Genomic DNA, 114,585 nt, shown 5'->3' with positions numbered 1-114,585 from the left:
GGTGAAAGACCCCTGGGGCAACATTATCGGGTTGATCTATAATCCTCATTTCAACCTTACATCCTGACAGGTATGAAGCCGGGTACTTTTTTAAAAAGCACCGCGCTGCTGGACGGCACTTTCTTTGAGCGGTCCGTAATATTCATCGTGGAATATAATGATAAGGGGGCGATGGGATTCGTGATCAACAACCCCTTTCCCCGCAAGCTGAATGAGCTGGAAGAATTCAAGCACATCATTCCATTTCCCCTGTACCTCGGCGGGCCCGTAGACCAGGAGCATCTGTACTTTGTGCACCGGCGGCCTGATCTGATTGAAGGGGGAACGCCGGTAGATGCCGGAATTTTATTGGGCGGGGATTTTAAAGCGGCGGTGAAGCATATTGATGAGCATACGCTTACCGGGAATGATATCAGGATATTTATTGGTTATTGCGGATGGGATGATGGGGAGCTGGATGCGGAGATAGCGGAGGGGAGCTGGGAGGTGTTGGAAGGGGGGATGTTGCTTTGAATGCACGGTGCCGATCATATAATTTTCTTTGGGGGAGCTGTTTGTTGTAATAATCAAACTGGCATTCAAATTGCCCGCCATACCCTAAACCCAGCAAACATCCTTTGAAACCGGAACTGAACAGCACAGCGGCGGAACATTTGATAAAGCGCATCATCCCCGCACATGCAGACCAATTCGTTGTGGAACCGCCAGGGAGCAATGACCATCGCGATGCTTTTGAGATTGAAAGCAGGCAAGGGAAGATCATCCTGCGGGGAAACAATGGCGTGTCCGTCGCCAGCGCGCTCCATCATTATCTCAGGCATTATGCGCATTGCGATATAAGCTGGAACGGCGTCAACCTCCATCTGCCGGATATGCTGCCGCAGGTTCCTCAAAAAGTCCATGCCACATCCCCCTACAAAAAGCGAAGCTATCTGAACAACGTCACCTTCAACTATTCCATGAGCTGGTGGGACTGGGAACGCTGGGAGCGGGAGATCGACTGGATGGCGCTGCATGGCATCAACATGCCGCTGGCGCTGGCGGGACAAAGCATCATCTGGAAAAGGGTGTACAACAGGCTTGGATTTACAGACGCGGAACTGGAAGATTTCTTCAGCGGGCCAGGCTACACCAGCTGGTCGTGGATGGGAAACCTGGATGGATGGAATGGACCTTTACCGGCATCCTGGATGGCTGCCCAGGAAACCCTGCAGCAAAAGATCCTCCAACGGCAACGAGAACTCGGCATGACGCCGGTGCTCTCCGCATTCACGGGCCATGTTCCGCCTTCCTTTAAAACAAAATATCCTCACACAAAGCTGAGGACCACAAAGTGGGTAAATTTTCCGCCGGTGCATGTGCTCGATCCCGCTGAACCGATGTTCACAGAAATCGGCCGGATGTTCATAGAAGAACAAACCAAAGCTTATGGCACCGACCACCTGTATTCCGCCGATACCTTCAATGAAAATATTCCCCAAGGCATTGAACCGGCTTTCCTTCGCGACATCAGCATGCGGATATACGAATCCATGTCCGCCGCAGACCCGGAAGCGGTATGGGTCATGCAGGCATGGATGTTCGTGGAAGATTACCTGTACTGGCAGGCGGATGAAATAAAAGCGGTGCTCACCGCCGTGCCGGACGACAGGATGATCATTCTCGACACGTTCAGTGAAACATTTCCGGCATGGAACAAATCGAAAGCCTTTTACGGCAAGCCCTGGATCTGGAACATGCTGCACAACTTCGGCGGCGCCACCGGGATGTTCGGGCGAATGGACGAGGTGGCCAATACGCCCGCGCGGCTCCTGGAAGATCCGGAAGCCGGTAACCTGGCCGGCATCGGCATAATGCCCGAAGGGATTGAGCAAAACCCGGTCATCTACCAGCTGATGCTGGACAACGTCTGGAAAAACCAGCCGATCGTACCGGAACAATGGCTGGCGGATTACGCGAGACGCCGGTACGGAAAAGAAAACGAAAATGCCCGCATCGCCTGGATGATCCTCTGGAAAACCGCTTACGGCGGGGGGCTTACCTATGGCACACCGAAGTCCATCATCTGCGCCCGGCCCACTTTCAAGGCGAGCGCCCGCGTAGTGGACCCGCATAAGGTGTATGACGATGCGGATTTCTTTCCTGCCTGGGAAAGGCTCCTGATGGCTTCGGAAGAGCTTTGCACGGAGGGTTTTCAATATGACCTTATAGACGTGACCCGGCAGGCGCTTGCAAATTATGCGGATGCGCTGCAAAGGCAATTCACGGCTGATTTTGAGAAAAAAGACCTGCCGGCTTTCAAAACCCATAGCCACCGTTTCCTGGAGATCATCGAGGATCTTGACCGGCTATTGGCCACCAATAAGCACTTCCTGCTGGGCGCGTGGCTGACCGCCGCCAAAAAGCGGGCGGCAAACGCCGCGGAAGCAGTGCTCTATGAAAGGAACGCGCGCAATCTCATCACGTTGTGGGGAAACAAGGAATGCTGGCTCAATGATTATACTGCCCGGCAATGGAACGGCATGATGAAAGGCTTTTACCTGCCGCGGTGGCAGCGGTTCGTTCAAAAAGCCATCGAAGCCCTGGAAACGGGTCTGCGTTTCGATAGCGTGGCGTTCGAAAACGACATACGGGAATGGGAATGGAACTGGGTGCACGGCCGTGAAACGTATATTGACCAGCCGGAAGGAAATCCCATTGATGCCGCGCATGCGCTCTACCGGAAGTACAATAGCTTCATTAGAGCATCATTCCGTAACTTTCAAACATGATCTCACCGGACATCATACTACTGGCATCAGGTGCATTGATGTGGCTGGTAGCGAGGCTTTTGCCGCAATGCAGCTTCACGCTTCCTTACGGTATGCTTTTGTGCTGGATCATCCTGCTTGCGGGATTATGTATCGCATGGGCGGGCATGCGTACTTTACTGAAACACCGTACAACGGTACGGCCGGATAAAGATTCCTTGCGAAAGTCAACCGCGCTGGTAACGGCAGGTATCTATCAATTCACCAGAAACCCTGTCTACTTGGGAATGGTGATAATGCTTTTCGCGTGGATGATATTCCTCGGGAACTGGGCATCCGCTTCGGGGATCATTATTTTTATAGTATTCATCACAAGGTTCCAGATCAGGCCGGAAGAAAAGGCGCTGGAAGCCATTTTTGGAAATGAATATGCACAATATAAAAAGCGGGTGCGGCGATGGCTGTGAATCATTTTTTCACTATCTTCTGCCCGAAAATCAACCATCATGAAACAAATAACGCTCCTGCTCTGCGGCCTCCTCTTATGGAGCGCTGCCAGCTTTGCCCAAACAGCGGCCAAACCTACCCTTTACAATCCACAGGCAGACGCCCGGGCAGATATCGACGCCGCAGTAAAGAAAGCCGCCGCTTCCGGCAAGCACGTTTTCCTGCAAATGGGCGGTAACTGGTGCGGCTGGTGCATTGCATTCGACAAGCTCGTTAAATCCAACGACACTTTACAAAACTACCTGGAACAGAATTATGAAGTAGTGCATGTGAACTACAGCCAGGAAAACAAGAACGAAGCGGTCTTTGCATCGCTCGGGCATCCGGAGCGTTTCGGCTTTCCGGTTTTTGTGATCCTGAACGGAAAAGGTGAACGGATCCATACGCAGAACTCGGAGTACCTGGAAGAAGGGAAAGGGCATAGCAGCAGGAAAGTTTTGCAGTTTTTCAAGCATTGGGCACCGGCTGCATTGAAACCGGCAGCATCTAATTGAAAATATTCGGGGATCTTTTCATATCTGCCAATCGAATAAAAAAGCGATGTAGAAACCCTTATGGTCTTCTGAAGAAACTATGGTTTGCGCATATAGTGATAAGTCTGATACGTCCGATCGAATACGTTGTCATCCCCATCTTTTGTCCTGGTAAGCGGAAAATTTGAAAATTCATCTTTTGTGTAGGTATAGTTATATATCACGATCTTACCGTTACTGATATAAACGGTTTGTTTAGCCACACAATTCTTGCTCCGGATATATGGGGAAGCTGAATTTATAGTACTGACTCCTCCCCGAATGAGCAACCTGTAAAAAGGGAGAGAACAAAGTATGGATCCATAGGGGTTACTTAATGTATTGTATTCATATTCACTGTTAACTATATTACCTGTAAGACCATCATAATACCGGATACGAAATAGCGTAAGGTTCCCGTCTTCATAGCTGATCGTTGACTTGGGAAAATTCGGATCAGCATGTTTGTTCCATTTCAGCCATGTTATTTGCTTATTATCATTATACGCGAACTTAAATATCTGGTCTACAATGGTTGGAATATTGGTACCTGTAGAAACGGTAAGAGTGTCATCTCCAATATATCTGTAAGTCAATGCCGCATTGTAGTTATGATTGACCCCAGATATACTGCGTTTCAAACGACCACTTTCGTCATATTCATACAGCTCCATGAAATAGTATTTAAATAACGTATCATAAGTGTAATAGGCCTTTACATGCCCGGATGGATAGTAGGTAAAACTATCAAGTATATATCCATCTTTGTCCCTAATACTTGTCAGCCAATAGTCCGGCATATTTTGAATAGCAGGTAGCATGTACTGGCCGGTGTCCGGCCTGAAGACTCCTTCTTCGGGTATTGCAGGAGCGTCATCAAGCGCTGAATTCTCGCAGGCAGTTCCCACGATGCCAGCCATAAGAAACAGACAAGCCATCAATTTAATAACACGCACTTTCATAGATACTATTTTATCGGATAAATAGATTGACGATGCGCTAAGTTACCAAAATACGTTGGAAGCCATTTGGACATGATGCAAACTATTTAAATGTGGCGTTTTCAAGAATAATTTTGAAGAATGTAAAGCATACGTTACATTTGGTAACGTAAAAATTACATTATGAAGCAAAATCCCTTCCCCTATTCCTGGTGGACTAAAATATTGGGGCTGCTGATCATCACTGGCGGGATCATCAGCTTTTTCCTTCAGCACCAAAAGAAAGGCATTTTTGATTTCAATGAACTGGCCGCAGGATTAAGCTGGGGGCTCGTTTTCATTTTCTTTTCCAGGGAAAGGACGGATGATGAAATGATCCGAAGCCTGAAATTCAAAGCGTTGGCGAGAGCGTTGATCGTCGCGTTTTCCATTACCCATCTGTACAATTATCTTTTTTTGAACTGGCGCCTGAAACGTGAGCACGATATCCTCCTGTCCATTTCCGCTTATCAGTTCCTGGCATTGACATTACTGATCGCCACTGGCTACTTTTATTACCTGAAGCACCAGACGGCTTTAAATGCAGGAGAATGAAGAATCTGATAAAGGTTGAACGGGCAAGGCTGAATCTGACGCAGGCGGAACTGGCGGAAAAAGTAAAAGTAGCCCGGCAAACGATCATTGCCATTGAAGCCGGACGCTTTGTTCCTTCTACTGTATTGGCTTTCAAAATCGCGAAAGTGCTCAAATGCAAAACTGACGAGCTCTTTGAGCTGGAAGATGAGGATTGGCTGTAGTAAAAAGAGGATGCACCGGCTGGCGACATCTACTTGCACAGTTTTTGTGTTCTATGCTGATCAAAGATCAGCAGCATGCAGCTTTCCGAAATCATAAAAGAAAAGATCAGCAGGAACGGGCCTATTGCCTTCCGGGATTTTATGGAAATGGCATTGTATTATCCGCAACTGGGATATTACACCTCTGAACGCAATAAAATCGGCGCAAAAGGAGATTATTACACCAGTACGAATCTGACTGCTGTTTTTGGCGCCATGATCGGGCGGCAGCTGGAAGAAATGTGGGACCTTACGGGACGGGAAGCATTTACCATTGTTGAATATGGGGCAGGAACAGGTGCGCTTTGCCATGATCTGCTCAATTATCTGAAAAACAACCCGCCATTTTACGACCGCCTGCAATATTGCATAATTGAGAAAAGCTCATCCATGCGGAAGAGGGAAAGGGCCCATCTATCGGGAAAGGTAGACTGGTATGATTCCATCGCTGATATTGGTAAATTCACGGGCTGCGTTTTATCTAATGAATTGCTGGATAATTTTTCGGTTCACGAGGTTGTTATGGACGATGAACTTATGGAAGTGTTTGTAGGCTATCAGGACGGCTTTTTTGAATTGCTGCGGCCGGCATCGGAAGCGCTTAAAGATTATTTGAAGCAGTTACAGATAATTTTACCCAAAGGTTTCCGCACAGAGATCAATCTGCAGGCAATAGACTGGATCAGGGAAATTGCCCAATCGCTGGAGAAAGGATTTGTATTGACTATTGATTACGGCTATCCCTCTGCTGAGCTATACCGTGAATACAGGTGTAGGGGTACGTTGATGTGTTATCATGGACACCAGGTAAATGATGACCCATATCATCATATAGGAGAGCAGGATATTACAGCACATGTGAACTTCTCCGCATTGAATCACTGGGGTTTAAAAAACGGACTGGAATGCTGTGGATTCACGGAACAGGGTTACTTTCTGCGCTCCCTTGGACTAATGGACTATTTAAGAATGCTTGAACAAAATGCTGTAAACAATTCCTTTGCCAGTCCGGAAAAAGCGATCGCCATCCATAGTCTTCTCAATGACATCGGCGCAAAATTGAAAATTTTCGTCCAACGAAAAGGAGATATACAAAAGGAGCTGGCAGGTTTCACGCTTGCCAGGGGAATGATTTGCTAATTTTTAACGATCTGACAATTGCTGATACGTTAACTTTATAATGATAAGAAAAACGATATGGAAAATAGTCAGATTATTATTTATCAGACAGAAGATGGCCAAGCTATTATTGATGTAAAACTTGAACAAGGCACCATTTGGCTTACTCAAAAGCAAATTGCCGAACTATTTGGCACTCAACGTCCGGCAATCACCAAACACCTATCAAACATATTCAAAACCAATGAATTAGAAGAGATTTCAGTATGTTCCATTTTGGAACATACTGCTTCTGACGGTAAGACCTATAAAGCGAAGTACTATAATTTGGATATCATTCTATCTGTGGGATATCGGGTAAACTCAAAAAATGCAACCCAATTCCGCATTTGGGCAAACAAAATTCTGAAAGAATACCTGACCCAAGGCTATTCCCTGAACGAAAAACACCTGCAGGAAAAAAGCCAGCAATTCGAAGCGCTCAAACAAACGGTTCGTATAATGAGCAATGTATTGAGCGCCCAGGAGCTATCGTCAGACGAAGCCAATGGACTGTTAAAAATAATCACCGACTATACCTATGCGCTGGATGTTCTGGACAAATATGATCATCGGAATCTGACAATAGAAGCTACCCATAAACAACAAGCATTTATCGCCACATATGCAGAAGCGATGAAAGCTATCCAGGGCCTCAAAGACAAATTTGGCGGCAGTAGCCTGTTCGGCAATGAAAAAGATGAATCGTTCCAGAGTTCCATCGCAACGATCTATCAATCTTTTGATGGACAAGAACTCTATCCTAGTGTAGAGGAAAAAGCGGCGAATTTCCTGTACTTCGTTGTCAAGAATCATTCATTCTCGGATGGGAATAAGCGGATTGCCGCTTTCCTGTTTGTGTGGTTCCTTGAAAAGAACCATATTCTCTATCGGGAAGATGGCTCCAAACGGATTGCGGACAATGCGTTGGTAGCACTTACATTGATGATCGCAGAAAGCAAACCGGAGGAAAAGGATATTATCGCGCAGGTAGTGGTCAACCTGATCAATGGGTATAACTAGCCTTTTATTTCCAGGCTCCCATCAATCTTCGCAGCACAATGATCTCTCCGGTATGATAGCTGGTATGGTCCGCTATCAGCATAGCTTCCCGCAGGAGATTCTGCCCGCTGCCATGCGGGAAAAGCGTGAAAAGATCGGCGCGGGGCGCTTCCAGCAATTCGATGAATGCTTTGCGATCATTGGCGATCTGCCTTATACTTTCTTCCCAGGCAGCCGCATTTTTAGGAGCGCGCTCGTCCGGCCAGTAGCCCTCCGGCCATTTCGGGGATTCGTAGTCAGGATCGCGAGAAAATTCCAAAATATCAAATTGCGTAATGCGGATATGCTCTACCAGCTGCCATATACTGTAAGGCATGCCTTCGGGTACCTGGCTCTGTAGCTTAGCAGGTAATTTCTCTACGGCCTGTTCAAAGGTAGCATGGGCATGGCCGCCGTTCAGGAGTTCTTTCAGGTTCTTGATAATGATGGACACTTCTTTCATAATGCATGTTTTATGTTAAATTCCAGGCCCTCTAATACTTCGCGTTTGGCTTCTCCGCCATGGAGCAGATTTTTCTGTAAATTTAATACGTAATATAACACCTCAAACTAGCCATAGTATATAATATAATATGCAGGTTTCCAAGGAAGTATTCCGTACCCGACTACGAAAGTTATACAAAAGAATTTAATAATAAGATCGAGAGAGATATCTAACCATATTATGCGCGATTTTAGAGCGCTAATAGAGTATTGGCATGATAACAAACTACGAATACAATACAGAAAACACTGTTCCCGGCCTGAATTTACTACGATGCGAAAAATCACCAATATCTAACCACGAAAATAAATGAGTTCGTCCGTGTAGCTTCGCTCCTGTCGCGGGATTGCGGGGAAAAAGAAAACGGGAACTTTCAAGATCTTCTTCAAAATTCCCGTTCTGTAGCGAGAAGGAGCGATTATTTGAACACTTTTTTGATTTGGCGGAAATAATTTTCCCTATGACTACATTTATTTAAATTTAATACAATAATCTTCCGGGGGAGGCTTTTTAAAACAACCGAAACAATTTACTGATAATTAAATAAATAAAAATTCATCATTCTACTTAAAAACCGAACTAACATGATCTCACATGATACTATAGAATATTGGAAATCTCAAAATATTCGTCTTGGGCAAATTAACGGCGACGATCTACATCACATATTTGACAGATTTACCACAACATTTCTCCTTTACAATAGACTTTATAATGAGGTGCCTGCCATCTTAATAGCGCAAGGAAAAAATATTGAAAGTAAAGACCTTAATAACGACAGTAAAAAGGCAATTGACTTCCCCCTTCAATTTCTTACAGGGGATTTAATTATGAACAATTTGACTGATAGAAAACTTGATGGTGCATTTGACGTTTTAGCCTTTTTCATTGACAGCCGAATATATAATATTTGCTTTAATAGAACTGGCATACACGATCCAGCGGCTGACATTAATTTATCCGGAAAACTTCATTCGCAAAACGTAGAAGAAAAAATAAAAGGCCTTCTTACATACATTTATAAAGTCAGAAATAATGTTGTACACGCAAAAAAGCATTTTAATGAAGATCAACGGCTTTTGCTCGAAACACTCACTAATATTCTCAATATTATAAATCAATTACTGTTTGACAAAATGATTAGTCTTCTCGCTAAGCCTAAATAACGTTTTAGCGATATGTGTTATTCTAAAATTAAAATAACTAATGCCTTGCAAAGACATGGTATATAAACAATAAATAATGAAAGCATTACAATTTTTAATTTTTATTATTTGTACCTACACAAACATAAACGCCAAAGCGCAAGGGAAACCATATGTTTTGAAATACAATAGGATAGATTATTATGCCCCAGCTAGTCCTAACCTACCAGCAGAGAATAAAACAATGAATCTTGATTCCAAGTTTATCATTGATATAGAAAAAAATTTTGTCGAGATATTAGTATTCTATTCAGATGGCCCTGTGAAATCCAAGTATGAGATTAAAGAGTTCAGTGATATAAAAGAAAGTAAGGAAGGTGGTAAATATTTTACATTAAAATGCCAAGGAAATAACTTAGCTACTGTTGTAATTGACGTAAACAAGCAGGTTCGTTGGATCAAAAGAACCATACCACATAATGGCATTGTTCATAAATTTTACAACAATGATGAATGATCCCAAGGCATAACTCCAAAAACATTTTCTTTCTTGCAATTAGCACACAAATCACATTAAAAAATGCAAATAATGGATAATGAAAAATTGAAAGAAGGAGTATACTCAATTACTAAAGGAGCGATAGGATCAATTCCAGTTGCGGGCTCACAGCACGAAAGATCAGTCCAAATACTCGCTGGACTACCAGAAAAACAGCATCCGGGATTATTGCAAGCGGAACAAACTGGAACTCATCAACCTCTTCGAAGACGACGGCGAAAGCAGCTATACGTTTGACCGCCCCGACTGGATCGCCCTGGAAGACTTTATCAAGAAGCACAAAGGCAAAGTCCAGTACCTCATCGTCATGGATCACGACCGCTTTAGCCGGAACCTCCCGGAAGCCCTGAACAAAATATCCCATCTGGAAATGAAATTCGGCATCAAGGTACTGGCGACCAACGAACCCATCGACCTCGATCCCTCCGACCCCAACGTCTTCATGACCCGGGCGTTCAAATACATGATGGCGAACAACGAGCTTTTCAACATCCGCCGCCGCACATCCGCCGGGATTCGGCAAGCATTGGAAAGCGGCCGTTTCGTGAACCGCGCCCCCTTCGGATATAAAAACGTCAAAGCAGAAGGCGGGAAAGGTTTCATCGTAATCGACGAGGAACGCTCGTTCATCGTGAAAAAGACCTTCCGGGATTTCCTGATGGGCCACCCGTTCGGGCAAATCTGCAAGGAAGCCCGCGCCCTCGGGTTCACTTATTCCGGCAACTCCGCCATCCCGTGCATCCTGAATAATCACCTGTATGCCGGACTAATAAAAGTTCTCGCCAGAAAACAAACCCCGGAGAAAATAATCCCCGGCATACATCAACCGATTATCTCCGAAACGGAATTTTGGCGGGCGCAGGAATCGTTGGGCAACATTAAACCCATCAAATGCATGCCAGTAGATGAGGTGCCATTACGCGGCATTCTCACCTGCACCTGCGGCCTGAACATGACCGCGGGCAAAAGCAAAGGCAAGCGGAAATACTACAATTACTACCGCTGCCGCGTCCATAACAACCTGAACTTCTCCGCGATCAAAGTCCACAATCAATTGGATAAAATCCTCGACTTATGCAACTTCAAGCCGGAGCAAACCACCTATATCGCGGAGAAAGCCAAGGAAAGAATGAACGAAGCCCTCGCCGAAAGAACCCAGCGAGTAGCGATAAAAATTAAGGAACTGGAAGAAATAAACCGTAAGATCGAGAAGAACGAAGAGCGGTTTATGGAAGACATGATCGAACCGGAAACGTACCGGAAGTGGCACAAGAAATTCCAGATTCAGAAAGCATTATTGACGGAAGAAATCAATTCCCTCACGCGCAACCGCCACGAAAAACTGGAAAAACTTTTTCAAGTTCACCCCTATTTAACTTCCCTCAAAAGTATTTTCCAGAAAGCAACCGTGCGGCAGAAACATCACTATTACGCAGGGTGTTCAAACGTGGGCTCACATATCGCGTAGGGGCATTTAGAACACCCTTCCGGATCAAGTTGAAAAGTTGGGGGAATGAAAAAAAGATGTTGCTTTGCAGTTGAATAAGAATCAATGGCATTGGAACAGCACTACAGACAACTTATAGAACTTTTACTGCCGGCAGGGATACTGGATTATTTCGATCTGATTAAAACGACTCAATCGCCCAATGGGCTTCATATTTACCTGGAGGAGCGCAACGAGGCGCCAGCCGGGTATAAAGATATGAAACTTCATTCCAAGGGATTCCTCGATGAGATCCGGGTACAGGACTTCCCCATCAGGGGACAAAAAGTTACGCTGGTCATAAAGCGCCGCCGCTGGGAGGTTGTAGATACCGGACAAACTGTAAAAAGAGACTGGAAACTCGTAGCAGATGGAACTCGCATCACCAGGGAGTTCGGTCTTTTTTTAAAAGAAACATTTGGACGATAACCCCATCAGCCCCGCACAGCTTGGCTGTTTCTTTCAAATCGACGGAAAGCAATTACAGCAACAATATAAGCACCATCTCAGCGACTTCCCTGACTGGAAACAAAAGGACCATGCTGAACACTGGATGCTTTTCGAGCAAAACATCAGCCCATATTTAAGCATTGATGAAACGGCATTCTCCAGCGGAGAACTGTACACGATCGTGACCAATAAGCTGGCCAAAGGCCGTAAAGGCTCCATTGTAGCCATGATTAAGGGAACGCAGGCTGATTACCTGGTAGATATCCTCAAGAAGATACCCAAGCGCTTGCGCAGAATGGTAGAGGAAGTCACCATAGATATGTCCGGCAGCCTCAACCTTGCGGTTAAAAGATGTTTCCCCAATGCTCACAGAGTTACCGACCGCTTCCATGTGCAACAACTAGCCTTTGATGCCGTACAGGAGACCCGGATAAAGTATCGTTGGGAGGCGCTCGAACAGGAGAATATGGCTTATAATGAGGCTCGCAAACAACAACAGGCCTATCATCCCGAAATCTTACCCAATGGAGATACGGTCAAACAATTGCTGGCCCGCAGCCGGTATTTACTGTTCAAGCATCCGCGCCTCTGGACAAGAGAGCAGCAACAAAGAGGGGAGCTGCTGTTTAACCGCTATCCTGTGATACAAAAGGCATATCAGTTATCACTCAGGTTAGGTGAGGTTTACCGGGTATGCACCAGCAAGGAGCAGGCATTCAAGAAGCTGGCCTTGTGGTACAATGATGTGGAAGAAGCGGGACTGGCATCCTTCAGGACCCTTGCAAGAACTATCCAGGCGCACTATCTCGGCATCCTGAACTTCTTTAACAACAGGGCTACAAATGCTGCTGCAGAATCATTCAACTCAAAGATCAAAGCCTTCAGGAATACGATGAGAGGAGTGAGAGATATTCAGTTCTTTCTTTTCAGACTTGCTAAATTGTATGCATAATTGTAAAATCCCCCAGAAATTTGACTTGATCCACCCTTCCTCCATCCTGCCTTAATACATAACGAAGACGCTCAAAGAAAAAGGGCTGCTCTTTGTAGAACAGCCCTCAAGTGACTTAGGAGATTCTCCCATTCGTAGCGAGATCGGGAGTTGAACCCGAGACCTTTGGGTTATGAATCCAACGCTCTAACCACCTGAGCTACCTCGCCATTATTTTCAAATTGGGAGTGCAAAGATACAGGCTAAAACAATAAAAGTCAAACCTTACAGCGAAAAAAGTTTTAAACCGGCGCCTATGGCTGATAAGGGCCGCCAGGCTCGCCCCAGCCCCACTTCGGCATCGGCTCCTCGGGATTCACAGGGTTCTCCGCCACATTAGAGTTGATCACCGCAATCCGGCTCCCCCACTCCAGGTACCCCACCAGGGCGGAACGGAATTCCGGATCATCGGCCAGTCCCACTTCATCAGCGCTGTCCAGCAAAAGGGCGATCCACCGGCGGCGCTGCGCCTCGGTCAGGCTTTTGCCGACGTGATGCCGGACCATCGAGGCATGACTCCCCTGATCCTCCGCTGTATACAGCGGCGGGCCGCCGAAGACCTGGGCGATGAAATGGGCGACATGACGGCTGTGGTCGGGGGACATATGGCGGAATACCGGCTCCAGCAGATCGTCCTGCAGCACTTTCGCGTAAAAGACTTCCGTGAGCTTTTCCAGCGCTTCCTTCCCGCCCGCCCATTCATAAAGAGAGGGTATAGCTTTCATACAGATGAGATTTCCAAAGCAATGTTAGGCAATTATGCCTGCACCCACTTAAAATGATAGTTTTTTGCCTTTGATAAAAAAGAACACCGTGGTATTGCCGGGAAACGGCCAGGAGAGCTAAAGGAGAACACATGGCAAGGTGGACGTGAGGTGGACTTAATGTGGACTTGATCTGCCGTTGTTTCAGCGAATATCCTATCAGAAGCACAAAAAACAAAAGGTCATACTTGTTTCGTACGAAATATTTCCTACCTTTATCATCATGAAGAAGATCAGCAAAGAAAACAACCCGGAACCCACCCGGTCTGAACTGGAAATATTGCAGGTGCTGTGGCAGCACGGCCCCTCCACCGTACGCACGGTCAATGATATACTGAACGAACAGAAACGCGAGGTGCAATACACCTCCACCCTCAAGCTCATGCAGATCATGGTGGAAAAGGGATTGCTCGATCGTGACGACAGCCAGATGAAACATGTTTACAGCGCCGCGGCGGAAGAGCAGGCTACCAAAGGCCGTCTGCTGGACCGGTTTGTGGACACCATGTATAACGGCTCGGCTTCCAGCCTCATGATGCAGCTGCTCGGTAACAAGAAAACTTCCAAAAAAGAACTGGACGCTATCCGGGAGCTGCTGAAAAAAATGGATAAATAAACCTTCAAATCCGCATTATGCAATGGATGAACAACGAGATACTGCAGGCCATCTGCAGAACTTTCCTGCACTCCCTTTGGCAGGGAATGATCGCCGCTATCCTGGCGGGGCTTGTGCTGGCATTTACCCGCCGCACGGCCGCACGTACCCGTTACAATCTCCTTGGCTCCATCCTGCTGCTGTCTTTGCTGGCCGCCGGTTTTACCTTTTATCTTGAATCGAACACCGCTGCGGGTACCGCATCAGGCGGTCCGTATATCATCGTTGCCGCTCCTTCCGCCACTTCATCCATTGCGCATCCCGGTGATATCCTCCTCCAATACATGAATGCCCATGCAGGGCTTATTATGCTGGTGTGGCTGATCGTTTTTATGTTCAGATGCTGCAGGTTGATGAGCGGATTTTATCATATCCGCCGTATCCGCCAGGAAGCTTCGCCTGCAACGGCGGAATGGAGTGAACGGATGCGTGATCTCGCGGAACAGCTGGGCATTTCGCAAACGGTGCGGTTGCTCGAAACCGCCAGGGCACAGGTTCCCTTTACACTCGGTGTCCTGAAACCCTGCATCTACGTTCCCCTCGGACTGCTGGCCCAATTGCCGGCGGACCAGGTGGAAACCATCCTTCTGCATGAGCTGGCGCACATCCGCCGGAAAGATTACCTCGTCAACATTCTGCAAAACTTTTCTGATACGATCTTCTTCTTCAATCCCGCCATGCTCTGGATATCCGCACTCCTGCGTGAAGAAAGGGAAGCCTGTTGCGATGACATCGTGGTGGCGCACACACCGCATCAAAGCAGCTACCTCCACGCACTGGTGGCCTTCGAGGAAAGAGCGGCGGGCATCCATCCGGGCATCGCGCTGATGGAAAAACAACATCATCTCCTCAACCGGGTAAAGCGGCTGCTCACCCGCGAGAACAAAAAACTAAGCATCATGGAAAAATCAATATTAATGCTCGGCATACTGGCCGTTACCGCCTTCAGCTTTATACCGGCATCAAAGGATTCCGTCAATCCCGTATGGCGGTCCGAAAAACTTACACAAACAGCTGACAAGCTCATAGACACCGTTCCGGCCAGAAAATCGAAAGAAATCCGCATTGACACGGTGTACACCCGTAATCACCATAAAAAAGACAAATCTCCGAAGCAGGTTGTCTTTCATGCGGATTCAGCAAAGGACCAGGTTGTGGTTTTCCATGCCGACACCGTTCACCTCAAACACCAGGTATACCATGTTGACACCGCGCACGTGAAGTATAAGGTACATTATACTACCGATACGGTAAGCCACACATATAGGACTACTTATTCGAATGAATACACCGTGCTGTCCATAGATTCAACACGGCCGAAAATCACTATATATGCCGAAAAGCCCATCAAGCTGGATACCGCTCCCGTATACAAGGTTGTCACCATGTCCGCACCAAAAATCACCCTGTATAGTCCTCAAAAAACAATCGTCCTTCAGGCGAATCCGGCCCCGGCGCCGAAACTGAAACTAAAGCCCAAACCAGCTGCCGCACCCAAACAAATCAAAAAACCGGAACCGGCCGCTACACCCAAACCTCAACCGGCGAAGGAGCCTAAGGCGAAGAAGCCTTCAAAATACGAACCCGTACTGCCGGCAGCCCTGCTGAAAACAATGAACATCGGCAAACCACAGGAGGAATGTTAATTGCCGCCGCGGGAATTCTGCCTGGGCTGATAGCCGTTCTCTACACCCCTGCGATCCGCTCCTTATAAGCAGCCAATGCATCTTCAAGACGCTGACGGGCGGTCGTATCGCCGGGAACGTTATGGGAAGGATGGATATGCAGCTGCACACCTCTGTCCGCCAGGATCTCCGCTACAGTGGTAACGGTCATCCATACACAGGAGATGAAAGCCATCGTGGAAACGGGGCCGATCTTGTCGGCGTGGTTCTTCAGCGGCACCGTGGCATCTTCAATGGGCGCGCAGGAATCCACCACGATGTCCGCCACATCGAAGATCGTTTTACCGCTGGAATGCCTTGTCTGCTTGCCTTTTGCAGCGGCGGCGGAGCCGTAGGCGATCACTTTCATCCCGCGCTTCTTCGCTTCTATCGCCACGTCGATATTCACGTTGTTGATGCCGGAGTGGGAAAAGAGCCACATGGTATCGCGGGCATCGAAATTATATCCTTTCATGATCTCCACGCCATAACCTTCCACCCTTTCCAGGAACACGAACTGATGCACGCCCATTTCACCGGTGATGCGGGTAAAAAAAGTAAGCGGCAATTCCACCATCGGGTGAAAACCCACGAAGCCGCCGATGCGCGGGTACATCTCTTCAATGGGAATGGTAGCGTGACCGCAGCCGAAGGTATGCACCCAGCGGCCGCAAGCAATGCTGTCCGCCATTGTTTCCGCGGCTTTCCGGATATTGTCCATCTGTGTTTCCTCGATCTGCGCCATCACGCTCCGGGCATGGCCCAGCCATTGTTTTGCAAGCATATGTTGATGATTTGATTATTTCAGTCTTCTGACGATGGTGCTGCACAGCAAGAGCATCACCATCCACTCCGCGAATGCCACGGTGGTGAGATGCCGCACGCCGTAATGCTGCACCACCAGTCCCATCATATAGTTCACCAGCATGTTCCCGGTAAGCGCGATCACCAGCACAAAGCTGAATGCCGTACCGGATTGCGCGGCATACCGCTCTCCCACGAAGCCGAGCATGATGGGGAAACCGCCCGCCAGTCCCGCTCCCAACAGGATCAGCCCGATGGCCGATACAATGAACATGGCGCCCGTCTGCAGCAGTAAAATACCCGCGGGCATCAGCAGCAGGGAAATGGTAAGCATATGCTGAGGAGAAACGGTGCGGAAGATGCTGCCGGTGAGCAGGCGCATCACGGTGAGGCCGGCCACGTAGAGGGACAACGCATAGAGGGCGTTATGTTCCTCCATATGATCTCCCGCGGTGAGATAGGTGGTAGTCCAGTTATTGATAATAGCCTCGAAGCTGCTCTGGCAGAAAAGGAAAAAGCCGATGAGCAGCAAGGTCATGTCTTCAAACATTTTACCGCTTCGCGCAAACAGCCGGCTGCCTTGTTGCTTGGCGGGCGGGAAGCGGATCACGGCGTACAGCAGGCCAACAGCGAAAGCCGCCCAGCCGATCGCCGCCACGATGGTATGCCACTGAAAATGATCGCGCAAAGCGCCCAGCACCTGGGGCATGCCCAGCGCGCCGATGCCGAAGGAAACGCCCAGCAGGCTCAGCGACGCGCCCTTGCCGCGGGTGCTGATATCCGCCACCACCGCATTTGTGGTGCCGTTGATGATGCCGCCGGAGAGGCCGAATATAAAAATGCATGCTTTCAGCAGGCCGATGGAAGCGGCATGCGCGATGCCCTGGAAACCGGCGCAAAGCCCGAACGAAGCCAGTACCAGCAACAGCTTGTAGCCATAGCGGTCACAAACGGGACCGAACAGCAAAGAACCCGCCAGGATGCCGATGGGCATAATGGAAAACAAAGTACCCGCGGCCACGCCGTTCAACCCGAACTTCGCGCGGAGGTCCAGCACCACGGCGCCGAGCGTGATCAACGTTACGCCGAAAAGCAGAAGACCTATGCAGGCTGCCCAGAATACCACGTTTTTATTGTACATAGTGACTGCTTTTCATGGCCAGGCAGGCGGCGCCGTACAACCCGGCGCTGTTGCCCAATGCGGAAGCTTCCAGCTTCACGAGCCCCATGCTCACGGGTTGCGCCCAGCGGGCCGCTTCCTTCGCGATCAGGGGGATCAGCGCCACGGCCGGTCCGAACACACCACCGCCAAAAATGATCCTGACGGGATTAAAAAGACTGATGAGGTTAGCCGCAGCCATCCCCCACAGCGATATGCATTGCGTGATAACGTCTATGGCTATACGGTCGTTATGTCCGTAAGCGGAAAACACATCCTGCGCCCGCAGGCCCTCTTTTTTCAACACCCCGCTGTAATGCTCATCTTCCGCTACAGCGGCCGCGGCCACTTTGGCGATGCCCTCGCCGGAAGCCATGCTTTCAAAGCAGCCGCAGTCGGTATACGACGCCTGAAAGGGCCGGTCCAGCGCCATCCATCCGATGGCCCCGCCAATGTCCGCCGCGCCATGCAGCAGCCTCCCGCCGGTGAGAATGCCGGCGCCGATGCCGGTGCCTACGGCCAGGTAGATGGCATCGTTACAACCCTGCGCATTACCCTGCCAGGCTTCGCCGAGGATGTAACAGGAACGGTCGCTTTCGATATACACCGGGATGTCCTGAGCAACAGCCCGCACTTCTTCCAGCAGGGGATAATCATCCCAACCCGCAATGTTCGGCGCCCATATAGTGCCGGTTTGATGGCGGCTGATGCCGGGCACCGCTATGCCGATGGCGGTAATGCCGCCGGATGCCAGCGCTTCCGCAACGGCTTCCGTTACCAGCCGGCCCACAGCTTTCCCGCCGCGCCCGTCAAGGGAGCGGTTTTGCTGCTGTAACACCTTTCCATCCCGCGAAAAAACAGCCGACGCTATTTTGGTACCGCCCAGATCAATTGCCAATATCATGCGTGTGTTTTCATAACGTGTTCATTATGTAGACAAACAACTGATTCCGCTCCGTTACCGGGCGGCGGATTTTGTGCAAAACAGGGCTGCACAACGCTGCCCGTATAAAGTAAAAGGGTGTATCGAACATTCGATACACCCTTCATGCCTGTACAAGCAATAAAACAGATCAATAGCCCGGGAACTGCACCAGTTGCTTGTTCCGGTCGATCTCGCTTTGCGGTACGGGGTAGAAGTAATATTTCGGTTGCCACTGTGCGCGGGTGAACACTACGGTACGCTGATGGAACTCGGGGTCTGACAGGAAAGTGCCTTTCTCGATGTTCATGCCGTGGAACTGACCGCCCTGGTGGGATTCCGGTTTATCGGCGATCTTCCAGCGGCGCACATCCCAGTAGCGGTGCCCTTCAAACATAAGCTCCAGCTGCCTTTCCACGCGAATCTCTTTCCGCAGCTCGTCCTGGCTGCCGCCGGTGAGCGAGGGCAGGCCGGCGCGGTTCCTCACGGCATTCAGGTAAAACAGCACATCGGCGTGGCCGGGACTGTATTCATTCAGCGCTTCCGCATAATTGAGGTATATCTCCGCGAGGCGGATCATCATCGCCGGGCGGGCAACGGATTTGCCGTTCCTGAAATCGGTGGTCGGGTGGAGGTTCTTGCGGGCGGTGTAGCCGGTGCTCGGCCAGTCCCTCGGCGCGCCGTTTTTGCCGCTGTTGCCGGTGAAGAAAAATTCAACACGGGAGTAAGCGGCATCCGGCACTACCGGGATCGTGGAGCCGTTAAAGGTGACATTCACGTAAAACCGCGGCTCACGGCCTACATACATATTGTAGGTGCCTTCCACATAAAAGCTGGTGGCGGTGGTAGTAAACCCTGTTTCCGAATAGCTGCCGGTGGGGTCGGTGATCGCTTTGCCGTCCGCCATGCGGAACGCATCCACCATTTCCTGTGTGATGGCAATACCGTTCCAGGCATTACCGTTCGAGCAGCGTGGCGCTATGTGTCTTTCCCACTGGCCGTTCGCGCTGGACGAACGGATCCAGATGCCTTCTTTCATATAACCGTCAAAGAAAAGATTGCGGTATGAAAGGAAGGCGGCCTGGAAAGGATCGTCGTTCGCCACTTTAAAAAGCTCGTAGCGGTTGGTGTTGATCACCTCCAGGGCAGCGTCCGCCGCGCGTTTCCAGCGTTCCTTGTCGTACGTCTGGTTGAACAGCTGCTTGCCGTCGAAGTTCTTGAAATTAGCGAGGTCTGTATTGCCGTTGAACAGCGGGCTCGCATGGAATAATAATACCTGTGACTTTACCGCGGCGATCACCGGCTTGGTGATCCTGCCTACCTGCGTATTGTCCACTTCATTGCCGCCGGCGTTGAGATGCACCACGGGCACGTCCGCATACGCGGCATCCATTTCAGCGAGCACGTATTCCACACATTCGTCCCAGGAGCTGCGCGGTATTTGGAAGTTTTCTTCCGGCGCCTTGGGCTCCTCTCCCATCAGCACAACAGGACCATACTGTTTCATCATCAACCAGTAATAATACGCCCGGAGAAAGCGCGCTTCCGCCTTGTACTGCCGGAGCAGCTGCTCTCCGTTCGGCTGTTCCTTGATCTCGTTATTCTGATCTGCGTTCTGTATGAAGACCGCGCACAGGCGGATGGTCTGGTAGTAAGGGTTCCAGGTATTCGGACTGGCATTGTCCGGCGTGATGGCGCCGGAGTTGATACCGGGTTGCACCCAGGCGTAGTCCAGCTCATCGCATTGACCGCTCCATACATTGTTATACGGCTGGTCCCACATGTTGGGCATGATGGAATAACAGCGGGCCAGCCATTGTTCCGTCATCGACTTGTTGGTGAAAACATCTTTCAGGGTGGTGATGTTGTCCGGTACGGTGTCCAGGAAGCCTTTCCGGCAGGAAGGCGCCAGCAGCACACACAGGAGCATCAGCGGAATGATTTTTCTATATATAGCATTGATCATGATCGTACTGTTTTATTGGAAGTTTACACGGAGGCCGATATTGATAACAGATAACTGTGGGTAACGCACGCCCCGCGGATCATCCAGTTCCGGGTCCCATATTTTCCAGGGCGAGAAAGTGAGCAAGTTGGTCGCCTGCAAATACAAACGCATGTTCTTTACACTGAACCTTCTCAGGCTTTTCAATCCGAAATTGTAACCGACCTGTACCTCTTTCAGGCGGATGTAATCAGCGCGTTTCATCCACCACGTGCTTTCATAATAGTTGGTGGTCACGTCAGAGCGGGTAGACAGGCGTGGATAAAAAGGCCGCGGGTTGGGATTATCCGGTGTCCAGCGGTCGGTAGCGTTCGTATAGAGGTTACCGATAGTAGGCCCTTCAAAGAAAGGTTGGGTGCTATGTCCGCCGGTATACATGAAATCTACCTGCGCCGCACCCTGCCAGAACATGAACAGATCGAACCGGCCAATACCGGCGCTCAGGTTAAGCCCATACAAAATGCGCGGCACGGAACCGTAGCCGATCGCTTTCTGGTCGAAACTATTGATGATGCCGTCACCGTTCAGATCTTCATATTTGATGTCACCGGGACGAACATCACCTGCCTGCACCGGGGAGCGGGTGATCTCCGCGGAGTCCTGGAACAGGCCGGTGGCGATATAGCCGAAACGCTGGCTGATAGGATGACCGGTGCGGTTCAGCCAGGGATACTGCCATGGCGGCAAACCGTCCGCCACATTCTCGTTCTTGTTGTAAGTGAAGTTGCCGCGGAAGCCGATGTAGTAGTCTTCATTGAACGAGTGATTGTATTCCAGCGTCAGGTCGACGCCTTTGTTGCGGGTGATGCCCACGTTGCCGTAGGGAATGTTGCCGGAGGTGAAACCGGAAGAATAAGGCATGTCCATCTGCCGGAGCAGGATGCCGGTGCGGTATTCTTTAAAGAGGTCGGCGATCAGGGAGAGCCTGCTGCGGAACAGCTTGATCTCGAACCCGAGGTTCTGGCGCTCCGCTGTTTCCCAGCTTACATCCGATCCTACCTGTCCTTCTTCATAACCGCCATAACCCACAGTGCTGCCGGGGATACCGAACTGGTAGCCGCCAACGCCGTCATTATTGATCCGGGTCATGAACAGGAAACGGGAATTGGTGTTGCTGTTACCGGAAATGCCCCAGGTGTAGCGGAATTTCAGGTGGGGGACCGCATCCTTCAGCGTTTCAAAGAATTTCTCGTTCGATACCACCCATCCCGCACCGAAGGAGGGGAAGAAGCCGTAACGCCGCTTTGGCGTAAAGTTCTCCGATCCGTTGTAGCCGAAGTTCACTTCGGTGAAATACCGGTTGTCAAAACCGTAGGTGACCCTGCCGCTCAGGCCGCGGATACGGAAAGGAATGGAAGACACAAGGTCGTTCGCATCGCCGTTGATGTAATCGGACTGGTTGAACAGCAGCAGGCCGGACACGTCGTGCCTGCCGAAACCATTGGCATAGTTCAGCGCCGTTTCTGTATAAAAGCGGCGGTTACCGCCCCTGGAACCTTCATACCCGAGCACATCGGAGCCAGCCTCCACCAGCCGGGTCTTCAGCGAGCCGTCGGGGTTACGGCCCTCGGCGATGTAAGTCTGCACGTCGCGCTTGCGGTTGAGGTTATTCCAGGCGTAGGAGTCAAAGGCAAACATGGAAGTCAGCGATAATCCTTTTACAATAAAATCGAGGTTCTGCCGGGCGCGTAGGTTGGTGCGGATGTTGTTCCTGTATTCCGTAGCGTAGCCGCTTTGCGTCAGGTCGCGGTACGGGCTGTCGAAACCGCCGCTGGGAATCTTGGGCCACTGGCCATTGGAGTATTGCGGCGGAATGATGTGCGGCGGTACCCGTGAAGCAAGTGCAAACAGATCGCCGGTGCCAATGCCGGGGTAATTACTGTTGATGATATACCCGTTCACACCCAGTTCCAGCTTGGTGGTTTTGGTGATGTTCGCATCTACGTTCGTGGAAAAGGTAAAGCGGTCCAGCTTGATGTTGGAGTTGTAGGACTGCTGTTCATCCCGTTTCATCATACCTGTTTCGGAATAATAGTTGGCGCTGATGTAATAGGTCGCGAACTCGGAGCCGCCGCGCACGTTCAGGCCGGCTTTCCGGTTGAGGCCCCATTCATTGAAGATCTCCTTGAACCAGTCCACATTCGGGTAGAGGTCCGGATCTTCGCCGGTGATATGTTTCTGTATCTGTTCTTCCGTGTAGGTGGCCGTTCTGCCGCGGGTTTGCAGCCCTTCGTTGTACAGGCGCATGAAAGTGGGTGCATCCACATAATCCGGCAGCTGTGTGAAGCGCGTCATGGCCTGTGTCAGCTCCGCGTTGATCTGGGGTTTGCCGGCGCGGCCGGTCTTGGTATTGACGATTATAACGCCGTTGGCGCCGCGGGTGCCGTATACGGCGGTGGCGGAGGCGTCTTTGAGGATAGTAAAGGTTTCAATGTCTTCGGGGTCGATGTCGGTGATGGAGCGGTCCGGCACGCCATCCACGATGATCAGGGGGCCTTGCGGGCTGGAGCTGAAAGTAGAGATACCGCGGATGTAGATGTCCGCGCCATCATAGCCCGGTTCCCCGCTGCGCTGGACGGACACAATGCCCGCCAGCCTGCCGCCGAGCGCATTCATCAGACTGCGGGCGGGCAACTTCAGTTCCTGCGGACGTACGGTGGACTGCGCCCCTACGAGGCTGACTTTCTTCTGGGCGCCAAAGCCTACTACCACTACTTCATTCAGTCCGCCTTCCTTTGCTTCCAGCACCACATTCAGGTCCATGCGGTTGCGCACGGCGTACTTCTGCGTTTCATATCCCACAAAAGAAAATTCCAGCGTATCCGTCGGTTCCACTTCGATGCTGTAAAACCCCTCGGCATTGGTAACGGTGCCCACGGTGGTACCCGGCACCCGGATGGTCACGCCGATGATAATGGCGCCCAGCCGGTCTTTCACCGTGCCGGATACCCGGATCTTGGCCAGCGGCGTGCCTGTAGCTTTGGGTGGCGGTAATGTTTCCGTGGGCGCGATGATGAACTGGAGATCGGTGATCCTGCTCACCGTCAGGTGGTAGGGCTGCAGGGCTTCCCGCATGGAGGGGATGATGCGGTTGCCCGGTTCCTTCGTCAGCTGTTCGGACACCATTACATCCTTCGTATACTTTTCATTGTGCGCGATCCGCAGCTTGTGTTTCTGATAAATTGCTTCAAGGGCTTCTTTCAACGGGATCATTTTCCCCGATTTTTTCTCCTTCCCATTTTGCTGGCGGACAAGGGAGCCGGCGCTTGCAAAGGACCCCTGGGCCTGTATCTCCGGGGCGATCACCTGCAGACATAGCAATACACTGACTACTCTAAGGCATAGCCGTAGACATCCAAATTTCATAACGTAAATTTTGGTTAGGTTAGATGAAACTGTAAAAAGGAACTATTTCGATTTTGGTCTATCTGGTTGTTCTATTTTGGTTGAATACTCAATTTATTTCCGGTTTTTTCAATACTTGCGTTCAACATGGCCGATAGCACATCCATCAGCGCCTTTTCATTTTCCATGATCACCCTTCCGCTGATAGCGGCGCCTGCAAAAGCGCCGGGATTCACGATCTCCACGTCATATCCATAATTGCTGACCAGCACTTCTTTTATTTCCGCCAGCGACGTATTCTCAAAATTGTAATCCCCATCTCTCCACGCCCCGAACAGCTGCGCGTTCACCTTCTCTTTTTTCAATCCACCGGCCGCCACCAGCACCCGTTCTCCGGGCTGAACGGTCATCTCCTCCTGCCCCGCCAGCGCTTTTACCTTACCCTGCTGCAAAATAACGGCGTTCTCGTGCATCGTAAAGGCGGTGCCCAGCACGGTAACGTCCAGCTGTTTGGTATGCACCACAAACGGCAGCGTGGCCTTTTGTACATCGAAATATGCGGTGCCGGTGATCCATATCTCGCGGTCTTTTTCTCCGAAGGTGGGGCGGTACGACAGCGTGCTGCCGCCTTTCAGCCAAACGCGGGTGCTGTCCGGCAATACACTGATCTGCACCGGGGCATCGTGCTGCACCGTCATCCGCACTTCCGGCGCGGCTTGGCGCAGGCCGAAATAAAGCGCTGTTCCTCCCGCCAGCATCAGCACGGCGATCATGGCGGCATATTTCCACCACTGCACGCGGCGCCTGCCGGGCAGCTGCGCGGACACTTCCTGCCAGCGGGCTTCCACATCCAGCTGCCGGTCACCGGCCTTTTCCAGGTCCAGGATGTCCTTTACCCTGAAATACAGCTCCCGGTTCGCGTCTGAGCGCTGCACCCATTCCTCCACGAATGCCGACTCTTCAGGCGTTGCCTGTCCGTTCAGAACATTCATCAGTACGTTATAATCCATTTCGCTGTTTTCGGGTAAAAGTGCCATTTCAATGATATAGACGATGAGGGAATAAAAACTACGTATGCGGGATCAAAAAAAAATCCAGGAAAATATGCTGAACTTCCGGATCATGGTCCGGAGCTGCTTCACCGCTTTATATAACTGGGTTTCCACGGTCCGGGAAGAGATGCCCATGGCATCGGAGATCTCGGCGGTCTTCATGCCCTGCATATAACGCAGCTTCACCACCTCCCGGCATTTGGGCGGCAGCTGCTCGATGGCCTCCCAGACGCTGCGCTCGTCGGAGGCTTCCAGGAGGCTTTTATGGCCGGCGTCCGGATGGAAAAATTCCAGTTCCTGCTGCGTCAGCAGGCTGTCCTGCACAAAACGCCGGTGCACGGCCTGGTGCTTGAAGTGGTCCACACACTTGTTATGAATGCTGCGGAAGAGGTAACTGCGGGGGTTGCGGGGAAGCTTTCCATGTGCCTGGATGAACACGTCCTGTACCAGGTCTTCGGCGGTGTGGAGGTCTACAAACTTGCAGGCATAGCCCACCAGCGCAGCATAATATTCATGGAATACCTGCGCGGTAGACATCAGCATGCCTTCATCATCACGCTCCTGCATAAAGTGAATTCAGGTTTCAGCAGAAAACTTCTGCCGGAGGGTAAAACTATCTATTTGCCGCAATAAGTGTATACAAATTTTATCACAAATTCATCAAATCTTCACACGGTCAGATATCGGAATATTCCGCCGGTCTTAAAAAGAACTGCTCGTTCTTCGATACATTATTTTTATACTCTTCCAGGGCGGACAGCTTCTTCCAGTCCGGGTCCGCGGAGAACGCCTTCCAGTGCGCGTCCCTGTCTGCCTGGTTATTGAAGGTAGTGAGGTACATGAGGTTGGGCATCCTGCTGCCGGACATCACCTCGCCGTAGAACACGGCATTAAAACCGAGCCTGTTAAAGATCGCGATCTCGTTGCCGGCATTGAACATCTTCACTTTGTTCTCATAATATTTTTCGGTGGGGCCTTCGTAGCTGCGCAGTTCGTACACTCTTTCGCTTTTGGGGCCTGTGAGCTTCGGCAGCGTGAGCTCGGGGCTGCCGGAAAAGGCTTTGAGGAGGATGGATTCCATGCGGGCGTAGGGAGCGTTGTTGTAGGGGGCGTTGATGTAGTCGCTGCCGCTTTGCTGGTAGCGGCTGTCCTTTGCCAGCTGGTCACCCAGGTCGTCAAATTCGGAAAGAGAGCGGAAGGGGATCAGGACGTACACCCGGATGTCCGCCGTATCCTGCTGGATGGGTTTAAAAACCCCTACCTTGCGGATGTTCGCGCGGTGTAACGCGGGCAGGTAGGCCTGGCGGAGAAAATTGTCGAGGCGCTGCTCCTGTGCCGGGGACTTCAAGTGGTAGATTTTGATCTGGTAGAAGTTCCTTCCCTTTTTTGCCCTTGTGCCTCCTGCGGTGTTTTCCTCCGCTACACGGATTTTCTGCACCGTTTGAGTAAGGACACTTCCATTGGTTCCTCCCGGAACTTTACCGGTGGCGTGGCTGGCAGAAGCGCCTAATAGCAGATAAGTCAGAATAAGTAAAGTGGTATTTTTCATGTTGATCACGGTTAAATCGATCTGTAAAATACTATCTGCGGGGGAGAGTTCCTACGGCTCACGAATGAATAAGTTTTTTGCGGGAGGTCTTGACCCTTACGTAACGTGATACCCTACCTTTGTCTGATGGAAAGCACTTATACTGTTCAACAACTGGCGAAGCTGGCGGGGGTGAGTGTGCGCACACTGCATCATTACGACCAGCTGGGTTTGCTGAAGCCGTCCGAACGTACCACGGCCGGGTACCGCTTGTATGGCGAAAGCGAGCTGCTCCGGTTGCAGCAGATCATGTTCTACAAGGAGCTGGACCTTTCGCTGGAAAGGATCGGCGACATCCTGGACGATCCTGGCTTTGAGGTACTGCAGGCCCTTGAAAGCCATAAACAGGCGCTGGAAGAACGGCGCGAGCGGCTTTCCATTTTGCTGGAAACAATTAACAAAACCATTTTAAAATTAAAAGGAGGACCTGTCATGTTAACAAATGAAGAATTATATGAAGGATTCCCGAAAGGCCAGACCTACCGCGAAGAAGCCATTGCCAAATGGGGCAGGGAAACGGTGGAAGGCGGCGAGAACAAGCTCCGCAAGCTGAGCAAAGCGGAACTGAACAGACTGAAAGGAGAATTCGACAATATCAGAACAGAGCTGGGCGCGCTGATGCACCTGGACGTGGCGGACCGCAGGGTGCAGAAGGTGATCCACCGGCACTTTGAGCTGATCATGCAATTCTGGGGGAAGGACGGATGCGATCCCAGCATGCTGGAAGCGTATAAGGGACTGGCGAAGCTGTATGTAGATGATGAACGGTATACGCAGACCGCGGACGGGAAGAATGATCCGGCTTACGCGGCGTTCATCAGCAAGGCAATGGTCTGGTATGCGGACCATGTGGGGAAATAGAGGATATACTTCAACACCGGGAGCGCCTTTTTGAGTGCTTCCGGTTCTCCTGACAATTCGAAGAATGGGTGAAGCCGGAATATAAGGCTGAAAGCCGCGTTCTGTCACAATTCACCCCATCTTTGTCTCCATAACCCCTGCACCGCTAAATGTGTATGGCATATTTTTGGAGAACAGATTCCATCAGCATCTAAATGAAGAACTATGCAAAAGATAATTCCGCATTTATGGTTTGACAAAGAAGCGAAGGAAGCGGCTGCGTTTTATGCTTCCGTTTTCCCGGATTCAGCGGTCACCCATGTTACAACACTCCGGGATACACCATCCGGTGACGCGGATGTGGTGACTTTCAATATCTGGAACCAGGAATTTATGGCCATCAGCGCAGGCCCTCTCTTCAAGTTCAATCCTTCCATATCATTCATGGTGAACTTTGATCCGCTGCTGTTCGGTGCTGCCGCCACAAGGGAAAAGGACGCAAGGGAGAAAATAGATGAGGTCTGGAACAAACTGGCGGATGGCGGCACGGTGCTCATGCCGATCGATAAATATCCTTTCAGTGAGCGCTACGGCTGGATACAGGATAAATATGGCCTATCCTGGCAGCTGATCCTTACCGATCCTGGAGGCGAGCCGAGACCGGCGATCATACCTTCGCTGATGTTTGTGGGCGATAAATGCGGTAAAGCGGAGGAAGCGATCAACTTTTACCTCTCGGTTTTCAGGAACCAGAAAATGGGCGGAGTGTTCCGGTATGGCAAAGACCAGGCGCCGGACAGGGAAGGCACGATCATGTTTGCCGACTTTATGTTGGAGGATATGTGGTTTGCGGCGATGGACAGCGCGCATGATCACAAGTTCAATTTTAATGAGGCAGTTTCCCTGATGGTCAACTGCGCCGACCAGGCCGGGATAGACTACTACTGGCAAAAACTGTCCGCTGTTCCGGAGTCCGAGCAATGCGGATGGGTGAAGGATAAATATGGCGTATCCTGGCAAATCTCACCCGCTGTTATGGAAGAAATGTTCCGCAATGGCACCCGCGAGCAGATCGACCGGCTTACGGAAGCTTTTATGCCGATGAAGAAGCTGGATATTGCGAAATTGATCGAAGCGTATAGAGAAAAGTAAACACAAGCCTGTTTCTTTCAGATCAGCCTTTCACAGGCAACTTGCCGTGATACCCGATCACCTTGTACTCTCCCTGCACCCTTCCGAACACAAAGGTGAAATAGCTTTCGGCAGCACTGTTCTTCTCCGGGTATTGCATTGATACTTCAAAAAGTTCGGAATCCGGATCCGTTCCCTGCTGCAATGTTTTGTAATAATCCTCTTCTATTTTCTTACCGCCGATCAGGGAAAAATTCTCTTCGTCCGCTTCTGGCAGCAAACGTTTTACGTCCGCGTGAAAGATCTTTGGATAATACTTTGCGAATTCATTGGCGTCTATGTTTCCCGCCGTCTTGTTGATGTTCCCGTTCTTCAGGTCTTCATTCGTCCATTGCCTGGAAGTTTGCAGGGGAAAACGGATAAAAGACTTCGCCAGCTCCTGGTTATCACCCTCCACGGCCTGCAGAAACCCCGAGAAAGCGGTGCGGAACTTCTGTTCGTCGGTGCTGATGGAAGGAGGAGTACCCCCGGTGGTCTGTGCCACAGAGTCCGGCTGCACCGGTAAGGCGGTACTTGACAACTGCTTTTCCTTTTCCCTCCTGTTGCCGCAGGAAGCCAGCGATAAGGCCGCCAGCAGGCAGCAAAACCACAACGGGGTCAGATACATTGTTCTCATAATTCAAAATGTTAGTATATAGAGCCATCAAATATTATTCCACCATACACCCTTCCACTAAAATGCATAGTTGTAATTAACGGCTGATACCAATAAAAAGGGGCGTATCAGAACCTGATACACCCCGCACAATAAAGAGTAACCACAAAGTCATTGACTGGCCCCGATGCTGATCTTGTTGCCCACTATCCTCGGATTTCCATTCACATCCAGCGTTCCCTGTATTTCCGCTCCGATCACTTTTCCCGCATCCTTCGCCGGGGAGCCTGACTGCAAACTCATATCCGCCGCCAGCTTTGGATCAAGCCCGAAAACAGAAGCCGCATCCACGCCGGAAGCCGTTTTCCATGCGTTAAAATCCGTATACGGTGTACCGTTGGTCGTGTTCCATATCCATCCCGGCGTACCGGTCGTGAAATAAAGATTGTAATCTATTTCATTGCCGCTGCCGGTGCTGGTGTACTTGTGGAACATCAGGTCTACCGGTCTTGCATATACGAGGTTGTTAACGATCACATTATCGATACAATGTTCCGTCATGCGCAGCTCTCCTTCTATTTCTCCGTAAGCGCCGTTCTCGCGGTTGTTCTGGTACAACGTGTTGTTCACCACATAAGAGTTGCGCGTGCCGCCGCCGGTATACCCCAGGTATCCGCCGAGGTAAATGCCCGTGCGGTAGCAGTTCGCCACCACGTTGTTCCGTACAATGCAATCGCTGGTGGGAAACGCATCCGTTTCGCTCACGATACCGATGCCTCTGTCGCAATCCCGCACCCTGTTGCGTTCCACGATGATATTGCGCGCACCGTCCACATAAATGGCGATGGCGCCGTGGCCGTGAATGCCACCGATCGGACCCGTAGTCATATTGATATCATACAGTTCATTTTCCGTGATGAGGCCATTGCGGGCGTAGTTGAACGCAGGATTGGGATTGGCCGCATAGCCGCCCGCCGCGTCGATGCCGATGTTTTCAGCGTTGTAGATCTTGTTGCGGCGGATGATGAAGCCGTCCACATACCCGTTGATCGTCAGGTTTTCGCTGTAGCCGGTGTTGCAGTCGTGTATCTCGTTCTCTTCCACCAGCACGTCCGTCATAGGCGTTCCGGTGTTGCCGATGATCTCGATGCCGTGCCCGCTGCGGCCGTCCGCCGGCGCCACGTTGTGCTCGATGTTATATACTTTGTTCTTCCGGATGATGATATGGCTGGAACCTTCATCCGCCACAATGCCGTTGATGTTCACCCAGGGCGTGCTGCTGATGTAGTTGCACACATCGAAGCCTTCAAACACAACATAGCTGGCATTGCGGATGGTCACCAGCGCTTCTTTTCCGGTGATGGAAAGACCGGTGCCGTCGATGACCGGTTTTTCACCGGGGTATGCTTTGAGGGTGATGTATTTATCCTGCCTGCCGGAGCGCGGGAACACCACCTTTTCATAATACTTGCCCGTTCTTACGATCACCGTATCACCGGGCGATGCTTTCGCCAGCGCGGTATTGATCCCGCGCAGCGGCGCCGCCAGCGTACCGGCCGCGGCATCATTGCCGGAAGGCGATACGTAAAAAGTGTTCTGCCTTACATCGGGTTTGTTGTCGCCCTGCGGGCTGTTCTTTTTGCTGCATGCCGTGGAAGCGATGCCCGCCAGTATAAATATTAAAAAGCTGCTCCTCATCATTCCGAAATTATTCTTCTAACGCGATTATTGTTTTTATCCAGCACGTACACAATGCCGTTCCTGTCCACCGCCACGCCGCCCGGCGCGCTGAACGCCGCGGCTTCACCGATGGCATTGGCATATCCCGCCGTGCCGCTGCCGGCGTAGGTGCTGACTTCCCCGTTCTTTGCATCAATGAAACGGATGCTCTGATCGGGATTGTAAGTACCGCCATCCCAGGTACCATTGCCGGCCACGTAAATATTGCCCGCCGCATCGATGCACAAGCCCCAGGGGAATGCAAACCTTGCATCCGCGCCGGTTCCGTTCACATAACCGCTGGCGCCCGCCGCTCCTGCAATGGCGATGCCGGTAGAAGAACCTTTTTCGAATTTCAGGATCGTATGATCTCCGTTGCTGGCAACATACAGGTTACCCTGGGCATCGAACCCCATGCCGGCGGGACTGTTGATCCCCGTGATCACCGCCTCGCTGCTGCCGTCCGGCGCTACTTTGTACACGTTGCCGTTGGCGGCAGAGAGGTAGTAAAGGGTATTCGAGGATTTGTCGTATGCCACGCTCCAAGGCTCACCCGTGGCCCAGCCGATGGTAAGGGCGGTACCGTCCGGGGAGATCTTGCGGATGTCCCAGTTGCCGGGGTCCACGCAATATAAATTCTGATCGTTGTCGATCGTGAGATCGTAGGGAAGACTGAACTGCGCAGTGAGCCCCTGCCCGTCCGCATGCCCCGCGGCATTGGGATTGCCGGAGAACACCGTTACATCTCCTTCGGGGGTGATCTTGCGGATGCAGTGATTACCGGGGTCCGCCACAAACACATTTCCTTCATCGTCCGTTACAATTCCCTTGCTCCGGTACCAGGCCTCTTTATTGAAATTAAACTGCGCTTCCTCCCCTTTCCCGTTTGCAAACCCTGCCGTGCCGTTGCCCGCGAAGGTGGTCACATTGCGCGTGAACATATAATTGAACACCGCGGTGCTGGCGATCTCGTCCCCACCCACTTTCACCACGATGTTGCCCGTACCGCATTTCTTCGGCACTACGGCCATGATCTGGTTGGTGTTGGCGCCGATGATCGCCAATTTGTTGCCGTTGATGGTAACTTCCAGCTCGGAGGTGTCGCTGGTGAAGTTGCTGCCGTTGATGAGCACGGACGTACCGCCGCCGCCCTGCGCCGGCATGAATTCGCTGATGGTCATCGGCGCGCCGGGGGCATGGGAAGGTACATCGTCCTTTTTGCATCCCGCCAGGAACAAGCCTGCCAGCATAAAATATTTGCCAAAAGATCGGATCATATCCATGAATTGAAATTGTAATGAAATGAATTACCAGCCCGGGTTCTGCACCAATGCCCTGTTCTTTTCGATATCGCCCTGCAGGATGGGAAAGAGATACATCTTGTTATCCCAATACCTTTGCTGGTACAGCTTGCGCGTGTAGAAGCCGGTGAAGGAAAAACCAAGTCCGTTGTCGTTCGCGTTCACATCCATACCGTAAATCGCCGTGTACTTCGGCTTACCGAGCAGCAGGCGGCGCGTGAGCGTGTAATAGCGGTCGCCTTCAAAGCAAAGCTCCACCTGCCTTTCCCGGAGGATGTGTTCGCGCATCTTTTCCTTATTGCCTACCGCGTCCGGGTATACGGTTTCTATACCGGGGATGCCCGCTCTTGTGCGCACGAGATTGAGATAAGTGATGATATCCGTGTTGCCGGGATCGTATTCATTGAGCGCCTCCGCATAGTCCAGCAGAATTTCCGCGTAGCGGATCAGTATCCAGGGGCCGTGGAAAGACACCGCATCCAGGCGGATGTTGCTGCTCGGGCTGATGCGCTTCAGCGGCAGGTAGCCGGTGAGGTTGTTGCTGCCCTGGGATTTCTGGCCGGCCTTTCCGTTGTAGTAGAACTCCGCGCGGCCCTGTCCGTTCACGTTCTGGTCGGAGGAGTAATAGTTTTTATCATCCGCCGTCTGCGCCGGCACTACCGGTCTTGCGTTGTACATCACGTTGGCGTAGAAGCGCGGCTCGCGGTTGGCGTACATGTTCCATTCGCTTTGTTTATGCCCCCAGCTTTCCGGCGCGGAGCCGGGCGCAAAGCCGGTTTCCACGTATTCAGACAACGGATCGTCTATCGTGCGGCCGTTCTTCATGACGAACGCATCCACCAGGTTTTGCGTTACGCAATACATGTTGTAGCCACCGGGACCGGGAGAAGCGCATTTGGTCCAGCCCCAGCGGTTCCAGCCCACATTCGCGAAGATGATCTCATCGTTCCAGTTGGTAAGATGAATATCACGCACGGAAAGGTAGGGATCGAAAGCAGTGCCGCCGTTATCGAGATTGGTGAACAGCTTGTAATAGTTTGAGTCGATGAGCGCTTTGGCGGCATCGGCGGCTGTTTTCCATCTTTCATTGGAAGCCGTTGCGGGCGCCAGCGCCAGTCCGTCCTTATTTTTGAAGTCGGCGAATGCGGGATTGCCGTTCCAGAGCGGGCTGGCCGCCAGCATCGTTGTCTTTACCCGGATAGCCATGCAGGAGCCTTTGGTAGGGCGGCCCAGGTTGCTGGACGCTTCCCACCTTGCGGGCAGCCCGGCCTGCGCACGGTCCATCAGCTCATTGATGTACGCCACGCAGGTATCGAAAGGCGCGCGGGGATATTCCGCAAAGTCCGCATCCTGCGCAATGAGGCCGGTTACTTTTACAAAGGGACCGTATTGTTTGAGTATCTCCCAGTAATAATATCCACGGAGGAAAAGATTCTCCGCCTTGTATTGTGATTTCAGTTCGTCGCTCAGCTGATTGGAAGGCACTTTGTCGATATTCTGCTCGAAGACGAAGGACTTGCGGATGGCCGCGTAGTACTTGCCCCAGTTGTAAAAGTACTGGCTGGAAGCGCTCCAGTTGCCGCTGACCATCTGGCGTACGTTCACCGTGGTGATGGAAACGGAAGATTCATCGGAAGCGCCGACGGTGGTAAAATCATCCCCATCGTGATTATGCACATAGCTGTAGATGTTGTTGAGATAGGATTCCGCATTGGCCCTCGTCATCCATAGCTGGTCTTCCGTCAGCAGGTTATCCGGCTTTTTATCCAGGTAATGGCAGGAGCATAAAGCCATGACACCAGCCAGTAAGCAATACTTGAATATATTCATACGATGCGCTTTAACTTGATTAGAAATTAGCCCTCAACCCGGCGGTGATGGTCCTGGCAAACGGGTACTTCGCGGCGTTGGAGCCGAGTTCCGGGTCCCAGAGTTTGAACTTCGAGAACGTGAGCAGGTTGGTGCCGGCGGCATAGACCTGCAGGCTGCTGAGCCCTCTGCGTTTCATTTCCGGCGTGATGATGTTGTACCCGACGGAAGCCTGCTTGAGGCGCATGAAGCTGCCGTCTTTCAGCCACCAGTCGCTGTCCTGGTAATTATTATCGCTCGCGTTGGTGATGGTCAGGCGGGGATAGTAGGCATCCTGCCGGGGATTGTCTTTCGTCCAGCGGTCGGTGACGTTGCTGATAATGTTGGCGGGATATTGGCCGATGCCCGTGAAGGGAACGATGCCCACACCGGGAGCAGTACCGTCGAACCGGTTGATGGCGGAGCCGTTTGCCATAATGCCTACGTCAGCTACGCCTGCAAAGAGCGCGGATATTTCAAAGCGTTTGATGCCTACATTGAATCCGTATCCGTAAGACCATACCGGGAAAGGAGATTTACCGAGATAGGAGCGGTCGTTCGCGTCTATTACGCCATCGCCGTTCAGGTCTTCGTATTTGATATCGCCGGGGAACAGCCCTCTCAGCTGCTCGGGGCTTTTGTTCACATCGTCCTCATCCACAAACAGGCCGGCGTGTTTATAGCCCATGAACTCCATATGGGAAGTACCTTCATATTGCTGATAAGCAAACAGCATTTGCGGCTTATCCGCGAACAGTATTTTGTTCTTTGCATAGGTGATGTTGCCGAACACGCGGATGCTCACGTCCCTGCCGATCTTGGTGAGAAATTCCACGCTCGCGTCCACGCCTTTATTTTCCAGCTCGCCCATGTTGGCGAAAATCGGCAGGCCTTCAAAGCCCGCTATAGAAGAGATGGATGCACGCTGGATCAGGATGTCCTTACGTTTATCTTTAAATACATCGACAGTGATGTTCAGCTTATTCCATAACCCGATATCGAGACCAACGTTTGTCTTGGTGGAAGTTTCCCAGGTAAGATTCTCGGTACCAATCACATTCGCGGCAATGCCGTTATACCCGGCCGGAGAAGAACCAAAGTACACACCGGTTGCATCAGTGATGTAGGTTAGATATCCGAACCGGTCACCGTAGCCAATGATATCATTACCTGTTGTACCAACGGAACCACGCAACTTCAACAGGCTGAAAGTAGCCGCAAGCGGTTCAAAGAAACGCTCTTTCGATATTACCCATCCGGCAGCAACGGCGGGGAAAATACCCCAGCGGTTGCCCTTCTCGAAGTTTTCAGATCCTGTAGCGCCTACATTTCCTTCGAGTAAATATTTATCGCGGAAAGAATAGGTCACCCTGCCCGCAACGCTCTGGTTGCGGTACGGGATCGCGGCCTTCACGTCGCCGGCGCTGCCCAGTACGCGGTTCCTCATCGTCCCCACTATCAATCCACCAAAATGATGATCGCCAAAAGAACGGTCATAGTTAAGGTTTCCTTCGAGATACATGATCCTTTCACCAACAGAATAGGAAGAGTAGCCCAGGAAGCTGCTGCCGGTGCGTACCTGCTCGAATACGAGATCGCCTTCCGCATCGCGCGAGCCTGCGTACCAGAGATCGTTATCGCCCGTGCGGGAATTATTGAAAGTGCCGTAAGTATCAAAAGAAAAACGCCCCGTAGCGGTCAGCCCTTTGGTGACAACGCCCAGGTCCTGCGTGAGCGTAAGCACGGACTGCACAGAAGGTCTGAACTCCGTGGAATAACCGGCATTCTGCACCAGGTTGAATGGATTGCGGCCGCCGTTGTTACGCGGACCGGCCCACATATTGTCCGGGTATTGCACCGGAAATGCGATCGGGTTGGTGGAATAGGTATTATACCATATATCGGGCGCGGGCGAACCCGGATAGCGGCTGTTCACAAGCATGGCCGCGATGTTGAGCGCGAGGGTGGTTGTTTTGGTCACATTCAGGTCTACGTTGCTCCTGAAATCATACCGTTTGAAATTCAGATTGGGATTGTATCCGTTCACTTTAGACACGTTGTACTGGCCGTCCTGGTTGTAAAAGCTCATGGACACATAATAGCGCATGGACTCGCCGCCGCCGCTGATGTTCACGTTGGCATTGGTGAGGGAGGCCCAGTCCTTATAAATGCGGTCTATCCAGTTCACATTCGGATAGAGGTAAGGATCAAGGCCGCTGGCGGTTTTGGCGATCACTTCATCGGAATACGCCGGTGCGTTGTTATCGTTTTCGCGGGCTTCGTTGTAGAGCTTCATGAACGTTACGCCGTCCAGCATTTCGGGCATGCGCGTCATGCCGTTGAAGCCGCTTTCCACTTTGGCGGAGATCTTCGGTTTGCCCGCCACACCGCGTTTGGTGGTGATGATGAGCACACCGTTCGCGCCCCGCGCGCCATAGACGGCCGTAGCGGAGGCATCTTTCAGCAGGGAGATGCTGGAAATGTCTTCCGGATCTATGTTGTTGAAAGCGCCGCCGAAGGTGCTGTTCACATCATCGCGCTGCACACCGTCTACAATAATGAGCGGCGTGGTGCTGCCGGTGAAAGTGCCGATGCCGCGGATGGTGAAAGTGGGATTGTCGTACCCCGGTTCACCGCCCCCGCTCTGCATGGAAATGACGCCCGCCACTTTACCGGCGAGCGCGTTGGTGAGGGAGCGCACCGGCGTCTGCATGTCCTGCATGTTCACGGTAGACACGGCGCCGGTCACCGTTACTTTCTTTTGCTTGCCGAAACCTACGATCACCACTTCATCCAGCTCATCCACTTTAGCGGTGAGCGTGACCTTGATGGTCCTTTGTCCGGCCACCCTGACCTCCTCCGGCTTCATGCCCACCATAGCGACTTTCAGCACTTCGCCGGGTGCGGCGTTGATGGTAAAAATGCCCAGCTCGTCCGTCACCACCCCGCGGGCAGTGCCGTTCACGGCCACTGTGGCGCCGGGAACGGGCGTACCGTCCGGCGTCATCACCTGCCCTTTTACTGCGCTGGTCTGCGGTTTGGCCTGCTCCGGCGTTGCCGGTGCAGGTGCGGGAGCGGCGGCTTTGCGGTCCAGCACAATGCGGTTACTGCGTACTTCGTAGCCGATGTTCTTGCCCTTCAGCACAAAGTCCAGCACCTCCTGCACTTTGGTATTGCGGAAGCTCACGCTCATCCGTTCGCTGTCGTTCAGCAAGAGGTTGCTGTACACCAGCGTGAAGCCTGTTTGCTTTTTGATAGCGCGGAAAACCTGCACGAGGGACACATTATCGCCCGACAAAGTGACGGGGGACTGCAGCGAGGGCGTTTTGTCCTGCGCCGCGGCGGTAAGAAAGAAAATGAGCAGGAATACAAAAGAACATGCCAGGCCGCGAATGGCCGGCAGACGATCGCGCATACATTCTCTCATGCGGAAACTGATTTTAGTTGATTATGCAAATGCGTTTCAGCCTAACTACAAGCAGTGGGGGAAAATGGGTGACAGGGGGATGAAAATATTTTTTTTATTTCAGGTAGATGGCCTTGTCCCCGAAGCGGAACTCCGCGCCGGCAGTGACTTGCAGGTCCGTCAGGAATTCGGATAATTTAGCCCTGTCCATCAGGCCGGTGGTGGAAATATCCGCGAACTTGGCGGATTCGAGCACGAAGTTGACGCCATAAAAGCGGGATGCCACTTCCGCCAGCTCGGTGACCGGCATTTTGTGGAAATAGTAGACACCGTTCATCCAGGAGAGCACTTCTTCCCCGTCGAAAGGCTGTGTTTCAAAAGTGCCGGCGTTGTAAGCAGCCTGCTGGCCCGGTTTCAGCTCTGTGCGCTGACCGCTGGCCGCCTGCATCCATACGCTGCCTTCCACGAGGGAGGTTTTTTCCTGTGTTTGGTAGGTGTTGACGTTGAAAGCCGTGCCGTAGACCTGCACCTGTGTATGCGGCGTGTGTACAATGAAGCGGCGGGCGGGATCTTTCGTCACTTTAAAGAAAGCCTCCCCTTCCACCATTACTTCGCGGTCGCCCTGCCCGAAATGGAAAGGGAAACGCAGGCGGGTGGAGGCGTTGAGGTGCACTTCGGTGCCGTCTGACAGTGTAAGGCGGTATTGTTCTCCCGCCGGAACGGTGAGCACGTTCATGGCGGTGTCGGTAGACGTGTAGTGGAGAGAGCCGTTGCCGGCGTTCAGCGTGGCGTTGGGCAGGGTGATGCGCTGGCTGCTGTCTTTATCCAGCGCAACGGCCTGGCCGTCTGCCGTGGTCAGCTGCACGGATGGATGCTGCCGCTCCGTCTGCGCCACAAACTCCTGCAGGGACAAGGGCTGGCGCTGCGTGAGCCAGAATGCACCGGCTACCACCAGCAACAACAGGGAGGCCGCAATAGCGAGGTTGGTACGGATATTTTTGCGGCGGAGGTGTTTGCGTTTGTTGAGATGTTCCAGTGCTTCTTCCGGATCGAGGGAGTTGACGTATTGCCCGGCGCCAATGGAGCGGCCACGGGATTCCAGCGCATCCCAGGTTTCCCTGAAAGCGGCGTCCTGCGTGAGCATGCGCTGCACGTAGGACTCCTCTTCCGGCGTCAGGTCGCCCGACAGCCGCTGAATGTATAACTGGAATATTTTTTCCTGTTGCTCCATTTACTCTTTTATTTTATGCACCGCAGTTCTTAAAAACTGTAAGCCTCTTTTGAGATGCGTTTTCAGCGAATTGATGCTGATGCCCATTTCATCGGCCGCCTCCTGGTATCTTTTTCCCTGGATGTACACCATCTGCACGGCCATCCGCTTGTGCCCCGACATATCTTTCATGGACGCCTGCAGGCAGTTGTAGTAGTCCGGCGCCTCGGTATCTTCCTGCTGCAGGTGCGTGAATACCTCGTGGTGCACGTCCTGTTTCTTCCGCTGTTTCAGGAGGTTAAGGCAGCGGTTCTTCACGGCCATGTGAAGGTATCCTTTGATATCATCGTCATTGAACCGGAGGTAGAGTTTTCTGTCCCAGATATCCATGAAGAAGGTCTGCACGAGGTCTTTCGCCTCCTGGTCGTTCTGAAGGAACCAATACGCATTTACGCAAAGCATTTTATAATACTTTACGAAGAGCGCATCGAAAGCGGTCAAATCACCATCCTTTAAGCGCTGCACCAGCTGTGCATCGGGAGAATGACTCATTCACAATTCCTTTTTGGTTGAGACTAGTTGGCTGATCTGAAGATTCTGTGATGGAAAGATAGAGAAATTTTTTTTGGGATTTGCAGTATATTCCGTTCTTATGAGAAAGATAGCACCGGACAAGTGGAAGCATTTTTGGGTGGGGATTCCGATGGGCGCGGTTTTACAGGCGGCGATGATGTTTTTGTTTCCCGGTCAGCAGATGCTGGCGGGATTGCTGGCGATGGCGGCGGTGGTGGCCATCAGTTATGGATTCGAGCTTTTTTCGCTGATCACGGGATGGGGGCATTACGATTTCTGGGATGCCGTGGCGAGCATTCTCGGCGGAACGATCGGGGTTGCGGTGATTGTGGGGATTTTTTAAAAACTGATTTATGGGAATATTCAACTTCCGCAATAAACCGGAGGAGCGGTACCTCCGGCATCTGAAGCGCATCTTCCGCCGCGAACCGCGCTATTACCTGGAAGAGAGTTTAATACCCGGCCTGCCGGGCGTAACCACGTTCGTATATAAAGACGTTCCCGAAAAAGGATACATCACCGGGATCACCTACGGCCTTTCCCTGGCTAATCACCCCGACTGGCAATACGGCCGCCCGGAGCTGTGCATCTCCGTGAAGTCCACCGCGCTGGAATGGGCGCGGGTGGCGGGGTACATCGCCAATAACCTCCGCGGCAACTGCCCCTTCAGCTACGGGCAGACGATCAATTTCAAACAAAAGGTAAGCAGTGACTCCGATATGGATGCGTTCTTTATTTTTGCACCGAGTACCCTCGACCGCGCCGATCATGCGGATATTGACATTGGCTTGGATTACAAGATCAACATTGTGGGGCTGTACCCGATGTACTCGGAGGAGCTGAAGGTGTATGAGGAAATGGGGCTGAAGGATTTTTGGCATCATGAGGGGTTTGATAATTATAGTGTGACGCGGGAGCGGATTGTTGGCAGATAAATTTTTGAAACTATGCATGGCAGATACAGAAAAGACATATACCCCGGGCTGGAAGTGGGGATCATTTTGAAGAAGGACCAGCGGACGGGGAAGATCACTTATGGGGTGGTGCAGGATATACTGACTTCGGCGCCTTATCATTCGCGGGGGATCAAGGTGCGGTTGGAGGATGGGCAGGTGGGGAGGGTTGCGGTGATTGAGGGATGATTACCTTTATTATTTGTAATGAGGACGATTATTATAGATGGGAACAGGTTCTCTGACCTGGAGGGGTTTTACTCGGAAATTGACCGGGTATTAACAAAGGGGCTTGATTGGAGGACCGGGCATAACCTGGATGCGTTTAATGACCTTTTGCGTGGAGGGTTTGGTGTGCATGAGTATGAGGAGCCGATCAGGCTGGTTTGGGAAAATAGTGAGAAGAGCAGGGAGGAGTTGGGGGAGGTTTATGGGGTTTTGGTGGGGATTATTGCGGATCATGAGCATATATCATTTGAGGGAAGCGGGTTCGAGTAATATTATCATAGACAGTAACAACATCAAAAAATACTGTAATTCAGATATACCGTACTGTAAAATGCATAAAAAGCGGAGTTCTTACTGTAAAATGTATTTTTAAAGGTTAACGAAGCTCGATTATTGTTGTAGACTACGTGTACCTATATACCGGAATACTTGAAATAACAAACGATTCAGGCTATATAAAGATTCAGGTGCATGGTGAATGTGGTTGTTAGGCATCTATTTTGAAAAAATGTGAATCGATTTTTGTACTATCATATCATATAAACTATGAAAAGTATAACATTTCTGCTTGCATGTGCTACACTCTTTGTTATCTTTTTTCTCTACATATTCCTCGCTAAGCCCTCCCGTAAACAGGCATTTGCCGCATTACGAAATCCGGATACTGTCTGGCAAAGTATACGTACGGCTGACAGTCTTTTTGTAACCAACGTATATCTACCCGATTTAGTCAATAATGGTATGGTGCAGTTAAACGGGGACGCGGCCGATTCTACTGGAAGCCTTATCTCTTTTACTCCGCAGGCTTTTCCATTTTTCTTACCTACTTCTGAACAGGAAAAGGCTGATGGAATTCAACACATCTTTATAGCCGAAGCAGTACTGGTTTCTGTCATAAAGGTTCAAAGACAATTTGGTTCGGATGAGGTTTCTGTTGAATGTGTTGTGGAATACAGGAATCTCAGTCCATTTGCGGACTTGTCAAAAATGAGGGATGGCGAAAGGGATACGGTTTGGCAGTGGTTATACAAATCTGACGGTGTTTGGAAGGCTAATCAAAACAGATTTCATTAAGGGTTAGCTATCAGTAACCGGAAATGCTTTGATACCCATACTATGTTTTATCACGCCGGAACTAAAAAAACCGCCGCATTCATTTCTCATTGAGCATTTATCACATTCATTCAAATAAACATTCTTCCAATCGGAAATTGACTTCCTGGAAAACTGCCATATTGAATTTGGAGTTACACATAATTGAGAATTGTACAACGAAACGTTCATCCCATGATCCGAGAGATAAGTCATTGCTTCAGCAAGATCTTCTCCATATTCTATTGGATCAATCCAAAGCTTATCCATATTGTGGGGGGTATATCCTTGGTTCTCCAATGCCATAAAAGCAATATGTTCAACAAAAGGCAAATTTTTGTAAATAAACTTTGAAAGCTTGCCTAATCTGGAAATCGATGGTTTATGCAGAACGATCCGCAATTCAATACGCACGTTCTGCTTCGCAAGGTTATATAATCCTTGAATGGTTTGCTCAAAGGCATTCTCTGCCTGCACAATATAATTGTGGAGAGAATTAAAGTCAGAATAAATTGGTATCCCCAGCATTAATCGGTCAAAAGATAACGCACCCAATCTTTCAGCAATATTCTGTCGGGAAAAAGACCTCCCATTTGTAAGGCAATGCACTTCAGTGTCCGGCAAATGATACTGAAGTAATTCCAATAATTTAAAAAACCTCTCTCCTAATAATGTCGGCTCCCCGCCAGTAATACCAATCTCCTGACAGCCTTTTGGTATGAGCGGAATCATTTGTGAATATATATCAAAGAAATAGGAAGTATCATCCTTATCCCGGGGAGGTTGGGAGCACATGAGGCAATTACTATTACATCTTTCTGTAAATAGCAAAAAATTGTGAGAAGAATCAACTCTATACTGAGTATTAACAACACCATCCGTATTGATCACGACTATATCGCCACTTTTCAAGTGCAGGAAATTGGGAACACCATAGACTATTGGCATGTCGATTGACTTGATAACGTCCAGGTTTGTCAAGACAGCTTTAAATTGCCCCATCTCAACTGGGAGTTCCCCTTCTACAATCAGTATCTCTGCATCATCAGCCGCATCAAAAGTAACTCTGCCGACAATGGGAGTGTGAATACCGAACGCTACGCCTTTAGTTTTAAGTAACATCAGCTTTTACCAGTTATCCAGTTTCTGAATATTCGTTCGATTCTTTTATCGCTATCCATCAATTCTATTATATATCTGATAATCTCCATATTACGTTGACAGAAGGTACTAGACGGACGGTAACCATATAGATCATGCTGTGTTGTATAGTTGTGTACAGGGTCCGCACCACAATAGCTCTGAAAAGCGCAATCAGAACAACCGGCAAGCGCCTCATTTGCAAATACTTCCGCTAATACGTCAGACTTACTTCCATAGAACACTTCGTTATATGAGTTAATGTCCAACGATCCAAGATGAAAAGTAAAATCATTCATCTCCGCTAACATTCTGGCTTCATCGGAAGCATAAATGCTACCATCATAGTTGAAAACTATCACATTGTTTATAAGACCTGCCGGAGATTGCAAATCCACATACCCAACCGGAAACGGGGTTAACATCTTCTTGAGTATAATAGTAGTATAATCTTCACGAATAAAGTATCCGGCTATATTGTATTCTATTATTCTATGCAGTGCCTTCTTATAAAAATCCAAAAATACCAAAGTATCATACTTGTTCTTGCTTTCACCTCTGGTAGCAAACCCATAGGGGCTTATCGGACGCAAAAAAATATTTCTAAATCCAAGCTTTACATACTCCTCAACGATCTCACAAGGATATTGCAATGACAATTTTGTAGTTGTTAACAATGCGGATACATTCTCCTCGCCTAATATAGACCGACACTTACTTATGCCATCTACGGCCAGCCGATAACTGTTAGCGCCTGGTTTATGTCGGTTTTGATTGTGAATAAATTCGGGACCGTCCAACGATGTGGATATAAAAACCTTGTTCTCTTTACAATATTCGAGAATTTCATCAGTCAACGGGGCCAGATTTGTGCATATTACGTATGTTACGGTCTTTCCATAGATCAGCGCCTCTTTCTTCGTCCGTTCGATGGCGTATTTAATATTTTCAAAGGCAAGCAAAGCCTCTCCTCCCTGAAACTCCATCGTCACAAAAGGGCTGGGAGATTGCATCATCAGGTTAATGCCTATATCAATATGAGATTCACTCATATCGTATTTATGCTTTTCCGCGGTTACTCTCGAAACCTGACAATAGTGGCAGGTATGCTCACACCGAAGGCTTATTACAAAAATATGAAGCGACGTAAAACTATCTAAAAACGATTTTTTTGTTCTGTATCTTGTAGAAATAACATCTAGCAATCCCGGAACAGGAGTAGGGCTAATAAAAAAATTAGCAATTAGATCTCCATATAATTCGGGATCATTATCTAAACTAATCTCCCTTTTAACTATCCGTTCGGCTGTCCCTTTTTGCACAACCAGGAAATCACCTATTTCGTTGACAAGAACTTCTCTTTCACTGGTAATCTCATGGAATCTGAAAGGCAAAAGAAAATAACCAGAAGTATGTTCAGATGCGTAGCAGTCAAACGCATTAAATTTTCTGGTTTTTCTTTCTTGAAGCGGGATAGGAATCTTGTCCATCTTTAAATGCTTTCGGGATCAAATCCAACAGGATCAGAAATACCGGTTTTAGGGAGCTCTTCGATTTCATAATGAGCAAACGCTTTTGCAACTATGAGTTCGCGTATGGTCTTCGTTTCAGTTGCCACAATATCCCTTAGTTTGAAATCAATAAGATTCCGCCTTATCCGATCAATCAATTCCTTCCAATCAACCTCAATATTCCCGTCAAGCGGCCGAAGCGTCACCTTGTAATCCAAGTTATCTTTCAATTCGATTTCCGTATCGAAATCCTTGCCATACCAATAAAAGCACTTATAAATTACAGCTTCATTATAAAGCCGCGCATCAATGCATAGCGTTAGTCCGTTATTAGTTACCTGATAATCCATATGCTTTTCTTTTGATTGCATCAAGAGTCTTCTTATCTACGACTCCATTAGGCCTTAACTCATTCAATTCCTGAAATTTAATCACGATGCCTTCAGTCTGATTACCAAAATATCCTGTTATTATTATATCCTTTTTTACCACGATAAGCAATTTCTGAAGTTGCTCTACATCCTTTCCCTCACAACCCTTCAAGAGGTCTCTATCACCAAGTTCAAAACTGGTTGAATCCGTTGCCTTTGTTAGCTTTTGGGAAGACAAACCCTTTGATGTATTAGTTGAGCTAGACTTCGGTGCTGAATATAATGGTTGAACTGTCGATTTAGATCCGGAAGAGCTACTCTTTGCAGCACCATTATTCGACGAGTTTGATGAAGATGGTGTATAGTTAACCGATGGTGCAGGAGCAGGGGTTCTTTTTGAACTGTACGACGAGGAATAATGCGAACTATGGGACCGGTGTGAACTGTGGGACCTATGCGAGCTATGAGATCTATGCATAAGTACCAGGCTATTTTCCGGGTTCGCCATGTTTAGTTTCAATACCAGTTGCGGTTTTAGCACATTCTTGTGTGCCTCCCAAAGGCTTAGGCTTTCGTTATCATCAAGTTGATAGTTTCGGGGAACAGCAGTTGCCTTAAGCTGAGAAAATGTACTCAGAGCCGCTGAAATTACGGCAAAGCTTTTTTGAGCCAAGCGTAGAAAGCCTGATTTTTCTTTACTCATCGACAAGAATTTAAATTTAGTTGACAATAAAATACTTGCTATACAGGTTATTCGATATCGATTGGCTAAAATGGGGACTCCGAATATCTAAATTGGATCGTCAGTTGCTTAAACAGAGGTTCGGATACTAAGATAATATACTTTTTTAGACAAGCTATAACATATTAGTATCAAATTTCAGATGACGCAAGGGGCGGTTCTTGAGTATACCTGACATCATAAACCTGCGTTATATTTTCGTTAGCTACAGCAGGAGCTCAGCCATTGCGGCAGAATGACATTTTACTTATCTTGGTACTTTATCCCATTGCCCATGCAAACATATCAACACGAGCCGGAGGATCTGCTGGAACATGCGCTACCTCCCAAAGAAGAAGAGGAAATGCCTCAGACCATGTATGTCTACCTGACGCTGGTAATGATGCGCTACCTGTTGCAAGCCTTCTATATCGTTAGCGATCTCTATGCCGCGGTTACATGCGTTGATTGCCACTTGCAGGTTACCCGCAACCTGTTTTCGCTGCTTACGCTGGTATGGGCTCCGCTGGCGTGCTACAAGACATTCAGGAAGCAAACCTGGGGCTGGATACTTCTCTTCTGGATGTCCGCATACAATGTGATCTCTGCCGTTGTCTCTCTATTACCTCTCTGGATGTACGGTTTCGCTACGACGCAATCAGGCGTCTTTTTCGTGCTCAATGGCATATTGGATACGGCGCTCGTTATTTACCTGTGGCGCAGCCATGTGGCAGAGGTTTTCAATGTAGGTTCCAAGATTAAATACATGACAGTACTAGCCGCCATAGGAGGCAGCATATTGCTTTCCGTGCTCATCACGTTAAGTTCATATTGGGAGTATTCACCGGGCCTGTAAATTCATTTTAATAAACCGGGCCCAATTTGCGTAAGAAAAATCAACTCACAGCCCACTAATATCGTTATATTTTCTCCTCTTAATCATTCAAGAAATGTCCTTCTAAAACACGTTTCACGGAAAAAAAACCATAATCATCAGCGCTTCTTTCCCCGAACGCATAATACACCTTTAATCCATTTTTCAGGGAAATGCAAATCGTTTGCAAATAAGATCGTCTTTTGTCAAACTCCCATTCAATTTTCATTTGACGTATAATATCAATTAAGGACTCAAAGCTGATATTGCTATCAAAGCGTTGAATATGGTCATTGCACTTAATCATAAAATCAATGTGCTTGTTTTTATCCAGATCCAATCTAATCTCAAAACAAATTTTTTCTTTATCAAAGAGAACTACAAGGCATACGCCGGTTATCATTTTCAATAAATAATAATCAACATCTTCTGTTTCAATATCTGGCTCTCCAAGTTCAAAGCCCAATATATTTTCCATTTCGCCTTTTGTCTGTCCGACTTTCAGGCGTGGATAAAAATCTCCTGTAGTGAATAAATTAATCAATTCCATATCTGTTTCAACTGATACCCGACTGTTCAATTTACGGAATCTTGTCTAACACATACCATTTCCCCCCCTCATCCCACCCAAAAGATTTACCTTCAACATTCACAACATCATCATCCATGAAACAAATACTTCTCCTCCTCTCCGCCATACTCATCAGCCACCTTTCCATCGCCCAATCGCACACCCAACAGATCAACACCTTCCGGGAGCACTACCTCAAAGAGCTGGGCCAGTCCCCCGACTCGCCCCTCCGCGGCAAGGATCTCAGCAGCATCCATTTCTACCCGCCAGACAGCGCCTACCGCATCAAAGCCACCGCAAAACTGCTCACCGGCGAACGGCCCTTCCAGATGCCCACGTACGACGGCACCAGCAAGGGATTCGTACGCCATGCCCTGCTCAGCCTCCACATCAAAGGCCAGGCTGTTCAACTCACCATTTACCGGAACACCGGCCTCATGCTCAACCCGCTTTACCGGGATTACCTCTTCCTCCCCTTCACCGATCCTACCAACGGCGAAGAAACCTACATGGGTGGCCGTTACATCGATCTGAAAACTTCCGATATCAAAAACGGTACGGTGGAAATTGATTTCAACAAAGCCTACAACCCTTACTGCGCTTATAGCGACGGGTACCGGTGCCCGGTGCCGCCAAAGGAGAATAACCTGCAGATCGCTGTACGCGCGGGTGAGAAAAAATATACGGGGAGCAAGCAGCAACGCCCGAAAACGGGAGCGGCGCAATAAAAAAAAACCGCTGCGGGAGATGCAGCGGCTTTTGTATCATTTCAGTATCTCGGCGAGTTTATTTTCCAACTCATCACCACGAAGGTTTTTAGCGATGATCTTCCCCTGCGGGTCCAGCAGGAAGTTCTGCGGGATGGCCTGCACATTATATAAGTCCGCGGCCTTTTCTTCTCCGCCGTCGATCACCTGCGGCCAGGTCAGCCCGTCATCCGCCACGGCTTTCAGCCAGGCGTCCCGTTGGCGTTCGGTGTCCAGCGTTACGCCCAGTATCTCGAAGTTTTTACTTTTGTACTTGTTGTATGCCTTCACCACGTGCGGGTTCTCGGCGCGGCAGGGTTTGCACCACGAAGCCCAGAAATCCACCAGCACATATTTACCACGGAAATCGGTGAGCTGGAGGGATTTGCCGGAGGGGTCGTTCTTCCCGAATACCGGTGCTATCTGACCGATGGCGGTTCTTTTCATTTTTGCGATCGTGGCGGCGTAGCCGCGGCCCTGATCACTTTGCTTTACTTTCTCGGAAAGCTGGTTGTACAGCGGTTCCACGTCCGTTACTTCCGGGAAGAAGCCGCCGTAATCGCCGATGGCGCGGAGGCTGACAACGGTATTGGGATGCGATTGGACGAATGCCGCCAGTATCGCCTTCTTTTCCGTTTCCAGCGACTCTTCCTGTGCAGCGCGTTCCTCACGGGTCAGCGTCTTTTGTTTTTCATTCCAGGGCTCCAGCGCTTCTTTCAACTGCTGGTAATACCGGTTGGTTTCTCCACCCATAATGGTGGCGGTAGCCAGCGACGCGCCCCTGATGCTGATCACGCCTGCTTCCAGGTAAAACGCCTGCACATCGCGGCCTTTCTTCTGCACGATTGTAGCATATACCGGTTCCTTGATCTTTCCCTGAAACGTAAAGCTGCCGTTCCGCACCTCCACGGAATCCCTGATATAGTTTTTCCCTTCGGAATAATAAAGGAACACTTTGGCCGGTGCTTCCAGCCCTTCGATCTTTCCTTCAATCGTAAAAGGCGTTTCCTGCGCGAATAATGCAGTGCTGCTCATCAGCGCCACTGCCAGGGTGCTTGTTTTTATGATGTTCATCATCCTTATTTTAATGCGTTAAAATGGCCTGGTATCCGGTGGTATGCCCCAATGGGGGTTGAGCAATAATATCGCATTAACGATCGGCAATACGAACGCCGGCCCGTCGATATTAGCTTCGAACGTTTCCGTGCCGAGCTGGTGCGTGATCTTCGTTTTGCTCCAGGGCTTGCCGGCTTCGGTGCAGAGGCGCTTCAGATCGAGGTAGCGTTTCAGGTGGCCGAGGGGCAGCTCGCGGCGGCGTTCCTCCAGCACGAGCCGGATCACCTCGTCGCGGGAAGCGGGCATGGTGAGGTCCGGCGTGCCGGTCACAAAGCGGTAGCGCCGCAGCAGGTTCAGGTCGTCCATCGCTTCCGGCAGCATGCCGGTGCGCGCATATCCTTCGGCGCGCATGAGCAGCAGCTCGGGGTAGGTGAAACCCGCCGTCATCTGGAACTTTGGATTACCCACGGCGGTGGCGCCACGGTAGTATTGCAGCTTTATGCCGTCGTCGTAAACAGTGCCGTTGTAAGTGGTTTTGTATCCCGGCGCGGGCAGCAGGAAGTATTTGAAGCGGAGGTCCTTGTCCTGGTCGAACAGCGCGATGAATTCATCTGAGGGATAGGACACATTTATTCTGCCCGCCGTGTTATCCGGCGAGCGGAAGAACAGTATTTCCCGGCTGTTGGGAAGATGTATCCGGCTGTCCGGACTTTTGATCGCGCTGATCAGCACATTGTCCGGATCGGCGTAAGATAGCTCGTTATAATTGTACAGCACTTTATCCACGCCCTGCGCTGTAGCGGCGGTCCATGCAAGGTTGGCATAGTACACCACGCTGTCGTACCGCTGCGTGAACAAATGGAAATATGCCAGCATCGTGAGCGCGGTGGCTTTGTTCGGCCGCGAAGGATAGTTGGTGACGGCGGGTATGGCCGGCAATGCGCGGTGCAGCTCCGCCGATACATTGGCGAACACCTGCTCCTGCGTGGAAAGGTCCGGTATCGGCGCGCTCACGTCGCCGCTCGTGAGATACGGGATCGTTTTGGTGCCGTTGTTCCCGTTGGGTTTGTAAACGGGACCATATACCATGGAAGTATGAAAGTATGCCCAGGCTCTGTTTACATAAGCCTGTGCCAGTACAGCGTCCGCCTCTTCCGCATTGCTCTCCGTGCGCAACCCGCTGACGCCGTCTATCACGTTATTGAAATACTTCATCGCGCGGTAGGTACCTCTTTCCCACAGCCAGTCCGGACTGTTGGGGTTCCTGTACGGCTCCCGGAAAGTATAGGCGTAATAGTTATCAATGTTGGGCGAGTTGTTGGCTTTGTAAGCGATCTTGCCGATCCCTTCGGACAGGGTGAGGTTGTCAGTCAGGTAACCCAGTATGCTGCCACGGTTGTTATTCAGAAACGGAAATTCCACGATATCCGTATTGTCCAGCAGGCGATCGAATTCCGATATTTTCGTCGGAATGAGCTTGCCCTTCGGCTTCACGTCCAGGAACTTGTTGCAGGACAGGAACGTGGCGGCGGTAAGTATGATGATAAGAAACAATCGCATCGTTATACTATTAAGATTTAAAAATTAACCCGCAGGCCCAGGTAAAACTCCGGCATGGGGCGGAGTTGCGTGAATCCCATTTCGTTGGACAGCATGTCGGTCGCGCCCATCTCGAAGGCTTCCGGATCGCGCTTGTCGCTGTTCGCTGCCAGCAGCAAAAGGTTCCGGCCCTGGAAGGTGAGGCTGGCGGTAGAGATGCCGGCTTTGCGCAGCAGGCCGCGGTTGAAATTATAGGTCAGCGAAGCATCACGCAGCTTGAGAAAGTTGGCGCTTTCTGTAAAAATGTCCGAATAGGGAAAATAGAACGCATCCATGGAAAAGCCGGAAAGTTTGGGATAGATGACCGACTTTTCATCTCCGGGCTTGCGCCAGCGTTTGGCCACATCAGCATGCTGAATGGACAATCCCTCAAAAACATTCTTCCGCATGACATGACCGGTTTTTGCCAGCAGCATGAAGGACAGATCGAAGTTTTTGTAACGGAATGTATTGGTGAGGCTGTAGGCGAATTTCGGACGATAAGTACCGCTGTACACCACATCCTCCACTGACAGCGCTCCGCCGGAGATTTTCTCCCCTGCCGCATTCAGGTATAGAGCATTGCCATTATTGTCAATGCCGCCTGCCCGGTAGCTGAAAACAGCGCTGCCGGGATAGCCTTCGCGGTTGACAGACGAGGTTGTCAGCGAAGTGGCGTAAAGGTAGCTGGCGTTATAATCCACGACCTTGTTTTTGTTGTAGCTGACGGTGCCGAGCACGTTCCAGGTAAGATGCTGTTTCCGCAGCACATCGCCGTCCAGCGCCAGCTCAATGCCGGTATTGTTGATCCGGCCTACGTTCTGGATCAGGCTGGTGTATCCGCGCGTGGGATCTACTTCATTGGAAGAAAGCAATTCCTCGCTTTTGCGCAGATAGTAGTCCAGCGTCAGGTTCAGGCGGGAGAAGAAAGACATGTCCACCCCGAAATTCGTGCTGCCGGTCTTTTCCCAGCGCAGTGTATTATTGGGCGGCGATGAAATGTTATAAGAGATATCGCCGGTGAGATTGGAAAAGCTGCCCGGCGCAATGATCAGGAAAGGCCCGTAGTTCAGCGAGATGTTGCCGTTGATGCCATACGATCCCCGCAGGTAAAGCTTGTTCATCCAGGAAACGTCGAAGAAATCCTCGTTCGAGAGCTTGTAGGTGCCGCCGGCCGACCAGAGCGGCTTGTAGCGGAACCGGGGATCGGTGCCGAAGAAGTTGGTAAGGTCCAGCCGCACGCTGCCGCTGACGAGGAAACGGCGGTCGTATTCATAAGAGGCGTTGGCATACCATGATACGAAACGGTTGTCGCGGAACGACATGCCGCCGATACCTACGGGCGACTGTGGTTTGGTGGTGCCGATCATGTCCGCGTTATACAGGCCGGCGTTGTAATCGGCATAGTTGAAGGTGGCGAAAGTGCCCGCCTGGTCGTTATAACCAAAGCGTGTGGGAAAGCTGTTGTAATCCCTGACATCCCTCGTCAGCTCAGACCCCGCGATGGCGATCACGCTATGGTCGCCAAAGCTCCTGTTGAAGTTCAGCTGCGCGCGCAGTGTGTAAGCCTGGTTCACATTCCTGGATTCAGTGACCATGTCGCCATCCGGTATGTAATGTTTGGCGGGATTGGAAATGGAGGTGCCGTCGTTATACCCTACCCGCATGCGGTAGGAATCGCCGCTGTAAACGCCGCGGGTGAAAGTGTTGCCGCGCGTCCAGGAACCGCCGGCGTCCAGGCTCAGCCCGCGCGCCAGCAGCACGTTCACGTTGCCGCCTATACGGAATTGCAGGTTCTGCGTGCGGTTCATTTCTTTCCCGAGGTCTTCCAGCGGGTTGTAGTGCATGGATTTCATGCCGGGAAGTGCGGCATAGCGGTCCACCTTTTTCGGGTTGACGGCGTGGATGTTCTGATACGCGCCGGTTTCAGGGTCTACCACGAGATCGTAAGGATGTAAGGTATACTGGGAGTGGTAGGACAAGAAATCTGTCAGCGGCCGGATAGGCGCTTCAGAGGTGCTGTAGTTGACATTGGAAAATAAACGCACGGAGATGCGGCGGGATGGCTTCCAGTCGTTCCGCAGATCGAGGATCAGCCTTTCATCGCCGGTATAAAGCGAGCTGCCGCGGTTGGTGATGAACTTCGCGGAGGCGGCTACCTGGTTCTTATCGGTGCCGCCGGAGAGGGAAATATTATGCTGATGGGTGACCTGGTTGCGGAACAGGTAACGCTGCAACTGGCCGAGGCCGTCGTTTTGCTTCAGCTGTTCGATCTCGCTGTCCGCTTCCGCGGCGGGTATGATGTTGAGGGATTTGGCCACCAGCAGGTATCGCAGCCTGGACAGGTAGCTGTAGTTGTTATAGAAGTTCAGCGCCGAAGTGGGATTCTGTTCATAAAGCTCCATCTCGGCCTCCACATAATCCGCTGCGTTCGTCCTTCTCAAATAAGACAGGTCCGGTTTCATCACCAGCCCCACTGAACCGTTATAAGCCACGTTCAGCGCGCCTTTCCGGCCCTGCTTGGTTGTGACCACGATCACGCCGTTGGAAGAGCGGGCGCCGTAAATAGACGCCGCCACTGCATCTTTCAGTACGGTAACGCTTTCGATATTATCAATATTGAGCGTTTCCAGTCCGCCGGACAGCGGGAAGCCATCCACAATGATCAGCGGCGCTCTTTCTTCTGACATAAAAGTGGAAACACCGCGTACTTCAAGGCTGCCGTCGTTCGCCAGCACCATGCCCGCGATCTGTCCTTCCAGCGCGGCTTTCAGGTCCGGCCGCAATTTGTTTTCCAGCTGCTTGCCGCTGACGATGGAAAATGAACCGGTGGCCCTTTCACGGGGAATGCTTTGGTAGCCGGTGTTGAGCGTAACGGCTATCTCCGCCATGGTAGTACTTTCCCGGAATAGCGGGATGACCAGTGCCTGCCCGCTGTTCACGCGGTGCTCTTTCGTTTTAAAACCTACGAACGAGATCACCAGTATATCGCCGGGCTCCGCCTCGATAGTAAATGCACCCGCGTTATCAGATACGGTGGAAACTTTTGTTCTTTTAACACGGATAGAAGCACCTGCCAGCGGAACGCCGAGGGAATCCGTGATGGTGCCGCGAACGGGAAGCAATGCCGGTTTTAATACGGGAAGGGTTACCACCGCTTTTCTGCGGATGAAGACCGTTTGCTTTTCCATGGTATAGTCCAGCGGCTGGCCTTTCAGCACGGTTGATAAAAACGCCTGCAGCGGCATGTTCTCCGCCTGCACGGTGACGGGTTTAGCGTCTTTTAATAATTGCTTGCTGATGAAGATCACATTGCCGGTCTGTTTTTCAATTTCCGTGAAAATGCGCTGCAGCGGCACGTCCTTTCCGGAGAAAGTCACGTTCTGGGCCACGCTGCTGGCGGAAAGATGTAAACAGAAAGCAAAAAGCAGAATGAACGTCAATTTCATGACACGCACCATTTTGGTTGAGCACCGTGGACGCGGTGCATGTCCGGACAAAAGCCTTCGCGGCTGGACATGCAGGTCCCGGTTACAAAAAGCCTTAAAAAACATACTTTTGTAACGGTTTTGGTTGATTAAGAAAAAAGCATCGCCTTAACTACCGCCGCTTCGTGGATCAGACGAAGCGGTTTTGTTTTATATGGTCATGGTAACACGACCAGTTTTTTGCCATTATCCTGGATTTCAAAATTGACGCCCGTTCCCTCTATTCCTTTCAGTACTTGCGACAGCGTGAGGTTGCGGCCCATCTTTCCCCAGAACTCGCGTTCCGGCACATTGCCCTGGTAGACCACGGTGATGTCGTACCACCGGGCCAGCTCGCGCATCACATCTTTCAGCCTGGCGTTCCGGAAATCGAAGACGCCGTTCTTCCAGGCTACCGCTTTTTCAATATCCGCGTCCTTCACCACTTTAATGCCGGCATCTATCTGCGCCTGCTGGCCGGGGCGCAGGGTGGCGGACTGCGTTCCTTTCCTCACGCGCACGGCGCCTTCCAGCAGCGTGGTGTAAATGGCCGCTTCATCTTCGTAAGCGTTTATATTGAAGTTCGTGCCCAGCACTTCTATCGTTGCCAGCTCGTTCACCTTCACGCGGAAGGGCATGGCAGCGTCTTTTGTTACTTCGAAATAAGCTTCCCCCGTTACCTGCACCATTCTTTCGCGGCCCTGAAAGGCGGTGGGATAGCTGATGGACGAAGCGGCATTCAGCCATACCTTCGTGCCGTCCGGCAGCTTAACCTGGAACTGGCCGCCGCGCGGCGTTCGCAGGGTGTTGTAGCTGATGGTGGAGGCATCGCCCTGCGCATCGTAAGAGAGCTGGCCTCCCTGCTGCCTTACAGCGGTGTTGCCTTGCTGCAATACCTGGTTGCCCGCGCTGTCTAACGTGACCACGGAGCCGTCCGCCAGCGTGAGCGTGGCTTTGGAACCGCCGGGCGGCGCGTCGTTCACCGGTTGCTGAGCGGTGATCGCTGCGCGCTCGGATGGCCGCGGCCAGAGCAGGCTTCCCGCGGCGATCAGCAACAGCACCGCCGCGGCGGCCCACCAGTAACGGAAGCGGCCTTTGACCACTTTTGTTTTTTCCACGGGCTTATCTGCCTGCAGCACGGCGCTGACCACATGTTCCCATGCCTGCCGGTCGTAAGGGGGCAGATCGGTGGCGCCGGTTTTATCCAGCACAGCCGCTATCTCCGCGGCATATTGGCCGTCCGGGTCATCGCGGAGCAGGGCCTGCAGCTGCTCGTACGTTTCCGCATCCGCCTGCTGCGATAATACCAGCCCTATGAGATGATGTATGCGTTCCTGGTTATTCAATTGGCAATATTTTTTGCATGATTAATGCCCCCATACACAGCTGATGCGCGAAGGGAGCGTTAGTACCTATCGATCAGAAAAAAAATTCAGAACCGGCACTGAAAGCGGCTGCGACATACCGATCTCGGCCGGTAGCCTATGGCGGGCAAAACTTACAACAACCAATACCAAAGCAGCAGCAACGGCAGAAATACGCCCCGGCTGGCCAGATAGCCGCGTATACTTTTCAGGGCACGGCTTAAAGTGTTCTTGACGGTTTGAAGGGATAATTGCAGCTCTTCCGCGATCTCGGTCAGTTTCATCCCTTCCTGCCTGCTGAGCAGGTATACCTTTCTCGCCTGCGGCGGCAGCTGGGCCACCGCTTCCTGCACCAGGCGGGCGGTTTCACGGAATTCGAGCTTGGTGTCTTCAAACACTTCCGTTGCCGCCGGCCCCTGCCGGTTGCGCACGGCGGCTTTGCGCAGATAGCCAAAGCAGTCGTGAAAAGCGATCTTGAGAATCCAGGAGCGGGGGTTTTCAATGGCAGGAAGCTGTGCGCGGGACATCCATATGGAAAAAAATACTTCCTGCAGGATGTCTTCAATGACATGCTCCGTTTTCGTCAGCTTGTAGATCAGCGGCCGCAGTAACGGCGTGTAGATGTGAAACAATTCCCTGAAAGCAGCCTCGTCGCCTTCCGCCACCTGCAGGAACAGCGCCCTTTCAATATCTGATGTGGTATACATTCTTTTGCGCCGGCATATGCCGTACCATCGGTTGATTCCGGGGCTAATTTAGCGCAAAACAATTACACATCAGAACGCGAGTAATTTTTCCATGGCTTCCGCCACTTTCTCCGCGGTGGGCAGCATGGCCTGTTCCAGTGTTTTGTTCAGTGGCACGGCGGGCAGGTCCAGCGCACCGACCGTCATCACCGGCGCATCCAGCGACCGGAAACATTCGCTGCCGATCTTTCCGGCGAGGCTCATCATAAAGGAATGGCTGACTTGCTCTTCGGTGAGCAGCATGCATTTGCCGTGTTTGCGAACGGTATGGAATACCAGTTCTTCATCCAGCGGGAACAACGTCCGCAGGTCTATGATCTCCACCCTGCCGGGGAACTTTGCAGCGGCGGCTTTCGCCCAGTACACGCCCATGCCGTAGGTGATCACGCAGATGCTGTCGCCGGCATCGGCGGGCAACACCACGCGGCCTTTGCCGAAGGGCAGGATGTAATCGGCGGCGGGTTCGATGGTCATGGCTTCCAGTGTACCGGGCACTTTGCTCCAGTATAATCCTTTATGTTCCAGCATCACTACGGGGTTGGGATCGAGGAAGGCGGCTTTCATCAGACCTTTGAGATCGGCGGCGTTGGAGGGATAGGCCACCTTGATGCCTTTGATGCTGAGTAATGTGGATTCGATGCTGCCGGAATGATAGGGACCGCCGCCGCCGTAAGCGCCTACCGGCACGCGGATCAAGGTTTGTACAGGGAATTTGCCGGCGGTGAGATAGCAGCTTTTGGATATTTCGCTGACGAGCTGGTTGAAACCGGGATAGATGTAATCACCGAACTGCACTTCTACAATGGGTTTCACTCCTACGGCGGAAAGGCCCGCGGTGCTACCGATGATGTATGCTTCCTGTATGGCGGTGTTGTACACGCGGTCGTCCCCGAATTTTTCGGCAAGGGTGGCGGCTTCGCGGAATACGCCGCCGAGGCGGCGGCCTACGTCCTGTCCGAAAAGGATGGCTTCGGGATGTTCGCGCATCAGCTCTTCGATGGCATGCAGCGCGGCATCTACCATTACGACCTTGCTGCCACTGGCGGGTGTGCGTTCGCCGGTTTCTTCCGTAACGGGCGTGGGTGCGAACACATGCTCCCGCACAGTAGAAGGGTCGGGATCGGGACTGTTCACCGCTCTATCAAAATCATCATCCACGATGGCGATCGCTTCGGCTTCCGCTTTTTCAACATCCAGGAAATCCACGTCCGCCTGCAACAGAAACTCTTTCAGGCGTGGCAGCGGGTCGCGGGATGCATGTTTATGGAGATCTTCTGTGGTGCGGTACCATTCCCTGCGCACGCCGGAGGTATGGTGACCGAGCAGCGGCGTGGCGGCATGCACGAGGATGGGCCTGCGCATGGAGCGCGCGTAACGGATGGCGGATTCCATGGCGTGATAGCTGGCTTCGAAATCGCTGCCGTCTACCCGTATCCTTTCCAGTCCTTTGAAGCCCGCGGCGTATTCATAAGCGTCCATCGTGCGGGCTTCGGCGGAGCTGACGGAGATGCCCCATTCATTGTCCTGCACCAGGTAAATGATGGGCAATCCCTTCAGCACAGCAAACTGCAACGCTTCACTCACCTCCCCTTCCGTAACGCTGCCGTCGCCGAGCGAGCAGAGCACCACCGGTTTTTCGGTGGTCTGCAGCAGGCCGGACTGTTCCAGGAACTGTATGCCCTGCGCCATGCCGGTGGCGGGAATCACCTGCATGCCGGTGGCGCTGCTTTGGTGCGGGATCACCGGTTTGTCCGCCTGGCGGCTGTTGGGATGGCTGTAGTAAGAGCGGCCGGCGCTGAAGGGATCTTCCCCTTTGGCCAGCAATTGCAGGATCAGCTCAAAAGGCGTAAAGCCCATGGCGAGCAGCATGCAATCGTCCCGGTAATACGGACTGGCATAATCCCAGGGCTGCAGCAGCAGGCCGGCGGCGATCTGAATTGCCTCGTGGCCCGAGGAGGTGGAATGCACGTACTGGCAGAGCGAACGGTTGGTTTCGTATTTGTCCGCGAGATTCCTGGCTATACACATCAGGCGGTACGCCTTCAGCAGCAGGTCCCGGAATTCCGTATCACGCTCATGGTGTGTAATGGTCGCTTCCAAAGCTGGAACGCTTATATTATCTTTAACCACGTAATACTGTTTTGGTGTTACTCATAAATAGTTGCTCTAGCAACTATTGCTACTGCAAATTAAGTAAATATGCACGATACTTTCGTTAGTAATCCATCTTTTTTTAAGCTGGATGCTACGCTTAAAAAAATACGCAACTACTGGCAGAAGAATTTCGACGCCCAGCAAAAGGACATTACGGTAGACCAGTGGCTGCTGATCGAGAATCTTTACAAGCACAAACGCATCACCCATAACGAGCTGGCACGGCTCACCTCAAAGGATATTACCACGGTTTCGCGCATCATTGAATTACTGGTAAAAAAGGAGCTGGTGGAGCGGCAGGGGTCTACGGACGACCGGCGGAAGGTATTTGTGCAGTTGACGCCCGCGGGGGTGAACAAGTATAAAGACGTGCGGCCGCTGGTGCTGGAAATGAGAAAAACAGGGTGGAACAATCTCTCCGAAGGGGATTATAATGAGTTAACGCGGATACTGGACGTGATCTATAATAACATTCCATAAAAAAGTAAAGAAGAAAAAATTAAAAAGAAAAAAGGAAAAAGCAGCCAGTTAACACTCTTTTTTGCTTCCTAATTTTTGCCTTTTACTTCTCCGATTACTTCACCATAAACTCCAGCAGGCTGTCATTTTCGATAAAGGCCTCAAGGTTGTCGCCGATCTCCACGGCGCCCACGCCCTGCGGCGTACCGGTAAAAACAAGGTCACCGATGTTCAGGGTAAAGAAGCGGGAGATATAAGCGATCAGCTTGTCGAATGGGAACAGCAGGTCGCCAGTGTTGCCTTGCTGCACGATCTCTTTGTTTTTGTAAAGACAGAAATTGATGTCTTTGAGGTCTGTTTCCTCGGTGATCGGAATGAACTTGCCCACTACCGCGGAGTTATCGAACGATTTGGCGATTTCCCAAGGCAGCCCTTTCGCTTTCTGTTTTTCCTGGAGATCTCTCGCCGTGAAGTCGATCCCCACCGACATACTATCATAGTATTTGGAGGCGAACCGTTCCTGGATGTGCTTTCCGTTCTTTGATATCCGCAATACCAGTTCGCATTCATAATGAAGGTTATCCGTGAATTCCGGATAATAAAATGGATGGCTGTTTTGCAGCAGTGCATTCTTGGGTTTCATGAAAATCACGGGATCGGAGGGCACCTCGTTCTTCAATTCTTCTGCATGTTTGGCATAGTTTCTTCCAACGCAGATAATTTTCATAATGCGTGTATTTTGTAAGGTTAATAAAGCCTATGGTTGTCCCACCGCCCATTACATGGTTGGTGGCGCTCAAGGTAGGGGTACCTTCAGGCATGAAATATACAATTTACTTCTATAATGGAAAAGTAAGGTTGTTATAATTGTTCATGGTGCGTGGCAGGCCGATGGTAGCGAAGCTTTCAATGACTTCCACACATTTATCGATCTTCTGCCGCACGACCGGTTCTTCTTTTTCATTCCATCTTCCCAATACATAATCTACCTGCCTGCCTTTGGGGAAGTCGTTGCCGATGCCGAAGCGGAGACGGGGATACTGGTTGGTAGCGATGGCTTCCTGGATGCTTTTGAGACCGTTGTGACCGGCGTCGCTGCCGCCGGGGCGGATGCGGAGAGTGGTTAAAGGCAAGGCCAGCTCATCAAGGATCACCATCATGTTTTCCGCCGGTATCTTTTCCTTGTCCATCCAATATTTCACGGCCCTGCCGCTGAGGTTCATGTAAGTGGTTGGTTTGATGATCACGAGTATCTTTCCTTTCCACCTGACGGTCGCCACATCGGCCAGCCGGTCGCTGTTAAAAGATACATTATGTTTTACGGCCAGGGCATCGGCCACATCAAAACCGATGTTGTGGCGCGTATGATGATATTCCGCTCCGATGTTCCCTAATCCGACGATAAGAAATTTCATAGACATCAAAAATAAAAAGCCCGGCTGAAATAACTGCCGGGCCCATTATATAATTCTTTTGCCAATTTATTTCTTCTTGGCTTCCTTCTCGGCAGCCGCCTCTTCCTGTTTCAGCTGACGGGTCATCACCACGGAAGCTACGGGAATACGGGGAGAGTTGAGTATCTCGATCCCTTCCGCTTTCACGTCTTCCACACGGATGTTTTCGTTCAGGTCCAGGTTAGTGATATCCACTTCCAGGTTTTCGCGCAGGTCTTTCGGCAGCGCTTTTACTTTCAGTGATTTCATTTTCACTACCAGTTTACCACCGCTCTTTACGCCGATGGACTGACCAACGGCTTTCAGCGGCAGGGAAGCAACCACTTTTTTGTTTTCCACGAGTTCCAGGAAATCCACGTGCGCCAGTTCATCTGTCACCACGTCGAACTGCATGTCTTTCAGAATGCAACGGTAAGTTTTGCCGCCTACCTTTACTTCAGCAAGCTGGAAGTCAGGTGTGTATACCAGTGGTTTGAAAGCAGCAGCAGCAGCGGAAAAACTAACTGTTTCTGCACCCCCGTAAATAACACAAGGCACTTTTTCCTCAGAACGAAGCTGGCGGGTGGCTTGTTTGCCGAATTCGCTCCTGAGTTCTCCTTCGATGGTTATTGTTTTCATTGTTTAAACATTTATGAATAAAAAAAATACACGTTGTTAAGACATCCGGCGCTGGCTGTGCACGAACAGGCTTGTAATGGACTTGTTCTCGTGCATGTTCCGGATGGCTACCGCGAAGAGGTCCGCCACGCTGATCACTTTGATCTTGGGACTTTCCTGTTTCAGCGGGATGGTATCGCAAACCACCAGTTCATCCAGCACTGAATTGTTGATGTTCTCGTAGGCGTTGCCGCTGAAAACGGGATGCGTACAGAATGCCCTTACGCTTCTTGCGCCTTTTTCCATCAGCAGCGCGGCTGATTTGGTGAGGGTACCCGCGGTATCGCAGATATCATCTATCAACACAATGTCCTTGTCCGTCACATCCCCTATCACCACCATCGACGCGATCTCGTTGGCCCGTTTGCGGTGCTTGTCGCAGATCACCATTTCAGCATTGAAATAACTCGCTACTTCGCGCACCCGGGTGGTGGAACCCACGTCAGGGGACGCAAAGGTAAGGTTTTTAAGCTTCAGATTCTCGATGTAGGGGATAAAAATCGCCGAGCTGTCCAGGTGGTCTACCGGGATATCGAAGAATCCCTGGATCTGGGGGGCATGCAAGTCCATGGTAATCACCCTGTTAGCACCAGCGGCGGTGAGCAGGTTGGCGATCAGTTTGGAGCCGATGGCCACCCTGGGCTTGTCTTTCCTGTCCTGCCGCGCGAACCCGAAATAAGGGATTACCGCAGTAATATACCCTGCCGATGCACGCTTGGCCGCGTCGATCATGAGCAGCAATTCCATAAGATTATCCGCCGGTGCGTTGGTGCCCTGAACGAGGAACACATAATCACCACGGATGCTTTCGAGGAATACCGGCTGAAATTCGCCGTCGCTGAACTTCTGGATTTTCACTTTGCCCAGTACATTGCCATACCTGGCAGCGATACGCTCCGCCAGCGCAGGATTGCTATTGCCTGTGAAGATTTTAACAGATGGATTCATGATGTAGAAAAAGAGGTTGCAAAACTATGACTTTATATGGTATCCCGCAGAAAAAAAAATCATTGTTGGAAATACTAAATATTTTGGGATTAATTTGCTAACCAGATTAGTATTTGTATATTTGTGGAAATGAAACGGCTATGCGAGTTAACCCATCTTTACTACCACCAATATCAACGTACATAGAGCCGCGGGAGCGGTCTTTACCGCCTATCTGCGATTGGCCGAAAGATGAACGGCCGCGTGAGAAATTCGTCAAGAACGGCGCCAAGGCCCTGAGCACCACGGAGCTGCTGGCCATCCTGATCAATACTGGCCAGGATGAGAAATCCGCGATAGATCTTGCCACTGAAATACTGTACCACGCCGGTAACAGCCTGCCGGAGCTGGCCCGGATGAGCATACCGCAGCTGATGAGCTTCAGGGGAATCGGGGAGGCCAAGGCTGTGACCATTCTCGCCGCCATGGAGCTGGCCCGGCGCAAGCAGTTCTCCATCCCGCAGGAGCGGCCCGTCATTCACAACAGCACGGATATTGTTACGCTGTTACGGCCGCTAATGCAAGACCAGAGCTACGAAAGCTTTTATGTGCTGTACCTGAGCCACGCGAATAAAGTGCTGCATTGCAGCTGCATCAGCAACGGCGGCTTTACGTCCACCACCGTAGACCCGCGCATCATATTCCAGGAAGCGCTGTTCCTGAAAGCTACCCGGCTGATAGTGGCGCACAACCATCCTTCCGGCACCCTGAAGGCCAGCAGGGCGGATCTGCGCATTACCAACAAGCTGCTGGAAGCAGGCCGGTTATTAGACATCGAATTACTGGACCACGTAATTGTCTCAGATACAGGGTACCTGAGCTTCAGGGATGATGGCATACTGGGGCAAGCGGCATGATGGTTAGCGTAGCAGGGTGGATACGCCTTTCTGGAAAACGCGGTTGCCGAATTCGGTGTCCGTATATTCCAGTACCCAGGCGTAGGTCCCGACCGGCGCGGGAGAACCGTTGATCTTGCCGTCCCATTTGTTCAGCCAGTTACGGGATTCGAAGACCAGCTGGCCATTGCGGGCGTAGACGCGGAAAGTAAGGTCGGCGGTTTTGTAGCCGTTGAGAGGGTACAGGAAATCGTTGGTGCCGTCGTTATTGGGCGTAAAGGCAGTGGGCACGGCAACGCGACAGGTGGGCACTGTTTTAATGGTATGTATGGCGGTATCAAAACAGTGCAGGTCGTTTTCCACGATAAGGCGTACTTCGTAGGCTTGTTCCCTGCTGCCGATGGGATAACGGAACGGGTTGGGATTGACGCTCCGGGAGCCGTTGCCGAAGCCAAAGTCCCATTGATGGGCAATAATATGACCGGTGCTCTGGTCTGTGAAAACGGCCATATCGAGGGGACAAAGCACGGGGGCGGACATGGCGAATTCCGCGTTCAGCTCATTGTCCAGCAAAATGGATTCGGTGTGCTGTGCGGAGCAGAGGCCGTTGGTCACCTGTAGCTGCACGGTCTTCTGGCCGAATACCGTGTATACTTTCTCGTAGGTCCTGCCGCTGGCGGTGGTATTGTCTTCGAAGGACCATTGCCAGTCGGTCACGCCGTGGGCGCCGTCGTGTTCCAGGAAGATGGTGTCGTACACGCAATCCAGAACTATCCGGGAAGAGAAGGCGGCGTTAACGGTGTCTTTCGTGAAAAAGCTCATCCGGTCGCCCAGCGGGGTTTGCACGCCGCATTCGCTGATCAGGGTATTACCATCGCTGCCGCGTACCAGGTCAATATCAAAATTGCCTTCGTGGTAGATGGTGGTATTCAGCGTCAGTTCGATGCTGTCGGTCAGCTTGCTGTTGCAGAAAGTGGTGGCCTTTGTAATGGAAATGCCCGGCAACGTGCCGCTCAGCCGGAAGTCGCTTCCATTGGGAGCAACAGAGGTGCAGAGCACGGGATCGGAGAGGTAGACCATGATCTTGTTGGGCATGCATCCGATATTACCGATGCTGTCGAACGGTACGGATTGCGGCACGGGTACGGTGAAGTCGATTTCCTTGCCGGCGGCGATGGGATTGTCGCAGGCGTCGAGCATGGTATTGCCGTCCCTGCCGGTCTTCACGCGCACCTTGTAGTTCCCCGGAGGGAGGGGTTGCTGGAGGTAGAGCATGACCGAGTCCATGTCAAAGCCGCTGTTGCAGTTCACCCCCATGGAGCCGATCACACGTACGGTGCTGCCCACCAGTTCAAATTCGTTGCCGTCGCCGGCCATTGTGGCGCAGCGGAATTTCTTGTTGAGGCGGATGCCTACGCGATTGTCCATGCAATGATATTCCGCGCGCAGGAAAGCGCCGGCGAGGGGGTCTGTGATATTGGCGGTGCCGCCGCCGAAAGACAGCTGGTAGCCGCTTTGCGTTTGTGTAAAATGGCTGACCATCAGCAGGTACTGGTGATCTTTTTTCAGGGTGGGCATGCTGCTCCATTTGGGCTCGCTGTAGCCGGAGCAGGCCATCAGCCGCGTTCCTTCCGTGGAGGCACCGGTGTTGCCGGGGATCGCGCTCCAGTTGCCGGCGACTTGCAGGGAGGCATCGGAGTATACGAGGACGGGGGCTTTGCCGGTAACGTCAAACAGCTGCCAGTCGTAGTCATCCTGCAGATCATTCGGTGTGATGGTAAAACCAAGCGTGCCGGCTTCATAGCAGGTGAACTTGTACCAGAACGGATTCACATCCTCGTAGTCCGCGTGATCATTACAGGAAGGCAAAGGTATGGGCCTTCCGTCGCAGAGCGGAACAGAAGCCTGCTTCAGCGCCTTTGTGCCGCAGACAGGGAAAGCGCTTTGAGGCGTCTGACCTAACTGCGTGCAGTTCTGAGCCGACATTCGGGTCACCGCACATAAAAGGGGTAAGATCAATATGAGGAAAAATCGCATGGCTTGATGGCAGCAATATAGAGATAATATATAAAGTAAAAAGCCTCTCTTTTGTTACATTTGCTGGAATTTAATTTAAAAAAACATATCCACTTATGCTAAAAGTCGGCTTGTTCGGTGTTGGTCATTTAGGAAAGATCCATTTATCCCAGCTCATTACCATGAAAGACATTGAAGTAACCGGTTACTTCGATCCCAGCGACGCCAATGCCGAAGGAGTACAAGCTTTATATGGTCATCTTAAAAGATTTACATCGGCCGAAGAGCTGATACTCGCCGTGGATGCGATCGACATTGTAGCGCCCACCACGCAGCACTACCAGCTGTGCGAGCTGGCGATCCGCAACGGCAAACACGTGTTCGTGGAAAAGCCCATGACCAATACCATGGAAGAGGCGAAGCTGCTGGTAAAGCTGGTGGACGAAGCCAATATCAAATTCCAGGTAGGGCATGTGGAGCGGTTCAATCCCGCTTTCCTGGCGTTGAAGGGGTACGACCTGAAGCCGATGTTCATTGAGGTGCACCGCCTCGCGGAGTTCAATCCCCGCGGAACGGACGTGAGCGTGATCCTCGACCTGATGATCCACGATATAGACATTGTGCTGAGCATCGTAAAATCCAGCATCAGCCGCATCTCCGCGAGCGGCGTGGCCGTGATGAGCGATACGCCGGACATTGCCAACGTACGCATCGAGTTTCACAACGGCTGCGTAGCCAACCTTACTTCCAGCCGCATATCCCTCAAAAAAATGCGGAAAATGCGCCTCTTCCAGAAAGATGCTTACATCGGGATCGATTTCCTGGACAAGAAAACGGAGATCATCAAGCTGAAAGAGCCGGAGGACGAAGGATTGTTTACGCTTGACATTGCCACCAATTCGGGCAAGAAGACCATCGCGATCGACAACCCGGAGATCAAGCAGTCCAACGCCATCCGCATGGAGCTGGAGCTGTTCCGGGACAGCATACTGGAAAACAAGCCGGTGGCGGTAAATGTGATCGATGGATTTCAGGCGCTGGAGGCTGCGCACCAGATATTACAGAAGATCGGAAAGGGACAGTCAGAGTAACCCGTTTTGCAGAAAGGCGGCGGCAATCACCAGGTCCTGGGGTTTGGTGATCTTGATGTTCTGCTCCTCTCCTTCCACCAGGTGCACTGTGTGGCCGAAGCGCTCCACCACGGTGGCCTCATCGGTAAATAGCGGATCGTAAGGCTGGTCGAACGCCGGTACCAGGATGCCCGACAAAAAGGTCTGCGGCGTTTGAATGATACGGAACCGCGTTCTGTCCGCCGCCATATTCCCCTCCCCATCCACTTCCCGGATACTGTCTTTCAATGCAATTGCGGGGATGGCGCTTCCTTTCGCCAATGCCTGCTCATAACAGGCACGGATCAACGCGGGGCTTACCAGCGGCCGCACACCGTCATGCACGAACACCACGGCGTCCTGCTGTATGGTCTGCAAGCCGTTCTTCACGGAGTGGAAGCGCGTTTCACCACCATCCACCAATGTAACGGAAGGCGGCCGGTCGAAGGCGGCGAGCACTGTGCCGATACTCCCGCGGTGCGCGGGCGGCACTACCAGCACAATACGCACATCCTCATAAGCCTGCATAAAAGCATGTATGGTATGATACAGCACAGGCTTGCCATTCAGCTCCAGGAACTGCTTGGGCACGGTGCTGCCCATTCTTGATCCGGAACCGCCGGCAACGATAACGGCTACTTTTGCGGGTGAAGGCATATCATTCGTCTAAAAAAAATTACGAATTACAAATGAACAAACATTCATTCATAATTCGTAATCCTTCATTGAAAATCTGTTATCAGATGATCAGCATGGCATCGCCATAGCTGAAGAAACGGTATTTCTCCTTGATAGCCTGCTGATAGGCTTCCATGATCAGATCATATCCGGCGAACGCGCATACCATGATCAGGAGGCTGGTCTTGGGCAGGTGGAAGTTGGTCACCAGGGCGTTCGGAATGGAAAAGTCGTACGGAGGATGGATGAAGGTGTTCGTCCAGCCTTCGGCCGCTTTCAGGTGATTCTGGGCTGTTACGGAAGATTCAATAGCGCGTACAGACGTAGTGCCGATCGCGCAGATCTTGCGGTTATCTTCTTTTGCCTTGTTCACGATCTTCACCGCATACTCATCGATATGGAAATACTCGGCGTCCATCTTGTGTTTGCTGAGGTCTTCCACTTCAATGGGGCGGAAAGTACCGAGACCGGTGTGAAGGGTCACTTCAGCGAACTTCACGCCTTTGATCTCCAGGCGCTTGATCAGCTCACGGCTGAAGTGCAGGCCGGCTGTGGGAGCGGCTACGGCGCCTTCAAACTTGGCATAAACGGTCTGGTAACGCTCTTTGTCCTCATCCTCAGGCTTCCGCTTGATATATTTGGGCAGGGGTGTTTCACCCAGGCTGTCCAGCACGGCTTTGAACTCCTCGTCGTTCCCTTCGAACAGGAAGCGGATGGTACGGCCGCGGGAGGTGGTATTGTCGATCACTTCCGCCACCAGGCTTTCGTCATCGCCAAAATAAAGCTTGTTACCTACCCTGATCTTGCGGGCCGGGTCCACGATCACGTCCCAAAGACGATTCTGCTTGTTGAGTTCACGGAGCAGGAACACTTCAATTTTTGCACCTGTTTTTTCTTTACGGCCATAGAGTCTTGCCGGGAACACCTTGGTGTTGTTCACGATCATTACATCTTTGTCGTTAAAGTATCCGAGGATGTCTTTGAAAACTTTGTGCTCAATTTTGCCGGTAGTGCGGTTAACGACCATCAGGCGGCTCTCGTCTCTTGTCTTTGAAGGATGCTGTGCGATCAGATTTAACGGGAGATCGAACTTGAATTGTGATAATTTCATATTACGGTATGAATGAATTTAAAGGCTGCGAAGGTACGGAATATAAAGTATTCCGTCAAAAAATACCCTAACGGCCTGGAATTGCGGCAATTAGCTGCCGCGTGTACCCGGATGCAGGGTGATGGTACACTTTTCGTGCCACACCGATCTCCTCGATCTTCCCCTTGTTCATGACCATCATGCGGTCGCTCATAAAATGCACGACGGACAGGTTGTGCGAGATGAAAATATAGGTGAAATTGAACTCCTGCTGCAGCTGTACCAGCAGGTTCAGCACCTGCGCCTGTACGCTCACGTCCAGGGCGGACACGGATTCGTCGCAGATAATGAACTCGGGGTTTACGGCCAGGGCGCGCGCGATCACGATCCGCTGCCGTTGCCCGCCGGAAAACTCGTGGGGGTAACGGTGATAGTGCTCCGGCAGGAGGTTCACCTTTTCCAGCAGTTCCATGACCTTTGCTTTCCGCTGTGCGTCGCCGCCGTAGAGCCCATGCACCCGCATCGGTTCCAGGATGGCCTGTCCCGCCGTCAGCCGGGGATTGAGCGATGAATACGGGTCCTGGAAGATCAGCTGGATATGCCTGCGCATCTCCCGCATCTCCGCGGGCGACAGGCTCCGGAGATCTTTCCCCTTGTACCAGATACGCCCGCCGGTAGGTTCTATGAGCCGCAGCAGGGTGCGGCTGAGCGTGGTCTTTCCGCAACCGGACTCCCCCACCAGTCCCAATGTTTCCCCTTCCCGCACTTCAAAGCTGACATCATCCACCGCCTTTGCCCATTCCTGTACTTTCCCTACGAGGTTGCGCCGCAGCGGGAACCAGGTGCTGAGCCCTTCCACTTTCAGCAGTGGCGGCCGCTCTGCGAGCGCGGCTTCCCTTGCCAGTATATCCGTTTCCGGTAGTTCCAGGGAGTTGACGAATTCGGCTACGCCCGTGTCCGTATCCATAAAGTCGCTGACCACCGGCAGGCGGCGCAGGCGCTTTTCCAGCGGCGGGCGGCAGGCCAGCAGGCCGCGGGTATAAGGATGACGGGGGTTGTTGAATATCTGCTGCACCGGGCCTTCCTCCACAATACTGCCTTTATACATCACGGCTACACGGGTAGCGATCTCCGCCATTACGCCCAGATCGTGGGTAATGAACACCACACTCATCCCCATTTCGCGCTGCAGTTCCAGCAGCAGCTCCAGGATGGTCTTCTGCACGGTTACGTCGAGCGCGGTGGTGGGTTCGTCCGCAATGAGCAGGCGGGGGCCGCAGCTGATGGCCATAGCGATCATCACTCTTTGTTTCTGCCCGCCGGAAAGCTCATGGGGGTATTTATCAAAAGTCCGTTCGGGATGCGGGATACGCACCCGTTCAAAGAGGGCGATGGTTTGTTTTTTTGCCTGCCGCCGCGTTACTTTTTTATGCAGGCGGATGGCTTCGGCCACCTGGTTGCCGCAGGTGTGGAGGGGGTTGAGCGAGGTCATCGGTTCCTGGAAGATCATGGCGATCTCGCTGCCGCGGTAAGCGCGCATTTGCGCCGGCATGGCCTTTGCCAGGTCGGTGGCCGGCTGGCCGGGAGGCTGGTACAGGATGCTGCCGCCGGCAATAGTGCCGGGCGCCTGTATCAGCCGCATCAGGCTCATGGCCGTTACCGATTTGCCGGAACCGGACTCCCCAACGATGCCCAGCACTTCCCCCGGCCGGATGTCCAGCGAAATACCATTGACGGCCGTAACGGTCTCTCCTTCCATCTGGAAAGTGACTTTCAGTTGCCGGATGGATACAAGCGGAGCGGAACTCAAAAGAGAAGATGTTTAACGGTCTGGTGATTATGGATGAGGTTCTGCAGGGAGTCCACCCCGATCTTCAGGTGGCGCTCCACATATTCTTTTGTTACCTTTTTATCGCTTTCCTCGGTTTTCACGCCTTCGGGCACCATGGGCTGGTCGGATACGAGCAGCAGCGCGCCGGTGGGGATCTTGTTATAAAAGCCTACGGAAAAGATGGTGGCGGTTTCCATATCGATCGCCATGACCCGGATAAGCTCCAGATATTTTTTGAAATCGGAATCGTGTTCCCATACGCGGCGGTTGGTACTGTAGCAGGTGCCGGTCCAGTAATCGCAACCATATTCGCGGATGGTGGTGGAGATGGCCTTTTGCAGGGCGAACGCGGGGAGCGCCGGCACCTCCGGCGGGAAGTAGTCGTTAGACGTACCTTCGCCACGGATGGCGGCAATGGGCAATATCAGGTCGCCAATGCTGTTCTTCTTTTTCAGTCCCCCGCATTTGCCGAGGAACAACACGGCTTTGGGCATGATGGCGCTGAGCAGGTCCATCACGGTGGCCGCGCCGGGACTTCCCATCCCGAAATTGATGATGGTGATATCTCCGGCGGTGCAGCATTGCATGGGCCTGTCCATGCCCACGATCGTGGCGTCGTTCTGCTGCGCGAACATGTTCACATAATTGGAAAAGTTGGTGAGGAGGATGTGGGAGCCGAAATTCTCCAGCTTCTCGCCTGTGTACCGCGGAAGCCAGTTCGCTACTATGTCTTCTTTTGTTTTCATCCGTACATCTGTCTTTTTATGGACGGCATGTACTTTGCAGTCTATCCGTCAATATGAGTGAATGTAACGTTTTTTCATGAAACACCCTAGCTTTACAGCATGATCCACATCCAGTTTCCGCCGCCTGACTTCAAGATCACGTCCACGAATGGACAGGAACTGATCTTCGATCCTTTCCGCAAAAAATATGTTGTGCTGACGCCGGAGGAATGGGTGCGACAGAACTTCCTGAATTACCTCGTGAAGGAGATGGATTACCCGCGCGCGTTGATGAGCATCGAGAAGGAAATGCAGCTTGGCGAGTTGCGCAAGCGTTGCGACATTGTGGTATATACCCGCGAAGCGGAGCCCTGGATGATCGTGGAGTGCAAGGAGATGGGCGTGCCGCTGAACAACCTGGTACTGGAGCAGATCGTGCGGTACCACATTGCGTTGCCGGTGCCTTACCTGGTGATCACCAACGGCAGCCATACCTGGTGCTGCAAAATGAATACGATGGAGGGGAAATGGGAGTTTGTTCCTTCCCTGCCGGGATATCCGGATGTGCAGGAGCCGGATAATTTTGAACCGACGATAGAACGGTGATCACCCGGGGCCAACCCGGGGATCATCCATAGATTATCCATGGATGATCCATAGCATATCCATGGCATACCCATAGATACAGGGGGTGCACAACTAAAAAGGCCGGTACAGCTACCGGCCTTTTCAGTGGAAATATCTGACGATCAGGGGAAAATACCCAGCTGGTCGTACGCCGCGCCTACCTTGTCGATCGCGCATACGTAAGCGGCGGTGCGCATGTCTTTGATCTTTTTATGTTCGAGGAATTTCTCGCGCACTTCGTGCAGCGCGGTGTACATGGTTTCTTCCAGGCCGGAATATACCAGGTCCACTTCGTCCGCACCGTGTGCGATGAATTTCCTTTCCTTTTCGGATACTTTCTTGCCGGTCAGCTCTTCGATCTGGCCGAGGATGTGGATGTTCATATTCTCGTCGAAGCGTTTGCCGAGGCGGCCGTAGCGCACGTGGCTGAGGTTCTTCAGCCATTCGAAGTAGGAAACGGTCACGCCGCCCGCGTTGAGGAACATGTCCGGCACCACGATCACGCCTTTCTTCGCCAGTATCTCGTCCGCTTCCGGCGTTAAGGGGCCGTTGGCGGCTTCGCCGATGATCTTTGCTTTCACTCTTGGTGCGTTCTCGCCGTCGATCACGTTTTCGAGGGCGGCCGGAACGAGGATATCGCATTCCAGTTCGAGGCCGTCGGTGTTCTTTTTGAGATTTTTGGCGCCGGGGAAACCCACGATGGAGCCGGTTTCGTTGCGATGCTTCAGCACGGCGTCGGGGTCCATGCCTTTGGGGTTGTAGATGGCGCCGTCGAATTCAATGAGGCAGATCACTTTGGCGCCTGCTTCATGGAAATATTTCGCGGCGTGGTAACCCACGTTACCCATGCCCTGCACAATGACGGTCTTGCCTTCCAGTCCGGGTTCCAGGCCCAGGCGCTTCATGTCTTCCTTCACATTGCACAGCTCGCGGAGGCCGTAAAATACGCCGAGGCCGGTGGCTTCCTTGCGGCCGCGCACCCCGCCCTGGTTGATGGGCTTGCCGGTCACGCAACCGAGGCCGTCCACTTCACCGGGACGAAGGCTCATGTACGTATCGAGTATCCAGCTCATTTCACGTTCGCCGGTGCCGTAGTCCGGCGCGGGCACGTCGATGCCGGGACCGATAAAGTTCTTTTTCACCAGTTCGGCCGTATAGCGGCGGGTGATGGCCTGTAACTGGAAGGGGGTATAGTTGCGGGGATTGATGCGGATGCCTCCCTTGGCGCCGCCGAAGGGAACGTTTACGATGGCGCATTTGTAGGTCATCAGCGCGGCGAGGGCCATCACCTCGTCCTGGTTCACTTCATCGGAAAAACGGATACCGCCTTTACAGGGCAGCTTGTGATGCGAATGCTGCACGCGGTAGGCTTCGATCACTTCGATCGTTTCCCCTACCCGCACGGGGAATTTGATACGGTATACGGCGTTACAGGCTTTGATCTGCTCCAATACCCCTTTTTCCCACTTGGTGAATGCGGCTGCTTTGTCGAAACTCTGTTCCACACTGTGGAAGAAGTTATAATGTTGTTCTTGCGCCAGCGGTTTAGCTTTAGCCATAAAAAACGGTTTAATGTATATTGTTTTGGTGTGTAAGCGAGGTTGGTATAAATGGCTGCTGCGCTATGTTATTCTTTTTCCAGCTTGCTGATGCGGCGGTCCAGTCTGACGAGGTAAAGTACGATGCAGGTAAAGATGATCGTCAGTACGCCCACTGCCACATAGATCTTGCTTTCGCTGCGGAAAAATTCATTCACAGGGCCGGTTTCCGTGTTCTGCTGGGCGGCTTCCTGGCCGAATACTGCCGTAAAAGTGAAGAACAGGCAGAGGAAGAGTAAATAACCGAGTCTTTTAGCCATGAAGGATACTTTTTAATTCGAGTCTTTTATAACGGTTCCGCAGGGTATAGATCCAGATGCCGAGCAAGGTCCAGCCGATGAAAGCCGGCCAGAGCACCATTTTGATGGTGCCGGCGGTGTCCTGCGAGCTGAAGCCGGGGCTGCTGGCGCTGCCGGGATGCAGGGATTCCACCATCCGCGGGATGATATACGTAAGCGGGATCAGTAAGGCGAATGCAAAAACGTTGAAAATGGCAGATACCCGCGCCCGTTTGTCCAGGTCCGTAAAGGACAGGCGGAGCACCAGGTAGGCCAGGTAAATGGTGAGGGCTATGGCAGTGGTCATCTGCTTGGGATCGTTCACGATGGTGCCGCCCCAGGTGTAGGTAGCCCACAACATGCCGGTGAGGAAGCCCATCACGCCGAACAGTACGCCGGTGCTGGCCGCGCTGGATGCGCGGATGTCCCTTCGGAGATCGTTAGTAGCGAGATACCATACGGAATTGACCACGGAAATTGTAAAGAGGGTATACATGCTCATCCACATAGGCAGGTGAAAGAAGATACTGCGGGCAGCCTGCTGGTTATTGCCGATGGACGGCACTTTTACACTGAAACCTCCTATGATGACATATAGCAGGATTGCTACAGCCAGGATTTTCCACCAATGTTTAGCCATTGTTCTAATTGAAATATGTGGTGGCAAACCTACAGGTTTTAATGTTAACCACAAAGGAATTTGCGGATTTTGATGTTCATGCAACAGTCCCGCCGATACTTGAAAATCCTATACTGCGGGGCGATTTTTATTAAAAAATGTATAGACTTATTCTTTCCAGAGATAGGGAAAAAGAATGAGGGCGAGGGCGATCACCAGCACGTCCATTCCCCCGAGCAGCAGGAACATGCCCGGCAGGCCGGGCTGTACCACGGGCGACAGGGCGCCCTGGGAGATGTTGGACAGCAGCATGAGAATAGGCATCACCAGCGGAAAGCCCATAATAGCCATCAGCGCCGCGTTCTGGCTGGCCTGCGCGGCAATGGCGGCCAGCATCGTAAATAAAAGGGACAGGCTGATGCCGCCCAGCAGCACGATGCCGAGGAAATACAGGGGATGAATGATGGGGTTGCCGAGGAAGAGGATGCAGCAAAGCAGGGATACCAGGCTCATGAACATCATCAGCAATACATTATATATCAGCTTTGCGGCGATGAAATAACGGGGATGTACCAACGAATAATAATACAGCAGCCGCCCGCGGCTCTCCTGCAGGAAGCTTTTGGCAACGGCATTCACGCACACGAAAAGCTGCACCACCCAGAACATGGCGTTCCATATCTTTTCTTCCGGCTCTTTCACCATCAGGTTGATCACGAACACGGTAGAAAACACATAGAGCAGGATGCCGAACAATGCATGCCGCTGGCGCCATTCCAGCAGCAGGTCTTTTTTGACGAGGGCCAATATCCGGGAAACAGGTTTCGTTTTCACGGGATCAAAGATAACATTAAGGCCATAAATCCCTTAACTTTAGCCCCTATGAAAAAAATCGTAGTAGCCAACCGCGGCGAGATCGCCCTGCGGGTAATGCGCTCCGCAAGGGAAATGGGGATTCAGACAGTAGCTGTTTTTTCGGAAGCCGACCGGCTGATGCCGTTCGTGCAGTATGCGGATGAAGCGGTCTGCATCGGTCCCGCCCCTTCCAGCCAGAGTTACCTGCTGGGTGAAAAGATCATTGCAGTGGCCAAAGAAACGGGCGCCGATGCGATCCATCCCGGCTACGGTTTCCTGAGCGAGAATGCGCGCTTCGCGCAAATGGTGGCGGACGCGGGATTGACGTTCATCGGTCCTGCCGCGGCTTCGATAGAAGTGATGGGCAGCAAGCTGGCCGCGAAGCAGGCGGCGCAGCAGTTCGGGGTGCCGATGGTGCCCGGCACGGAAACGCCGCTGCGCAGCCTGGAAGAAGCGCGCGAAGTGGTAAAGAAAACCGGTTTCCCCATTCTCATCAAAGCGTCCGCGGGCGGCGGGGGCAAAGGGATGCGGGTAGTGCAGCAGGAAAGCGAGCTGGAAGAGCAGATCCGCCTGGCGAAAAGCGAGGCGCTCAGCGCCTTCGGCGATGATGCCGTTTTCATTGAAAAATATGTGGGCGCGCCGCGCCACATCGAGATACAGATACTGGGCGACCAGTTTGGCAATTGCGTGTATCTTTTCGAACGGGAATGTTCCATACAGCGCCGCCATCAGAAACTGATAGAAGAAGCGCCGTCTTCCTGCCTCACGCCGGCCATCCGCGCGGCGATGGGAAAATGCGCGGTGGACGTTGCGCGCGCCTGCAACTATTACGGCGCGGGCACGGTGGAGTTCCTGGTGGATGAACAGCTCAACTTTTATTTCCTCGAAATGAATACCCGCCTGCAGGTGGAGCACCCCGTTACCGAGATGATCACGGGGCTTGACCTGGTGAAAGAACAGATCCGCATTGCGCGGGGCGAGAAGCTGCCGTTCACGCAGGAGTCGCTGCAGATCAATGGTCATGCTATAGAGTTGCGTATCTGCGCGGAAGACCCGGCCAATAATTTTCTGCCGGACACGGGTACGCTGCAAACGTATATTCGTCCCCAGGGATACGGGGTACGGGTGGATGACGGGTATGAGCAGGGGATGGATATTCCTATTTATTACGATCCGATGATCGCGAAGCTGATCGCCTGGGGGTCTGACCGCGAGGAGGCCCGCGAGCGGCTGATACGCGCGATCGACGAATACCAGGTGACGGGCATCCGCACTACGCTTCCATTCGGCAAGTGGGCGTTGCAGCAACAGCCGTTCATTGAAGGGAATTTCGATACGAATTTTATCAGCAAATATTTTACGCCGCAGGCGCTGGACGCAAAGGATGAAGATGCGGCCAGGGCAGCTGCGATACTGGCCTCCCAATTATGGAAGGCCGCTGCTACGGCGCCACAGGCCTTAGCGCCGGCGCAGGTGAACGGGCAGGTTTCGAAGTGGAAGAAGCGGCGGACGTTTTAGTGACGCGGATGATGGATAGAAGTGTGTAGCTTCGGAAGGAGAAAAGCGGCGAACTGTCGATAAAAGTACGTGGCCGCCCTGAGCCGGGGCCAGGAATACGCCTGTCAAATGCGGGAAACCTGAACTTTAGTCCTTACCTTTGCGGCGTTCAAATTTGTAATGAAGCAGCTGATTCTTAACATACTGAATTTCTTTTACAAGCCATTCTCCCGGCTGATGCCTTTCCAGACGTTCCGTTACCTGGCATGCGGCGGCGGCAACACGCTGCTGGACATCTTCCTGTTCTTTATCAGCTACAATTTCATCCTGAACAAACAAATGGTGCACCTGCCATTCCTTACGATCAGCCCGCATATCGCGGCAGTGCTTATGGCGTTCATCGTCAGCTTCCCGACGGGCTTCCTGCTGAACAAGTATATCGTTTTCTCCGAATCCAACCTGCGGGGAAGAGTGCAGCTGATCCGGTACTTTATGCTGGTGGGGGTTTGCCTGCTTTTCAACTATGTGTTCATGAAATTCTTCGTGGAGATCTGCCACTTCTACCCTACCATCGCCAAGATCCTTACAACCATACTGGTGGTATGCTTCAGCTATATCACCCAAAAGAAGTTCACCTTCAAGGTGAAAGTGGAGGTAGCGGAGCCGGAAAGCCCCACACTGTAATTACCGCACGTAATGATAACAATGCCTGCAACGGGGTTCGTAGATATCCTTCTCTCCTAACAGCACCATATTTTTGTCCGCGCTCTTCCGGTAGGAATGTGTAGCGATATTGCCGCATTGCACGCAGATGGCATGCAGCTTTGTGATGTAATCTGCTTTGGCGAGCAAATTGGGAATGGGGCCAAAGGGCTCTCCCTGGAAATTCATGTCCAGCCCCGCCACGATCACACGCATACCGCTGAGCGCCAATTGATCACAGACATTCGGCAGTTCCATGTCAAAAAACTGCGCTTCATCTATCGCTACCACATCAACACCCTGCCCTAACAGCAATATCTGCTGCGAGCTGTCCACGGGGGTAGACAATATCTTTGATTCGTCATGCGAAACGATGTTCTGCTCATCGTAACGCACATCCATAGCGGGTTTGAATATTTCTGCCGAGAGATTGGCGATCCGGGCGCGCTTCAGCCGCCGTATCAGTTCTTCGGTTTTGCCGGAGAACATGGAACCGCAGATCACCTCTATCCACCCTCTTCGACCTCCTGTAAGAGAAGGTTCAATAAACATATGATAGTATTTTGATTATTAATGATTAAAATAGTATAACTTAGTGCAAATAAAATAATTTATACCAGATGACGTTAACAATTAAGGCATGGAAAAGATAAGTGCATTAATTGATAAACTGCAGGAATTAAAAAATTCTGATGCAGGCTTGCAGACCATATCCTACTACACGCAGTTGCTGCAGGCGGAGATACTCCACCAGCGCAATCTGCAGCGTCAGCAGGACCTCAAGGGGCATGGGCATGTAGCCGTCATTTTACCGGCCCATACCCCGGTTCCTGTTGCAGAAAAGGCGGTTCCGCCGCAACAGGAAAAGGCGATGCAAAACGGGTATGCGCAGGACAGGGTGCCTGTGAAATCCCGCCCGCAGGAGCAGGCGGCTACGCTTTTCGATCTGCCGCAGCAAAGGCAGCAGCCGGCGCAAGCTCCACAGGAAGATACGGCAAGGGCGGAGGAACCGGTGAACAACGGTAATTATCTGCATACCAATCCCGCACAGGAATCCGCAAACAAAAATAGCTACCAGCATCCGTCAGAAGGGCCGGTGAACAGGAACAACCACCCGCATCCATCAGAGGAGCCGGCGAACAGGAACAACTACCAGCAAACACCAACGGAAACGCCTGCGAACAAAAACAACCATCCTGCAGAACAACCGGCAGGCAATCATCTTCATACAAATCCTCCGCAACCGGCAACGGAAATGCCTGTTAATAAATACAACTATCCGCAGCCAGCTCCGGAAAAGCCGGCCGACAAGCATCCCTCATCACCCGAAACCGGCATCCGCAAAGAACTCAACGAGCTGATATCCAGAAATTCCCCTTCCCTCAACGACGCATTGAGCAACAAAGGGAAAGTGGAACTGGGCGAGCGGCTCGGCGGCATGGGCGTAAAGGACCTCAAAGACGCCATCGGCATCAACGACAAATTCCAGTTCATACAGTCGCTGTTCCGCAGTGATAAAACAATGTATGACCGTTCCGTCAAGACCATCAACGAAAGCACCTCCCTTCAGGAAGCGGAGAACTGGATGGAAAGGGAACTGAAGATCAAGCTGGGATGGAACGAGAGTGACCCGCTGGTCAAGCAGTTTTACTCCCTTGTGAGGAAACGTTTCTCCTGAATATAATCCATTATTTTCCGGGTAGCGCCCTGGTGCTCCTCCACGAACTGCGTATTGATCGCTGCCGTTTGGCGGTAGTAGTGCTCATCCCGCAACGCCTCCATGTTCCGGTGTAATCCTTCCACACTGTCCACTACCAGCGCGCCTTTGCGCTCCACCAGCATTTTTGCTTCGTGGAACTGATGATAAACGGGGCCGATAATGACGGGTTTCCCGAAAGCAGCGGGCTCCAGGAGGTTATGAATGCCTGCTTTCCCGAAACCGCCGCCCACATAAGCCACCCGGCCGTAATTATAGAGAGAGGACAGCATGCCCACATTATCGATCAGCAGTACGGAATCCTTTGTGCTCTGCCCGCAAACGGAGTAGCGCACTGCATCGGGGAACAGCGCTTCCACCTGCTTCAGGCGGGCTTCGCTGATCTCGTGCGGGGCCACAACCAGCTGCCGGCCCTGCCGGCCGCTGTTATACCACCATTCCGCCAGCAGCTTTTCGTCCTCCTCCCAGGTGCTGCCGGCCACCAGCACATTGTCCGTATGCAGAAAACGCCTGACATTGGGGAACCGCACGGGGTTCGCGCGCAAGGCCCATACCCGGTCGAAGCGCGTATCCCCGGCTACTGACGCATGTTGAATGCCGATGTTTTGCAACAGTGACAGCGAGTTTTCGTCCTGCACAAAAAGATGGTCCATTCCCGTTAGCAGGCGCCGGAAAAGGCTGCCATAGCTTTTAAAGAACACCTGCTGCCGCCGGAAGATGCCGGAAATCAGCAGCACCGGGATATTGCGGGCTTCAAGCGCCGTCAGGAAATGATACCAGAATTCATATTTGATGAAGATCGCCAGCTGCGGCCGCACGATGTCCAGGAAGCGCCGCGCGTTCCCGGGTGTGTCCAGCGGCAGGTAGCACACATGGTCCGCGCCGGGGTAGTCCTTCCGTACTTCGTAGCCCGAGGGCGAAAAGAACGTCAGCAGGATGCGGTGGCGGGGGTATTGCGCCCTGATGGCCTCCAATACCGGCCTCCCCTGCTCAAACTCCCCGAGGGAAGCGGCATGTACCCATGCAACGGGCTGATCTCCCGCCATGGCCGCGGTGAGGGCCGGCCAGAGATTCCTGCGCCCTTCCACCCACAGCCCGGCTTTCCGGTTGCCGCCAATGCGGGCGGCCAGGCTCACCGCCCCTTTGTACAGCCGGATCCCGGTATTATAAAATAAAATCGATAAACCCACAGAATTGGTACTTAACTCAATAAATAGAATACCTTACAAAGATAGTCCCGCTGCCTATCTCAATTTTTGTAAATTTGCGGACTCTAAAATAAAAGATATCCTCGATGGTTCCTATTCAGATGGTGGATCTCAAACGCCAGTACAGTAAAATCAAACCGCAGGTAGACGCAGCGATCCAGGAAGTGCTGGAAAGCGCCGCTTTCATTAATGGCGCTCCCGTGCAGCAATTCTCGCAGGAGCTGGGCCAATACCTCGGCACAAAGCATGTGATCCCCTGTGCGAATGGCACCGACGCGCTGCAGATAGCCATGATGGCCCTGGGCCTGGAACCCGGCGACGAGGTGATCACCCCTTCGTTTACCTTCATCGCCACGGCGGAAGTGATCGCCCTGCTGCGCCTGAAGCCCGTTTTCGTGGATATTGATCCCAAAACCTACTGCATAGACCCGGTTGCCATTGAAAAGGCCATCACGCCGAAGACGAAGGCCATCGTGCCGGTGCACCTCTACGGTCACAGCGCGGACATGGAGGCCATCATGGAGGTCGCCCGCAAACATAACCTGTATGTGATAGAAGATAACGCGCAGGCCATCGGCAGCGACTATACGACCAAAGCCGGCGTCACCAAAAAAGCAGGCACTTTCGGGCATATCGGCTGCACCTCCTTCTTCCCCTCCAAGAACCTCGGTTGCTATGGGGACGGCGGCGCGCTCTTCACAGACGACGACGCGCTGGCGGCAAAGATCAGGATGGTGGCCAACCACGGCCAGTCCCAACGCTATTATCACGATGAAGTGGGCGTCAACAGCCGGCTGGATACCCTCCAGGCCGTAGTCCTCCGCATCAAACTGCAACTCCTCGATCAATACATCGCAGCGCGCCGCGCAGCCGCCGCAACCTACGATCAGGGCTTCGCAGGCATTCCGCAGATCATCACACCTTACCAGGCCCCGAACCAGGTGCATGTGTTCCATCAATATACACTGCAGCTGGAAGGAGCCGACCGCAATAAATTACAGGCGTACCTGCAGGAAAAACAGGTGCCCGCCATGATCTATTATCCCGTACCGGCCCATCGTCAGAAAATGTTCGCAGGCATGACCGATCTCAACCAGCATCTGCCCGTGACCGACAGCCTCACCGGCAAAGTAATATCCCTGCCGATACACACGGAAATGGATCCCGACCAGTTACATCACATCATAGAATCAGTTAAATCATTTTTAAACTAAGCCCCGCATGAAAATTACCGTAGTAGGAACCGGCTACGTTGGACTCGTTACCGGGACCTGTTTCGCAGAAACAGGCAATGATGTTACTTGCGTAGACATTGATGTCAACAAAGTCAGCAAGCTTTCCGCAGGCCAGATCACCATTTATGAGCCTGGCCTCGAGAAATTATTCGAACGCAACCTGAAAGAAGAGCGTTTGCACTTTACCACCAACCTCGCAGAAGGCATCCAGGACGCACAGGTGATCTTCCTGGCCCTTCCCACGCCGCCGGGGGAAGACGGCTCCGCCGATCTTTCCTACATCCTCAAAGTAGCAGACCAGTTAGGCGTGCTGCTGAAAGATTACAAAGTGATCGTTGACAAAAGCACGGTGCCGGTAGGTACGGCAGACAAAGTGCATGCCGCCATCGCTAAAAACGCCAAAGTGGAATTTGACGTGGTGTCCAACCCCGAATTCCTGCGCGAAGGCGTGGCCGTGGAAGACTTTATGAAGCCGGACCGCGTAGTGATCGGCACCTCTTCTGAAAGGGCGCGCAAAGTAATGGGCGACCTGTATGCGCCCTTCGTGCGCCAGGGCAACCCGATCATCTACATGGATGAAAAATCCGCCGAGCTGACCAAATACGCCGCCAACTCCTTCCTCGCCACCAAGATCTCCTTCATGAACGAGATCGCCATTCTTTGCGAGAAGCTGGGCGCGGACGTGGACATGGTGCGCAGAGGCATCGGCAGCGACGACCGCATCGGCAAACGCTTCCTCTTCCCCGGCATCGGCTACGGCGGCAGCTGCTTCCCGAAAGATGTACAGGCGCTCGTGAAATCATCACAGGAAGTGCAATATGCGTTTCGTATACTCGATGCCGTAATGGACGTGAACGAAAAACAGAAATTGTTCCTCCTGCCGAAGATCAGCAATTATTATAAAGGCAACCTCAAAGGCAAACACTTCGCCTTGTGGGGCCTTGCCTTCAAGCCTAATACAGACGACATCCGCGAAGCGCCCGCTTTATACATCATCGATGCGCTCGTGAAGGAAGGCGCCACCGTTTCCGTATTTGACCCGGAAGCCATGCCTAACGTAAAAGGCGTGATCGGCGAAAAAGTTACGTATGCCGACAACCAGTACACCGCGCTGGAAAACGCGGATGCGCTGATCATCGCAACAGAATGGAGCGTGTTCCGTACGCCGGACTTTGACAAGATCACCAGCAGCCTGAAGGAAAAGGTCGTGTTCGACGGCCGCAACCTTTTTGACGTGCCGCGCATGCAGGAACTCGGTTTCTTCTATGAAAGCGTAGGCCGCAAACCATCAACAATATAATTCCCATGCAGACTATGAACAATAAACGTGTATTGATCACCGGTGCCGCCGGCTTCCTCGGCTCACACCTTTGTGACCGTTTTATCAAAGAAGGATATGATGTAGTGGGAATGGACAACCTGCTCACCGGTAATATCAAGAACATCGAGCATCTTTTTCCGCTCAAAAATTTCGAATACTATCATCATGATGTAACGAAATTCGTGCATGTTCCCGGCAACCTGGATTACATCCTGCACTTCGCTTCACCGGCCAGTCCGATCGACTACCTGAAAATGCCGATCCAGACGCTGAAAGTAGGCTCCCTGGGCACCCACAACCTCCTGGGCCTCGCCAAGGAAAAGAAAGCGCGCATCCTCGTGGCCTCCACTTCCGAAGTGTATGGCGATCCGAACATCCACCCGCAACCGGAAGAATACTGGGGCAACGTGAACCCCGTTGGCCCCCGCGGCGTGTACGACGAAGCCAAACGTTTCATGGAATCCATTACGATGGCCTACCATAATTTCCACGGCGTAGATACCCGCATCATCCGCATATTCAATACCTACGGCCCGCGCATGCGCCTCGATGACGGCCGCGCATTGCCCGCATTCATGAGCCAGGCGCTCACCGGGCAGGACCTCACCGTGTTCGGCGACGGCTCCCAGACGCGCTCTTTCTGTTATGTGGACGACCTCGTGGAAGGCATTTACCGCCTGCTGCTCAGCGATTACCACCTGCCGGTGAACATCGGCAACCCCGCGGAGATCACCCTCCTGCAATTCGCGGAAGAGATCATCGCGCTGACCGGCACCAAACAGAAGATCGTTTTCCATCCCCTCCCGAAAGACGATCCGAAACAACGCAAGCCGGACATCACCAAAGCAAAGCAGCTGCTCGGATGGGAACCGAAAGTGGACAGAAAAGAAGGGCTGAAGATCACGTACGAATACTTCAGGCAGGCCCTGGGCAAATAATTACCGCTATAAAGAGGTCCCGCCCCGGCGGGATTTCTTTTTTATTAGTTTTGCAAGCTGGAAATGAGCAGTTTGAAAACGCAAACATCTGAAAATCAAATGCATTCATGAAAAAAACACTCCTGATCACTGGCGGCGCCGGTTTCATCGGCTCACATGTAGTGCGGCTTTTTGTGAACAAATACCCCGATTATACCATTGTCAATGGCGACGCACTCACGTACGCGGGTAACCTCGAAAATCTCCTGGACGTAAAAGACCTGCCTAACTATGTATTCGAAAAAGTAGACATCACCGATGAAAAAGCGGTGGAGGCCCTTTTTGAAAAATATCATTTCGATGGTGTGGTACACCTCGCCGCGGAAAGCCATGTAGACCGCTCTATCCTGGACCCGCTGGCATTTATCCGCACCAACGTGCTTGGCACCGCCGTGCTGCTGAACGCCGCCCGTAAATACTGGAAAGACGATATGGAAGGAAAACGCTTCTATCATGTGTCTACCGACGAAGTATACGGCTCATTGGGAGAAGATGGCCTGTTCACGGAAGAAACGGCCTACGATCCCCGTTCCCCTTATTCCGCATCCAAAGCCAGCTCCGACCATTTTGTAAGGGCTTACTATCATACCTATCATCTGCCCGTGGTGCTGAGCAACTGCTCCAACAACTACGGCTCCCATCACTTCCCCGAAAAGCTCATCCCGCTGGCCATCCACAACATCAAAAACAACAAGCCGGTGCCGGTATACGGTAAAGGGGAGAATGTGCGCGACTGGCTGTTCGTGGAAGATCATGCGCGGGCGATCGACACCATCTTCCATCAGGGTCGCACGGGTGAAACCTATAATATCGGCGGTTTCAATGAATGGAAGAACATCGATCTGATCCATCTTCTCTGTAAAGTGATGGATGAAAAACTGGGTCGCGCGCCCGGCACCTCCGCGAAGCTGATCACTTTCGTAAAAGACCGCGCCGGCCACGACCTGCGCTACGCGATCGATGCCACCAAACTGAACAAGGAACTCGGCTGGTCTCCCAGCCTGCAGTTTGAAGAGGGACTGGAAAAGACGGTGGACTGGTACCTCGCCAACGAAGAATGGCTGCAGCACGTGACCAGCGGCGCATACCAGCAATATTACCAAACACAGTACCAACAGCGATAAACGAACAGCATGCCATTTATTGAAACAGGGATACCCGACCTGCTGATCTACGAGCCGAAAGTGCATGGCGACAGCAGGGGATATTTTTTTGAAAGCTACAACGCCAACACCTTCCGCGAAGAAGGCATCGACCTGGTATTTGTGCAGGACAACCAGGCCCGCTCTACCTATGGCGTGCTGCGCGGCCTCCACTTCCAGCAGGCGCCTTATGCGCAGACGAAACTGATCCGCGCCCTCGAAGGAAGTATCCTGGACGTGGTGGTAGACCTGCGCACGGGCTCTCCCGCCTACGGAAAAGTATATACGATCGAGTTGTCCGCCGCCAACAAGCGCCAGCTGCTGGTGCCGCAAGGCTTTGCCCACGGGTATTCCGTGCTGAGCGAAACGGCGGAGGTCATGTACAAATGCGATAATTTCTATCATAAGGCGAGCGAAGGCGGCATCATTTACAATGATCCGGCTTTGCAGATCGACTGGGGGATTCCCCTGGCGGACGCCATTATTTCGGAAAAAGACCTGCAGCTGCCCGTGCTGGCGGATTGCAGGCATAACTTTGTTTACAGGCAATAAAGGATTTATGAAAAATATTCTCGTTACGGGCGCAAACGGACAGTTAGGTCAGGCTATCACGGCCATGGCAGCGCAATATCCCGATTTCCGGTTTTTTTATACCGATAAGGATACACTGGATATTACGAGCCCCGAAGCAGTAGACGCTTACTTTTCCGGGCAGACCATCGACGCGGTTATTAACTGCGCCGCCTATACGGCGGTAGACAAGGCTGAAACGGACGAAGAGGCCGCTTTCCTGCTGAACTTCCAGGCGCCGCTGATCCTGGCGGAGGCCGCCGCGAAACATAACAGCGCCTTCATCCACATTTCCACGGATTACGTTTTCGACGGCCGCCATTACCGCCCGTATACCGAGCAAAATGAAACCTCTCCCCAGAGTATTTACGGCGCCTCCAAGCTGCGCGGCGAGGCGGCGGTGTTGGGGTACCATCCCAATGCCATCATTATCCGCACGTCCTGGCTGTACTCCCGCTACGGGGTGAACTTCGTGCTGCGCATGCAGGAGCTGATGAAAGAAAAGGAAAGCCTGAACGTGGTATACGACCAGGTGGGTACGCCTACCTATGCGCCGGACCTGGCGGCGGCGATCCTCGCCATTCTGCAGCACCCGGAACCGGCGGGCGGCATTTACCACTACAGCAATGAAGGGGTGGCCAGCTGGTACGACTTCGCCATCGCGATAAAGGGGCTTACGGGCGCTTCCTGCGGGATATCTCCCGTTACGTCGGACGCCTATCCCACCGCGGCCAAACGTCCCGCTTACAGCGTTCTAAACAAGGAAAAGATAAAATCGGTTTTCGGGATCACGATCCCTTACTGGAAAGACAGCCTGGCGGTGTGCCTGGGGAAATAAAGTACCCTTCGTTGCCGGCGGGGTTCCTATTGCTCGCCGGTATTGCATGCAGGCACGCCGGGTTGTTAGCCGGCGTAATGTGCGTTACCGCCCTGTTTCCCCCACGATTCGCCCGTCCTTCATCACCAGCTGCCGGTCGCTGAGGGTAGCCAGCTCTTCGTTATGGGTCACGATAATGAAAGTCTGCTCAAACTGGTCGCGGAGGCTCAGGAACAGCTGGTGCAGCTCCCGGGCGTTATGGGAATCCAGGTTACCGGTAGGCTCGTCCGCCATGATCACCGCGGGATTGTTGATCAGCGCCCTCGCCACGGCCACGCGCTGCTGCTCCCCGCCGGACAGTTCATTCGGGCGATGGTCCAGCCGGTCTTTCAGTCCCAGGGTTTCCAGCAAAAAGACGGCCCGCTCCTTTACCGCATTTTTACGCGCGCCGGCGATAAAACCGGGGATACACACATTCTCCAGGGCGCTGAACTCCGGCAGCAAATGATGGAACTGGAAAATGAAACCGATATGCCGGTTGCGGAAATCCGCCAGCTTTTTACCCTGTAACCCTTTGGTTAACACATCGTTGATCCGTATCTCCCCGCCGGTGGGACTGTCCAGCGTGCCCAGGATGTGCAGCAGGGTGCTTTTGCCCGCGCCGGAGGACCCTACGATGGTCACGATCTCCCCTTTACTGACAGAAATGTCCACTCCCTTCAGCACCTCGAGGTTGGAATAATTTTTGGTAACATTGCGAGCAATCAACATATCCGGATAAACAATTGAGCCATTAAAATAGTAATAGTTGTTTATTTCAAATTAAATAATACTTTTGCGAAAATTTGGAAAAGTAAAAATTATATACGATGTACTGGACCTTAGAATTAGCTTCGTACCTGGAGGATGCTCCATGGCCTGCGACAAAAGACGAACTTATTGACTATGCCATCCGTTCCGGTGCACCCATCGAAGTTATCGAAAACTTACAGGAACTGGAGGATGAAGGGGAAATTTACGAAGGGATAGAGGATATCTGGTCTGACTACCCGTCTCAGGACGACTTCTTTTTTAACGAAGACGAATATTGATTTATCCCCTTTGCCGTAGTGTGCAGAAAAAATTAAACCGTCATGGTAAGTAAATTCCCATGACGGTTTTTTTATTGGTAGATGTTGATCTTATTCTTTTTCCATCTGTTCCATCACCGGGTAGGAAATGCCGGTGAAAGAAAATCCTCCGTCGTGGAAGAGGTTCTGCATGGTCACCATCCGGGTGTAGTCGGAGAAGAGGGTCACGGTGTAGTCCGCGCACTGGTCTGCCGTGGCATTGCCCAGGGGGCTCATTTTCTCGGCGTAGCTGATGAAGCCGTTGAAGCCTTTCACGCCGCTGCCGGCGGTGGTGCGGGTGGGTGACTGGGAAATGGTATTGATGCGCACCTTGTTTTTGATGCCATAGTGGTAGCCAAAGCTGCGGGAGATGGATTCCAGCAGGGATTTGGCGTCCGCCATGTCGCTGTAGTCCGGGAATATCCTTTGCGCGGCGATGTAGGTCAGCGCCACCACGGAGCCCCATTCATTCAGCGCATCCAGTTTATAAGCGGTTTGCAGCACGCGGTGCAGGGAAAGCGCAGACACGTCCAGCCCTTTGTGAAAGAAATCGTAATCGAGGTCAGTATAAGGTTTTCCTTTACGAACGTTTACGCTCATACCGATAGAATGCAGTATGAAGTCGATCTTGCCACCGAAATGCTCCATCGCTTTGGTGAACAGGTTATTCAGGTCTTCCAGGCTGGTGGCATCGGCGGGTATTACCGGGGCATTGCAGGCAGCGGCCAGTTTGTTGATCTCGCCCATGCGCATGGCGATCGGGGCGTTGGTCAACACGATCTCGGCGCCTTCCTGTACGCAGCGCTCGGCTGTTTTCCAGGCGATGGAATTTTCATCCAGCGCGCCAAAGATGATCCCTTTCTTCCCTTGTAATAAGTTATGAGCCATTGATAAAAATTTGGGCAAATTTAGCAGTTAAAGTCGAAAATTGAAATATATATGTTATTGTGCCACCATCTCGCGGGCGTTCTCTATGGCGGCAGCCGTGGGCTTTTCCCCTCCGAGCATCCTCGCAATGGCTGTTATGCGCTCTTCCTGTGTGAGCAGGCGTACATGCGTGTTCACCTTCTCTCCTTCCATCTGCTTGTACACAAAATAGTGCGCGTCTGCTTTTCCCGCCAGCTGCGGCTGGTGCGTGATGCAGATCACCTGGTGCCCGCGCGCCAGCTCTTTCATGATGATGCCTACCTGTTTGGCGGCCTCGCCCGAAATACCGGTATCTATTTCGTCGAATATAAGCGTGGGCAGCGCAACGGAGCGCGCCACCAGCGATTTGATGCAAAGCATCAGCCGGCTCAGTTCCCCGCCTGACGCCACTTTGCGTATTGGTCCGAACTGGTTGCTCTTGTTGGCGTCGAACAGGAATTCGATGGCATCCTGTCCGTACGCCTGCAACGGCGCCTGCCGGATATCCACTTTTATGCGCGCATTGGGCATGCCTACCTGCGCTAACAGCCCGTTCACTTTTTCTTCAAACGGTTTCACCTGCGCCTGGCGCTGTTGCGTGATCTTCGCGGCCTCCTGTTGCAATGCTGCTTCCAGCGCCGCGATCTTTTTCTCCAGCGTGGTAATGCGGTCATCCAGGTTGAGCGCGCTATCCAGGTCGGCCTGCAGGCGGTCCCTGATCTGCAGCAATTCCAGCGTTTGCTGTACGCCGTGCTTTTTCTGCAGCTTGTAGATCTGCGCCAGCCGGTCGTTCACCTCTTCCATCCTTTCCGCATCGTATTGCACGCCGTCGTTCAGGCGCTCTACTTCCGCGGCAATGTCCTGCAGTTCGAGGTAGCTGGACTGCATCCTTTCCGCCAGCGCGGGCACTTCTTTATGAAAAGCGGAGAGTGATTGCAAGGATGCCTGCAGCTGACGCAGCTGCTGCAGCACCGGTTGTTCCTCTTCCTTCAGTTGAAAATAAACGCGGTCCAGCGTTCCCTTGATCTCTTCGGAGTGGCTGAGCAATTGCTGCTCGGCTTCCAGTGATTCGATCTCGCCGTCTTTCAGATCCGTTTCCAGCAGCTCGTCCAGCAGAAATTTATTGTAGTCGGATTCCTTGTTGGCCTGGTCGCGTTGCTGCAGGAGGTCTTTCAGTTCCTTTTGCTGCGCGGCGTAGTCGTAAAACCGGCGGGTGTAGGCGGACAGCTGGTCGGGATGACCGGCCAGCGCATCGATCACTTCCCGCTGAAAGTCTGATTTTTCCAGTTCGAGCGTATCGAATTGCTGGTGCAGGTCTACCAGCAGTTGCGTTAATGCGGAAAGTTGGGAAAGGTTGACGGGCGTGTCGTTGATAAAAGCCCTCGATTTACCGGCGGCGCTGATCTCGCGGCGCAGGATCAGCTGGTCTTCCATATCCAGCTCATGCTCTTCAAAGAAAGCCTGTATCTGCTGCTTCTTTACTTTGAACATGCCTTCGATCACGCATTTCCGGGATTTGTCGAACAGCACGCCGGGGTCTGCCCGTTCACCGAGGATGAGGCTGAGCGCCCCGAGCAGTATGGATTTGCCGGCGCCGGTTTCGCCGGTGATCACGTTGAGGTTCCCGGCGAAATCTATCTCCAGGTTGTCAATGATCGCATAGTTCTGAATGATCAGGCGGTATAACATAAGATGTAAAATCCTGTTGCAATATCTTAATATAATTCGTAACGCCGGTCACAATTTATCCACGCTTCGCTATTTCATCGTGCAACCGCTGGCTACGAATTCAGGATGCTCTTCATGGCGATCACCTCATAACCCACAACGTGCGCTGCCGCCGGTTATGTTTCGCAATCCCCTGCATCACTTCCCTTCAAGCCGCAGCAAACCTGCTTTGGCCCGCTGGTCCAGCGAATTTTTGTAATCATGCCCCTCCATATCAATGCAGGTCTGAAAGGCGTGGCGCGCTTTGGCCTTGTCCCCTTTCTTCTCATAGATATATCCCATTTGCAGGGCGGAACGCGCGGCATAATATTCCGGCCGGTTGCTGCCGATCCTGATGGTGGCTTCATATAAACCGATGGCCGTGGAATCCTGTCCCATTTCATCGTAAATACGTCCCAGGCGGTAAGCGTACTCGAGCTTTTCTTCCAGCGTGGCAAAATCATTCGCGCGTTTGGTGAGCAGCAGGTTCAATGCAGGCTGATAGAAGCCGCCGTCGCTCATAAGGCGGGCGCGCAGCAGCAGGGAATTAGGCCAGGTGCCTTTCTTCGCTTCTTTCTGCGCCTGTTTGTCCGCATCCGTTTCCAGGTTGCCGCGCTGTGCGATCAACGCGCGGTATTTACTGGCCGCCGCCATGTCGCCTTTCAGATAGTAGGCCCAGCTCAGGCGCTGCAGCGCTTCCTTTACGTAAAACTTGCCTTTGAACTCGCGGACGAAGCGCTCCAGGTAAAAGATGGCATCATCATCCTGCCGTTCCAGCTTCAATAACCCCATCACATAATCATGATAATGTATCGTTGCGTAATCCGCCGTCCGGTTGCGTTCCGTCAATGCCCTGATGCCCTGTTCCGCTTTCTGGTTATTGAGCGAAAGATTGGCCACCATCAGTGCAAAGAGGTAGTTGTTATGCGTATCCAGCTGTTTCTGCCGGATGAACTGCCACAACTGTTCAGGTTTGTTCTCGATGAACAGTTTGAGATAGCAATAGTAATAGTAGGATTCTTCCCGGAAGATCAGCGCGATGGGATCATTGCTGTCGATCACGGTTTGCAGCGTTTGCATACCCTGGCGGATGCTGCCGCGCAGGCCGAGGATGTTCGTGATCCATTTATATCCTTCGGGAATGGTGCCGAATACGGTTTGCATGGAGCCGATGATCATGTTGTTGGGAAGGAACTGCGGAAATTTTTTCTGGTTGTCTCTCAGCGTCATGTAGGCTTTGCGGATCTCCCAGGTGGCGTCCCACTTTTCACCGAATTTTACTTTCACCATCGCCCACTGGAATTTGATCACGGCCTGTGTGTAGAGATGGTAGGGCGATTCCTTCGGGCCGGAAGCCATCAGATCCAGCCGCGTAGTGCGGAACTTCCGCTGGCGGGCGTACTGCGCCGGGTCTTCGTTAAAAAAGAGCGTGAAGAAATCGATATAGTTCTCGATGAAGTAGGGAATGAGGTTATCCGGGTTGGCGCGTTTCTCTTCTTCCAGCAAAGCCTTTCCGGCGTTGAGCCGCAGCTGCATGACCGCATCGTAGGCTTGCTGGCAGCGGGCGTTGAAATCATAGCTTTTCTGCCGCGCACTTACGTTAACGGATATACTAAAAAAGAGCGTGAAGATGAAAAGAAAACGCATAGGGGCAAAAATAAGGAACTCCGCGCAATGGAAGTGCGCGGAGTTCTGTAAAATAGTTTGCTGTGTGCAGCGTGTATCCTAGATGGTCACGGTAGCTTCGAGGTCATTGTCTACCACGATGCGGCCGCAGTGCTCACATACGATGATCTTTTTACGCTGACGGATCTCTGCCTGCCTTTGCGGGGGAATGGCGTTGAAGCAACCGCCGCAGGAGTCGCGTACTACGGTCACCACAGCGAGGCCGTTGCGGTAGTTCTTGCGGATCTTTTCGTAAGCCTGCAGTAAACGGGGGTCTACCTTGGTGCGGGCGTCCGCGCTCTGCTTTTCGAAACCGCGCTCTTCCTTGTCTGTTTCGCTGATGATCTTTTCCAGTTCACCTTTCTTGTGCTTCAGGTTCGTTTCCTTGTCAGCTACCGCTTTTTTGGCAACTTCCAGGGCACGGCCCTTATCCTTGATCTCTTCGTTTGCGTCCTTGATATGCTTTTCCGCCAGCTTGATCTCCAGGTTCTGCATTTCCACTTCCTTGGAGATGGCTTCAAACTCACGGCTGTTCTTTACATTATCCTGCTGTTTCTCGTATTTTTTCACCAGCGCTTCTGCTTCCTTGATCGCCGCCTTTTTACCGGCCACGAAATCGGAGATGCTCTTGATCTCGTCCTCAATGTTAGCCTGACGGTTGTTAAGGCCTTCGATCTCGTCTTCCAGGTCCCGCACTTCCATCGGCAACTCCCCTTTCAGGATCTGGATTTCGTCCAACTTGGAATCGATCTTCTGTAACTTCAGTACAGCAACCAATTTTTCCTCAACGTTGTATTCTTTAACAGTAGCCATGTATTATAAATAATTTACCGGGTTTGTATTGATGGTAGATTTTAGAGGCGCAAAATTACGGAAATTTTCCGTCAATATATGATAAAATAAGTCTACTGCGAACTGTTCGCTTTCAAAATGTCCAACATCTGCGATAATTAATTGATTCTCAGCATCAAAAAATTCGTGATACTTGAAGTCGGCGGACACGTAGGCGTCCGCTCCGGCGCTTCTCGCCTTTTTGAGCAGGAAACTGCCCGCGCCGCCGCAAACGGCCACTTTTTTTACCGGTTTTCCGCGGAGGGGGGTGTACCGCACGCACCCGGTCCGGAACCGTTCTTTCACCATCCGGAGGAAGTCCATCTCCTCCATGGCCTCCGGCAAGGTGCCGATCAGGCCGGAGCCTACTTCGTTGTATTCATTTTCCAACTGAATGATATCGTAGGCTACTTCTTCGTAAGGATGATGTTGGAGCAGGGCGCGGACCACCTGGGCTTCCAGGTAAGCCGGAAAGATCACCTCGATCTTCGTTTCCGGCTCCAGGTGGCGCTCTCCGGGCTTTCCTACGTAGGGATCGGTGTCTGCCTGCCCTTTGAAGGTCCCGGTACCGTCGTGGTAAAAGCTGCATTCGCTGTATTTACCGATATGTCCCGCCCCCGCCGCGAACAGGGCCGCCCGTACGATCTCCGCATCGGCCACCGGCGCAAAGGTGAACAGCTTGCACAGCAGCTCCCTTTTGGGGGCGAGCACTTTCGTCTGTTCCAGCCCCAGCTGCGCGGCCATCATGGCGCTTACGCCACCCCGCACATTGTCCAGGTTCGTATGCGCGGCATACACGGCAATATCGTTTTTGATCGCTTTGATCGCCACCCTTTCCACGTAGTTGTTCCCGTTGATCTTCTTCAGTCCGCTAAAAACAATGGGATGGTGGGCGATCACAAGGTTGCATCCCTTTTCGAGCGCCTCGTCCAGCACGGCCTCCGTGGCATCGAGGGTCAGCAGCACGCCTTTCACCTCCGTACCGGCATTGCCGAACAGCAGCCCGGCATTGTCGTAAGATTCCTGGTAAGGCGGGGGCGCAAAAGCTTCCAGTATTTGTATAATATCCCGGATGATCATATCTTAATTTAGATTTGTAAAATAAAATTGTTTTGATGACAGTGCAAAAAACAACACCCGCGCTTTACGAAGAATATAAGGCGAAGATGCAGAAAATAGCCGATGTCCGGAATGCCATGTCTGTGCTGGGCTGGGACCAGGAAACCTACCTTCCCCCTGCCGGCGCCGCTTTCCGCGGGCAGCAGCTGACCACGCTCAGCACCATTGCGCACGAGCTGTTCACCGAGCCTGCTTTGGGCGGTCTGCTGCAGGAACTGGGGCAGCGGGAAGACCTGGATGCCGTGCAAAAGAAAAATGTGGCGCTGTCTCTTGAAGACTATGAAAAGAACCGCAAATACCCCGCTGCCTTTGTAGCGGAGCTGTCTACCGCCACCAACGTTGCCTACCACGCCTGGATCAAATCCCGGAAAGAGAACCGCTTCGAAACTTTCGAGCCTTCCCTGAACAGGATGGTGGCGCTGAAAAAACAGGAAGCGGACATCCTGGGGTACAAAGACCATCCTTATGACGCCCTGCTCAACGAATATGAAAAAGGGGCGGACGTGGAGATGCTGGACAAGATCTTCAGCGACGTCAAAACCTCCCTCCTGCCGCTGTTGCAGGAAATTGCGCAGCAACCCGTGCCGGACAAAAAATTCCTGCACCTCCATTATCCGAAAGACCTGCAATGGCAGTTCGGCATCGATATGCTGAAAGCGATGGGCTACGACCTCAACGCCGGCCGGCAGGACGTTTCGGAACATCCGTTCACCACCAGCTTTTCCCCGCAGGACGTACGGGTGACCACCCGCATCGACGAGCAGGACCTCGGCAATATGACCTGGAGCTGCATTCACGAAGGCGGCCATGCCCTCTATGAACAAGGTCTACCCACGGAGCAATACGGCCTCCCCTGCGGCGAAGCCGCGAGCCTCGGCATTCATGAATCGCAGTCCCGCCTCTGGGAAAACAACGTGGGCAGGAGCCTCACCTTCTGGCAACATCATTACGGCAGGCTGCAAAGCCTTTTCCGTCATAACCTCCTGGCCATTCCCATCAGCGATTTCTACCGCGCCATTAACCTGGTGCAGCCTTCCCTGATCCGTACGGAAGCGGATGAGCTGACCTATCACTTTCATGTGATGATCCGTTACGAGATCGAAAAAGGACTGATCGGCGGCGCCCTCGAAACAAAAGACCTCCGGGACATCTGGAACCGCTACTACAGCGACTATCTGCAGGTAAAAGTGCCGGACGATGTAAGAGGCGTGCTGCAGGATATTCACTGGTCGCATGGCAGCTTCGGCTACTTCCCCACCTATTCACTGGGCAGCTTCTACGCCGCTCAATTCTTTGCTACCGCTAAAAAACAGGTGTCCTCCCTGGAAAACGATATCGCTTCCGGCCAATACGACCGTTTGCTGCAATGGCTGCGGGAACAGATACATGTGCATGGCCGTTTTTATACGTCGAATGAATTGTGTGAGCGGGTGACGGGGGAAAAGCTGGAGTTCAGGCATTTCCTGGATTATGCGAAGGAGAAATTCGGGGGGATTTACGGGTTGAAATATTGATTTTGGGGATTACGATCGCCGAATAATGCCTTTTTTGGGGATTATGATCCCTGAAAAAGGCATTATTTCATCGCCGCCACAAACTCCTCCATCGCCACAATCCCTTCTTTCCGCCACACTTCCTTCCCATCCTTATACAGCACAAACGTGGGCAATGTTTCAGCGCTGATCGTTTTCATCACGTCCGTATCATTCCCTCCATCCACATTCACCCGCTTCAGCTGGCGGTCCTTCACGAACTTCGCCACAACAGGTTCCATTTTCCGGCAGGGCGGGCACCATGTGGCGCCTACATCCACCAATACCCATCCTTTTACGGATACGGCCGATGCATATGCGGCTATTGTCATTTGCGGCCCCGCGGCCTCACCGGTCAAGCCTTTTCCGGCTTTCTTCCAGGCCATGACGCCGCCTTCCATTTCCACCACATTTTTGTAGCCGTTGCTGCGCATCCATTTGGCCGCCGCGGTGCTGCGGCCGCCACTCAGGCAGTAGATGTAAACGGGACGGGATTTGTCCAGGTGGCTGATACGGCTGAAGAACTCTTCTTTCTTCGTAAAGTCCGCCTGCAGGGCGTCCGGAAGATGGCCGGTGTTGAATTCCTTCGCGGTGCGTACATCCAGCAGCTGAACGCCGGGTTGCTGCATGCCTTTTTCAAACTCACCGGCTGAAACGGTCTGCTGCGCATTGCCTGCCATTGCCGACAGGAAAAGGCAGGTTAACAAGATCATCCTTTTCATCCGGTAAAGTTACCAAAATCAGCAGGACTATCACCCGGAAGAACATCCGTTGTTAACGGCGTTCCAAACTACCGCTTCTTCGAAAGATTGTCCAGCTTCCGGAAATTGATGAAAACCTCTTTGCCCTGGCGGGCGGGGAAGGAATTATAGCAGGGTGCGAAAGTCCTGAAATTAAAGTACGGCTCGAACATCCGGCGGTAAACCTTGATGCTGCCGCCGAAAGGAGGGCCAGGCTCATCGAATTCACGGTTGAACAACACGCCCACCAGCCTGCCCTGCTGCCACAGCAGATCGTACATGTGGCGCGCGTAAGCCTGCCGCAGCGCGGGGTCCAGCGAACTGAGGAAAGTCTGCTCGATGATCAGGTCATATTCGGACTCATGCTCGAAGAAATCGCCTGTTTCGAACTTGATGCCGGTATGCTGATGCTCCCGTTTCAGCTTGTCTATCAACACAGACGAAATATCCAGCACCGTTACGTCGCGGAATTCATTTTCCCACAAATACCGCGCTTCGTAGCTGTTGCCGCCACCGGGGATCAGTATACGAAGATGTTTGTTAGGCAGCTGATCAATGTAATTTTTTATCGGAGGGGATACCTCTCCCAAGTCCCATTCCGTTTCGCCCCGCTCGTAGCGTGCGTTCCAATAAGCTTTGTCTAATGCAGGCATACCTGATCTCTGTTTGTACTTTGCTCAATAAGGGGTTAGAATGCATTGATTCTAAATGCAAACGTTGCCTCCCGGGCAGCAAATAACTAATAAATCGGGTAACTGCTTGAAAACATTATGTTAACGTAGACAGATAATTGTTTTTTAAATATTAATTTTATCCCGTATTAGGATAGGAGCGTATTTACCGTATCCCTATGTAAACCATTCCATGAATTACCACCTACTGACTGGCCTTCAGCGGCCTTTAGCATTGACCATATTGTTGACGCTTACGGCGTTCTGTGCTGCCTTTGCGCAGACGGCGAACTTCACGGCGGACAGATGGGAAGGATGCGCCCCATTAACGGTTTCTTTCACCAACACCTCGGACGCCGGCGGCACGGCTTACGACTGGAACTTCGGGCTGGGCGCCAACGCCAGCACCCGCGATGCGGACAAGATATTCACCACCCCGGGCACCTACACCGTGGTGCTGACCGTTACCTATCCCGGCGGGCCGAGGTCCGTCAGCAAGACCGTAACCGTCTACGCCAATCCCACCGCGGCTTTCACGGTAACGCCGCAGATAGGATGCACCCCGCTGAACGTGCAGTTCACGGACCAGTCCACGCCCGGCGACGGCACCATTACCAGCGTGGTATGGGATTTCGGGGACGGCATCACCTCCTCCGACCCTAACCCTACGCACACGTATACCATCGGCGGCAGCTTTTCCATTTCTTCCATCGTCACTAACAGTCATGGCTGTACGGACGGCCTTACGCAGCCGAACCTCATCAATGTGGGGGAAACGCCGAACGTTGATTTCACCTCGGATGTATCCAGCAGCTGCACCACGCCATTGACGGTGAATTTTATGAGCAGCGGGCCGGCCGGGCTGACGTACAGCTGGGACTTCGGGGACCCGGCTTCGGGGGCTTCCAATACCTCCGCCGCGCAGCATCCAACCCACGTGTACCAGCAGGAAGGCCGGTATACGGTAACGCTGCGGGCTACCAACGCACAAGGCTGTGAAGCGGTGGTTATGAAACAGGAATATGTGACGATCGAAACCACGAAAGCGGACTTTGCGCCGCAGCAACCGCCCTGTACCGGCACCAATGTGCTGCTGGTGAACAACACCATGCCCCGGCCCACGCTTTCCACCTGGACGTTACCGGACGGCAGCACCAGCTTCGGCACCGATCTCCTGTATTATTTTCCCACGCCCGGTGATTATACGTTCACCCTTACTTCCGGTCTGCCGGGATGTATGGAAACCATCACCAAAACCATTACCGTGCACCAATCGCCGGAGGCGAACTTTACCGCTACGCCCCCCGCAGGCTGCGCCATTCCGTTCACCACGCAGTTCAACTCCCAGTCCACCGGCGCCACCGCCTGGCAATGGACCTTCGGGGACGGCACCACCGCCAACACGGAAAATCCTTCGCATACCTACAACGCCTTTGGGGAATACGACGTTACGCTGAATGTCAGCAATAACTTCGGATGTGAAGCTACCGTCACCCTGCCCGATTACATCCGCATAGAACAACCATTTCTGCAGATAGACGCCTTTCCGCGGGAAGGTTGTATTCCGCTGAACACCACCTTCAACGCCACCCTGCTGCGGGGCGCGGGCATCATCTCCTACAATTGGGACTTCGGTGACGGCACCACTTCCACCGCCGCCATGCCCGCGCATACCTACACCACGCAAGGCGTTTTCAACGTGCGGCTGACGGCGCAGATCATCGGCGGATGCGAGGTGACGGCCACCATGACCGTCCGCGCCGGCGAAATACCGGTGGTGGATTTCGATGCCAATCCGAAAACACCCTGCGCCAGCGATCCGGTTACTTTCACCAACCTCTCTTCACCATCCGGCACGGAATGGGAATGGTCGCTGCCGGAAGACGGCTCGATGCTCTACGGCGAAAACCCGCCGCCACACTACTTCCAGGTGTCCACAGCACACGATGTAACACTGACCGTCATCAACTACGGATGCCGCAGGTCGCTCACGAAAACGGATTTCATTCTCGTATATCCGCCCATCGCGCGTTACAGTATTTCCAGGGATTGCAACGACCGTTATACGGTGCAGTTCAACGACCTCTCCGATTTCGGGGATGATCCCGCACTGCCGCGTAACTGGGAGTGGGATTTCGGGGACGGCAATACCTCCACCGCTCAATCTCCTTCCCATACCTACGCTACCACTGGCGTGTACAACGTGCGCCTGCGCGTAAACAACGGAAGCTGCGAACATGAATGGACAGGGCCTGTTTCCATCATCGATGAAAGACCGGTGATACAGGCAGACGATGACGAGATCTGCGCCGGCGAAGCCATCACGTTCTCAAGGACCAACACTATTGAAAGCAATGTGAGTTACTGGCATTGGGATTGGGGTGATGGTTCTTATGCGCCCAACGGAGGTTCCATCATTTCCAAGCAATACAACGTTCCGGGCAACTATACCGTAACGCTGCAGGGCATCGACATGAACGGCTGTCCCGCTACGGCAACACCCATTACCGTCAGAGTGAACGGCATCAACGCGGATTTCGATTTCTCCGGCCGCAATTGCGACGGCGATGAAATAACGTTCACCGACCAGTCCGTTTCCGCCAACGGCCACAGCATTACGGAATGGACGTGGAACTTCGGGGACGGCACGCCCGCTGAAACCGTACAGGCGAAACCGTTAGATCACAAACATACCTTCACGCTACAGAATACCTACAACGTGCAATTGCATGTGGTGGACAACGCAGGCTGTGAAGCTTACATCACGCGGCCCGTGCCGGTCACCGGCGTAACCGCTGAGTTCCAGGCAGAACCTATCGCCTGTATGAACCAGCCCACGCTGATCCGTAACAACTCCTCCGGCAGCAACCTGACCTACGCATGGGATTTCGGCAACAGCACCACCAGCACCGATGCATACCCGCAGCCGGTTTACACGCAGCCGGGAGAATACACCGTTACCCTTACCGTTACTAACGATATCGGCTGTACGGAAACGATCGTAAAGGATGATTACATCCGCGTACCGGACCCGCAGGCGAGCTTCACCATTCCGCCCGATCTGCCCGTATGCCCGCCCATCCTCGTACAGTTCACCAATAACAGCACCGGCCACCAGCGCTCGGTGTGGGATTTCGGTGACGGCAGCCGCTCCGACCTGGCGGCGCCATCGCACGTATACAATCTTCCCGGCACGTTCAACATCACGTTGAACGTGTATTCGGAAGGTGATTGCGTGAGCACCGCCACGGAAGAAGTGCTGATCAAAGGGCCGATAGGTACGCGCACCATGCTGCCGAAGATCGGCTGCCTGCCGCATGAGGTGACGTTCAATGCCGTGTCCAGCAATGCCGTGAAGTATATCTGGGACATGGATAACGGTACCGTACGTACGACAACGACCAACTCGTTCACCTATCAATACGACCAGGCGGGTGTTTACTACCCGCGCGTGGTGCTGGAAGACGCACAAGGCTGCCGCGTGCCCGCGCAGGGGCCGGAAGACAGCATCATCGTAGATGAAGTGAAAGCCGCTTTCACCTTCGACGCCAGCCAGGCTTGCGATTTCGGGAATGTGTTTTTCACGAACGGCAGCAGCAGCCTGTCATCCGACAGGCATGATGATCCGAACACCTACCGCTGGGATTTCGGTTATGCGGACCGCACGGACGATGTTAGCACCGAAGCCAGTCCCACCTTCCTGTACAGCGGCGTAGGCACCTACCAGGCCAGGCTTGTGGTGACCAGCATTCACGGTTGCGAAGATGAGGTCACGCACGACATCACGGTAGAGCCAAGACCGGAATCCAACATCAATCCCGTAACGCCCGTCTGCCTCGGCGATCCGCTCCGTATCAGCGGTTTCGAGAATAAAAACCTGCCCGGCACTACCTGGCAGTGGCTGGTGGACGATGTGCTGCATTCCGCGACAGGCAATGCGTTGCAGCTGAATTTCACCACACCCGGCACGCATGATGTAAAGTTGGTGATCCGTAATCCGAACGGCACCTGTCCGGATACGGCGCAGACCACCGCCAGCGTCAATCCCCTGCCGGCATTGAATGTAACACCGAAAGAAAGCGTGCTCTGCTTCGGCGAAAGCCTGCAGCTGTTATCCAACGGCGGCCCCGCGCAGTACACATGGACGAACTATAATATTTCCGATGCGGGCAGCGCCAATCCAACGGTAAGCCCGGCTGTAGACACCGTTTACCGGGTGCTGGCCGTGAATGCGTTCGGCTGCGTACGCCGGGATTCCGCGCGCATTACCGTATCACAGCCTTTCGAGGTGCGCTCCACTGATGCGGTGATCTGCGAAGGCAAACAGACGCAACTGCATGCCACCGGCGCCGTGCGTTACCAGTGGCTGCCGGCCACAGGGCTTAACCGTGGAGACATTGCCGATCCGATGGCCAGTCCCGCCACCACCACCCAATACCGCGTAGTAGGTTACGGAAACGATGCCTGCTTTACCGATACGGCCGATGTGCTGCTGACCGTACATCCCTCGCCCGAACTTGATCCCGGCCCGGCAAGGGTAGTGCCCACCGGCACCGAAATGCAGCTGACCGTGAACGGCAGCCCGGACATCACCACCTGGCAGTGGTACCCGGACAGATGGCTGAGCTGCGCCGACTGCCCCGCACCGGTGGCAACGCCGCGGGAGAACGTGACCTACAACATCACGGCCACCAATCAATACGGCTGCACCTCCATTGCGCTGCTGCCGGTCAAGCTGATCTGCGAAGGCGCCAACGTGTTCATTCCCAACTCCTTCAGTCCGAATGGGGACGGGCAGAACGATGTTTTCTATGTGCGCGGCAGAGGCGTCAAGGTCATCAAGTCCTTCCGGATCTTCAACCGCTGGGGTCAGCTGGTGTTTGAAAGGGTGAACTGTCAGACGGACGACGCCTCCTGCGCATGGGACGGCAAGTTCAACGGACAGCTGCTCAACCCGGACGTATATGTGTACCTGGCGGAGATGACCTGTGACAATAACGAACCGATGCTGATGAAGGGAAATATCACGCTGTTGCGGTAAATGATGGTTTTATGCAAATAATATTATAAATTTGAAATATATTTAACCAGTAGTGTCCCATATCCTGAAGAAATGTTTCATATCCCTGCACCTCATATGAAAAACCTGTGCATGCACCATGGCAGGCAGCTGCTGACGGTGCTGAGTTTGTTGCTGTCGCCGGTTTTGCTGAAAGCGCAGCAGGCGGCGTTTACCTATAACGCCACGCCCGTTAACCTGTGCGCGCCGGTATCTGTTGCGTTTCACAATACCAGCACCGGCACGCCGCTTTCGCTGGTGTGGGATTTCGGGAACGGCAGAAGCTCCCGGGAAGCCAATCCCGTGATCAGCTTCGACGCGCCCGGGCCGGTAACCGTTACGCTCACGGCCTATTATTCCACCAACACCAGCAGCGTGAGCCAGAGCCTCACGATCTATCCCGCGCCGGCAGTGGATTTCACCGTGAACAACCGGTATGCCTGCGGCCCTTACACGGCTACTTTTACCGACCTTACGCCGGGCGGGCAGCAGCGGACCTGGGATTTCGGGGACGGCACGCCGCCAGTGACCACTTCCGCCGCTACCGTACAGCATCAATATACCCGCATCGATACGTTTAACGTATCCCTTACCGTTAGTAACGCCAACGGTTGTACGCAAACATTGCGGAAAGAGGGTTTCATTCAGATGGCCGCGCCGGAGATCAGCCTGAGCGACATTGGTTTGCAGGGATGTGTTCCTTTCGACGCTACTTTCAACGCTACGGTCAACACCATTAACAACGACGCGGTGACCGCCTGCGCCTGGAATTTTGGCGACAACAGTTCGGACAACTCCACCACGCCTTCCATCACCCATCGCTATACCAACACCGGCAATCACACCGTGAGCCTCACGGTGACCACCCAGCAGGGATGCACCGCCACGCGCAGCTTCCAGCAGCTGGTAAAAACAGGCGTTCCGCCGCAGAACGTGAGCTTCACCGCCACCCGCACGAACGATTGCGCGGGCACCAGTACCCGCCTTCTGGCCTCGGCCATTAACGCGGACGATTACCGCTGGGATTTCGGGGACGGCACTACGCTGGAAGGGCCGGAACATGACGTGAACCACGTATTTCGTACGGGCGGAAACGTTACTGTGCAGCTGGCGGCAGGCTCCAACGGATGTTATACTTCCGCCGCGCCCGTGACGCTCAGCAACCAGGGCCCTGTGGCCAACTTCACGTTCCAGCGCCGCTGCGACAACAAAATGGCTTTCGACTTCACCAATATTTCCACCGGCGCGGGAAGCGACACCTACGAGTGGGATTTCGACGACGGCAGCCCGCTGGATAACAGCGCGCATCCGCGGCATATCTATACCACAGGCGGCACCTACACCGTGCGGCTCACCGTGCGGAACGCCGCGCAAACCTGCACCAGCACTTACTTCCAGACGATACAGGTATTCACGGCCGACTTTCATACCGGCGTGGGCACCATCTGCCGCAGCAGCGAAGTGCCCTACGGCGTGGTACACGTGCCGAATACGCTGGTGGAAACGTACGACTGGCGCTTCGGCGACGGTTCGGTGCTGACCACCACGGAAGATGATATCCGCAAAACAGTACATACTACCGGCGTTTTCACGGACATGCTCATCATCCGTTATAAAGACCCGGCTTATTGTCCCGATACGATCATCAAGCAAAACCACCTGACCGTCATCGCGCCGCAGGCGGCCTTAACCGTAACCGGCAATGCCTGTGAAGGGCAGCCGGTGAATTTTCAGCAAACATCCGTTCCCTCCCCCAATATTCCGCTGACGGAATGGCAATGGGACCTCGGCAATGGCACGCGCTCCGCATTACAAACACCCGCCGCCACCATGTACAATGCCAGCGGCACTTTCCCGGTGAAGCTGGTGGTGACCGACGCGCGCAACTGTAAAGATTCCACAACGATCAATATCACCGTACGCCCCACGCCCATCGTGCACGCCCTCACGCCGCAGGCAAAGATCTGCGAAGGCAACACGGTGACGCTGCAGGGCATCAGCAACGCGCCTGTGCGCTGGGAACGGCCTTACCAGATCAGCTGCCTCAATTGCAGTAACCCGGACGTAACGCCGCTGAGGGATACCTCCTACATCGCCGTGGCTACTAACATTTACGGCTGTACGGCGAGGGATACGGTAGCGATACAGGTAGTGCCGGACGTGCACCTGACGGTGAGCGCGGACACGTCCATCTGCAGCGGTATGCACGCCCAGCTGCGCGCCTACGGCGCCGCGGCCTACACCTGGACGCCCGACGACGCTACCATCACCGGCGCCAATACCGCCATGCCCGTGGTGATGCCGGAAGTCAACAGCACCTACACCGTCAGCGCCAGCAATGATCCCTCCTGCCCCGCCGCTACGGCGCAGATCAACGTGGCCGTACGGCCCGTGCCGGAGGTGAATGCCGGTGCGGACCAGGTGGTGACCGTAGGCAGCATTGTGCAGCTGACACCCACGTACAGCAGCGATGTGGTACATTTGGAGTGGAAACCCGCTACGTACCTGGATTGCGCCAGCTGCCCCGAAACGGTGGCCGCGCCGCGCCAGTCGATGGATTATGCGCTGGAAGTCACCAATCACGTTGGCTGCAAGCGCACGGATATTATGAACATCAAGCTGGTCTGCGATCAGAGCGTGGTATTTTTCCCGAACGGCTTCTCACCGAACGGGGACGGCATGAACGACGTGTTTTATGCGCGTGGCAAAGGTATCCGGACGGTTAAGTCCTTCCGCATATACAACCGCCTGGGGCAGGAAGTCTTCCGGCGCGAGAATTTTAACGTGGAGGATATGGCAATGGGATGGGACGGCACTTTCAACGGCCGCGCCCTGGCCGCGGACGTGTACATTTACATGGCCGAACTGCTCTGCGACTCCAACGAAACTTTTCATTTAAAAGGAAATGTAACCTTATTACGATAGTATGAAGCTGAAACGCATAAAGAACAGGTGGAAAACGGCGATGCTGGCGTGTTGCTGCTTCAGCGCCCTCAACGGCGCGGCGCAGGACATTCACCTGTCACAGTTCGCCGAAACGCCCATCCTGCGCAATCCCGCGCTGATAGGCATTTTCAATGGCGATGTACGGGTGCAGGCGGTATACCGCAACCAGTGGAACAGCGTAACCATTCCTTACCAGACCGGCACGGTGAGCGGGGAAATGAAGTTCCCCGTAGGCAATTATAACGACCACGTGACCGCCGGCCTGCAACTGACATACGACCGCGCAGGCACCTCCCGCCTGCAGTCCGCGCAGATACTGCCCGCCATCAACTATCATAAATCGCTGAGCGAGGACAGAAGCAGCTTCCTCTCGCTCGGTTTCATGGGCGGCATGGTGCAACGCCAGTTCGATCCCACGCACCTTACTTTCAACAACCAGTATACCAACGGCCGCTTTGATCCCTATGCGCCCACAGGCGAGGAAGGCCGGCTGGCGAAGATCGGCTACCGGTACTGGGACGCGGGCGTAGGCATGAGCTACAACGGCGTGCTCGGCGAGGCCACGAACTATTTCATCGGCGCGGCCTATTATCATTTCAACCGCCCGAAAGTGTCTTTTTACAATGATGAAAAAGTGGAGCTGGAACCCAAGCTGAGCCTCAACCTGGGTATCACCATCCCCGTTTCGGAAAGAGTGAAGGTGGTCGCCCACTACAACCAGCTGCACCAGGGAGCCTACCAGGAGTTCATCGGCGGCGCCATGATCGGGTACGGGCTAATGGACCAGGGCCTGGAATCCGACAGGGGCATGTACGGGGGACTGTTCTTCCGGTGGAATGATGCGGTGGTGCCGATGGTACGGCTGGATATGGGTGCTTATGAGATCGGGGTGAGCTATGATGTGAACATCTCCCGGCTGCGGACGGCAAGCCAGGCCATGGGCGGGTTTGAGGTATCGATGGTGTTCAAAAGCTTCCTCAACAGCCGGAATACTACCCTCAACAGTGTTACCTGCCCAAGTTTCTGAGAATGTTAAAAACAGTTAAATATTTCAAAAAAACAACACAGCTCCTACAATATTTGGCGTGCCGTTTGTTATATTTACAATAGGATCAAAACCAAAAAGATTTGGCAAATATTTAAAAAAATCGTTATCTTTGGATACTATGTTGAAAAACTTTACGTTCGTATTATTTATTGTGCTCTGTACCATTTCCGTTCCGGCATGGTCTCAAAGCCCAAAACCACTCTCAGAAAATGATAGTGCGAGTAAAGTTATAAAGGCATATCCCAATCCTGCCTCCACGAAGATCTATTTCGAACTTCAGCGTAATAACGATAAGCAATACGAGATTATTGTATACAACTTCCTCGGCAAAAAAGTAGACCACTTCAAGAACATCAATCAGAAAACACCCGTGAACCTGGACAACTACTACGCCGGCATTTATATTTTCCAGTTGAGAGATAAGGACGGCAACCTGGTAGAGTCGGGAAAATTCAATGTGGTGAAATAAATTTCACGATTTTCATATAAGAAAAAGTCCTGCTGCGTCAGGACTTTTTTATTACAGACTTACCTATAGATACCTTAGAGATACCCTATAGATACCCTAGTGATACCCTAGTAAAACCTTGTAGATGGCCGCCCGGCAATCTCATTAACAGCTCAGGTTCCGGTACCTCTTGTTACTGCACCTCCACGATCAGGAACTTCAGATAAGTAGTGTTCTCAATATTCCAGAGAATAGGATGATCCTGCGCCTGTGTCATGAACGTCACCTGCCGCAGTTTCTTCTTCGCGTCCTTCGCGGCCATATCAATGATCTCCAGGAAAAGGGAAGGATCAACGAGGTTAGTGCAGCTGGCGGTCACCAGGAACCCGCCGGGCTTCAACAGCTTCATGCCCCGGAGGTTGATCTCTTTATAACCGGTGATGGCTTTCTGGATGTTCTCGCGGCTTTTGGTAAAGGCCGGCGGGTCCAGGATCACCACATCGAATTTTTTATCTTCTTTCGTCCACTGCTTCAGCTGGTCGAATGCGTTCACGGCCATGAATTTGCAGGTATCCTGCAGGTTGTTCAGCTCCGCATTGCGGCGGGCGGTGGCCACGGCATGCTCGGAGATGTCCAGCCCCAGTACGCTTTTGGCCCCGTAATGCCCCGCATGGCAGGAGAAAGTACCGGTATAACAGAAGGCTTCGAGCACATCGGCGCCTTTCACGATATGCTGAATGGCGCGGCGGTTGTCCTGCTGATCCAGGAAATACCCCGTTTTCTGGCCGTTTTCTATGTCCACATGAAAGCGGAGGCCATTCTCGTTAAGGATGATGTTGGTATCGAAGGGAGCACTTAAAAACCCTTTCTGCTGCGGCAGTCCTTCCAGTTCCCGCACCGGCACATCGTTGCGCTCGTAGATGCCTTTGGGAGAGAATATCTCTTCCAGCGCCGCCACGATAGCGGGTTTCCAGCGATCCATGCCGAGCGCCAGGGTTTGTATCACGAGGTAGTCGTTGAACTTGTCGATGATGAGGGCGGGCAGTTCGTCCGCTTCCCCGAACACCAGGCGGCAGTTTTCCACATAGCCGATCTTTTGCCGGTATTCCCAGGCTTTCCGCAGGCGGTGCAGGAAAAATGCATCGTTGACCTGCTCCTGCCGGTCGCGGGTCAGCAGGCGCACGAGTATCTGTGATTGCGGGTTGATGTATCCCCGGCCCACGAACATGCCGGTATGCGTGAACACGTCCACGATATCACCGGCTGTTACATCGCCTTCCACCTGGCCCACTTCATTCCCGAAAATCCAGGGATGGCCGAGCAAAACCCTGTTTTGTATCTTCTTTTTAAGAAAAACCTTTGTCATGTATATTATTTCGCAGGCGCAAAGGTACACTTTCCGGCGGTCTTGCGGAATCCTGCCAAATTGTCCCCCCGCCAACCGTTGGCAAAATTATTGTCCGTTGTACCTTTGCAGACAATTTATACCATCATGACAGAAAAAGACCAAGACATACAGGCAAATGGGCAGCCGGAGGAATTTATCCCCAATATCAATGCAGACGAGAACCAGAGCGGATCTACCCATTTGAATGATGCCCTGCCGGAGGAAAGCGAGCTGGAAAAGGTGCGCACGGAACTGGAAGAGCTGCGGAAGAAATACCTGCTGCTGAACGCCGATTTTGACAACTTCAAGAAACGTAACGCCAAAGAGCGTATCGAACTGATCAATACTGCCAACAAGGAAGTGATCATCGCCCTGCTGGATGTGCTGGACGATTCCGAACGGGCCGCGAAACAAATGGAAACAGCAACGGACGTAAATGCGCTGAAAGACGGTGTGATGCTGGTTTTCAACAAGCTGCACAGCGTATTGCAGGCAAAAGGTCTGAAGCCGATGGACAGCCTTCACCAGGAATTTGACGCCGACCTGCACGATGCCATCACAGAGATCCCTGCCCCTACCGAAGAACTGAAAGGCAAGGTACTGGACGTACTGCAAAAAGGCTATTACCTGAATGACAAGATCATCCGTCATGCCCGCGTTGTAACCGGCAAATGACGATGTGACAGCGAACTATTGTTGATAAAAAATAACGGCCCGCTCCGGAGAGTGGGCTTTACAAGTGTATAAACATGTCCACCAAAAGAGATTTTTACGAAATACTGGGGGTTTCCAAAACTGCTTCGCAGGACGAGATCAAAAAGGCTTACCGCAAGGTGGCCATGCAGTTCCACCCTGACCGTAACCCTGGCAACAAGGAAGCGGAAGAAAAATTCAAGGAAGCGGCGGAAGCCTATGAAGTGCTGAGCGATCCCGACAAGCGCGCGCAATACGACCGCTTCGGCCATGCCGGCATGGGCAACCGCGGCGGATACGGTAGCGGCCATATGAATATGGACGATATCTTTTCCAACTTCGGGGATATTTTCGGGGAGGACATTTTCGGCAGCTTCTTCGGCGGAGGCGGACGCTCCGGCGGAGGACAGCGCCGCGGCAGAGGCACCCGGGGCAGCAACCTGCGGGTAAAGATCAAGCTCAACTACGAAGAGATCGCCAAAGGCGCCAACAAAAAGATCAAGGTAAAAAAGCATGTGACCTGCTCCACCTGTAACGGGCTCGGCGCAAAAGACAGGAACGCTTTCCAGACCTGCTCTACCTGCCAGGGCTCCGGCCAGGTACGCAAGGTAACGCAGACCTTCCTGGGGCAAATGCAGACCGTCACCACCTGCCCTACCTGTAACGGCGAAGGCCAGGTGATCACCAATAAATGTACCGCCTGTAAAGGCGAAGGCCGTCAATATGGGGAAGAAACCGTATCGATCGACATCCCGGCGGGCGTCATGGAAGGCATGCAGCTCAGCATGAGCGGCAAAGGCAACGCCGGTGAAAGAGGCGGCGCGCCAGGCGACCTGCTGATCCTCATCGAGGAAGAACCGCATCCAGAACTGCAGCGCGAAGGGCTGAACGTAGCGTACGACCTGCACATCTCCTTCCCCGACGCGGCTTTCGGCGTACAGTTGGAAGTACCCACGATCGACGGGAAAGCAAAGATCAAAGTACCCCCCGGCACCCAAAGCGGCAAGATATTCCGCCTGAAAGGCAAAGGCTTCCCCTCCGTGAACAGCTACGAGAAAGGCGACCAGCTCATTCATGTGAACGTCTGGACGCCGCAGACGCTGAGCGCGGAAGAAAAGAGCATGCTGGAAAAAATGCAGGAATCCGGCAACTTCAAACCTAATCCGGAGAAAAGCGAGAAGGGCTTCTTCGAGAAAGTACGCGACATCTTCAGTTAAAATATACCAGGGCTGGCCGGAAGAACGGTCAGCCTTTTTAATACACGGCTTTACCGTGATCACTTTTTGTTGCCCTCCATGTCCAATCCTTCTATCTTTGCTCCCATGTCCGACAAATTCCAGATGTTCGAAAACAGGCTGGCGAAAGTGCTCAAGCACCTCCGCAAAACCGCCCGGCGGCAGGGGATCACCTGCTTCCGGCTGTATGACCGCGACCTGCCGGAATTTCCGTTGATCATAGAGTTGTATGAGGACAAAGTATACGTAGCCGAATATCAGAGCCAGCACAATCTCGATGATGACGCCTACGAACAATGGCTGCAGCACAGCCTGGACGTGGTCGCCAAAGTGCTGGAAGTTTCCCGCGACGATCTCTACCTGCGCACCCGTCAACGTAAACAGGACCGGCAAAGCCAGTACGAAAAACTGGATTTTTCCAAAGAAGAGCTGATCGTACAGGAAGACGGGCTGAAATTCAAAGTGAATCTTTCTGATTACCTGGACAGCGGCCTGTTCCTCGACCACCGCATCACCCGCCACATGGTGCGCGAAGAAGCGCGGGACAAAAAAGTGCTGAACCTTTTCTGCTATACCGGCTCCTTCTCCGTATACGCCGCAGCGGGCGGCGCCGCCACCGTTACGTCCATCGACCTTTCCAAAACCTACCTGCAATGGGCGGAGGAGAACATGCGCCTGAACGGGCTGTTCGATCCGGCAAAGCACGAGTACATTCATGCGGACGTACTGCAATATCTCGACGAGCTGAAGCTGAACACCTACGACCTCGTGATCCTTGATCCGCCCACTTTCTCCAACAGCAAGCGCATGAAAGATTTCCTGGACATCCAGCGCGACCATGTGACGCTGATCAACAAAGTATTGCTGGCCACCCGGAAAGACGGCGTGATCTATTTCTCCAACAACCTCCGTCGTTTTGAACTGGATGAAGCGAACATTGAAGCGGCTTCCATCAGGAACATCACCGCGCAGACCGTGCCGTTCGACTTCCAGGGGAAGCTGCTGAGGCATTGTTTCCGGATTATCAAATAGCGCATCCGGCGCCCTCATCATCATGTGAACTCTTTTTATTATTTTCCCGCATGCTTACAGGATTCGTATTGATCTACCTGCTGATCACCGTACTGATCGGGCGATGGGCGGCACGCCGGGTAAAGAGCGCGAGCGACTTTGTGGTGGCGGGGCGCAGCCTTCCGCTGGGCATCAGCACCTGCGTGATCTTTGCCACCTGGTTCGGTTCGGAAACCATGCTGGGCGCTACCAGCGAGTTTGCGCAACATGGTTTATTGGGCGTGATGGAAGATCCTTTCGGGGCATCGTTGTGTTTGTTACTGGTGGGCTTGTTCTATGCGCGTAAATTATACCGCAGCAACCTCCTTACTTTCTGCGATTTTTTCAAGGTGCGGTACGGGCGCAAGGCCGAAGTGATCTCCGCCCTGCTGATGATCCCCTCCTACTTCGGCTGGATCGCGGCGCAGATCGTAGCCATGGGCATTGTGGTAAACACGGTGATGGGCATCGATCTGTCCGTTGCCATGGTAGCCAGCGGATTGATCGTGATGGCTTATACTTACATGGGCGGGATGTGGTCTGTGTCGGTTACCGATTTTATCCAGACGATCATGATCGTGATCGGTATTGTGGTGATCACCTGGATAGCGGTGCAGGATGCGGGCGGATTGGCCACCGTGGTGGACAGGGCGCCCGAAGGCACGTTCCGCTTTTTTCCGGATCATACCTGGAAAGGATGGATGAACTATGTAGCCGCCTGGATGACTATCGGGCTGGGCTCCATTCCGCAGCAGGACGTATTTCAACGGCTGATGAGCAGCAAGAGCGAGCGCGTGGCGCAGCATTCTTCCTACCTCGGCGCGCTCATGTACCTGGTCATCGGGCTGATGCCTTTGCTGATCGTGCTGTGCGCGCAGCAATTGTACCCGGAGCTGATGTCAGACAACGAAAAGATATTACCGAACATGGTGCTGCAGCACGGTTCGTTATTTATACAGGTGCTGTTCTTCGGCGCACTGCTTTCCGCTATCATGAGCACCACCAGCGGCGCGATACTGGCGCCGGCCACGGTGCTCGGGGAAAATATCATCCGCCCGCTTTTTGCCAACATCAGTGATCAGAAGCTGTTGCGCATCATTCGTTTATCCGTGGTAATCGTGTCCGCACTGTCTATGATCATGGCGTTGGGCAGCCAGGATATTTACGAGTTGGTGGCCTCTTCTTCCGTGCTGAGCCTGGTATCTCTTTTCATTCCGCTGACTGCCGGCCTGTACTGGAAAAGGTCTAATGAAGCGGGCGCGGTGTTATCTATTGCGGCGGGGACGTTGGGGTATCTGGTCAGTTTGATGATGGATACGGTGATGCCGCCGTTGTTTGTGGGACTGTTCAGCAGTATACTAGGGATGCTTGTGGGGACCTACGGGTGGAAACGGCCTATTTCAACCAACTAGCATTTTTCTTCACCATTTTTATCAGCTTCAGAAATTCTTTACGGTATCCTTCCTTGTCTGGCCCCAACGACCGTTTAGCCATATCCGTTACCATGCGCACATTTCCCTCACCCGCGTATTGCGACTTCCGCAGCAGCATCCCGAACAAGGCCACGGACGCGGCAAACCGGAAGTCGGATGACGCCGCGGAGAATTGCTGCGGCCGGCCGGTGACGGATTGCCACAGGGAATGCAGCGTAGTATCTACAGGGGTACGGTACCATATCTTTACGGCAGAAAGCACGCCCTCCGGATCAGGTTCCGCCGGTTCTATTTCGTACAAAGCCACCACGCAATGCCCCGATCCGACAATTCCTCCCACGATCTTTTCACCGTTGCTGTTATCTTCCTTCAGTATTTTATTTTCATACCCGATCAGCCGGTAAGCCTTTACCCTGGCGGAGTTGAACTCCACCTGCGCGCGTACGTCCTTGGCGATGGTGAATAGCGTGCTGCCGAATTCACGGGCAAAAACCTTGTTGGCCTCCTCCAGGTCATCGATATAAGCGAAGTTGCCATTGCCTTTGCTGGCCAGCGTTTCCAGCTTTGAATCCTTGTAATCCTTCATGCCGAAGCCAAGGCAGGTGAGCAATACGCCGCTTTCTTTTTTTAGCAGGATGAGGTCCTCCATGTCCTGATCACTCGTTTGCCCCACGTTGAAATCGCCGTCTGTAGCCATGATCACGCGGTTGTTGCCATTGGGAATGAAATTTTCCTCCGCGATCTGGTAGGCCATCCTGATGGCGGCTTCGCCGGCTGTGGCGCCGCCCGCGCTGAGGTAATCGATCGCGTTGAGGATCTTTTCCTTCTGATGCCCCGGCGTGCAGGGCAATACCAGTCCAGGCGTACCCGCATATGCCACGATGGCCACACGGTCCCTCGGCCGCAGGTTCTGCACCAGCACCCGGAAAGCCGCCTGCAAAAGGGGCAGCTTGTTAGCCGTGCCCATAGAACCGGATATATCGATCAGGAAAACAAGATTGCTGGCCGGCAGGCTGTCTATCGCTATCCGCTGCGCCCGCACGGCGATCTCCAGCAGGCGGTGCTTATTGTTCCAGGGGCAGTCCGTATAATGGGAATAAATGGCGAAGAGGCTGTCGTTACGCGGCAAGGGATAAGCATAATGGAAGTAGTTCACCAGTTCCTCTATGCGCACGGCATCCACGGGAATGGGCTTGCGCAGCTTTACGAAGCGCCGCATGTTGCTGTACGCCGCGCGGTCTACGTCCATCGCAAAAGAAGAAACGCTGCTTTTGGCCGTTTCCACGAACTTGTTCTCGTACAGCTTGCCGTACGTTTCATCAAAAAAGGACGATGCCCCCATGCCGATATTCCCGTAGTTGGGGTTTGTGCTATGGGCAAACCTCGCCCGGGCCTTTGCCTTGGCAATGTCCGCGGAATTGTCCGTCTTTTGGCCCGTTAAAGGGCTCAGCTCAATGAGCATGCGATCGTGGTTGTCCAGGGGCACTATTTTGGTCCGGTAGCCGGGGTGCTCAAACACGAGGTGGGTGCTGTTCGCGGGCAGGTCTATACGAAAAAGCCCGTACTGGTTTGTTTTGACGCTCGGCGTATCCCGGTAGATACTGACCTTCACGCCCTGTACAGGATTGTGGCTCACGCTGTCCTGCACAGCCCCCGTTACCCATCCCCGCTGTTGTGCCGCTGACATCAAACTTCCGCATACCCAGAAAAGCAGCATGAGGAACTTATGCATCGTAAAATTATCTCATACAACGATACATAAAATTAAGAAAATATTTAATCAATCACTCACTCAACTGATAAATCTCCGGCAGGTTACGCCCCAGACCGTCATAGTCCAGCCCATAACCGAGCAGGAATTTGTTGGGCACGGAGAAGCCGAGGTAATCTATTTGTACGGGATGGGTAGTGGCATCGGGCTTGTGAAGCAGTGCGGCGACCAGCAATTGCCGGGGCTGCTGGTGCTGCAGTTGCGGCAGGAACTGGCTGAGCGTTTTGCCGGTGTCTACAATGTCTTCCAGGATCACCACCGTGCGGCCAAACAGGTCTTCTTCCAGGCCGATAGCGGTGATCACGTTGCCGGTGGACTTGGTGCCTTTGTACGAAGCGAGCTTGATAAAAGATATCTCCGCTTCTATCGTAAGATATTTGAAAATATCGGCGGCAAACATGAACGATCCGTTGAGGATAGCGATGAACAGGGGCTTTTTGCCCTCGAGGTCATGGCTCAGCTCGTACGCCAGCTCCCGGATGCGCTGCTGCAATTCGGTTTCAGCAATGTAAGGCTCAAACCGCTTGTCATGTACTTGTATCGTCATGGTATTATTTTCGAACAATCAGTTGCTGGCCGATTTTGATACCGTTGTCAGACAGGTTGTTCCATGCCTGCAACTGGGCCACGGTAATGTTATATTTCTTTGAAATACTGTACAGCGTTTCCTTTTCCGCCACCGTGTGATACTGCCCCTCGGTGCCGATCTTCTTCAGGTCTTCCACCATTTCCGGGGGAAGGCCGCCAGGCCTGGGCTTGGGCGTTGCCACGGGCGGAGCCGCGGGCGCTTCCTGTGCGGCCACCGGGGCGTTATTTGCTTTTTCTATTTCTTCGCGGATGTCTTTGATGATTTTTTTCGGCTCGAGGTCTTTGTGCTCGTCTACCTTCGCCACGGAGTTGCTGCCAAGCCTTGGCTTTGAAGACGCATATCCGTCCAGCACGATCTTTTCACCGGCGGCAGGCTGATCGCCTTCTTCCATCTTGTTGCGCTTGCGCAGCCAGCGCAGCTGTACGCCTTCCGCCTGTGCAATATCGTGCAGCGTTTCGCCGGGAGTTACCACATGGAAATCGTTTTTGCCTTTCTTGCTTTTGCCTTGCAGAAAGATGAGCATATCTTTTTCCAGCGGCACGTCTTCCGCGAGGTCGTTCATTTTGAGCAGGTTGCTGAGGCGGATCCTATGCGCGTTGGCGACCTGTATCAGCGCGGTGCCTTCCTTTACATAGATCACCTTCTTGCCGTTGATCTTAAATACGGTGTTCTGCGGATAGTTCACTTTCACCGGCTCATAATCTTCCCGTGCGGCGGCGGATTCACGCGGCGGCGCAGCGGGGGGCGCGGCTACAAACACGGGCCCTTCGGGAATGGGCTGGTTGCTCATGGCCAGCGTCGTGTATTGCTGAAGGTTATAGTTTTCTATGATCTGGATAAGCTGCTGCGGATAGGTCCTGCTGGTGGCGTAACCTGCCGTTTTGAGGCCGTAGGCCCAGGACTTGTAATCATCCGGCTTGTAGTCGAACAAAAATTTATAACGGGGATTGTTGCGCAGGAAATCCGAATGGTCTTTCCAGGAGTCTTCCGGAGAATCATATTTGCGGAAACATTCATCGCGGGCATCATCGTCGTAGTTAACGCTTTTGCCGGTCCAGTTATTCTTGCATTTTATACCGAAGTGGTTGTTGGAGTTGAGCACCAGCCAGCCGTTGCCGGACTGCGTTTCCAGGATGCCTTGTGCGAGCTTGATGGCGGCGGGCACGCCGGAGCGGCGCATTTCTTCCATCGCGATGCCTTTGTACCTGTCTATGTACTGTGTGGTGCTGATGTTTTGTGCTGTGGCCGTGGCGGCGCTACAGATCACCATACAGATCGCCAGGCAGTATGACTTTACTTGCATGTATATATTGAATTTAATGGGCTTATTTCTTGCGGATCAGCATCAATCCGTCGCGCAGCGTGAGCAGCAATGTTTCGGCGCGCTCGTCTGCAATGGCTTTTTCGGCAAAGCGGACCATGGCTTTTGCGTTGTTGCTTTGCTCACTTTCCGCCAGCACTACTTCACCGTGGTACAGCACGTTATCGGCCAGCATGAAACCGCCGGGCCGGAGCTTGTCCCACACGAGATCGTAGTACCCGGTGTA

Annotated in this window: 105 protein-coding genes and 1 tRNA gene (2 of these 106 only partly in view); 48 read left to right on the top strand and 58 right to left on the bottom strand. The window is 52.5% G+C overall.

Translation table 11 applies throughout. The annotated features are described in order from the left end of the window. The 5 genes from CCY01nite_RS12250 to CCY01nite_RS12230 form a co-directional block, all read left to right on the top strand. Nucleotides 1–67, top strand: partial view of a VOC family protein gene (locus tag CCY01nite_RS12250; RefSeq protein ID WP_146861715.1) — the final stretch only. The gene continues 311 nt to the left of window position 1, outside the view; 67 of the gene's 378 nt are visible here — the last part of the coding sequence; the start codon falls outside the window, past its left edge; it ends in the stop codon at nt 65–67. 5 nt (nt 68–72) lie between these two features. Then, the gene (locus CCY01nite_RS12245; RefSeq protein ID WP_146861711.1) at nt 73–513 is read left to right on the top strand and encodes a YqgE/AlgH family protein; all 441 of its coding nucleotides are present in this window, start codon (nt 73–75) and stop codon (nt 511–513) included. A 104-nt stretch (nt 514–617) separates the two neighbouring features. Beyond that, a complete protein-coding gene (locus CCY01nite_RS12240) occupies nt 618–2,771 on the top strand; it encodes an alpha-N-acetylglucosaminidase (RefSeq protein ID WP_146861708.1) in 2,154 nt (717 codons plus the stop codon). Further along, the gene (locus CCY01nite_RS12235; protein ID WP_146861705.1) at nt 2,768–3,217 is read left to right on the top strand and encodes a methyltransferase family protein; all 450 of its coding nucleotides are present in this window, start codon (nt 2,768–2,770) and stop codon (nt 3,215–3,217) included. The genes CCY01nite_RS12240 and CCY01nite_RS12235 overlap by 4 nt, the downstream gene beginning before the upstream one ends. Before the next feature lie 39 nt (nt 3,218–3,256). Beyond that, nucleotides 3,257–3,751 carry a thioredoxin family protein gene (locus CCY01nite_RS12230; RefSeq protein ID WP_146861702.1) on the top strand — a complete coding sequence of 165 codons (495 nt, stop codon included), beginning with the start codon at nt 3,257–3,259 and terminating at the stop codon, nt 3,749–3,751. Between the two features lie 77 nt (nt 3,752–3,828). Here the strand turns inward: CCY01nite_RS12230 and CCY01nite_RS12225 are convergent, their stop codons facing one another. Then, the gene (locus CCY01nite_RS12225) at nt 3,829–4,731 is read right to left on the bottom strand and encodes a hypothetical protein (protein WP_146861699.1); all 903 of its coding nucleotides are present in this window, start codon (nt 4,729–4,731) and stop codon (nt 3,829–3,831) included. Nucleotides 4,732–4,893: 162 nt separating this feature from the next. Here CCY01nite_RS12225 and CCY01nite_RS12220 point away from each other — a divergent pair, with 162 nt between their 5' ends. From CCY01nite_RS12220 to CCY01nite_RS12205, 4 genes are all read left to right on the top strand, one after another. Beyond that, the gene (locus tag CCY01nite_RS12220) at nt 4,894–5,304 is read left to right on the top strand and encodes a hypothetical protein (RefSeq protein ID WP_146861696.1); all 411 of its coding nucleotides are present in this window, start codon (nt 4,894–4,896) and stop codon (nt 5,302–5,304) included. Continuing rightward, nucleotides 5,301–5,507, top strand: a complete 207-nt coding sequence (locus CCY01nite_RS12215; RefSeq protein ID WP_146861693.1) for a helix-turn-helix transcriptional regulator — start codon at nt 5,301–5,303, stop codon at nt 5,505–5,507. Before CCY01nite_RS12220 ends, CCY01nite_RS12215 begins: the two co-directional genes overlap by 4 nt. Nucleotides 5,508–5,582: 75 nt before the next feature. Continuing rightward, nucleotides 5,583–6,686, top strand: coding sequence for a class I SAM-dependent methyltransferase (locus CCY01nite_RS12210; protein ID WP_146861690.1), 1,104 nt, complete (start codon nt 5,583–5,585; stop codon nt 6,684–6,686). A 57-nt stretch (nt 6,687–6,743) separates the two neighbouring features. Continuing rightward, nucleotides 6,744–7,727 (top strand): virulence RhuM family protein/type II toxin-antitoxin system death-on-curing family toxin, encoded by a 984-nt coding sequence (locus tag CCY01nite_RS12205; protein ID WP_146861687.1) that lies wholly within the window; start codon nt 6,744–6,746, stop codon nt 7,725–7,727. 4 nt (nt 7,728–7,731) lie between these two features. On the opposite strand, the gene CCY01nite_RS12200 is transcribed toward CCY01nite_RS12205, so the two are convergent. Then, nucleotides 7,732–8,208 (bottom strand): DinB family protein, encoded by a 477-nt coding sequence (locus CCY01nite_RS12200; protein WP_146861684.1) that lies wholly within the window; start codon nt 8,206–8,208, stop codon nt 7,732–7,734. Between the two features lie 626 nt (nt 8,209–8,834). Between CCY01nite_RS12200 and CCY01nite_RS12195 the strand changes: the two genes are divergently transcribed. From CCY01nite_RS12195 to CCY01nite_RS12175, 5 genes are all read left to right on the top strand, one after another. After that, on the top strand, nt 8,835–9,416 hold the full coding sequence (locus CCY01nite_RS12195) for a hypothetical protein (RefSeq protein WP_146861681.1): 582 nt from the start codon (nt 8,835–8,837) through the stop codon (nt 9,414–9,416). 76 nt (nt 9,417–9,492) lie between these two features. Beyond that, nucleotides 9,493–9,912, top strand: coding sequence for a hypothetical protein (locus CCY01nite_RS12190; protein ID WP_146861678.1), 420 nt, complete (start codon nt 9,493–9,495; stop codon nt 9,910–9,912). 139 nt (nt 9,913–10,051) lie between these two features. Further along, a complete protein-coding gene (locus tag CCY01nite_RS12185) occupies nt 10,052–11,422 on the top strand; it encodes a recombinase family protein (protein ID WP_146861675.1) in 1,371 nt (456 codons plus the stop codon). Between the two features lie 84 nt (nt 11,423–11,506). Beyond that, nucleotides 11,507–11,869 carry an ISAon1 family transposase N-terminal region protein gene (locus CCY01nite_RS12180; RefSeq protein WP_146861672.1) on the top strand — a complete coding sequence of 121 codons (363 nt, stop codon included), beginning with the start codon at nt 11,507–11,509 and terminating at the stop codon, nt 11,867–11,869. Then, nucleotides 11,859–12,842: an ISAon1 family transposase gene (locus tag CCY01nite_RS12175; protein WP_146861670.1), complete on the top strand. Its 984-nt coding sequence runs from the start codon at nt 11,859–11,861 to the stop codon at nt 12,840–12,842. The genes CCY01nite_RS12180 and CCY01nite_RS12175 overlap by 11 nt, the downstream gene beginning before the upstream one ends. A gap of 135 nt (nt 12,843–12,977) precedes the next feature. Here CCY01nite_RS12175 and CCY01nite_RS12170 read toward each other — a convergent pair. Next, nucleotides 12,978–13,051: transfer RNA gene (locus CCY01nite_RS12170), tRNA-Met, on the bottom strand. A gap of 84 nt (nt 13,052–13,135) precedes the next feature. Beyond that, nucleotides 13,136–13,606, bottom strand: a complete 471-nt coding sequence (locus CCY01nite_RS12165; protein ID WP_146861667.1) for a group II truncated hemoglobin — start codon at nt 13,604–13,606, stop codon at nt 13,136–13,138. 262 nt (nt 13,607–13,868) lie between these two features. On the opposite strand from CCY01nite_RS12165, the gene CCY01nite_RS12160 reads away from it, so the two are divergent. Both CCY01nite_RS12160 and CCY01nite_RS12155 read left to right on the top strand, forming a co-directional pair. After that, entirely contained in the window at nt 13,869–14,261 is a 393-nt protein-coding gene (locus CCY01nite_RS12160; protein WP_146861663.1) for a BlaI/MecI/CopY family transcriptional regulator, read from the top strand. 17 nt (nt 14,262–14,278) lie between these two features. Beyond that, nucleotides 14,279–15,946 carry a M56 family metallopeptidase gene (locus CCY01nite_RS12155; RefSeq protein WP_146861660.1) on the top strand — a complete coding sequence of 556 codons (1,668 nt, stop codon included), beginning with the start codon at nt 14,279–14,281 and terminating at the stop codon, nt 15,944–15,946. Between the two features lie 40 nt (nt 15,947–15,986). Here the strand turns inward: CCY01nite_RS12155 and CCY01nite_RS12150 are convergent, their stop codons facing one another. From CCY01nite_RS12150 to CCY01nite_RS12115, 8 genes are all read right to left on the bottom strand, one after another. Beyond that, nucleotides 15,987–16,748, bottom strand: a complete 762-nt coding sequence (locus CCY01nite_RS12150) for a sugar isomerase domain-containing protein (protein ID WP_146861655.1) — start codon at nt 16,746–16,748, stop codon at nt 15,987–15,989. A gap of 15 nt (nt 16,749–16,763) precedes the next feature. Then, nucleotides 16,764–17,909: an MFS transporter gene (locus tag CCY01nite_RS12145; RefSeq protein ID WP_146861652.1), complete on the bottom strand. Its 1,146-nt coding sequence runs from the start codon at nt 17,907–17,909 to the stop codon at nt 16,764–16,766. After that, nucleotides 17,899–18,831: an ROK family protein gene (locus CCY01nite_RS12140; RefSeq protein WP_146861649.1), complete on the bottom strand. Its 933-nt coding sequence runs from the start codon at nt 18,829–18,831 to the stop codon at nt 17,899–17,901. Before CCY01nite_RS12140 ends, CCY01nite_RS12145 begins: the two co-directional genes overlap by 11 nt. Before the next feature lie 169 nt (nt 18,832–19,000). Further along, nucleotides 19,001–20,815, bottom strand: a complete 1,815-nt coding sequence (locus CCY01nite_RS12135; protein ID WP_146861646.1) for a RagB/SusD family nutrient uptake outer membrane protein — start codon at nt 20,813–20,815, stop codon at nt 19,001–19,003. A 12-nt stretch (nt 20,816–20,827) separates the two neighbouring features. Then, complete coding sequence (locus tag CCY01nite_RS12130) at nt 20,828–24,220, bottom strand: SusC/RagA family TonB-linked outer membrane protein (protein WP_146861643.1); 3,393 nt, start codon at nt 24,218–24,220, stop codon at nt 20,828–20,830. Nucleotides 24,221–24,291: 71 nt separating this feature from the next. Further along, nucleotides 24,292–25,236 (bottom strand): FecR family protein, encoded by a 945-nt coding sequence (locus CCY01nite_RS12125; protein ID WP_146861640.1) that lies wholly within the window; start codon nt 25,234–25,236, stop codon nt 24,292–24,294. Nucleotides 25,237–25,281: 45 nt separating this feature from the next. After that, nucleotides 25,282–25,818: a sigma-70 family RNA polymerase sigma factor gene (locus CCY01nite_RS12120; protein ID WP_146861637.1), complete on the bottom strand. Its 537-nt coding sequence runs from the start codon at nt 25,816–25,818 to the stop codon at nt 25,282–25,284. Nucleotides 25,819–25,927: 109 nt separating this feature from the next. Next, a complete protein-coding gene (locus CCY01nite_RS12115) occupies nt 25,928–26,800 on the bottom strand; it encodes an NIPSNAP family protein (protein WP_146861634.1) in 873 nt (290 codons plus the stop codon). A gap of 126 nt (nt 26,801–26,926) precedes the next feature. On the opposite strand from CCY01nite_RS12115, the gene CCY01nite_RS12110 reads away from it, so the two are divergent. Further along, nucleotides 26,927–27,700, top strand: coding sequence for a MerR family transcriptional regulator (locus CCY01nite_RS12110; RefSeq protein ID WP_146861631.1), 774 nt, complete (start codon nt 26,927–26,929; stop codon nt 27,698–27,700). A gap of 204 nt (nt 27,701–27,904) precedes the next feature. Beyond that, nucleotides 27,905–28,831: a VOC family protein gene (locus CCY01nite_RS12105; RefSeq protein WP_146861628.1), complete on the top strand. Its 927-nt coding sequence runs from the start codon at nt 27,905–27,907 to the stop codon at nt 28,829–28,831. 22 nt (nt 28,832–28,853) lie between these two features. Here CCY01nite_RS12105 and CCY01nite_RS12100 read toward each other — a convergent pair whose 3' ends face one another. From CCY01nite_RS12100 to CCY01nite_RS12070, 7 genes are all read right to left on the bottom strand, one after another. After that, on the bottom strand, nt 28,854–29,486 hold the full coding sequence (locus CCY01nite_RS12100; protein ID WP_146861625.1) for a hypothetical protein: 633 nt from the start codon (nt 29,484–29,486) through the stop codon (nt 28,854–28,856). A 150-nt stretch (nt 29,487–29,636) separates the two neighbouring features. Continuing rightward, nucleotides 29,637–31,166 carry a right-handed parallel beta-helix repeat-containing protein gene (locus CCY01nite_RS12095; protein ID WP_146861622.1) on the bottom strand — a complete coding sequence of 510 codons (1,530 nt, stop codon included), beginning with the start codon at nt 31,164–31,166 and terminating at the stop codon, nt 29,637–29,639. Then, nucleotides 31,163–32,461, bottom strand: coding sequence for an IPT/TIG domain-containing protein (locus tag CCY01nite_RS12090; RefSeq protein WP_246129920.1), 1,299 nt, complete (start codon nt 32,459–32,461; stop codon nt 31,163–31,165). Before CCY01nite_RS12090 ends, CCY01nite_RS12095 begins: the two co-directional genes overlap by 4 nt. Before the next feature lie 30 nt (nt 32,462–32,491). Next, the gene (locus CCY01nite_RS12085) at nt 32,492–34,315 is read right to left on the bottom strand and encodes a RagB/SusD family nutrient uptake outer membrane protein (protein WP_146861616.1); all 1,824 of its coding nucleotides are present in this window, start codon (nt 34,313–34,315) and stop codon (nt 32,492–32,494) included. Between the two features lie 19 nt (nt 34,316–34,334). Further along, nucleotides 34,335–37,760 (bottom strand): TonB-dependent receptor, encoded by a 3,426-nt coding sequence (locus CCY01nite_RS12080; RefSeq protein ID WP_222614373.1) that lies wholly within the window; start codon nt 37,758–37,760, stop codon nt 34,335–34,337. Between the two features lie 94 nt (nt 37,761–37,854). Beyond that, a complete protein-coding gene (locus tag CCY01nite_RS12075; protein ID WP_146861613.1) occupies nt 37,855–38,970 on the bottom strand; it encodes a FecR family protein in 1,116 nt (371 codons plus the stop codon). Next, nucleotides 38,971–39,501 carry an RNA polymerase sigma factor gene (locus CCY01nite_RS12070; RefSeq protein WP_146861610.1) on the bottom strand — a complete coding sequence of 177 codons (531 nt, stop codon included), beginning with the start codon at nt 39,499–39,501 and terminating at the stop codon, nt 38,971–38,973. A gap of 100 nt (nt 39,502–39,601) precedes the next feature. Here CCY01nite_RS12070 and CCY01nite_RS12065 point away from each other — a divergent pair, with 100 nt between their 5' ends. The 5 genes from CCY01nite_RS12065 (at nt 39,602) to CCY01nite_RS12045 (ending at nt 41,777) form a co-directional block, all read left to right on the top strand. Next, nucleotides 39,602–39,865, top strand: coding sequence for a hypothetical protein (locus tag CCY01nite_RS12065; protein ID WP_146861607.1), 264 nt, complete (start codon nt 39,602–39,604; stop codon nt 39,863–39,865). Nucleotides 39,866–39,875: 10 nt separating this feature from the next. Next, on the top strand, nt 39,876–40,457 hold the full coding sequence (locus CCY01nite_RS12060) for a suppressor of fused domain protein (RefSeq protein ID WP_146861604.1): 582 nt from the start codon (nt 39,876–39,878) through the stop codon (nt 40,455–40,457). Between the two features lie 12 nt (nt 40,458–40,469). Next, nucleotides 40,470–40,664 (top strand): YwbE family protein, encoded by a 195-nt coding sequence (locus CCY01nite_RS12055; RefSeq protein WP_146861601.1) that lies wholly within the window; start codon nt 40,470–40,472, stop codon nt 40,662–40,664. An 18-nt stretch (nt 40,665–40,682) separates the two neighbouring features. Next, the gene (locus CCY01nite_RS12050) at nt 40,683–40,973 is read left to right on the top strand and encodes a barstar family protein (RefSeq protein ID WP_146861599.1); all 291 of its coding nucleotides are present in this window, start codon (nt 40,683–40,685) and stop codon (nt 40,971–40,973) included. 276 nt (nt 40,974–41,249) lie between these two features. Further along, nucleotides 41,250–41,777 carry a hypothetical protein gene (locus CCY01nite_RS12045; protein WP_146861596.1) on the top strand — a complete coding sequence of 176 codons (528 nt, stop codon included), beginning with the start codon at nt 41,250–41,252 and terminating at the stop codon, nt 41,775–41,777. A 3-nt stretch (nt 41,778–41,780) separates the two neighbouring features. Here the strand turns inward: CCY01nite_RS12045 and hxsC are convergent, their stop codons facing one another. Genes hxsC through CCY01nite_RS12025 form a run of 4 tightly spaced genes read right to left on the bottom strand, consistent with a single transcriptional unit; the run spans nt 41,781 to nt 45,520 of the window. Next, on the bottom strand, nt 41,781–42,917 hold the full coding sequence (hxsC, locus tag CCY01nite_RS12040) for a His-Xaa-Ser system radical SAM maturase HxsC (protein ID WP_146861593.1): 1,137 nt from the start codon (nt 42,915–42,917) through the stop codon (nt 41,781–41,783). Continuing rightward, nucleotides 42,917–44,425, bottom strand: a complete 1,509-nt coding sequence (gene hxsB / locus CCY01nite_RS12035; protein WP_146861590.1) for a His-Xaa-Ser system radical SAM maturase HxsB — start codon at nt 44,423–44,425, stop codon at nt 42,917–42,919. Before hxsB ends, hxsC begins: the two co-directional genes overlap by 1 nt. Nucleotides 44,426–44,427: 2 nt before the next feature. Beyond that, nucleotides 44,428–44,796: a His-Xaa-Ser system protein HxsD gene (hxsD, locus tag CCY01nite_RS12030; RefSeq protein ID WP_146861587.1), complete on the bottom strand. Its 369-nt coding sequence runs from the start codon at nt 44,794–44,796 to the stop codon at nt 44,428–44,430. Then, nucleotides 44,777–45,520 carry a peptidoglycan-binding domain-containing protein gene (locus CCY01nite_RS12025; protein ID WP_146861584.1) on the bottom strand — a complete coding sequence of 248 codons (744 nt, stop codon included), beginning with the start codon at nt 45,518–45,520 and terminating at the stop codon, nt 44,777–44,779. The genes hxsD and CCY01nite_RS12025 overlap by 20 nt, the downstream gene beginning before the upstream one ends. A gap of 313 nt (nt 45,521–45,833) precedes the next feature. Here CCY01nite_RS12025 and CCY01nite_RS12020 point away from each other — a divergent pair, with 313 nt between their 5' ends. Then, nucleotides 45,834–46,394, top strand: a complete 561-nt coding sequence (locus CCY01nite_RS12020) for a hypothetical protein (RefSeq protein ID WP_146861581.1) — start codon at nt 45,834–45,836, stop codon at nt 46,392–46,394. Nucleotides 46,395–46,473: 79 nt separating this feature from the next. Here the strand turns inward: CCY01nite_RS12020 and CCY01nite_RS12015 are convergent, their stop codons facing one another. Continuing rightward, nucleotides 46,474–46,962: a hypothetical protein gene (locus tag CCY01nite_RS12015; protein WP_146861578.1), complete on the bottom strand. Its 489-nt coding sequence runs from the start codon at nt 46,960–46,962 to the stop codon at nt 46,474–46,476. Between the two features lie 116 nt (nt 46,963–47,078). On the opposite strand from CCY01nite_RS12015, the gene CCY01nite_RS12010 reads away from it, so the two are divergent. Next, on the top strand, nt 47,079–47,711 hold the full coding sequence (locus CCY01nite_RS12010) for a DUF1684 domain-containing protein (protein WP_146861575.1): 633 nt from the start codon (nt 47,079–47,081) through the stop codon (nt 47,709–47,711). A 36-nt stretch (nt 47,712–47,747) separates the two neighbouring features. On the opposite strand, the gene CCY01nite_RS12005 is transcribed toward CCY01nite_RS12010, so the two are convergent. From CCY01nite_RS12005 to CCY01nite_RS11980, 6 genes are all read right to left on the bottom strand, one after another. After that, nucleotides 47,748–48,803, bottom strand: a complete 1,056-nt coding sequence (locus CCY01nite_RS12005; RefSeq protein ID WP_186831028.1) for a TlpA disulfide reductase family protein — start codon at nt 48,801–48,803, stop codon at nt 47,748–47,750. Nucleotides 48,804–48,821: 18 nt separating this feature from the next. Continuing rightward, complete coding sequence (locus CCY01nite_RS12000; protein WP_146861569.1) at nt 48,822–50,345, bottom strand: RagB/SusD family nutrient uptake outer membrane protein; 1,524 nt, start codon at nt 50,343–50,345, stop codon at nt 48,822–48,824. A 17-nt stretch (nt 50,346–50,362) separates the two neighbouring features. Then, the gene (locus CCY01nite_RS11995) at nt 50,363–53,812 is read right to left on the bottom strand and encodes a SusC/RagA family TonB-linked outer membrane protein (RefSeq protein WP_186831027.1); all 3,450 of its coding nucleotides are present in this window, start codon (nt 53,810–53,812) and stop codon (nt 50,363–50,365) included. Nucleotides 53,813–54,009: 197 nt separating this feature from the next. Then, on the bottom strand, nt 54,010–55,176 hold the full coding sequence (locus CCY01nite_RS11990; protein ID WP_146861563.1) for a FecR family protein: 1,167 nt from the start codon (nt 55,174–55,176) through the stop codon (nt 54,010–54,012). A gap of 152 nt (nt 55,177–55,328) precedes the next feature. After that, the gene (locus CCY01nite_RS11985; RefSeq protein WP_146861560.1) at nt 55,329–55,901 is read right to left on the bottom strand and encodes an RNA polymerase sigma factor; all 573 of its coding nucleotides are present in this window, start codon (nt 55,899–55,901) and stop codon (nt 55,329–55,331) included. A gap of 69 nt (nt 55,902–55,970) precedes the next feature. Next, entirely contained in the window at nt 55,971–58,040 is a 2,070-nt protein-coding gene (locus CCY01nite_RS11980; RefSeq protein ID WP_246129919.1) for an alpha-ketoacid dehydrogenase subunit alpha/beta, read from the bottom strand. A gap of 99 nt (nt 58,041–58,139) precedes the next feature. On the opposite strand from CCY01nite_RS11980, the gene CCY01nite_RS11975 reads away from it, so the two are divergent. Further along, nucleotides 58,140–58,574 (top strand): MarR family winged helix-turn-helix transcriptional regulator, encoded by a 435-nt coding sequence (locus CCY01nite_RS11975; protein ID WP_146861557.1) that lies wholly within the window; start codon nt 58,140–58,142, stop codon nt 58,572–58,574. Nucleotides 58,575–58,668: 94 nt separating this feature from the next. On the opposite strand, the gene CCY01nite_RS11970 is transcribed toward CCY01nite_RS11975, so the two are convergent. The 4 genes from CCY01nite_RS11970 to CCY01nite_RS11955 all read right to left on the bottom strand — a co-directional run bounded on the left by CCY01nite_RS11970 (nt 58,669) and on the right by CCY01nite_RS11955 (nt 61,612). Beyond that, complete coding sequence (locus CCY01nite_RS11970; RefSeq protein WP_146861554.1) at nt 58,669–59,280, bottom strand: fumarylacetoacetate hydrolase family protein; 612 nt, start codon at nt 59,278–59,280, stop codon at nt 58,669–58,671. Nucleotides 59,281–59,392: 112 nt separating this feature from the next. Next, nucleotides 59,393–59,968: an aminoacyl-tRNA hydrolase gene (pth, locus tag CCY01nite_RS11965; protein ID WP_146861551.1), complete on the bottom strand. Its 576-nt coding sequence runs from the start codon at nt 59,966–59,968 to the stop codon at nt 59,393–59,395. 66 nt (nt 59,969–60,034) lie between these two features. Further along, a complete protein-coding gene (locus tag CCY01nite_RS11960) occupies nt 60,035–60,625 on the bottom strand; it encodes a 50S ribosomal protein L25 (RefSeq protein ID WP_146861548.1) in 591 nt (196 codons plus the stop codon). A 36-nt stretch (nt 60,626–60,661) separates the two neighbouring features. After that, on the bottom strand, nt 60,662–61,612 hold the full coding sequence (locus tag CCY01nite_RS11955) for a ribose-phosphate pyrophosphokinase (protein WP_146861545.1): 951 nt from the start codon (nt 61,610–61,612) through the stop codon (nt 60,662–60,664). 140 nt (nt 61,613–61,752) lie between these two features. On the opposite strand from CCY01nite_RS11955, the gene radC reads away from it, so the two are divergent. Then, complete coding sequence (gene radC, locus CCY01nite_RS11950) at nt 61,753–62,508, top strand: RadC family protein (protein ID WP_146861542.1); 756 nt, start codon at nt 61,753–61,755, stop codon at nt 62,506–62,508. Nucleotides 62,509–62,511: 3 nt separating this feature from the next. On the opposite strand, the gene CCY01nite_RS11945 is transcribed toward radC, so the two are convergent. After that, nucleotides 62,512–64,473: a T9SS type B sorting domain-containing protein gene (locus CCY01nite_RS11945; RefSeq protein WP_186831026.1), complete on the bottom strand. Its 1,962-nt coding sequence runs from the start codon at nt 64,471–64,473 to the stop codon at nt 62,512–62,514. A 146-nt stretch (nt 64,474–64,619) separates the two neighbouring features. On the opposite strand from CCY01nite_RS11945, the gene CCY01nite_RS11940 reads away from it, so the two are divergent. After that, nucleotides 64,620–65,594, top strand: a complete 975-nt coding sequence (locus CCY01nite_RS11940) for a Gfo/Idh/MocA family protein (protein WP_146861536.1) — start codon at nt 64,620–64,622, stop codon at nt 65,592–65,594. Here the strand turns inward: CCY01nite_RS11940 and CCY01nite_RS11935 are convergent. From CCY01nite_RS11935 to CCY01nite_RS11920, 4 genes are all read right to left on the bottom strand, one after another. Next, nucleotides 65,586–66,269 carry a 2-C-methyl-D-erythritol 4-phosphate cytidylyltransferase gene (locus tag CCY01nite_RS11935; protein ID WP_146861533.1) on the bottom strand — a complete coding sequence of 228 codons (684 nt, stop codon included), beginning with the start codon at nt 66,267–66,269 and terminating at the stop codon, nt 65,586–65,588. The genes CCY01nite_RS11940 and CCY01nite_RS11935 overlap by 9 nt on opposite strands. 82 nt (nt 66,270–66,351) lie before the next feature. Then, entirely contained in the window at nt 66,352–67,401 is a 1,050-nt protein-coding gene (queA, locus tag CCY01nite_RS11930; RefSeq protein WP_146861530.1) for a tRNA preQ1(34) S-adenosylmethionine ribosyltransferase-isomerase QueA, read from the bottom strand. A gap of 67 nt (nt 67,402–67,468) precedes the next feature. Beyond that, nucleotides 67,469–69,190: an ABC transporter ATP-binding protein gene (locus tag CCY01nite_RS11925; protein WP_222614372.1), complete on the bottom strand. Its 1,722-nt coding sequence runs from the start codon at nt 69,188–69,190 to the stop codon at nt 67,469–67,471. Then, nucleotides 69,187–69,957 carry an AMP nucleosidase gene (locus CCY01nite_RS11920; protein WP_146861527.1) on the bottom strand — a complete coding sequence of 257 codons (771 nt, stop codon included), beginning with the start codon at nt 69,955–69,957 and terminating at the stop codon, nt 69,187–69,189. Before CCY01nite_RS11920 ends, CCY01nite_RS11925 begins: the two co-directional genes overlap by 4 nt. A gap of 99 nt (nt 69,958–70,056) precedes the next feature. Between CCY01nite_RS11920 and CCY01nite_RS11915 the strand changes: the two genes are divergently transcribed. Continuing rightward, on the top strand, nt 70,057–70,542 hold the full coding sequence (locus CCY01nite_RS11915) for a type I restriction enzyme HsdR N-terminal domain-containing protein (RefSeq protein WP_146861524.1): 486 nt from the start codon (nt 70,057–70,059) through the stop codon (nt 70,540–70,542). A gap of 143 nt (nt 70,543–70,685) precedes the next feature. On the opposite strand, the gene CCY01nite_RS11910 is transcribed toward CCY01nite_RS11915, so the two are convergent. From CCY01nite_RS11910 to CCY01nite_RS11895, 4 genes are all read right to left on the bottom strand, one after another. After that, nucleotides 70,686–72,122, bottom strand: a complete 1,437-nt coding sequence (locus tag CCY01nite_RS11910; protein WP_146861519.1) for a Glu/Leu/Phe/Val family dehydrogenase — start codon at nt 72,120–72,122, stop codon at nt 70,686–70,688. A 68-nt stretch (nt 72,123–72,190) separates the two neighbouring features. Then, nucleotides 72,191–72,421: a CcmD family protein gene (locus CCY01nite_RS11905; protein ID WP_146861516.1), complete on the bottom strand. Its 231-nt coding sequence runs from the start codon at nt 72,419–72,421 to the stop codon at nt 72,191–72,193. Beyond that, complete coding sequence (ccsA, locus tag CCY01nite_RS11900; RefSeq protein WP_146861513.1) at nt 72,414–73,079, bottom strand: cytochrome c biogenesis protein CcsA; 666 nt, start codon at nt 73,077–73,079, stop codon at nt 72,414–72,416. Before ccsA ends, CCY01nite_RS11905 begins: the two co-directional genes overlap by 8 nt. Nucleotides 73,080–73,226: 147 nt before the next feature. Next, nucleotides 73,227–73,892: a heme exporter protein CcmB gene (locus CCY01nite_RS11895; RefSeq protein WP_146861510.1), complete on the bottom strand. Its 666-nt coding sequence runs from the start codon at nt 73,890–73,892 to the stop codon at nt 73,227–73,229. A 48-nt stretch (nt 73,893–73,940) separates the two neighbouring features. Between CCY01nite_RS11895 and accC the strand changes: the two genes are divergently transcribed. Continuing rightward, nucleotides 73,941–75,431 carry an acetyl-CoA carboxylase biotin carboxylase subunit gene (accC, locus tag CCY01nite_RS11890; RefSeq protein ID WP_146861507.1) on the top strand — a complete coding sequence of 497 codons (1,491 nt, stop codon included), beginning with the start codon at nt 73,941–73,943 and terminating at the stop codon, nt 75,429–75,431. Between the two features lie 159 nt (nt 75,432–75,590). Beyond that, nucleotides 75,591–76,094 (top strand): GtrA family protein, encoded by a 504-nt coding sequence (locus CCY01nite_RS11885; RefSeq protein WP_146861503.1) that lies wholly within the window; start codon nt 75,591–75,593, stop codon nt 76,092–76,094. Here CCY01nite_RS11885 and CCY01nite_RS11880 read toward each other — a convergent pair whose 3' ends face one another. Beyond that, nucleotides 76,095–76,664, bottom strand: coding sequence for a thymidine kinase (locus CCY01nite_RS11880; RefSeq protein ID WP_146861500.1), 570 nt, complete (start codon nt 76,662–76,664; stop codon nt 76,095–76,097). Between the two features lie 88 nt (nt 76,665–76,752). Between CCY01nite_RS11880 and CCY01nite_RS11875 the strand changes: the two genes are divergently transcribed. Then, the gene (locus CCY01nite_RS11875) at nt 76,753–77,790 is read left to right on the top strand and encodes a DUF8457 domain-containing protein (protein WP_146861497.1); all 1,038 of its coding nucleotides are present in this window, start codon (nt 76,753–76,755) and stop codon (nt 77,788–77,790) included. On the opposite strand, the gene CCY01nite_RS11870 is transcribed toward CCY01nite_RS11875, so the two are convergent. Continuing rightward, on the bottom strand, nt 77,760–79,019 hold the full coding sequence (locus CCY01nite_RS11870) for a 3-deoxy-D-manno-octulosonic acid transferase (protein ID WP_146861494.1): 1,260 nt from the start codon (nt 79,017–79,019) through the stop codon (nt 77,760–77,762). The genes CCY01nite_RS11875 and CCY01nite_RS11870 overlap by 31 nt on opposite strands. 104 nt (nt 79,020–79,123) lie before the next feature. On the opposite strand from CCY01nite_RS11870, the gene CCY01nite_RS11865 reads away from it, so the two are divergent. The 6 genes from CCY01nite_RS11865 (at nt 79,124) to rfbD (ending at nt 85,120) form a co-directional block, all read left to right on the top strand. Beyond that, nucleotides 79,124–80,251, top strand: coding sequence for a DegT/DnrJ/EryC1/StrS family aminotransferase (locus tag CCY01nite_RS11865; RefSeq protein WP_146861491.1), 1,128 nt, complete (start codon nt 79,124–79,126; stop codon nt 80,249–80,251). Between the two features lie 7 nt (nt 80,252–80,258). Continuing rightward, nucleotides 80,259–81,572 carry a UDP-glucose dehydrogenase family protein gene (locus tag CCY01nite_RS11860; protein WP_146861488.1) on the top strand — a complete coding sequence of 438 codons (1,314 nt, stop codon included), beginning with the start codon at nt 80,259–80,261 and terminating at the stop codon, nt 81,570–81,572. A gap of 14 nt (nt 81,573–81,586) precedes the next feature. After that, entirely contained in the window at nt 81,587–82,531 is a 945-nt protein-coding gene (locus CCY01nite_RS11855; protein ID WP_146861485.1) for a UDP-glucuronic acid decarboxylase family protein, read from the top strand. A 107-nt stretch (nt 82,532–82,638) separates the two neighbouring features. Beyond that, nucleotides 82,639–83,694 (top strand): dTDP-glucose 4,6-dehydratase, encoded by a 1,056-nt coding sequence (gene rfbB / locus CCY01nite_RS11850; protein WP_146861482.1) that lies wholly within the window; start codon nt 82,639–82,641, stop codon nt 83,692–83,694. 9 nt (nt 83,695–83,703) lie between these two features. Next, nucleotides 83,704–84,264: a dTDP-4-dehydrorhamnose 3,5-epimerase gene (rfbC, locus tag CCY01nite_RS11845; protein ID WP_146861479.1), complete on the top strand. Its 561-nt coding sequence runs from the start codon at nt 83,704–83,706 to the stop codon at nt 84,262–84,264. A 7-nt stretch (nt 84,265–84,271) separates the two neighbouring features. After that, nucleotides 84,272–85,120 (top strand): dTDP-4-dehydrorhamnose reductase, encoded by an 849-nt coding sequence (gene rfbD / locus CCY01nite_RS11840; protein ID WP_146861476.1) that lies wholly within the window; start codon nt 84,272–84,274, stop codon nt 85,118–85,120. A gap of 84 nt (nt 85,121–85,204) precedes the next feature. Here the strand turns inward: rfbD and CCY01nite_RS11835 are convergent, their stop codons facing one another. Next, nucleotides 85,205–85,870 carry an ABC transporter ATP-binding protein gene (locus tag CCY01nite_RS11835; protein WP_146861473.1) on the bottom strand — a complete coding sequence of 222 codons (666 nt, stop codon included), beginning with the start codon at nt 85,868–85,870 and terminating at the stop codon, nt 85,205–85,207. Nucleotides 85,871–85,968: 98 nt separating this feature from the next. On the opposite strand from CCY01nite_RS11835, the gene CCY01nite_RS11830 reads away from it, so the two are divergent. After that, nucleotides 85,969–86,190 (top strand): DUF2795 domain-containing protein, encoded by a 222-nt coding sequence (locus tag CCY01nite_RS11830; RefSeq protein ID WP_012794455.1) that lies wholly within the window; start codon nt 85,969–85,971, stop codon nt 86,188–86,190. A gap of 90 nt (nt 86,191–86,280) precedes the next feature. Here the strand turns inward: CCY01nite_RS11830 and CCY01nite_RS11825 are convergent, their stop codons facing one another. The 5 genes from CCY01nite_RS11825 to CCY01nite_RS11805 form a co-directional block, all read right to left on the bottom strand. Then, nucleotides 86,281–87,096: an enoyl-ACP reductase FabI gene (locus CCY01nite_RS11825; protein ID WP_146861470.1), complete on the bottom strand. Its 816-nt coding sequence runs from the start codon at nt 87,094–87,096 to the stop codon at nt 86,281–86,283. Between the two features lie 54 nt (nt 87,097–87,150). Continuing rightward, a complete protein-coding gene (gene recN, locus CCY01nite_RS11820) occupies nt 87,151–88,803 on the bottom strand; it encodes a DNA repair protein RecN (protein WP_146861467.1) in 1,653 nt (550 codons plus the stop codon). 177 nt (nt 88,804–88,980) lie between these two features. Continuing rightward, on the bottom strand, nt 88,981–90,468 hold the full coding sequence (locus CCY01nite_RS11815) for a tetratricopeptide repeat protein (RefSeq protein WP_146861464.1): 1,488 nt from the start codon (nt 90,466–90,468) through the stop codon (nt 88,981–88,983). Nucleotides 90,469–90,546: 78 nt separating this feature from the next. Continuing rightward, on the bottom strand, nt 90,547–91,299 hold the full coding sequence (locus CCY01nite_RS11810) for a zinc ribbon domain-containing protein (protein WP_146861461.1): 753 nt from the start codon (nt 91,297–91,299) through the stop codon (nt 90,547–90,549). Nucleotides 91,300–91,302: 3 nt separating this feature from the next. Continuing rightward, the gene (locus CCY01nite_RS11805) at nt 91,303–92,397 is read right to left on the bottom strand and encodes a Nif3-like dinuclear metal center hexameric protein (protein ID WP_146861458.1); all 1,095 of its coding nucleotides are present in this window, start codon (nt 92,395–92,397) and stop codon (nt 91,303–91,305) included. A 35-nt stretch (nt 92,398–92,432) separates the two neighbouring features. Here CCY01nite_RS11805 and CCY01nite_RS11800 point away from each other — a divergent pair, with 35 nt between their 5' ends. Beyond that, nucleotides 92,433–93,950, top strand: coding sequence for a carboxypeptidase M32 (locus CCY01nite_RS11800; protein ID WP_146861455.1), 1,518 nt, complete (start codon nt 92,433–92,435; stop codon nt 93,948–93,950). Between the two features lie 62 nt (nt 93,951–94,012). Here the strand turns inward: CCY01nite_RS11800 and CCY01nite_RS11795 are convergent, their stop codons facing one another. Together CCY01nite_RS11795 and CCY01nite_RS11790 are read right to left on the bottom strand one after the other, a co-directional pair. Continuing rightward, complete coding sequence (locus tag CCY01nite_RS11795) at nt 94,013–94,690, bottom strand: rhodanese-like domain-containing protein (protein WP_146861452.1); 678 nt, start codon at nt 94,688–94,690, stop codon at nt 94,013–94,015. A gap of 68 nt (nt 94,691–94,758) precedes the next feature. Further along, nucleotides 94,759–95,361 (bottom strand): class I SAM-dependent methyltransferase, encoded by a 603-nt coding sequence (locus tag CCY01nite_RS11790; protein WP_146861449.1) that lies wholly within the window; start codon nt 95,359–95,361, stop codon nt 94,759–94,761. A gap of 211 nt (nt 95,362–95,572) precedes the next feature. Here CCY01nite_RS11790 and CCY01nite_RS11785 point away from each other — a divergent pair, with 211 nt between their 5' ends. The 4 genes from CCY01nite_RS11785 (at nt 95,573) to CCY01nite_RS11770 (ending at nt 104,901) form a co-directional block, all read left to right on the top strand. Further along, a complete protein-coding gene (locus CCY01nite_RS11785; RefSeq protein WP_146861446.1) occupies nt 95,573–100,420 on the top strand; it encodes a PKD domain-containing protein in 4,848 nt (1,615 codons plus the stop codon). A gap of 96 nt (nt 100,421–100,516) precedes the next feature. Continuing rightward, nucleotides 100,517–103,363, top strand: a complete 2,847-nt coding sequence (locus CCY01nite_RS11780) for a PKD domain-containing protein (protein WP_186831025.1) — start codon at nt 100,517–100,519, stop codon at nt 103,361–103,363. Nucleotide 103,364: 1 nt separating this feature from the next. Then, a complete protein-coding gene (locus CCY01nite_RS11775; RefSeq protein WP_146861441.1) occupies nt 103,365–104,411 on the top strand; it encodes a PorP/SprF family type IX secretion system membrane protein in 1,047 nt (348 codons plus the stop codon). 139 nt (nt 104,412–104,550) lie between these two features. Then, nucleotides 104,551–104,901: a T9SS type A sorting domain-containing protein gene (locus CCY01nite_RS11770; RefSeq protein ID WP_146861438.1), complete on the top strand. Its 351-nt coding sequence runs from the start codon at nt 104,551–104,553 to the stop codon at nt 104,899–104,901. Nucleotides 104,902–105,073: 172 nt separating this feature from the next. On the opposite strand, the gene CCY01nite_RS11765 is transcribed toward CCY01nite_RS11770, so the two are convergent. After that, nucleotides 105,074–106,246, bottom strand: a complete 1,173-nt coding sequence (locus CCY01nite_RS11765) for a class I SAM-dependent rRNA methyltransferase (protein WP_146861435.1) — start codon at nt 106,244–106,246, stop codon at nt 105,074–105,076. 126 nt (nt 106,247–106,372) lie between these two features. Between CCY01nite_RS11765 and CCY01nite_RS11760 the strand changes: the two genes are divergently transcribed. From CCY01nite_RS11760 to CCY01nite_RS11745, 4 genes are all read left to right on the top strand, one after another. Further along, nucleotides 106,373–106,942: a nucleotide exchange factor GrpE gene (locus CCY01nite_RS11760; RefSeq protein ID WP_146861432.1), complete on the top strand. Its 570-nt coding sequence runs from the start codon at nt 106,373–106,375 to the stop codon at nt 106,940–106,942. Nucleotides 106,943–107,016: 74 nt separating this feature from the next. Then, on the top strand, nt 107,017–108,177 hold the full coding sequence (gene dnaJ, locus CCY01nite_RS11755; RefSeq protein ID WP_146861429.1) for a molecular chaperone DnaJ: 1,161 nt from the start codon (nt 107,017–107,019) through the stop codon (nt 108,175–108,177). Nucleotides 108,178–108,282: 105 nt separating this feature from the next. Next, nucleotides 108,283–109,227, top strand: coding sequence for a class I SAM-dependent methyltransferase (locus CCY01nite_RS11750; protein WP_146861426.1), 945 nt, complete (start codon nt 108,283–108,285; stop codon nt 109,225–109,227). A gap of 50 nt (nt 109,228–109,277) precedes the next feature. Next, nucleotides 109,278–110,657 (top strand): high affinity choline transporter 1, encoded by a 1,380-nt coding sequence (locus CCY01nite_RS11745; protein ID WP_146861423.1) that lies wholly within the window; start codon nt 109,278–109,280, stop codon nt 110,655–110,657. On the opposite strand, the gene CCY01nite_RS11740 is transcribed toward CCY01nite_RS11745, so the two are convergent. The 4 genes in view from CCY01nite_RS11740 to CCY01nite_RS11725 are tightly spaced (at most 52 nt apart) and all read right to left on the bottom strand, a layout consistent with a single transcriptional unit that may run on beyond the window. Next, nucleotides 110,641–112,410, bottom strand: a complete 1,770-nt coding sequence (locus tag CCY01nite_RS11740; protein WP_146861420.1) for a YfbK domain-containing protein — start codon at nt 112,408–112,410, stop codon at nt 110,641–110,643. The two genes, CCY01nite_RS11745 and CCY01nite_RS11740, sit on opposite strands and share 17 nt — an antisense overlap. A gap of 52 nt (nt 112,411–112,462) precedes the next feature. Beyond that, entirely contained in the window at nt 112,463–112,996 is a 534-nt protein-coding gene (hpt, locus tag CCY01nite_RS11735; RefSeq protein ID WP_146861418.1) for a hypoxanthine phosphoribosyltransferase, read from the bottom strand. A gap of 4 nt (nt 112,997–113,000) precedes the next feature. Further along, the gene (locus CCY01nite_RS11730; protein ID WP_146861415.1) at nt 113,001–114,341 is read right to left on the bottom strand and encodes a glucosaminidase domain-containing protein; all 1,341 of its coding nucleotides are present in this window, start codon (nt 114,339–114,341) and stop codon (nt 113,001–113,003) included. Between the two features lie 22 nt (nt 114,342–114,363). Then, on the bottom strand, nt 114,364–114,585 hold the 3' end of the coding sequence (locus tag CCY01nite_RS11725) for an O-methyltransferase (RefSeq protein WP_146861412.1). 420 nt of this gene lie beyond the right edge of the window; 222 of the gene's 642 nt are visible here — the last part of the coding sequence; its start codon lies beyond the right edge, outside the window — the gene reads right to left on this strand; its stop codon occupies nt 114,364–114,366.

Origin of the sequence: Chitinophaga cymbidii, from assembly GCF_007992715.1 — a bacterium.
GTDB classification, from domain to species: domain Bacteria; phylum Bacteroidota; class Bacteroidia; order Chitinophagales; family Chitinophagaceae; genus Chitinophaga; species Chitinophaga cymbidii.
This window is presented reverse-complemented; position numbering and strand designations above follow the sequence as displayed.

What these genes read in the sequence shown, in the direction of transcription:
- CCY01nite_RS12145 (WP_146861652.1), bottom strand. Translation starts at nt 17,909, where the DNA reads ATGTACAATAAAAACGTGGTATTCTGGGCAGCCTGCATAGGTCTTCTG.
- CCY01nite_RS12140 (WP_146861649.1), bottom strand. Translation starts at nt 18,831, where the DNA reads ATGATATTGGCAATTGATCTGGGCGGTACCAAAATAGCGTCGGCTGTT.
- CCY01nite_RS11935 (WP_146861533.1), bottom strand. Translation starts at nt 66,269, where the DNA reads ATGCCTTCACCCGCAAAAGTAGCCGTTATCGTTGCCGGCGGTTCCGGA.
- CCY01nite_RS12065 (WP_146861607.1), top strand. Translation starts at nt 39,602, where the DNA reads ATGAGAAAGATAGCACCGGACAAGTGGAAGCATTTTTGGGTGGGGATT.
- CCY01nite_RS12075 (WP_146861613.1), bottom strand. Translation starts at nt 38,970, where the DNA reads ATGGAGCAACAGGAAAAAATATTCCAGTTATACATTCAGCGGCTGTCG.
- CCY01nite_RS12235 (WP_146861705.1), top strand. Translation starts at nt 2,768, where the DNA reads ATGATCTCACCGGACATCATACTACTGGCATCAGGTGCATTGATGTGG.
- CCY01nite_RS12085 (WP_146861616.1), bottom strand. Translation starts at nt 34,315, where the DNA reads ATGAATATATTCAAGTATTGCTTACTGGCTGGTGTCATGGCTTTATGC.
- CCY01nite_RS11765 (WP_146861435.1), bottom strand. Translation starts at nt 106,246, where the DNA reads ATGACAAAGGTTTTTCTTAAAAAGAAGATACAAAACAGGGTTTTGCTC.
- CCY01nite_RS11740 (WP_146861420.1), bottom strand. Translation starts at nt 112,410, where the DNA reads ATGCATAAGTTCCTCATGCTGCTTTTCTGGGTATGCGGAAGTTTGATG.
- hxsB (WP_146861590.1), bottom strand. Translation starts at nt 44,425, where the DNA reads ATGGACAAGATTCCTATCCCGCTTCAAGAAAGAAAAACCAGAAAATTT.
- hpt (WP_146861418.1), bottom strand. Translation starts at nt 112,996, where the DNA reads ATGACGATACAAGTACATGACAAGCGGTTTGAGCCTTACATTGCTGAA.
- CCY01nite_RS11875 (WP_146861497.1), top strand. Translation starts at nt 76,753, where the DNA reads ATGGAAAAGATAAGTGCATTAATTGATAAACTGCAGGAATTAAAAAAT.
- CCY01nite_RS12200 (WP_146861684.1), bottom strand. Translation starts at nt 8,208, where the DNA reads ATGAAAGAAGTGTCCATCATTATCAAGAACCTGAAAGAACTCCTGAAC.
- CCY01nite_RS11825 (WP_146861470.1), bottom strand. Translation starts at nt 87,096, where the DNA reads ATGGCTCATAACTTATTACAAGGGAAGAAAGGGATCATCTTTGGCGCG.
- rfbC (WP_146861479.1), top strand. Translation starts at nt 83,704, where the DNA reads ATGCCATTTATTGAAACAGGGATACCCGACCTGCTGATCTACGAGCCG.
- CCY01nite_RS11960 (WP_146861548.1), bottom strand. Translation starts at nt 60,625, where the DNA reads ATGAAAACAATAACCATCGAAGGAGAACTCAGGAGCGAATTCGGCAAA.
- CCY01nite_RS12215 (WP_146861693.1), top strand. Translation starts at nt 5,301, where the DNA reads ATGAAGAATCTGATAAAGGTTGAACGGGCAAGGCTGAATCTGACGCAG.
- CCY01nite_RS11855 (WP_146861485.1), top strand. Translation starts at nt 81,587, where the DNA reads ATGAACAATAAACGTGTATTGATCACCGGTGCCGCCGGCTTCCTCGGC.
- CCY01nite_RS11905 (WP_146861516.1), bottom strand. Translation starts at nt 72,421, where the DNA reads ATGGCTAAAAGACTCGGTTATTTACTCTTCCTCTGCCTGTTCTTCACT.
- ccsA (WP_146861513.1), bottom strand. Translation starts at nt 73,079, where the DNA reads ATGGCTAAACATTGGTGGAAAATCCTGGCTGTAGCAATCCTGCTATAT.
- hxsC (WP_146861593.1), bottom strand. Translation starts at nt 42,917, where the DNA reads ATGTTACTTAAAACTAAAGGCGTAGCGTTCGGTATTCACACTCCCATT.
- CCY01nite_RS12190 (WP_146861678.1), top strand. Translation starts at nt 9,493, where the DNA reads ATGAAAGCATTACAATTTTTAATTTTTATTATTTGTACCTACACAAAC.
- CCY01nite_RS12195 (WP_146861681.1), top strand. Translation starts at nt 8,835, where the DNA reads ATGATCTCACATGATACTATAGAATATTGGAAATCTCAAAATATTCGT.
- CCY01nite_RS11985 (WP_146861560.1), bottom strand. Translation starts at nt 55,901, where the DNA reads ATGTATACCACATCAGATATTGAAAGGGCGCTGTTCCTGCAGGTGGCG.
- CCY01nite_RS11775 (WP_146861441.1), top strand. Translation starts at nt 103,365, where the DNA reads ATGAAGCTGAAACGCATAAAGAACAGGTGGAAAACGGCGATGCTGGCG.
- CCY01nite_RS12105 (WP_146861628.1), top strand. Translation starts at nt 27,905, where the DNA reads ATGCAAAAGATAATTCCGCATTTATGGTTTGACAAAGAAGCGAAGGAA.
- CCY01nite_RS12000 (WP_146861569.1), bottom strand. Translation starts at nt 50,345, where the DNA reads ATGCGATTGTTTCTTATCATCATACTTACCGCCGCCACGTTCCTGTCC.
- hxsD (WP_146861587.1), bottom strand. Translation starts at nt 44,796, where the DNA reads ATGGATTATCAGGTAACTAATAACGGACTAACGCTATGCATTGATGCG.
- CCY01nite_RS12060 (WP_146861604.1), top strand. Translation starts at nt 39,876, where the DNA reads ATGGGAATATTCAACTTCCGCAATAAACCGGAGGAGCGGTACCTCCGG.
- CCY01nite_RS11780 (WP_186831025.1), top strand. Translation starts at nt 100,517, where the DNA reads ATGAAAAACCTGTGCATGCACCATGGCAGGCAGCTGCTGACGGTGCTG.
- CCY01nite_RS11805 (WP_146861458.1), bottom strand. Translation starts at nt 92,397, where the DNA reads ATGATCATCCGGGATATTATACAAATACTGGAAGCTTTTGCGCCCCCG.
- CCY01nite_RS12100 (WP_146861625.1), bottom strand. Translation starts at nt 29,486, where the DNA reads ATGAGAACAATGTATCTGACCCCGTTGTGGTTTTGCTGCCTGCTGGCG.
- CCY01nite_RS12130 (WP_146861643.1), bottom strand. Translation starts at nt 24,220, where the DNA reads ATGAAATTTGGATGTCTACGGCTATGCCTTAGAGTAGTCAGTGTATTG.
- CCY01nite_RS11920 (WP_146861527.1), bottom strand. Translation starts at nt 69,957, where the DNA reads ATGAAAACAAAAGAAGACATAGTAGCGAACTGGCTTCCGCGGTACACA.
- CCY01nite_RS11975 (WP_146861557.1), top strand. Translation starts at nt 58,140, where the DNA reads ATGCACGATACTTTCGTTAGTAATCCATCTTTTTTTAAGCTGGATGCT.
- CCY01nite_RS12120 (WP_146861637.1), bottom strand. Translation starts at nt 25,818, where the DNA reads ATGCAGGAGCGTGATGATGAAGGCATGCTGATGTCTACCGCGCAGGTA.
- CCY01nite_RS12015 (WP_146861578.1), bottom strand. Translation starts at nt 46,962, where the DNA reads ATGGAATTGATTAATTTATTCACTACAGGAGATTTTTATCCACGCCTG.
- CCY01nite_RS11760 (WP_146861432.1), top strand. Translation starts at nt 106,373, where the DNA reads ATGACAGAAAAAGACCAAGACATACAGGCAAATGGGCAGCCGGAGGAA.
- CCY01nite_RS11785 (WP_146861446.1), top strand. Translation starts at nt 95,573, where the DNA reads ATGAATTACCACCTACTGACTGGCCTTCAGCGGCCTTTAGCATTGACC.
- CCY01nite_RS12225 (WP_146861699.1), bottom strand. Translation starts at nt 4,731, where the DNA reads ATGAAAGTGCGTGTTATTAAATTGATGGCTTGTCTGTTTCTTATGGCT.
- CCY01nite_RS12080 (WP_222614373.1), bottom strand. Translation starts at nt 37,760, where the DNA reads ATGAGAGAATGTATGCGCGATCGTCTGCCGGCCATTCGCGGCCTGGCA.
- CCY01nite_RS11835 (WP_146861473.1), bottom strand. Translation starts at nt 85,870, where the DNA reads ATGTTGATTGCTCGCAATGTTACCAAAAATTATTCCAACCTCGAGGTG.
- CCY01nite_RS12245 (WP_146861711.1), top strand. Translation starts at nt 73, where the DNA reads ATGAAGCCGGGTACTTTTTTAAAAAGCACCGCGCTGCTGGACGGCACT.
- CCY01nite_RS11795 (WP_146861452.1), bottom strand. Translation starts at nt 94,690, where the DNA reads ATGAAAAGGATGATCTTGTTAACCTGCCTTTTCCTGTCGGCAATGGCA.
- CCY01nite_RS12095 (WP_146861622.1), bottom strand. Translation starts at nt 31,166, where the DNA reads ATGATGAGGAGCAGCTTTTTAATATTTATACTGGCGGGCATCGCTTCC.
- CCY01nite_RS11815 (WP_146861464.1), bottom strand. Translation starts at nt 90,468, where the DNA reads ATGCGTTTTCTTTTCATCTTCACGCTCTTTTTTAGTATATCCGTTAAC.
- CCY01nite_RS11790 (WP_146861449.1), bottom strand. Translation starts at nt 95,361, where the DNA reads ATGCCTGCATTAGACAAAGCTTATTGGAACGCACGCTACGAGCGGGGC.
- CCY01nite_RS11800 (WP_146861455.1), top strand. Translation starts at nt 92,433, where the DNA reads ATGACAGTGCAAAAAACAACACCCGCGCTTTACGAAGAATATAAGGCG.
- CCY01nite_RS12005 (WP_186831028.1), bottom strand. Translation starts at nt 48,803, where the DNA reads ATGAACATCATAAAAACAAGCACCCTGGCAGTGGCGCTGATGAGCAGC.
- CCY01nite_RS11750 (WP_146861426.1), top strand. Translation starts at nt 108,283, where the DNA reads ATGTCCGACAAATTCCAGATGTTCGAAAACAGGCTGGCGAAAGTGCTC.
- CCY01nite_RS12010 (WP_146861575.1), top strand. Translation starts at nt 47,079, where the DNA reads ATGAAACAAATACTTCTCCTCCTCTCCGCCATACTCATCAGCCACCTT.
- CCY01nite_RS11860 (WP_146861488.1), top strand. Translation starts at nt 80,259, where the DNA reads ATGAAAATTACCGTAGTAGGAACCGGCTACGTTGGACTCGTTACCGGG.
- rfbD (WP_146861476.1), top strand. Translation starts at nt 84,272, where the DNA reads ATGAAAAATATTCTCGTTACGGGCGCAAACGGACAGTTAGGTCAGGCT.
- CCY01nite_RS12205 (WP_146861687.1), top strand. Translation starts at nt 6,744, where the DNA reads ATGGAAAATAGTCAGATTATTATTTATCAGACAGAAGATGGCCAAGCT.
- CCY01nite_RS11955 (WP_146861545.1), bottom strand. Translation starts at nt 61,612, where the DNA reads ATGAATCCATCTGTTAAAATCTTCACAGGCAATAGCAATCCTGCGCTG.
- CCY01nite_RS11970 (WP_146861554.1), bottom strand. Translation starts at nt 59,280, where the DNA reads ATGAAAATTATCTGCGTTGGAAGAAACTATGCCAAACATGCAGAAGAA.
- CCY01nite_RS11910 (WP_146861519.1), bottom strand. Translation starts at nt 72,122, where the DNA reads ATGGCTAAAGCTAAACCGCTGGCGCAAGAACAACATTATAACTTCTTC.
- CCY01nite_RS12155 (WP_146861660.1), top strand. Translation starts at nt 14,279, where the DNA reads ATGCAATGGATGAACAACGAGATACTGCAGGCCATCTGCAGAACTTTC.
- CCY01nite_RS12055 (WP_146861601.1), top strand. Translation starts at nt 40,470, where the DNA reads ATGCATGGCAGATACAGAAAAGACATATACCCCGGGCTGGAAGTGGGG.
- CCY01nite_RS11830 (WP_012794455.1), top strand. Translation starts at nt 85,969, where the DNA reads ATGTACTGGACCTTAGAATTAGCTTCGTACCTGGAGGATGCTCCATGG.
- CCY01nite_RS11915 (WP_146861524.1), top strand. Translation starts at nt 70,057, where the DNA reads ATGATCCACATCCAGTTTCCGCCGCCTGACTTCAAGATCACGTCCACG.
- queA (WP_146861530.1), bottom strand. Translation starts at nt 67,401, where the DNA reads ATGAAATTATCACAATTCAAGTTCGATCTCCCGTTAAATCTGATCGCA.
- CCY01nite_RS12230 (WP_146861702.1), top strand. Translation starts at nt 3,257, where the DNA reads ATGAAACAAATAACGCTCCTGCTCTGCGGCCTCCTCTTATGGAGCGCT.
- CCY01nite_RS12180 (WP_146861672.1), top strand. Translation starts at nt 11,507, where the DNA reads ATGGCATTGGAACAGCACTACAGACAACTTATAGAACTTTTACTGCCG.
- CCY01nite_RS11885 (WP_146861503.1), top strand. Translation starts at nt 75,591, where the DNA reads ATGAAGCAGCTGATTCTTAACATACTGAATTTCTTTTACAAGCCATTC.
- CCY01nite_RS11810 (WP_146861461.1), bottom strand. Translation starts at nt 91,299, where the DNA reads ATGGCTACTGTTAAAGAATACAACGTTGAGGAAAAATTGGTTGCTGTA.
- CCY01nite_RS11945 (WP_186831026.1), bottom strand. Translation starts at nt 64,473, where the DNA reads ATGTCGGCTCAGAACTGCACGCAGTTAGGTCAGACGCCTCAAAGCGCT.
- CCY01nite_RS12020 (WP_146861581.1), top strand. Translation starts at nt 45,834, where the DNA reads ATGCAAACATATCAACACGAGCCGGAGGATCTGCTGGAACATGCGCTA.
- CCY01nite_RS11940 (WP_146861536.1), top strand. Translation starts at nt 64,620, where the DNA reads ATGCTAAAAGTCGGCTTGTTCGGTGTTGGTCATTTAGGAAAGATCCAT.
- CCY01nite_RS12135 (WP_146861646.1), bottom strand. Translation starts at nt 20,815, where the DNA reads ATGATCAATGCTATATATAGAAAAATCATTCCGCTGATGCTCCTGTGT.
- CCY01nite_RS11770 (WP_146861438.1), top strand. Translation starts at nt 104,551, where the DNA reads ATGTTGAAAAACTTTACGTTCGTATTATTTATTGTGCTCTGTACCATT.
- CCY01nite_RS12220 (WP_146861696.1), top strand. Translation starts at nt 4,894, where the DNA reads ATGAAGCAAAATCCCTTCCCCTATTCCTGGTGGACTAAAATATTGGGG.
- CCY01nite_RS12125 (WP_146861640.1), bottom strand. Translation starts at nt 25,236, where the DNA reads ATGGCACTTTTACCCGAAAACAGCGAAATGGATTATAACGTACTGATG.
- CCY01nite_RS12110 (WP_146861631.1), top strand. Translation starts at nt 26,927, where the DNA reads ATGGAAAGCACTTATACTGTTCAACAACTGGCGAAGCTGGCGGGGGTG.
- CCY01nite_RS12050 (WP_146861599.1), top strand. Translation starts at nt 40,683, where the DNA reads ATGAGGACGATTATTATAGATGGGAACAGGTTCTCTGACCTGGAGGGG.
- accC (WP_146861507.1), top strand. Translation starts at nt 73,941, where the DNA reads ATGAAAAAAATCGTAGTAGCCAACCGCGGCGAGATCGCCCTGCGGGTA.
- radC (WP_146861542.1), top strand. Translation starts at nt 61,753, where the DNA reads ATGCGAGTTAACCCATCTTTACTACCACCAATATCAACGTACATAGAG.
- CCY01nite_RS12150 (WP_146861655.1), bottom strand. Translation starts at nt 16,748, where the DNA reads ATGCTTGCAAAACAATGGCTGGGCCATGCCCGGAGCGTGATGGCGCAG.
- CCY01nite_RS12070 (WP_146861610.1), bottom strand. Translation starts at nt 39,501, where the DNA reads ATGAGTCATTCTCCCGATGCACAGCTGGTGCAGCGCTTAAAGGATGGT.
- CCY01nite_RS12115 (WP_146861634.1), bottom strand. Translation starts at nt 26,800, where the DNA reads ATGAAAAATACCACTTTACTTATTCTGACTTATCTGCTATTAGGCGCT.
- CCY01nite_RS12025 (WP_146861584.1), bottom strand. Translation starts at nt 45,520, where the DNA reads ATGAGTAAAGAAAAATCAGGCTTTCTACGCTTGGCTCAAAAAAGCTTT.
- CCY01nite_RS12160 (WP_146861663.1), top strand. Translation starts at nt 13,869, where the DNA reads ATGAAGAAGATCAGCAAAGAAAACAACCCGGAACCCACCCGGTCTGAA.
- recN (WP_146861467.1), bottom strand. Translation starts at nt 88,803, where the DNA reads ATGTTATACCGCCTGATCATTCAGAACTATGCGATCATTGACAACCTG.
- CCY01nite_RS11880 (WP_146861500.1), bottom strand. Translation starts at nt 76,664, where the DNA reads ATGTTTATTGAACCTTCTCTTACAGGAGGTCGAAGAGGGTGGATAGAG.
- CCY01nite_RS12210 (WP_146861690.1), top strand. Translation starts at nt 5,583, where the DNA reads ATGCAGCTTTCCGAAATCATAAAAGAAAAGATCAGCAGGAACGGGCCT.
- CCY01nite_RS12165 (WP_146861667.1), bottom strand. Translation starts at nt 13,606, where the DNA reads ATGAAAGCTATACCCTCTCTTTATGAATGGGCGGGCGGGAAGGAAGCG.
- CCY01nite_RS11745 (WP_146861423.1), top strand. Translation starts at nt 109,278, where the DNA reads ATGCTTACAGGATTCGTATTGATCTACCTGCTGATCACCGTACTGATC.
- rfbB (WP_146861482.1), top strand. Translation starts at nt 82,639, where the DNA reads ATGAAAAAAACACTCCTGATCACTGGCGGCGCCGGTTTCATCGGCTCA.
- CCY01nite_RS11730 (WP_146861415.1), bottom strand. Translation starts at nt 114,341, where the DNA reads ATGCAAGTAAAGTCATACTGCCTGGCGATCTGTATGGTGATCTGTAGC.
- CCY01nite_RS12045 (WP_146861596.1), top strand. Translation starts at nt 41,250, where the DNA reads ATGAAAAGTATAACATTTCTGCTTGCATGTGCTACACTCTTTGTTATC.
- CCY01nite_RS12090 (WP_246129920.1), bottom strand. Translation starts at nt 32,461, where the DNA reads ATGATCCGATCTTTTGGCAAATATTTTATGCTGGCAGGCTTGTTCCTG.
- CCY01nite_RS11995 (WP_186831027.1), bottom strand. Translation starts at nt 53,812, where the DNA reads ATGAAATTGACGTTCATTCTGCTTTTTGCTTTCTGTTTACATCTTTCC.
- CCY01nite_RS11865 (WP_146861491.1), top strand. Translation starts at nt 79,124, where the DNA reads ATGGTTCCTATTCAGATGGTGGATCTCAAACGCCAGTACAGTAAAATC.
- pth (WP_146861551.1), bottom strand. Translation starts at nt 59,968, where the DNA reads ATGAAATTTCTTATCGTCGGATTAGGGAACATCGGAGCGGAATATCAT.
- dnaJ (WP_146861429.1), top strand. Translation starts at nt 107,017, where the DNA reads ATGTCCACCAAAAGAGATTTTTACGAAATACTGGGGGTTTCCAAAACT.